Genomic DNA, 115,343 nt, shown 5'->3' with positions numbered 1-115,343 from the left:
TTAATAGGGATGCGTTTAGATTTAAAAACGGGGAAACCCATCCTTGCCAATAAAACAGGCGGATTATCAGGACCAGCTGTCAAACCTGTCGCTGTACGTATGGTGCATGAGGTGAGTCAAGCGGTTTCTATTCCGATTATCGGGATGGGCGGAGTGCAAAGTGCTGAAGATGTACTTGAATTTTTACTAGCAGGTGCAAGTGCAGTCGCTGTCGGTACAGCGAATTTTGTGAATCCATTTATTTGCCCGGAAATCATTGAAGAGCTGCCAAATGTGTTAGCAGCATATGGTTATTCATCTGTAGAGGAATGTATCGGAAGGAGCTGGAAACATGAAGCACTTGCCCATCATCGCGCTTGATTTTCCATCAGGGCAGGACGCGCTTGCCTTTTTAGATCCCTTTGAAGGGACACCATTATTTGTGAAGGTCGGCATGGAGCTGTTTTACCAAGAAGGACCTGCCATCCTTGATGCGCTGAAAGAAAAAAATTGCCGCATTTTTCTCGATCTAAAATTACATGACATTCCAACAACGGTGCAAAAAGCGATGAACCGGCTTGCCGCACTTGGCGTTGATTTGGTCAATGTGCATGCTGCTGGCGGGAAACGAATGATGCAGGCTGCATTAGAGGGACTTGAAAGCGGGACTCCTGCTGGACAAAGCCGTCCGGGCATTATTGCAGTGACCCAGCTGACTAGTACGTCAGAAGACATGATGAGAAACGAATTACTCATTGACCGTCCGCTGCAAGAGACTGTGATCCGGTACGGACAATTAGCATATGAAAGTGGACTGGACGGTGTTGTTTGCTCTGTTCATGAATCTAAAGCACTTCATGAACATATCTCACCCTCTTTTCTCACTGTAACGCCAGGGATTCGCTTACCGAATGATCAAACCGATGACCAAAAGCGTGTGGCGACACCTGCCTATGCAAAAGAGCAAGGTGTTTCACAAATCGTTGTCGGGAGATCAATCACAAAAGCTGATAAACCAATAGAAGCCTATCATCAAATTTTGAAAGAGTGGGAGTGACTGCCAGATGAAATCAAAAATCGCGAAACATCTATTACAAATCAAAGCGGTCTCATTAAAACCAGACGAACCGTTTACATGGGCGAGCGGTATAAAATCACCGATCTATTGTGATAACCGCCTCACATTATCATATCCAGAAGTCAGACACGACATTGCGGAAGGTCTAAAAGATTTGATTCTCACTCATTTCAAGGGAGCAGAGGTTGTCGCGGGTACTGCAACAGCAGGCATTCCGCATGCGGCATTAGCAGCAGACCGCTTGAACATCCCGATGTGTTATGTCAGAAGTAAGCCGAAAGCACACGGCAAAGGAAATCAAATTGAAGGGGCCGTATCGAAAGGCCAAAAGGTTGTCGTCGTCGAAGACCTTATCTCCACAGGAGGCAGTGTGCTGGAAGTGGTTGCTGCTCTTCAAGCTGAGGGCTGCGAGGTACTAGGAGTTGCCGCAATCTTCACATACGGACTGCCAAAAGCAGCGGCCGCTTTTCAAGAAAAAAATATTCCATATGTCACCCTGACAGACTATGACACATTGACAGACGTGGCACTTGAACTGAAAGCGATTGAGCCGTCTGCGATGAACAAACTAAAACGCTGGAGACAAGACCCTTCCTCTGAATCTTGGATGGAAGAAACGGTCTGAAAAGTCAAAGTCCATCGTTAACAATTTTAAAGCTGTGCCTGCCCGCACGGCTTTTTTATTTGGGTAAAAATAGTAAAATAGACTCAAATTTTAATAAAAACTAATCCTATCAATAAAGTCGGGTTGACTTTTGTTTGAATTGTGTTAATATTTAAGACAAATTGAAACTCTTATCCAGAGAGGTGGAGGGACTGGCCCGATGAAACCCGGCAACCTGCGATTTGCAAGGTGCTACTTCCTGCAAAATGATTCTATTTTGAAAGATAAGGAAATTGTGAGCTTCCTCATCTTTCTTTCGGACTGAAAGAAAGTTTTTTTATTTTAACGGTGAGGAGGAAGAGGAGATGGAAGTGAAACAAAATCAGGATGAGGACTTAGTAAAGCATATGCAAGAACTGATTGGGGATATGAAATTCGGTTCAATTACGTTAATTGTTCAGGACGGTCAAGTGATTCAAGTGGAAAAAAACGAAAAAATTAGATTAAAGTAGTGCGGAAAATAGCAATATGAGCGGTACTCCGGAAGGGGAGAAATCATGTTAACTTATGAAAATTGGCAAGAGCCGTCCATTACATTTCAAGAGGATGATTTGTATAAAGGAGCCCTGTCTGTACTGAAATGGGCGTACGGTCATTATGGTGACCAGCTTGTATATGCGTGCAGCTTTGGGATTGAGGGCATCGTTCTGATTGATCTGATTGCAAAAGTAAAAAAAGATGCGAGAATTGTCTTTTTAGATACAGGTCTGCATTTTAAAGAAACTTACGACACAATTGATGCGGTAAAGGAAAGATATCCGGGTTTAGATATTGTACTGAAAACGCCTGAGCTGACGGTTGAACAGCAAAATGAGCAGCACGGTGATCAATTATGGAAAACAGATCCTCAAAGCTGCTGTCATATGCGTAAGGTCATTCCTTTGCAAGAAGCCCTATCTGGTTATCCAGCATGGCTTTCTGGTTTAAGAAGAGAGCAGTCACCAAAACGAGCAGGGACGAATTTCTTAAATAAGGATGAAAAATTCAAATCAGTGAAAGTATGTCCGCTCATCCATTGGACGTGGAAGGACATATGGAGATATGCATCTAGAGAGGAACTTACTTATAATCCGCTGCATGACCAAGGATATCCAAGTATCGGCTGTGCACCGTGTACACAGCCAGCATTTACTGCAGATGATCTTCGTTCTGGCAGATGGTCAGGCACAGCAAAGACAGAGTGCGGATTACATGAGTAAGGGAGTATAATGTATGGAAATCGCCGCAATTTTATTTAGTCTATTCTTTGCTTTAAACATAGGCGCAAGCGGAGCAGCTGCTTCTATGGGCATTGCGTATGGATCAGGTGCCATTCAAAAGCCCATTTATGCGCTCAGTTTTTGTGCAGTTGGGATTTTAGCAGGTTCAGTGATTGGCGGCGGTGAGGTCGTCAAAACGATCAGCTCTGGTATTATGCCAGAATCAGTCATTACACTTGAAATCGTTTGTATTATCATTGGTTCTGCTGCACTATCACTTTTCATAGCAAATCTGATGGCGATTCCTTTATCAACAAGTGAGGTCACAGTAGGGGCTGTAGTTGGTGTAGCAGTCGCATATAAAGTTTTGTTTGTGAAATCCATTTTAATGATTGTGGCATTTTGGGTCATCATCCCGCTTTTCGCCTTTCTTTTTACCTTTGCTGTCGTCAAAATCATCAGAATGTTCCCTAAACGGAAGCTGTCTAAAAAAGGCACAGCTATTTTATCTGTCGTATTAATTCTCAGCGGATTTTTAGAGGCATTTTCAGCCGGTATGAACAATGTGGCAAATGCCGTCGGCCCGCTCGTCGCTTCAGGCGTTTTGTCAGTTGGGCAGGGAACACTTTATGGCGGAATCTTCGTCGCAGCAGGGGCCCTCTTGCTAGGCAGAAGAGTGCTGGAAACAAACGGAAAGAAAATTACCCGCTATCAAACAGGCGAAGGGATTTTACTTTCGAGTACCGGTGCCGGGCTTGTCATCGTCAGCTCTATTTTTGGGCTGCCCGTTCCACTTACGCAAATCACCTCCTCGTCTATTATCGGGCTTGGAATGGCAAAAGGCGGGCCTAACATTTTTCACAAACATGTTGTGAAAAAAATGCTGAAAGTATGGGTGGTCTCACCTTTCTTATCACTCAGCCTATCGTATTTGCTTGTGAGCCTTTTCTTAAAAGGAGACTATTACTCTATCTTTATCATGATGAGTGTACTGCTTGCCTCACTTGGTGCGCTGAGTCTGATGAAAGCAGTCAAAAAAGAAAGCAGCTCTATTCATGAACAGGGCGGCGGGATTTAACCATAAATCCGACTATTAACATCTAATAAATATGAACATTGAGAGGAAGATGAACAAATGAGTTTAACACCACATGGTGGCGTATTAATTAATCGAGTAAATGAAGAATATGATCTCAGCACGGCTGCGAAGGAAATTGAACTAGATGCGATTTCCTTTGCAGACCTTGAACTCATTGCAATTGGCGGATATAGTCCTATTGAAGGGTTTTTAACAAAAGCTGATTATGAAGCAGTTGTAAGCAGTATGCGGCTAGCAAGTGGTGTCGTTTGGTCTCTTCCTATTACACTGCCAGTAACAAAAGAAAAGGCGGCGGAAATCCATCAAGGCGATATCGTGCGCTTATCTTATAATGGGACTGTATATGGGGTCATTGAAGTAGAGGATCAATACACACCAGATAAGGAAAAAGAAGCGGTGAATGTCTATAAAACAGATGACCGCAATCATCCAGGCGTGAAAAAATTATTTGAACGCGGCGATACTTACATTGGCGGAAAAATTACACTGACGAAACGCAGTGAAAAACCATTCCCTCAATTTACGTATGAGCCAGAAGAAACAAGACGTCATTTTAAAGAAAACGGCTGGAAAACCATTGTTGGTTTCCAAACGAGAAACCCGGTTCATCGTGCCCATGAATATATTCAAAAAACAGCACTGGAAACAGTCGATGGTTTATTTTTAAATCCTCTTGTCGGTGAAACAAAATCTGACGACATCCCAGCAGATGTAAGAATGAAAAGCTATCAAGTGTTATTGGACGGTTATTATCCAAAAGACCGCGTCTTTTTAGGTGTTTTTCCTGCTGCAATGCGTTATGCTGGACCAAAGGAAGCCATTTTTCATGCGCTCGTACGGAAAAATTATGGCTGCACCCATTTTATTGTCGGAAGAGATCATGCAGGTGTTGGTGACTATTACGGCACATACGAGGCGCAGGAACTATTTGATCAATTTACAAGCGAAGAAATCGGCATTACTCCATTAAAATTTGAACACAGCTTCTACTGTAATACATGTGAAGCGATGGCCACTCCAAAAACGTGTCCTCACGACAAAAGCGAGCATGTCATTCTTTCAGGTACAAAGGTTCGAACAATGCTGAGAAACGGTGAATTACCACCAAGCACGTTCAGCCGAAAAGAAGTCATTGAAACATTAATCGAAGGATTAAAAACGACGGTATCTTAACGGGAGGGTATGACATGAGCAACGAACATATCGTGTGGCATGATTCATCTATTACAAAAAAAGAATATCAACAAAAAAACAATCATACGAGCGGCATTATCTGGCTTACAGGTCTAAGCGGGTCAGGTAAATCAACGATCGCGAATGCAGCTGCAAGAGAGCTGTTTGAACAAGGCTACCAAGTCACAGTTCTTGACGGCGATAACGTGCGGCACGGACTCAATAAAGATCTAGGGTTTTCAGATGATGATAGAAAAGAAAACATCCGCCGAATCGGAGAAGTGGCGAAATTATTTGTGGAGCAAGGAACGATTGTCATCACTGCTTTTATTTCTCCATTTCAAGAAGACCGCCACATTGTTAGACAGTTAGTCGAAGATGGAGAATTTCACGAAGTGTTTGTCAAATGTGATTTGAACGTGTGTGAAGAGCGTGATCCAAAAGGGTTATATAAAAAGGCCAGAAACGGTGAAATTCCGTTTTTCACTGGAATCGATTCACCGTATGAAGAGCCTGCTGCGCCTGAGCTCGTATTAGATACAGGGGAATTATCCCGTGAGGAATCTAAACAGCGTCTTGTTGATTATGTAAAAGGAACAACGAAATAATCGCCTGATGGCAGGGGGAGAAAAGCAAGATGGGGAAAGTATACATTGTGGGTGCTGGACCCGGTGACCCAGATTTAATCACATTAAAGGCCCATAAGGCGATACAGCAGGCAGATGTCATCTTATATGATCGTCTTGTCAATCAAGAAATTCTCGCCCATGCCAAACCGGAGGCGGAATTGATTTATTGCGGCAAGCTGCCAAATCATCATACAATGAGGCAGGAAGCCATCAATGAAGCGCTTGTGGCTCATGCAAAGGAAGGGAACGTTGTCGTTCGGCTGAAAGGCGGCGACCCCTTTGTCTTTGGCCGCGGCGGTGAAGAAATCGAATGCTTAGCTGAGCACGGAATTCCGTATGAGGTCGTCCCAGGAATTACTTCTGGGATTGCAGCGGCTGCTTATGCGGGCATCCCTGTGACACATCGTGAATTCAGCTCAAATGTTGCTTTTGTCACGGGCCACTATCAAAAGGATGAACATTTTGAAGAAAAGTGGGAGGCGCTGGCTACAGGGATTGATACTCTTGTGATTTACATGGGTGTCAAAAACGTGGAAAGAGTGCAGCGCCTGCTTTTAAAAAATGGACGGGACCCAGAAACACCCGCTGCATTTATACACTGGGGAACCACATCGAGGCAAAAGACAACTTGCTGCACGGTTGCGACACTGTCTGAAACTGTTGAAAAAGAAGGGATCGAGCATCCAAGTTTAATTGTTGTTGGAGATGTCGTTCATTTTCATCAAAAGCTGAACTGGTTTGAACCCGCATTAATCGAGAAATGAGAATGGTAGAGAAAAGACACGTGCATACATCGTGTCTTTTCGTCTGATGAAAACAAGTGAGAGGGAGGAGCCGCATGAAACAAGCTGTCCTTTATGTTGGGCATGGAAGCAGGGTGAAAGAAGCACAAGATAAGGCCATTTCTTTTATGAAAAGCTGTATGCCGTTAGTGAAAGCAGATATACAAGAAATTTGTTTTTTAGAGCTGACGGATCCTTCTATAGAAGAAGGATTTGAGGCCTGTGTGAAAAAAGGAGCGACACACATTGCAATCGTCCCGCTCCTCCTTTTAACTGCCATGCATGCCAAATCGGATATCCCGGTCGAAATTGAGAAAGTGCGCGCGCGTTTCCCGCAAGTGAAGGTCACATATGGAAAGCCGATCGGGGTGAATCAAGAAGTAACAAAAGCGGTTGCCGCAAGAATTAAAGAAGCAGGATATCAAGGCGAGCGCGCTCGGATTCTTTTAATTGGCCGCGGGAGTTCTGATCCGGATGTGAAGCGAGATGTGTTTGGCATTGCAGACGATGTCCGAAGCCTGCTTCCGCATGCAGAGGTTCTTCCGTGTTTTATTACAGCATGTGAGCCAAATTATCGAGATGTTCTCGCGCAGTTATCAGAAGATGACGATGGGCCTGTTTATATCGTTCCTTACTTACTGTTTACGGGGATTTTAATGAAAGAAATTGAAAGTGAAGCCGCTCAGGCGAGAAAGCGGCTGAAAGATGTCCGGGTATGCCGGTATATTGGCTTTCATCCGCATGTCAAAGCGGCTTATATTGAACGCGTGCAAGAAACCATTTTAAACAAAGACGATGCGTTTCGTTTCCGAGGAGAAAGCCATGCTTCCAGTCCATCTTGATTTAACCAATAAACAAGTGGTCATCGCCGGCGGCGGATCTGTCGCATTAAGAAGAGCAAAGGCATTGTGTACGGAGTCTTGCCATATAACTGTTGTGAGTCCTGATCTTTCTGAAGAGATGGCGTGCCTCATTGATACATACGCATTGAATTGGAAGGAAAAGAAGGTGGGCGCTGAAGATTTGAAGGATGCGTTTTTCATTGTAGCTGCTACAAACGACCCTTCGGTAAATGAATGGATTGCACAAACAGCGCAGCCTCACCAGCTCGTGAATTGTGTGAGCCAATCTGAGCTCGGCAATGTGATGATGCCGAAGGTTGTCAAAGCAGGAAAAGTGACGATTTCAGTCTCTACAAGCGGTGCTAGCCCCGCCCGGACAAAACAGCTGGCTGCGGCAATAGAATCCTTGCTTGAAGAAGAGGATATTGACGCACTTGATGCCCTTTACATCGAAAGAAAAAAACGACAAAGAAAAAGCCGATAAAATCCTTACAGGAGATTTTATCGGCTTTTTTTTATTTATTTTCTCAGCTTGAGCACAAGATCTTCGTCAGGCGTGACAAATAAAGTTTGCTGCTGATCATACGTAACAAAGCCTGGCTTTGCTCCGTTTGGTTTTTTCACATGCCGGATTTTTGTATAGTCGACAGGTACGGAGCTGGACTCTTTTGCCTTTGAAAAATAGGCGGCAATTTGAGCCGCTTCAAGCAGCGTTTGTTCATCAGGTGCTTGGTGGCGGATGACGACATGTGACCCAGGAATATCCTTTGTATGCAGCCAAATATCATCACGAGCAGCTGCCTTTGTAGTCAAATACTCGTTTTGTTTGTTGTTTTTTCCGACTAAAATTGGTATGCCTTGGGATGATTCATACGTTTCGAGCTGAATGGCCGCCGGTTTTTTCTTTTTGGCGAGACGCTTTTGTTTGGCGCGTAAATATTTTCCTTCAACAAGCTCTTCTCTCATTTCCTCTAAATCCTTCGGTGAAGCAGAGGACAGCTGCTGAATCAGCTCTTCAAAATAAGCAATTTCTTCATGTGTCCGCTTAATTTGTTCATTTACAGCTTCTACAGCATTTTTTGCCTTTTGATATTTTGTAAAATATGCCTGGGCATTTTCAGAAGGGGTTTTGTTTGTTTTGAGCGGAATCGTGATTTCTCCGCCGTCTTCATCGTAATAATTGATGACAGTCGCTTCTTTATCCCCTTTTTTAATCGCATATAAATTGGCTGTTAACAGCTCACCATAGAGCTGATATTTGTGTGCACCTTGAGATTCTTCAAGGGTTCTTTTTAGCTTTTTCAGCTTGTTTTCATTTTTCTTTTTTTCATTTACGACAAACCGTTCAAGGTCCGCTGCCTGCTGTTTGACTCTATCTCTCTCAGCTTTTCCAAAATAAAAGCGGTCAAGCAGCTGGCTGAGTGAGTCGAATGTCTTCATCTCGCCATGGACATGCTGAAGCTCTAATAAATAGAAATACTCTTTTCCGTCTTTTCTTGTGAGCTGCGGTGTAAAAGAATGCATGCGAATGAGCTGGAACATGTCGAGCAGTGTATTTGGAATCGTTTCTTGATTGGCAAGACCGGCCCGGTGTACAACTTCCTTTGCAAACAGCGGGGAAACCCCAGAGAAGGTATCGACAATTTGATTTGCGATCTTTCCTTCTTGAAAGCGTAAATGCTTCAAAATATCATCCTTTGTCACGTCAAAAGGATTCAATTTTTGCTGCGCAGGCGGCAGAAGGTATTCATGACCAGGAAGCACCGTTCGATAGCTGTTCACAGATGGAGAAAGGTGTTTCAAACCATCAATGATCTGCTGCGTTCCATCCTCTACCAGAATGAAATTACTATGACGTCCCATGATTTCAATGTAAAGCTTACGCGTCTGCTCATCGCCAATTTCATTTCTGCTTCTTACATGAAGCACGATCACCCGGTCAAATCCAATCTGTTCAAAACGTTCAATGAAGCCGCCCTCAAGATGCTTTCTGAGGAGCATACAAAACATTGGCGGCTCGCTTGGATTGTCGTATTGATGCTCAGTGAGCTGCACTCTCGCATAGCTCGGATGAGCCGATAAAAGGAGCTTATGATTTTTCCCGTTTGCCCGAATATGAAAAATCAGCTCGTGCTTATATGGCTGATGGATTTTAGAAATCCTCCCGCCAGTTAATGTCTCTTGCAATTCATTTGTCATACCATATGTAAAAATGCCGTCAAATGACATGTTGGATACACCCTCTTCTTTCACACAAATCTACTGAAAGAACCTTCTGTTTTCTCGTTCTTTAGGCAGTCTTATTATTATAGCATGATTTAGGACGAGTCTGAATAAACTGGCTTATAGAACACTGCATATGAGAGAGAACAAAAGAGGAGTGGACGAGGTCAAATGAATTGGCATGAACTGAACCAAACCGATTTATTAAAAACAATGAATACATCGATAGGTGACGGACTGTCAGAAAAAGATGTACAAAAGCGGCTTGAAAAACACGGGCCAAATGAATTGCAGGAAGGAAAAAAGGCGTCGGCTCTGATCATTTTTTTAGCACAATTTAAAGATTTCATGGTGTTAATCTTGCTTGCTGCAACAATCATTTCTGCCTTTTTAGGAGAATACATTGATGCTGTTGCGATTGTAGCCATTGTTTTGATTAATGGTGTACTCGGCTTTTATCAAGAACGCCGGGCGGAAAAATCCCTTCAAGCGTTAAAGGAATTATCAACTCCGCATGTATATGCAAGGAGAAATAATGAATGGGTCAAGATCCCGTCTAAACATCTCGTGCCAGGGGATATTGTGAAATTTTCAAGCGGAGACCGGATTGGGGCGGATATTAGATTACTAGAAACAAAGAGTTTAGAAATCGAGGAGTCCGCTCTCACTGGTGAGTCTATCCCAGCTGTCAAACACGCAAGTCCTCTTTCAAGCAGCCATGTCTCGCTTGGAGATTTGACGAACATGGCCTTTATGGGGACGCTTGTTACTAGAGGAAGCGGCGTAGGGGTTGTCATTGGTACAGGAATGAATACGGCAATGGGACAAATTGCCGGTATGCTGGATGCAGCAGGTAATATGGAAACGCCGCTGCAAAGGCGTCTCGAGCAGCTTGGGAAAATTCTGATTGTGGCTGCTTTATTTTTAACGGTGCTCGTAGTGGTTCTCGGTGTTGTGCAAGGACATGAATTGTATCATATGTTCCTAGCGGGAGTATCTCTTGCTGTTGCGGCGATTCCAGAAGGACTGCCGGCGATCGTCACTGTTGCACTTTCCCTAGGGGTGCAGCGGATGATCAAACAAAAATCGATTGTCAGAAAGCTCCCGGCGGTGGAAACTCTCGGCTGCGCGTCAATCATTTGCTCAGATAAAACAGGAACCATGACGCAAAATAAAATGACCGTGACCCATGTATGGGCAGAGGGGAAAACGTGGAATATTTCTGGCACAGGCTACGAGCCATCCGGTGACTTTACCTTAAACGGAGAAATCGTCCATGCCGACAAGCACCCAAGCCTGCAAAAGGTGTTATTATACGGGGCGCTTTGTAATACATCGACCATCGTTGAAAAAGATGGAGAGATGAGGCTTGATGGCGATCCGACAGAGGGAGCGCTTCTTACCGCAGCACGTAAAGCGGGTTTTACAGAGCAATTCATTGAAGCTGGATTTCATGTCATTGAGGAGTTTCCTTTTGACTCAGAAAGAAAGATGATGTCAGTCGTCGTTGAAACGAATCAAAAAGAGCGGTATGTCATTGCAAAAGGTGCGCCGGATGTACTAATGAACCGTTCAAGTCATATCATGCACGGCGGACGCACAGCTTCTTTTTCAGCGACTCACAGGCAAGAAGCAGAAGCTGCGATTCAAGGGTTAGCAAGACAGGCGCTTAGAACCATTGCCATTGCGTATAAAAAAGTCGGTCTGACAGAAAAAATCACCTCTGTAAAGCAGGCTGAAACCGATTTAACATTTATCGGGTTAGAGGGCATGATCGATCCACCGCGTCCTGAAGTCAGACGAGCGATTAAAGAGTGCCGGGATGCCGGGATTAAAACGGTCATGATTACAGGCGACCACGTGGAAACGGCCAAAGCGATCGCAAAAGACTTAAGCCTTTTACCGAAGCAAGGACAGGTGCTAGACGGAAAAGCACTTGATCAGATGAGCGACAAAGAGCTTGAGCAAACGGCTGAAAATGTATACGTCTTTGCCCGGGTTTCCCCTGAGCATAAACTGAGAATTGTCAAAGCCTATCAAAAAAATGGGCATGTTGTGGCGATGACAGGTGATGGGGTCAATGATGCGCCTGCCATTAAACAAGCAGATATCGGCATCTCCATGGGCATCACTGGAACAGACGTAGCCAAAGAAGCGTCTTCTCTTATTTTACTTGACGACAACTTTGCGACCATTAAATCCGCCATTAAAGAAGGCCGGAATATTTATGAAAACATTCGTAAGTTTGTCCGCTATTTGCTGGCATCAAATGTCGGGGAAATTTTGGTCATGCTGTTTGCGATGCTCCTCGCGCTGCCGCTGCCGCTCGTTCCTATACAAATCTTATGGGTAAACCTTGTCACAGATGGTCTCCCGGCTATGGCACTTGGCATGGATAAGCCAGAAGGCGATGTCATGAAGAGAAAGCCGCGGAATATGAAAGAGGGCATTTTTGCAAGAGGGCTTGGCTGGAAGGTCATCTCAAGAGGATTCCTCATCGGGCTTGCGACCCTTTTGGCATTTATATTTGTGTATCACCGCGATCCAAACAACCTGCAATATGCACAGACTGTCGCATTTAGTACGCTTGTTTTGGCGCAGCTCATTCATGTATTTGACTGCCGCAGTGAACGGTCCATTTTTGAACGTAATCCATTTGGAAACCTTTATTTGATCGGTGCGGTTTTGTCATCACTTTTGCTCATGCTTGTGGTCATTTATTACCCGCCGCTTCAGCCGATTTTCAAAACGGTCGCGGTTGCACCGATTGATTGGCTGCTGATCATCGGGATGTCTGCACTGCCAACTTTTTTACTGGCAGGATCACTTTTGACAAGAAAAAAATAATTGATTATGGTATAATTTTGAGGTAATAGTGTCTGCTATTACCTTTTTCATTTTATTAATATGAAAGAATTGGGTGTTTTGACATGATACGCAGTATGACGGGATTCGGCCAAGCGAGTAAAACGGATGGAGAACTGACAGTGTCAGTTGAGCTAAAATCGGTCAATCACCGTTTTAAAGAGGTTCATGCCCGTTTGCCGAGGCCGCTTTTATATTTCGAAGATACATTAAAAAAGATCATTCTTCGTCACGTGCAGCGCGGTAGAATTGAGCTGTTTGTCACGATTGAAGGCGGTAAACTAGCAAGCCGGTCCTTACAGATCGACTGGCCGCTGCTTGATGAATACATGAAAGCCGCAAAAGACCTCGAGAAACGCTATCACATTTCAGGCATTCAGCATGCACATGACTTATTGGGGCTGGAGCTTGCCGTTCAGGTGGAAGAGTCAGCCAGCCGAAATGAACAGTTAGAGCAGTTGCTGATGGAAGCTTGCGAGGCTGCTGTCAAGGAGCTTTGCTTCATGAGAGAGCAAGAGGGAGCATCGCTTCAAAAAGACTGTGAACTGAGGCTTTCTGAACTAGAGGCCTATACAGAAGAAATCAAAGTCTTTGCACCAGAGGTTGTGAATCAGTACAAAGAACGATTGAACCAGCGATTGCAAGAATGGATCGGAGAAGCGCTTGACGAAAGCAGACTGACAACTGAGGCTGCTATCTTTGCTGACCGGTGTGACATTACAGAAGAGATTACGAGATTAAAAAGTCATTTTCAGCAGTTCCAGCAAATCTTGCTGCAAGGCGGTGCTGCCGGACGAAAACTTGACTTCCTTGTACAGGAGCTCAACCGTGAAGTGAACACCATTGGATCAAAAGCGAACCATCACCATTTAACAAAGCTGGTGGTTGAAATGAAAAGTGCTATTGAAAAAATAAAAGAACAAGTGCAAAATATAGAATAGTCATTGTGTATGCTGTTTACAGTGCGTCTCTTTCGGCGAGACTAGAGACGTTTATATTACAGGGGGACGAAAGAAGATGACCATAAAGTTGATCAATATCGGATTTGGAAACATCATTTCAGCGAATCGGATGATTTCGATCGTCAGTCCGGAATCAGCACCGATTAAACGAATGATACAAGACGCAAGAGATCGAGGCATGCTCATAGATGCTACATACGGAAGAAGAACCCGTGCTGTTGTCATTATGGACAGTGACCATGTCATCTTATCTGCCGTTCAGCCTGAGACTGTCGCGCAAAGACTTTCTGTAAAAGAAGAAATCATAGATGAAGGGCAGGGGTAATACGCCATTATGAAAGAAAGAGGACTTTTAATCGTTCTCTCTGGACCTTCGGGAGTTGGAAAAGGAACGGTCAGACAAGCCATTTTCTCCCAGGAAGATACGAAATTTGAATACTCTATTTCTGTGACAACGCGCAAACCGCGTGAAGGTGAAAGAAATGGTGTCGATTATTTCTTTAAAACCAGGGAAGAATTTGAACATATGATTGAAAACAAAAAACTGTTAGAATGGGCAGAGTACGTCGGGAATTACTACGGCACGCCTGTTGACTATGTAGAACAGACATTGAGCGAAGGAAAAGATGTTTTCCTTGAAATTGAAGTGCAAGGCGCACTTCAAGTAAGAGAAGCATTCCCAGAAGGTCTTTTTATTTTCCTTGCACCGCCTAGTCTTTCAGAACTTCAAAACCGCATCATTACTCGCGGTACAGAATCTGAGGAGCTCATTCGAAACCGAATGGCCGCTGCGAAAGAAGAAATTGAAATGATGGATGCTTACGACTATGTCGTTGAAAACGATGATGTCGAGCTTGCTTGTGAAAGAATCAAAGCGATCGTCCTTGCAGAACACCTGCGCAGAGACAGAGTCGCACCAAGATATAAAAAAATGCTGGGGGTAGAATAAACCATGTTAGATCCTTCAATTGACTCATTGATGAACAAACTTGATTCAAAATATACACTTGTAACAGTGTCTGCACGCCGTGCACGTGAAATGCAGATCCACCAAGATCAGCAGATTGAAAACACAAAGTCTTACAAATTCGTAGGCAAAGCACTAGAAGAAATCGACGCTGGTCTTTTGACATTTGAAAAAGAGGATCAAGAATAACACATCGCTTCTGCAATGCAGATACGATACGTTCAAAAAAGTCAAAACTATGATTGGTTTTGACTTTTTTGAATTGTAGACGAATTTGTGAAAAAGGCCGTTAAGGGGGACAAACAAATGTTACAGTCAAAAAATATTTTGCTCGGTGTCAGCGGAGGAATTGCCGTATATAAAGCAGCAGCACTTACTAGTAAACTCGTACAAGCAGGCGCAAATGTCAGAGTGATTATGACGGAATCTGCTCGTGAGTTTGTGTCTCCGCTTACCTTCCAAGCACTGTCTCGGCATGAGGTATATGTAGATACATTCAAAGAAAACAATCCAAAAGTCATTGCACATATTGACGTAGCTGACTGGGCCGATCTCATTCTTGTTGCCCCTGCAACAGCACATACGATTGGTAAAATGGCCGCTGGACTTGCAGATGATATGCTCACGACGACTTTGCTTGCTTCAACAGCGCCTGTATGGATCGCACCAGCGATGAATGTGCATATGTACGATCACCCGGCTGTGAAACGGAACATTCGCACATTATATGAAGACGGCTACCGGTTTATTGAGCCAAGTGAAGGTTATTTAGCCTGCGGTTACATTGGAAAAGGGCGATTAGAGGAGCCTGAAAAAATTGTGGAACACATCCGTGCTTTTTTTGAAGAGCCAAAAAGCTTACCGCTCTCAGGAAAAAAAGTCGTGGTGACAGCAGGTCCTACACGTGAAGTCATCGATCCTGTCCGATTCTTTACAAATCGTTCTAGTGGAAAAATGGGCTATGCGATCGCAGAGGCTGCTCAGCAAATGGGGGCAGATGTTACGCTGATATCTGGACCTGTTTCTTTAACTGAACCTGACCATGTACATGTAGTGCACGTTGAATCAGCTGAAGATATGTATCAAGCTGCGCTAGATGTATACGGAGAAGCTGATCTTGTCATAAAATCAGCAGCTGTCGCCGATTACACCCCTGTCACGACATATGCTCATAAAATGAAAAAACAGGACGGCGCTTTGGACATTGAATTTACCCGGACAAAAGATATTTTAAAAGAGCTGGGGAAAAGAAAAGAGCATCAAGTGCTGGTCGGATTTGCAGCTGAAACGCAGGATGTAGAATATTATGCGAAAAAGAAAATTGAATCCAAGCATCTAGATATGATTGTGGCCAATAACGTCACTAAAGAAGGTGCAGGCTTTGGCACAGATACCAATGTGGCAGCGATCATCAAAGCAGATGGAACGAAAAAAGAGCTGCCGATGATGAGCAAAAAAGACCTCGCTTTTGAAATTTTAAAGGAGGCAATACAGCTGCTTCCAGAAGAGCGTGATCGCGCATGATTGCTGAAGTCATCGTAGATGTCACAACGAAAGCCATTGACCGGCCATTTGATTACCGTGTACCAGATCGATTCAAAGATCTCGTCAAAGCGGGAATGAGGGTGGTCGTTCCCTTTGGCCCGCGGAAGATTCAAGGGTTTGTGACAAAAGTCAAAGAGGAAACAGACATCAAGACAGGAAGCATCAAAGAGATAGTCGATTTATTTGATTTATCACCTGTTCTGACAGATGAGCTGCTGGAGCTTTCCCACTGGCTGACGGAAAAAACATTGTCCTATCATATTACGGCACTTCAATCGATGCTGCCCGCAGCCATGAAGGCAAAGTATGAAAAAGAAATACAGGTGCTATCAGAGGAAGAACTTCCGCAGTCATTGAAAGAGCTTTTCGGTCAGCGAGAGAGCATTCTTTATGCTGACATCCCGGCTGAACAATTAAAACAGATTCAAAAGCATGTCCAAAAAGGTCATCTAGAGGTGAGATATCATGTCTCGCAAAAATCTGGAAAGAAAAAGGTCCGCATGCTCCAGTTGGCTGTATCGAAAGAAAAACTTGAAGAAAAGCAGCAGCAGCTAAAAAAAAATGCGGTAAAACAAAAGGCACTGATCTCTTACTTGCTTCAAGCGGGAGAGACAACCTTTTTAGCGAAAGACTTGCAGCAGCAAACAGGCGCGAGTTCTCAAACGCTTAAAACCTTTATTCAAGAAGGGCTGTTAACAGAAAGCTATGAAGAGGTCTACCGGGATCCTTACCGTGACCGGGAGTTTACACCATCTGCATCACTTGATCTCACGCCTGAGCAAAGAGAGGCGGCAAAACATATTCATCAAGCGGTCAGTGAGGATCAGCACGAAACCTTTTTGCTGCACGGAGTGACAGGAAGCGGTAAAACGGAGATTTACTTGCAGACAATTGATCATGTTCTTCAAAAAGGGAAAGAAGCGATCGTTTTAGTTCCTGAAATTTCATTAACCCCTCAAATGGTGCAGCGATTTAAAGAACGATTTGGCTCAAATGTGGCTGTTCTTCACAGCGGCTTATCGACAGGAGAAAAATATGATGAATGGCGGAAGATTCATCGCAAGGAAGTCAAGCTTGTCGTTGGCGCAAGATCTGCTGTTTTCGCTCCATTTGAAAATTTAGGCATGATTATTATAGATGAAGAGCACGAATCCTCTTATAAACAAGAAGAAATGCCTCGTTACCATGCCAAGGATGTCGCCATTGAACGAGCAGTGCGGCATCAATGTCCAGTCGTATTAGGCAGTGCAACACCTTCACTTGAAACCTATGCACGTGCGAAAAAAGGCGTTTATACATTGCTGCCGCTCAAGCACCGCGTCAACCAGCAGCAGCTGCCGCACGTTTCGTTAATTGATATGAGAGAGGAACTAAGAAATGGCAACCGCTCCATGTTCTCAGAAGAATTAATGATCAGGTTAAAGGAAGTGCTTGAAAGAAAAGAACAAGCCGTTTTATTTCTGAACAAAAGAGGCTATTCATCCTTTGTGATGTGCCGTGATTGCGGATATGTGGAGCAATGTCCTCATTGTGAAATTTCTCTTACCTATCACCGCTATCAAAAACGGCTGAAGTGCCATTATTGTGGTCACGAAGCTCCAGTACCTTCTGAATGTCCAGAATGTCACAGTGAGCATATTCGCTACTTTGGAACTGGCACGCAGCGAGTAGAAGAAGAACTGACAAAGGTGTTGCCTGAGGCGCGTGTGATCCGAATGGATGTGGATACAACGTCTCGTAAAGGTGCTCACGAAAAGCTTCTTACGTCTTTTGGCAATAAAGAAGCGGACATTTTGCTCGGGACGCAGATGATTGCAAAGGGGCTGGATTTCCCAGATGTCACACTTGTTGGTGTTCTCAGTGCGGATACATCCCTTCACATCCCTGATTTTCGTTCAAGTGAAAAAACATTTCAGCTTCTCACGCAGGTCAGCGGCAGGGCAGGGCGCCATGAAAAAGCGGGCTCGGTTATTATTCAATCGTATACACCTTCTCACTATAGTATTGAATTAACGAAGCAGCATGACTACGAAGCCTTTTATGAACAGGAGATGCTGCATCGCCGCCACCAGTCCTATCCGCCTTATTACTTTTTGGCGATGGTGACAGTGTCACACGAAGAAGTGACGAAGGCAGCACATGTCACTGATCAAATTGTCCAGTTCCTAAAAATGAACTGTGCACCGAATACTCGAATCCTTGGTCCGGCCGCATCACCAATCGCTAAGATCAAAGATAGATATCGGTATCAATGCGTGATAAAATACAAAAGGGAAAATGAACTGGCAAGTTTACTACGGAAAATACAAGACCATTATCAAAAGGAAATGGAACAAAAACAATTGATGATTTCAATAGATATGAATCCATATATGATGATGTAAAACGGAGGGCTGTAAGTGGCAGTAAAACCAATAGTTATACATCCGGCAGAAGTGCTTGAACAAAAGACAGAGCGCGTCGAGACGTTCGATAAAAAGCTTAAAAAACTGCTGGATGATATGTATGATACAATGCTTGAGCTGGATGGAGTTGGACTAGCAGCACCACAAATCGGTATTTCAAAAAGAATCGCTGTTGTAGATATCGGGGAAGAACCTGGCAGAATTGACTTAGTGAACCCCGAGGTGCTTGAAGTAGAAGGAAGCCAGACAGATATTGAAGGCTGCCTGAGCTTTCCATCTTTATACGGCACTGTAGAGAGACCGAACTATGTGAAGGTAAAAGCCTTTGATAAGAAAGGCAAACCATTTACAATAGAAGCAGACGGATTTTTAGCAAGAGCTTTATTGCACGAAATTGATCATTTAGACGGCATTTTATTTACGTCAAAAATCATTGAAACGTATACAGAAAAAGAACTTGCGGAAATGGAAGGGTGAAGAAAATGGCACGTATCGTATTTATGGGAACCCCTGATTTCTCAATACCTGTGCTGCAAACACTGATAACAGAAGGATACGAAGTGGTAGGGGTTGTCACGCAGCCAGACCGCCCAAAAGGAAGAAAACGAGTGCTCACACCGCCTCCTGTGAAAGTGGAAGCCTTAAAGCACGGCATTCCTGTGTTGCAGCCTGAAAAGGTGCGCCTTGATGAAGAAATTGATAAGGTGCTTGCATTACAGCCGGATTTAATTGTCACAGCGGCATTTGGACAAATCTTACCAAAGCGATTACTCGATGAACCTAAGTTTGGCTGTATCAATGTTCATGCCTCGCTCCTGCCAGAACTAAGAGGCGGCGCGCCGATCCATTATGCGATCCTTCAAGGCAAAAAGAAAACAGGCGTTACCATCATGTACATGGTGGAAAGGCTTGATGCAGGTGACATGATCAGTAAAGTAGAAGTAGAAATCGATGAATTAGACAATGTCGGAACATTGCATGATAAATTAAGTGCAGCTGGTGCCGCACTGCTAAAAGATACGGTGCCAAATGTTCTAAGCGGGTCTATTTCTCCAATTCCGCAAAATGAAGAAGCGGCCACATACGCACCAAATATTAAGCGGGAGCAAGAAAGATTAGACTGGACAAAAACCGGCGAAGAGCTTTACAACCAAGTTCGCGGGCTAAATCCTTGGCCAGTTGCCTATACTGAATGGAACGGCGCTCATCTAAAAGTATGGGAAGCGAAAAAGGTTCCGCTTCAAGTGCAAGAAGAACCAGGGAAAGTGATTGAGCTTCAAAAAGAAGGTCCGGTCATTGCAACTGGGAATGAGCAAGGCCTTTTATTAACAGGTGTGCAGCCAGCTGGTAAGAAAAAAATGAGCGGCGAAGACTTCTTAAGAGGCGCAAATATCGAAATTGGACAGAAATTAGGGTTAATGAATGAAGAAAAGTAATGTGAGAGAAGTAGCGCTGGACGCTTTAATCAAACTCGAACAAAATCAAGCTTACAGTAATTTGCTGTTGCAGTCAGTCATGAAAGATAAAGACTTAGCTGATCAGGACAAACCGCTGTTAACAGAGCTTGTATATGGTACACTGCAAAATAAACTGGCATTAGATTATATGCTGACGCCCTTTGTGAAAAAACCGCAAAAGGTCGCTCCATGGGTGATGCAGCTTTTGCGGATGTCTCTTTATCAAATGGTGTACCTTGAAAAAATACCAGATCGTGCAGCCATTCATGAAGCTGTCGAGCTAACGAAAAAGCGCGGGCACAAAGGCATTTCTTCACTTGTGAACGGTGTTCTTCGTTCCGTGCAAAGAGAAGGCATTCCGTCATTTGATGCGATCAAAGATCCCGTAAAGCGGCTGTCCATTGAGACAAGCCACCCATTATGGCTTGTGCAGGAATGGGTTCAGGCGTACGGATTTGAAGCAGCAGAAAGCATGTGCCGCATTCATTTAGTACCGCCAAAGCAAACCCTTCGCGTCAATCGAATGAAAACTGACCGCACGGCACTGCAGCAAAAACTAATGGATGCAGGCATTGAAACGGAGCTTGGCGACTTATCTGAAGATGCACTTAAGCTCATGAAAGGGTCCATCGTCTCAACCCCTTCTTTTCAAGAAGGCTATGTGACGATACAAGATGAAAGCTCGATGCTTGTTGCAAGAGCGCTCGACCCTCAGCCGGGAGAAACGGTGCTTGACGCCTGTGCGGCTCCTGGCGGAAAATCAACACATATTGCAGAACGTATGAACGATGAGGGCAAAATTGTTTCACTTGATTTACATGAACACAAAGTGAAACTCATTAAACAAGCAGCAAAACGTCTGAACCTTACTCACATTGAGGCAAAAGCACTTGATGCAAGGAAAGCGGCAGACTATTACAGCGAAGCTTCGTTTGACCGTATTCTCATTGATGCACCGTGTTCCGGTTTTGGCGTCATTAGACGAAAACCAGATATGAAATATACAAAGTCAAAAGAAGACTCAGCAAGGCTTGCGGCTATCCAGCAGGCCATTTTAAAGGAAGCGGCCCCGCTTTTAAAACCGGGCGGAACCCTTGTATACAGTACATGTACAATGGACCCAACAGAAAATCAACAAGTGATTCATGCGTTTTTACAAGAACACCAAGACTTCGAACCCGATCTATCTCTTAATGAACGGCTGCCTGAGCAGGTTGCTCCGTTTGTTCAAAACGGAAGTGTACAAATTCTTCCTCATTATTTCGGAACAGATGGTTTCTTTATTTGCAGCATGAGAAAGAAGGGATAAAAAATGACAGAACAAAAAGTAAGAAAAGAACTGAAGACAGAAATGCCGTCGATCTACTCATTTGAGCTTCACGAAATGAAAGAATGGTTAAAAGAACAAGGCGAAAAGCCTTTCCGCGCAGCCCAAATTTTCGAGTGGCTTTATGAGAAACGTGTGACATCCTTTGACGATATGTCTAACCTTTCAAAGGATTTAAGAGAAAAATTAAAAAATCAATTTGCGATCACCACATTAAAAACTGTGATCAAACAAACGTCTCAAGACGGAACGATCAAGTTTTTATTTGAATTACATGATGGCTATACGATTGAAACAGTACTGATGCGCCACGAATACGGCAACTCTGTCTGTGTCACAACTCAGGTTGGCTGCCGAATCGGCTGTACATTCTGTGCATCTACACTTGGCGGGTTAAAACGAAACCTTGAAGCAGGAGAAATCGTTGCTCAAGTATTGAAAGTGCAGCAGGCACTTGACGAAACAGATGAGAGAGTCAGCTCGGTTGTCATCATGGGAATTGGCGAACCGTTTGATAACTTTGACGAAATGCTTGCCTTCCTTAAAATCATCAACCATGACAACGGCTTAAATATTGGCGCGCGTCATATTACAGTGTCGACAAGCGGAATCATTCCAAAGATCTATCAATTCGCTGATGAGCAAATGCAAATCAATTTTGCTGTCTCTCTGCATGCACCGAACACAGAGATCAGAAGCCGTCTGATGCCGATCAATAAAGCATATAAACTGCCAAAATTAATGGAAGCCATTGAATACTACATTCAAAAAACAGGTAGACGTGTCAGCTTTGAATACGGCCTGTTTGGCGGAGTAAATGATCAAGTTCATCATGCAGAAGAGCTTGCAGACTTATTAAAAGGAATCAAGTGCCACGTGAACCTCATTCCGGTGAACTATGTACCGGAAAGGGATTATGTAAGAACACCGAGAGAACAAATCTTCCTATTTGAAAAAACGCTGAAGGAACGCGGCGTAAACGTAACAATTAGACGAGAGCAAGGCCATGATATTGATGCTGCTTGCGGTCAGCTAAGAGCGAAGGAGCGTCAGGAAGAGACGAGGTGACGAATGTTGATAAGGGCAGCCTTTCAAACCGATACAGGAAAAGTCCGTCAGCATAATGAAGATGATGCAGGTATTTTTGAAGCAAAAGAAGACACCCTTCTAGCTGTTGTAGCAGATGGAATGGGAGGTCATCTTGCTGGTGATGTCGCCAGCAGGATGGCCGTCTCTTCTTTAAAAGAATATTGGGAAGAAACATCTTCAATTCCAGCAAAACCAGCAGAGCAAGAAAGCTGGTTAATCTCAAAAATAAGTGACATTAATGATCAAGTATATGAACATGCGAAAAACAATGAGGAGTGCCAAGGAATGGGGACAACCATTGTTTGTGCGCTCGTTCATTTGCAAACGGTCACAATTGCCCATATTGGAGACAGCCGCTGCTACTTGCTAAGAGAAGGAGCACTGACCCAGCTAACAGATGACCATTCACTTGTAAATGAGCTTGTGAAAACAGGTGAAATTTCTAAAGAGGATGCAGAATATCATCCAAGAAAAAATGTGCTTACGAAAGCATTAGGAACAGATAAACACGTTCAAATCGATGCACATACCTTTGAAGTGGACCCAGGAGATCAAATCCTGCTTTGCTCAGATGGTTTATCAAATAAAGTAGAAGAAGAGAATTTGATTCATATTTTAAACCAAACGACCGCACCAGATGAAAAAGTAACAGCATTAATCCAAACAGCGAATGACAACGGCGGTGAAGATAACATTACAGCAGTATTGTTAGAAATCTCCTCCCAGCCAGAGGAGGGTGACAGCAAGTGTTGATCGGAAAACGGATCAGCGGCCGTTATCAGATTCTTCGCGTCATAGGCGGAGGCGGAATGGCAAACGTTTATTTGGCGGAGGATATGATTTTAGATCGCGAAGTCGCGATTAAAATTTTGCGCTTTGACTTTGCAAGCGATGATGATTTTATTAGACGTTTCCGGCGTGAGGCGCAGTCAGCCGCAAGTTTAGATCATTCAAATATTGTCAGCATCTACGATGTAGGGGAAGAAGATGACATTTATTATATTGTCATGGAATATGTCGAAGGGATGACGCTGAAAGAATACATACATGCCAATGGCCCGCTTCATCCGAAAGAAGCCGTTCGCATTATGGAGCAAGTCGTTTCGGCAATGGAAGAAGCCCATGCAAAGCAGCTCGTCCACCGGGACATTAAGCCTCACAATATATTAATAGACAACATGGGGAATATTAAAGTCACTGATTTTGGGATTGCCATTGCACTCAGCTCAGCGACCATCACCCACACAAATTCGGTTCTAGGATCCGTGCACTATTTGTCTCCAGAGCAAGCCCGCGGAGGTCTTGCGACGAAAAAGTCAGACATCTATTCACTTGGAATTGTTCTCTATGAACTCATTTCTGGACGCATGCCATTTGAAGGGGAATCAGCTGTCAGTGTTGCGCTGAAGCATTTGCAATCAGAGCCGCCATCTGTAAGAAGGTGGAATCCTTCTGTTCCACAAAGCGTGGAAAACATCATTTTAAAGGCAATGGCCAAAGATCCATTTTATCGATATGAAGATGCATCTGAAATGCAAAAAGATCTGCAAACTGCTTTCGACCCTTCAAGACTAAAAGAAAAACGCTTTGTCATTGAAGAGGATCATGAAGCAACGAAAGCGATCCCAATCATTCAAGATCATCAAGTCGATGAAGACAATGAAAAAACAGCTGTCCATCCGGTGCAAAAACCGAAGAAAAAAGAGAAACAAAAGCCGAAAAAGAAACGAAAAAAATGGCCTTGGGTTGTGGCATCCATCCTGTTTATTCTAACTGCTGCGACTATTTTAGCTATCACTGTGTTTCCCGGACTGCTCTTTCCAAAAGATGTTGAGGTCTCTGATGTATCTGGCATGACGATTGAAAAAGCAGAGGACACCTTGAAGAAAGCCGGCTTTACCGTTGCCTCTGAACCAATTGAGATCGCTGATGAAAAAATTGAAAAAGGGCTTGTCGTCAAAACAGACCCGAAAATCGGCACAAAGGTAAAAGAAGGAACCGAGATTCAGCTTTACCAAAGTACTGGCAAAGAAAAGACCGAATTACCTGATGTAACAGGTGAAAAGGTCGATAAAGCAAAAGAATTATTAGAGAAAAAAGGGTTTAAGCAAGTTGTTGTAGAGGAAGTAAATGATAATGACACCGAATCTGGAATTGTCATGGAACAGAAACCTTCAGCGAGTACTGAGCTTGTGGCAGCAGATGAAGAAGTGACGTTGACGGTCAGCATAGGTCCTGCCGATATTACTTTGCGGGATTTAACGACATATAGTAAACAGGCTGCATCGAATTATTTAGAGGATAACGGATTAAAGCTTGATGAAAAAGAAGCGTATTCTGATGATGTACCAAAAGGTGAGGTCATGAAGCAGGAGCCAGGAGCAGGTACTGCTGTGAAACCAGGGGATACGGTTAAGATCACCTTCTCACTCGGACCGAAGAAAAAACCGGCTAAAACGGTAACTGAGAAGATTGCCATCCCGTATGAGCCAGTCACTGAAGGGCAAGAGATGACCGTTCAGATTTCCATTGACGATGCTGAGCATAGCATTTCTGATTCATATGAAACCTTTAACATCACTGCACCAACTGAACGGACCATTAAATTTAAGATTGAACCAGGTCAAAAAGGATACTATCAAGTGACGGTTGATGATAAAGTCGTAAGCTCTAAAACAATCGAATACCCTGACGATGAATAAAGGAGGGACTTTATGCCTGAGGGCAAAATTATTAAAGCATTAAGCGGATTTTATTATGTGCTCGATGAGTCTCTAGAAAGTGGAAAAGTGATTCAGTGCAGAGCGAGAGGCATTTTTCGAAAAAACAAAATCACACCTCTAGTTGGAGATTATGTCGTATATCAAGCGGATAACGATAAAGAAGGCTATTTATTAGAAGTAAAAGAACGGACAAACGAACTTGTTCGTCCGCCTATTAGTAACGTCGATCAAGCGGTGCTCGTTTTCTCTGCGACAGAACCGACCTTTAGCACATCGCTTTTAGACAGATTTCTAGTGCTGGTGGAAGCAAATGATATTAAGCCGATTATCTGTATCACAAAAATGGACTTATTGAAAACAGATGAAGAGCGTGAAAGTATTCAAGGCTATGCAGAGGACTATCGGCAAATTGGATATGATGTTCATGTAACATCCACGATCGAGGGAGACGGAATTGAAAAGCTGACCCCGCATTTTCATAATAAAATCACTGTATTTGCCGGTCAGTCTGGTGTAGGTAAGTCCTCTCTTTTAAATGCGATGAGTCCTGATTTGGCGCTGAAAACCAATGATATTTCCTCTCATCTTGGAAGGGGAAAGCATACGACAAGACATGTCGAACTTATTCGTACAGCAGAAGGGCTCATTGCAGATACACCTGGCTTTAGCTCGCTCGAATTTACCGGCATTGAAGCGGAAGATTTAGGCCTTTACTTTTTAGAAATCAAAGAGCGGAGTGCAGATTGTAAGTTTAGAGGCTGTCTGCACGTGAAAGAGCCTGGCTGTGCGGTAAAAGGTGCGGTCGAACAAGAGCAAATCAGAGCGTATCGCTATCAGCATTATTTAGAGTTTTTAACTGAAATCAAAGACAGAAAGCCGAGGTACTAAATCATGGTTTATATTGCCCCTTCCATTTTATCAGCAGATTTCGCCAATTTGGAGAAAGATATCCGTGATGTGGAACAAGGCGGAGCGGATTACATTCATATCGACGTGATGGACGGCCATTTTGTACCGAATATTACATTTGGGCCGAATGTTGTGGAAGCAATCAGACCGCATACAAAGCTGCCGCTCGATGTTCACTTAATGATTGAGCAGCCAGACCGGTATATTCCTGCATTCGCAAAAGCAGGTGCTGACATTATATCTGTCCATGTAGAGGCTTGTCCGCACTTGCACCGCACGATACAGCACATAAAAGAACAAGGCGTAAAAGCAGGTGTCGTTTTGAACCCGCACACACCTGTTTCCCAGATTGAGCATGTATTAGAGGATGTAGACCTTGTCTTATTCATGACGGTGAATCCTGGTTTTGGCGGACAGGCGTTCATTCCATCTGTCCTCGAGAAGGTAAAAGAAGTGAAGACCCTTAGCGAACAAAAGGGCTTAGCAGACTTACTCATAGAAATAGACGGCGGTGTCAATGTAGAGACTGCAAAGAGCTGTAAAGAGGCGGGCGCTAACTTACTTGTGGCCGGCTCAGCGGTATACGGTAAAAACAACCGTGCAGCAGCCATTCAGGCCATTCGAGAAGCGTAAAAAAAGGAACCAAAGTCACTCTGATCTTTGGTTCTTTTTACATGGAGAGGAGCGTATATCATGCACATACATATCGTAGCCGGCGGTCCTTTTGAATACATCCCGCCCCTTGAACAGGAAGCATCACAGGACGATATTCTCTGGGTCGGTGTAGACCGGGGGACGCTTTTTTTACTAGAGCACGGCATCATGCCTGCCAAGGCTTTTGGTGATTTTGACAGTGTGACAGAAGAAGAGCTTTGTGAGCTGAAAAAGAAATTGCCTGCCTTGAATGTATTTCAGGCTGAAAAGGATGAAACCGATTTAGAGCTTGCGCTGAACTGGGCCATGCGCCAGCACCCAGCGCATATTCACATCTACGGCATTACAGGAGGAAGGGCTGATCACTTTCTAGGAAATATTCACCTTCTATATCAAGGCATTCAGCACAAGCAGAACATCACTCTTGTAGATAAGCAAAATATCATTCAAATGTTTGGACCTGGTACATACGAAATAAAAGAAGACCCGGATAAAAAATATGTGTCGTTCCTGCCCTTTGGTACATCGGTTGAAAAGCTGACATTAAAAGGTTTCAAATATCCTCTGAAAAATTGTCATATTGAGCCTGGTTCCACACTATGTATTAGTAACGAACTCATCCACTCAAATGGTACTTTTTCTTTTCATGAAGGCATATTAATAATGGTAAGAAGCAAAGATTGACCAACCTATCAATGTGGATGGCTGATTAAGCTCAATTGTGCTGCAAGCGGTACTTTTAGGAGGGGGACAAAATGAAATTTTATACAATCAAACTGCCTAGATTTCTTGGCGGCATTGTCCGTGCGATGCTTGGTTCATTTAAAAAAGATTAATGAGTAATCTCCTTTATTTCCACATAAAAACGCCTGCTACAGTTTATTGTAGCAGGCGTTTACTCTTGCTTATACACGCTCAACTTTACCAGATTTCAAAGCTCGAGCTGATACATATACTCTTTTAGGCTTACCGTCCACTAGAATACGAACTTTTTGAAGGTTCGCGCCCCATGTACGTTTTGTAGAGTTCATTGCGTGAGAACGGTTGTTCCCAGCTTTTGTTTTTCTGCCTGTAATAACGCATTTACGTGCCATTTGTTTCCCTCCTAACTGCGAAAACATCATCATATTCTTCATATACGTACTTAGAGATGCCTCAAGATACTTTAATAATTTACCACAGCTTCAAGGGGTTTGCAAGGATTGTTTACTCCTCTTTCAAGAAAAATACCTTGACATCTTGATAAAAAATCAAGGCTATAGTATAAGTAGGATTGGGTCGGATTGAATGATTTCTTTTAAAAAGAAGGGTCTTATAGTAAAATAGTGATAACTCAGGGCAATTTCTCAAAAAGGGGGAACCAATGTGTCCATTGAACTTAGAACGAAATACGGACAAATTGATATATCAAATGAAGTCATTGCAATGGTGGCAGGAGGCGCTGCGATCGATTGCTATGGTATTGTTGGCATGGCGTCCAAAAATCAAATCAAGGACGGCTTGACGGATATTCTCCGCAAAGAGAACTTCAGCCGGGGTGTTCTTGTGCGTCAAAAAGAAGACCGCATTCATATTGATATGTACATCATCGTCAGCTACGGTACAAAAATATCAGAAGTCGCACATAATGTTCAAACGAAAGTCAAATACACGATTCATCACACAATTGGACTTTCTGTTGACTCGGTCAACATTTATGTACAAGGAGTAAAAGTTACGAACCCGTAGTAAGGAGGAAATATATTGTCTATTAGAAATCTTGATGGCCGCTCATTTGCAAAAATGATTCTTGCAGGTGCTCACCATCTTTCTCAAAACGCACAAATTGTTGATGCGTTAAATGTTTTTCCAGTGCCAGATGGAGACACGGGGACAAATATGAATTTGTCGATGACTTCAGGGGCAAAAGCAGTTGAAGAAACAAATACCGATCATATTGGGAAGGTCGGCGTGGCCCTCTCGAAAGGGTTATTGATGGGCGCAAGAGGAAACTCTGGCGTGATCCTGTCACAGCTCTTTAGAGGTTTCAGTAAACATATTGAACAAAAAGAAACGATTGACGCAAAAGAATTTGCTCTTGCCTTACAGGCGGGTGTTGATACAGCATATAAAGCCGTGATGAAACCGATTGAAGGAACGATTTTAACAGTTGCAAAGGATGCAGCAAAGAAAGCGGTTGCTGTTTCGGCAGCAGAGGATCAAATTGACCGCGTTCTAGAGTTAACGATTGAGGAAGCAAGAGCATCACTTGATCGAACGCCAGATCTGCTTCCTGTCTTAAAAGAAGTGGGTGTTGTCGATAGTGGAGGTAAAGGACTTCTATGCGTATATGAAGGTTTCCTTGCTTCATTAAGAGGAGAAGAGCTTCCTCCTAAAGCGGCTTCTTTACCTACGTTAAAAGAGCTCGTTAGTGCAGAGCATCATAAAAGTGCGCAAAGCCATATGAACACAGAAGATATCGAATTTGGCTACTGTACTGAATTTATGGTGAAATTTGAAGAAGACAAACAGTCCTTTGATGAGAATGCCTTCAGACAAGACTTAAGTGAATTCGGAGATTCACTTCTTGTGGTGTCTGACGATACACTGGCGAAAGTTCATATTCATGCAGAGCAGCCAGGAGATGTCTTATCCTATGCACAGCGCTACGGCAGCTTAATTAATATGAAAATTGAAAACATGAGAGAGCAGCATAGCTCAATCGTGAACGAAGAAAGAGAACATGTGCCTGCTGCACCAAAAGCACCTGCTGCTGAAAAACAGCGCTTTGGCGTCGTCAGTGTCGCAATGGGAGAAGGAATTGCTGACTTGTTCAAAAGCATCGGAGCTTCCGTCGTCATTGAAGGCGGACAGACGATGAATCCGAGCACAGAAGACATTGTCACAGCAATAGAAAGCGTACATGCCGAAACCGTCTTTATCTTACCTAATAATTCTAATATTGTCATGGCAGCTAAACAGGCGGCAACTGTCTCAAACCGTGAGGTCGTTGTCATTCCGACGAAGACCGTTCCTCAAGGAATGTCGGCACTTCTTTCTCTCAATGAAGCAGCTTCAAATGAAGACAACGAAAGAGCGATGCTAGAAGCGATTGACCATGTGAAAAGCGGGCAAATTACCTTTGCAGTGAGAGATACTCAAATTGATGGCATCGACATTGCCAAAGGTGACTATATGGGTCTGTTCAACGGAAAAATCACGTTAACAGCGAAAAATCAATTAGATGCAGCAAAAGAACTTCTCACCAAAATGGTGTCAGAAGATGATGAGATCGTCACCATCATTAAAGGGGAAGATGCACCATCTGATGAGCTGGATGCACTGCAAGCCTTTATTGAAGAAACATTTGAAGATGTAGAAGTTGAAGTCCACGATGGAAAACAGCCGCTTTATTCATATATTTTGGCGGTTGAATAACGAAAGAAGGGCAAATAAAGCCCTTCTTCTTCTTTTGCAATTTTTTACTAGCCATTCCACGGTGAAATGAGTTGCGGGAAACGAATGAATCCATTAGTCTAAAGAAAGAACCAAACCATACGCGAGTGGTGATGAGAGGGGAAGACCTATGAAATTTAGAAGTGTGTTTGATATTATTGGACCTGTCATGATTGGGCCATCAAGTTCGCACACAGCGGGTGCGGCTCGTATAGGGAGAGTAGCTCGCAGCTTATTTGGAAGAGAACCGAAACGAATTGTCGTTTCATTTTATGGTTCTTTTAAAGATACGTATAAAGGACACGGTACAGATGTCGCCATTATTGGCGGTGTTCTTGACTTTGATACATTTGATGAACGAATCAAAACAGCGATCGATATTGCAAAAAGCAAAGAGATCGACATTGAATTTAAAGAAGAAGAGGCGGTGCCGGCGCATCCGAATACAGCAAAAGTAGAGATTTCAGATGCGAACGGAAGCCTTGAACTAATCGGGATTTCCATCGGCGGAGGTAAAATTGAAATCACAGAATTAAATGGCTTTGAGCTCAGGCTTTCAGGGAATCACCCTGCCATTCTTGTGGTTCATAACGATCGCTACGGGACGATTGCGGCAGTTGCTAATGTCCTAGCGAAATTCGCCATCAACATCGGTCATATGGAAGTGGCGCGTAAAGATGTCGGGCAAGAGGCACTGATGACCATTGAAGTGGATCAAAATATTGACCCAGCTGTCCTATCAGAGCTTGAAACGCTGCCAAACATTATTCAAGTCACACAAATTGCAGAGTAACAACAAGGAGGTTATGAATGATGTTTAAAAACGTCAAAGAACTCGTGCAGCTAACAGAAGAACGGAATACCTCCATTTCAGAAATTATGATTGTGCAAGAAATGGAAGTGACAGGGAAGTCACGTGAAGAAATTTTCTCCCAGATGTACCGCAACCTAGAAGTGATGGAGCAGGCCGTTGAAAACGGGCTGAAGGGTGTGAAATCATTATCAGGGTTAACAGGCGGAGATGCGGTCAAACTTCAAGCCTATATCGCATCAGGCAAAACGCTGTCTGGTCATACGATATTAGATGCTGTCAGTAAAGCAGTTGCAACAAATGAAGTCAATGCCGCAATGGGAACCATTTGTGCCACGCCTACAGCAGGCTCAGCAGGTGTTGTACCAGGTACGTTATTTGCAGTAAAAGAAACATTAAAGCCAACAAAGGAACAAATGGTCAGATTTCTATTTACTTCTGGCGCATTTGGTTTTGTTGTGGCGAATAACGCGAGCATTTCCGGTGCAGCAGGCGGCTGTCAGGCAGAGGTAGGTTCTGCATCAGGTATGGCGGCAGCAGCGATTGTCGAGATGGCAGGCGGTACACCGCAGCAATCTGCAGAAGCAATGGCGATTACACTGAAAAATATGCTTGGACTTGTTTGCGATCCAGTAGCGGGACTTGTCGAGGTACCTTGCGTGAAACGAAACGCAATGGGTGCATCTAACGCCATGATCGCAGCAGACATGGCTCTTGCTGGCATCACAAGCCGCATTCCTTGTGATGAAGTCATTGATGCGATGTACAAAATCGGTCAAACGATGCCAACAGCTCTTCGCGAAACTGCACAAGGCGGTCTCGCTGCGACACCGACAGCAAGAGAGCTTGAAAAGAAGATTTTCGGAGGTGTGACCTCATCTCGTGATACAGAAACTGCAAGATAATGTCTCTGTCCTGAAGGGGATTGGAGAGGAAACCGAAAAAACACTCAATGAACTTGGAATCTACACAGTAGCCGATTTACTCGGCTACTTTCCTTATCGATATGACGACTATGAGCTTCGTAACTTAGAAGAAGTCAAGCATGACGAACGTGTCACAGTTGAAGGAAAAGTACATAGTGAGCCCGTTCTCACCTATTATGGAAAAAAACGAAGCAGGCTGACATTCAGGCTGCTTGTCGGGCGTTTTCTCATTACAGCGATTTGTTTCAATCGCCCATATTTAAAACGAAGCCTTGTGTTAGGTGATACAGTTTCCGTTACAGGAAAATGGGATAAAAACCGTCAATCTATCATGGTGCAGGAATTTAAAAAAGGGACGCACGAGCAAGATGGCAGTATAGAGCCCGTTTATTCAGTAAAAGAAAATGTGACCGTGAAAATGATGAGGCGCTTTGTAAAGCAGGCCTTGTCACTTTATGCAGACAAAGCTGAAGATCCATTGCCAAAGCAGCTTGTCTCTGCCTATAAACTCATGTCCTATCAGGAAGCATTAAAAGCCATTCATCTTCCAGAAACAAGGGACTCGCTCAAGCAAGCAAGACGCCGTTTTGTGTACGAGGAATTTCTCATTTTTCAGCTGAAGATGCAGGCGATTAGAAAGAAAGAACGAGAGAGAACATCAGGCATCCAGCATCCGTTTTCCAAAGAGGCTGTTTTTGAGTTTGTTAACAGCCTGCCATTTCCGCTGACGAAGGCACAATCAAGAGTACTTGATGAAATCATGTCGGACATGGCGTCTCCATATCGAATGAACCGGCTGCTTCAAGGAGATGTAGGTTCAGGGAAAACAGCTGTTGCAGCCATTGCGCTTTATGCCGCTCATTTATCAGGTTTTCAAGGTGCATTAATGGTCCCAACAGAAATTTTGGCAGAGCAGCATGCCGATTCACTTTACCAGCTGTTTGAAAAATGGGGGCTGAATATCGCCCTTTTGACAAGCTCTGTGAAAGGAAAAAGACGCAGAGAATTGCTTGAACGTTTAAAAGAAGGCGAGATTGACATATTAGTCGGCACGCACGCCCTCATTCAAGACGAAGTCGAATTTCAGCAGCTCGGTCTTGTCATCACAGATGAACAGCACCGGTTTGGCGTAGAGCAGCGGAAAAAACTGCGAAGTAAAGGACAGGACCCAGATGTCTTGTTTATGACGGCCACACCTATTCCGCGAACACTTGCGATCACTGTCTTTGGAGAAATGGACGTATCCGTCATTGATGAATTGCCAGCTGGCAGAAAACAAATCGAAACGTATTGGGTGAAGCATGACATGCTTGAGAGAATTCTTGCTTTTGTGGATAAAGAGCTGAGAAAAGGCAGACAGGCATATATTATTTGTCCGCTCATTGAAGAATCAGACAAGCTGGATGTGCAAAATGCGCTTGATGTCCATAGCATGCTCACTGAGGCATACCGCGGCAAGTGGTCAATCGGCTTAATGCATGGGAAGCTGGCAAGTGATGAAAAAGATCAGGTCATGAGAGCCTTTACCGCAAATGAAGTACAAATTCTCGTTTCAACCACAGTCGTTGAAGTCGGGGTCAACGTACCGAATGCAACCATCATGGTCATTTATGATGCAGACCGCTTCGGACTGTCTCAGCTTCATCAGCTAAGAGGCCGGGTCGGACGAGGAGAACATCAATCATTTTGTATTTTAATGGCTGATCCGAAGTCCGAAACAGGGAAAGAGCGGATGCGGATCATGTCCGAAACAACCGATGGCTTTGAGCTGTCTGAAAAGGACTTAGAACTAAGAGGACCCGGAGATTTCTTCGGTAAAAAACAAAGCGGGATGCCAGAATTTAAGGTAGCAGATATGGTTCACGACTATAGAGCGCTGGAAACGGCTAGAAAAGATGCAGCAGACCTTGTCCAATCGGACGCCTTTTGGACTGATCCCGAATACAAAGAACTCCGGCAAACGCTGATAGACAGCGGTGTGCTGGGAGGAGATAAATTAAGCTGATCAAACGCTGGAGGAATTTTCTTGTCTTTTTGAAACAAGGATTGATTTATCATCTATGAGATTATATACTACTATTAGTACCTAGTCATAAATGTACGGATGGTGTCTGCATATGAAACTAAATAAAAAAGAACGTCAAAAGCTTCTCCAGCAAACGATCAGCTCGACTCCATTCATTACTGATGAAGAATTGGCAAGTAAATTCGGTGTCAGCATACAAACGGTTCGTCTTGATCGTTTAGAGCTGTCGATCCCTGAATTACGCGAAAGAATTAAGCATGTGGCCGAAAAGACATTAGAGGATGAAGTAAAGTCACTTCCACTGGATGAAGTGATTGGAGAAATGATTGATGTAGAACTTGATGACCAAGCCATTTCCATCTTAGAAGTGAGAAAAGAGCATGTATTCAGCCGAAACCAAATTGCCAGGGGACATCATCTCTTCGCCCAGGCAAATTCGCTGGCAGTTGCCGTCATTGACGATGAACTGGCTTTGACTGCAAAAGCGAATATCAGGTTTACAAGGCAGGTGAAACAAGGCGAAAGAGTCGTCTCTAAAGCCAAAGTAGCCTCACATGATAAAGAAAAAGGAAGAACCGTAGTTGAAGTAAACAGCTATGTTGGTGAGGAAGTTGTCTTCTCAGGTGACTTCGTCATGTATCGCTCAAAACAAAAGTAAAAGGTGGCACGTAATATGAGAATTGCAGTCGATGCAATGGGGGGAGATCATGCCCCTAAAGCCATTATTGACGGTGTGCAAAAAAGCTTAACAGCATTTTCAGATATCGAGATTACACTTGTCGGCGATGAAAACAAAATCAAACCATACATAACAAACAACGACCGCATCACAATTTTAGATGCAAAAGAAATCATTGAACCGACGGATGAACCAGTGCGTGCAGTCAGACGTAAAAAGGATTCATCTATGGTGAAAATGGCGCAGGAAGTATCCGAGGGACGAGCAGATGCCTGCATCTCAGCAGGAAATACTGGCGCCCTCATGACAGCGGGACTGTTTATCGTAGGCAGAATTGACGGTATTGACAGACCAGCCCTTGCCCCAACTTTGCCAACACTGGATGGCAGCGGCTTCTTATTACTAGATGTTGGTGCCAACGTTGATGCTAAACCAGAGCATCTCGTGCAATATGCCATGATGGGATCAATCTACGCAGAGCGTGTTTTCCCAAAGAGCAATCCGCGTGTTGGACTGTTAAATGTAGGGACAGAAGATAAAAAAGGCAACGATTTAACGAAAAAAACCTTTGAATTATTAAAAGCATCAGACTTGAATTTCGTAGGAAATGTAGAGTCCCGTGACTTATTAGAAGGTGTTGCTGACGTTGTTGTCACAGATGGTTTCACAGGAAATATTGCGCTTAAAACAATTGAAGGCACAGCCCTTTCTGTTTTTAAAATGCTGAAAGAAACCTTAACATCAAGCTTCACAGCAAAAATAGCAGCAGGCATGATGAAGCCGAAATTGATGCAGATGAAATCTAAAATGGATTACTCCGAATATGGCGGTGCCGCTTTATTTGGTTTAAAGGCACCTGTTATTAAAGCGCACGGCTCCTCTGATGAAAATGCCATTTTCCATGCAATTCGTCAGGCGCGTGATATCGTAGAAAAAGATGTTTCAGCTATCATTCATCAAGAAGTCCAAAAAGAAACGACGAAAGAGTCTTAATTGGAGGTAAAGCAGCATGACTAAAATTGCATTTTTATTCCCTGGCCAAGGCTCTCAAAAAATTGGCATGGGAAAAGATTTATTTGACCAAGAAGCAGTATCTAAAGCTGTTTTTGAAGAAGCAGACAATACCCTCGGGTTTGACTTATCTTCTATGATTTTTGAAGGGGATGCAGAAGAACTGACGCTCACCTTTAACGCGCAGCCAGCTCTTTTAACGACAAGTATCGCCATCTTAAAGAAATTTGAAGAGAGCGGAATCAAAGCAGATTATGCAGCAGGACACAGTCTTGGTGAATACACTGCCCTCGTTGCAGCAGGCGCACTTTCGTTTAAAGATGCTGTTTATGCAGTCAGAAAGCGCGGAGAATTAATGAATGAAGCTGTTCCAGCAGGAGAAGGCGCCATGGCAGCAATTCTTGGCTTAGACAAAGCGGCACTTGAAGAAGTGACAAAAGAAGTGACAGAGAGCGGTCACCTTGTAGAGCTCGCTAACTTAAACTGTCCTGGTCAAATCGTGATCTCTGGTACAGCAAAAGGAGTAGAACTTGCTTCAGAGAAAGCGAAAGAAAAAGGCGCAAAACGTGCAATTGCCCTTGAAGTAAGCGGACCTTTCCATTCTGCATTAATGAAACCAGCCGCTGAAAAATTTACAGATGTTTTGTCAAAGCTGGATATTGCGGATGCCAAAACTCCGGTCATCTCAAACGTAACAGCAGACATCGTGACTTCTCGTGATGAAATTGAGACAAAGCTCATTGAACAACTGTATTCTCCAGTTCGTTTTGAAGAAAGTGTGGAACGCCTTATTGATTTAGGCGTCACAACATTTATTGAAATTGGTCCTGGCAAAGTGCTTTCAGGTCTTGTGAAAAAAGTGAATCGCCGCCTGACGACGATTTCCGTTTCAGATCAAGAAACAATTGAAGCAGCCATTCAAACACTCAAGGGGGATTCTTGATGCTTACAAATAAAACAGCCGTTGTAACAGGAGCATCACGCGGGATTGGCCGTTCCATCGCGATCGATCTAGCGAAAAGTGGTGCAAATGTTGTCGTGAACTATTCTGGAAACGAAGCAAAAGCAAATGAAGTCGTAGATGAAATCAAAGCACTCGGCCAGCAGGCATTTGCTGTGAAAGCTGATGTCTCAAATGCTGAAGAAGTACAAGCCATGATGAAACAAGCAATTGATACCTTTGGTTCAATTGACATTCTTGTGAATAATGCAGGGATCACAAAGGACAATCTGCTCATGAGAATGAAAGAGAATGAATGGGATGATGTCATTAACATAAACTTAAAAGGTGTCTTTAACTGTACAAAAGCCGTGACACGTCAAATGATGAAGCAAAGAAGCGGAAGAATCATCAATTTGGCTTCAGTCGTTGGTGTGTGTGGAAACCCTGGACAAGCAAACTATGTTGCAGCAAAAGCTGGTGTCATCGGATTAACGAAAACAACAGCAAAAGAGCTGGCAACCCGTCATATTACTGTTAATGCAGTAGCACCAGGCTTTATTTCAACAGATATGACAGACAAGCTTGATGAAAATGTACAGACGGAAATGCTCAAGCAAATTCCGCTCGCACGCTTTGGTGCACCTGAAGATATTAGCAACGTCGTTGTCTTTTTAGCTTCAGAAGGAGCAGGTTATATTACAGGCCAAACCATCCAAGTAGATGGCGGAATGGTCATGTCCTAAGAAATATCAAAATTTCATTAGGTTTTCTCTAGTTTTTTAAAAACAATTCAACTATAATACTTTGAGGGGAGGTGAAAGGCAATGGCAGACGTATTAGAGCGTGTATCAAAAATTATTGTAGACCGCCTTGGCGTTGATGAGGCTGACGTGAAAATGGAAGCTTCATTTAAAGAAGATTTAGGCGCTGATTCCCTTGATGTAGTTGAGCTAGTTATGGAACTTGAAGATGAGTTCGATATGGAAATTTCTGACGAAGATGCTGAAAAAATTGCAACAGTCGGTGACGCTGTGAACTACATAAATAGCCAGCAATAAGCGTAACAAAGTCCCGTCTACTTTCGACGGGACTTTGAAAATTTATGTTAGTTTCAACACATTCAGCTGATCAATTGTCAGCCTTTTTCAGATGCTGGGAGCAATGTTTCCCTGCATGTAGAAAGAGAGACTCCATATAATCAGTATCCTTAAAGGCGATTACGCCTACCTGGAGGTTGCTATGCCAAAACAATATAAAGACAAACAGAAACAGAGCAAAAAACTAGAGCAATTTAGAGAATTCCAGCAGCGCATTTCTGTACACTTCAAAAATGAGAAGCTTCTATATCAAGCCTTTACCCATTCCTCTTATGTGAATGAACACCGGAAAAAGCCATACGAGGATAATGAAAGACTTGAATTTTTAGGAGATGCTGTTTTAGAATTGACCATCTCTCAATTCTTATTTGCAAAATATCCAGCGATGAGCGAGGGAGATTTAACGAAACTAAGAGCGGCGATCGTATGTGAACCGTCACTTGTATCACTGGCACACGAGCTGTCCTTCGGAGACCTTGTTCTTTTAGGAAAAGGCGAAGAAATGACAGGCGGCAGAAAACGCCCAGCACTCTTAGCGGACGTATTCGAGGCGTTTATCGGTGCACTTTATTTAGATCAAGGGCTTGAGCCGGTTGAACGGTTCCTAGAAGCGTACGTTTATCCGAAAATTAATGATGGAGCGTTCTCGCACGTCATGGACTTTAAAAGCCAGCTGCAAGAATTTGTTCAGCGCGATGGAAAAGGTGTGCTTGAATACCGTATCCTGCATGAAAAAGGCCCTGCACATAACCGGGAATTTGAAGCAAATGTATCCCTTCGAGGTGAAGTGCTCGGAATCGGAAATGGACGCTCTAAAAAAGAAGCAGAACAGCACGCTGCACAGGAAGCACTTGCTAAATTGCAGAAACATCATATGAACCAATAAAATCCCCCTCGTTATTCAGGGGGATTTCACTCTGTTTTCCATCATCTTTTTTCACTTCATATGGTAAGATGATAGTACTTTAAATACATAAGGAGGATCACTCTCATGTTCCTCAAACGTTTAGACGTGATAGGATTCAAATCATTTGCACAGCGAGTGACCGTGGACTTTGTTAAAGGGGTCACAGCTGTTGTTGGACCAAACGGAAGCGGCAAAAGTAATATTACCGATGCCATCCGCTGGGTACTTGGAGAACAATCAGCGAAAAGCCTCCGCGGAGGAAAAATGGAAGATATCATTTTTGCAGGAAGTGACTCAAGAAAAAGAGTCAATCTAGCAGAGGTGACTTTAACGTTAGATAACGAAGATCACTTTTTACCGATCGATTTTCATGAAGTCAGTGTGACAAGAAGGGTTTATCGTTCAGGCGAAAGTGAATTTCTCATAAACAATCAATCTGTCCGCTTAAAGGATATTATTGATCTTTTCATGGATTCAGGTCTTGGAAAGGAAGCTTTTTCAATCATCAGTCAAGGAAAGGTAGAGGAAATTCTATCAAGCAAGGCAGAAGAGAGAAGAAGTATCTTTGAAGAAGCGGCTGGCGTTTTAAAATATAAAACAAGAAAGAAAAAAGCCGAGAATAAACTGTTTGAAACGCAGGACAACTTAAACCGAGTAGAAGATATTCTGCATGAACTAGAAGATCAAGTAGAACCATTAAGAATGCAAGCATCCATTGCAAAGGACTATTTGCAAAAAAAAGAAGAGCTTGAAAATGTCGAAATTGCCCTAACTGTCCATGACATCGAAGCACTTCATGAAAAATGGACAACACTTGGTGAAGCAGTCGAGCGCTTCAAACAAGATGAAATGAAGCAGTCTACAGATATCCAAGCAAAAGAAGCCAAAATTGAAGAGTCGAGAGACCGCATTCAAGCGCTTGACGAATCAATTAATGACCTGCAAGAAGTTCTTCTTTTCACAAGTGAAGAATTAGAAAAGCTTGAAGGAAAAAAAGAAGTGCTAAAAGAACGGAAAAAAAATGCGGCCGCAAACCAAGGACAGCTTGAAGAAACGCTCGTTCGCTTAACTGAAAAGCAGTCGCTGTTAACCGAAAAGATTGAGCAGCAGAAAATCACGCGGGACAGCCTGCAAAAAGAAGTGCACCAGCTAAAAGATGAAGTGAAAACAAAGCAGCATCAACTGTCGCTTCATAGTGAAGATGTGGAAGGTCAAATTGAACAGCTGAAAAGCGATTATTTTGATCTGCTCAATGAACAGGCTTCCATCCGAAATGAACGTAAATTACTAGAAGAACAGCAGCGCCAGGCAGCGATGCAGCTAGAGCGGCTGACGCAAAATAACCAAAAACATATCGAAGAACGAGTGTCTGTCAAAGAAAAGAAAACAGAAGCTGAGCAGCAGCTTTCAGCACTGGAAGAAGACATTCTGGCTCAAGTCAAACGCTTTAGAGAAGCAGAACAAAAGCTTGAGCAAATGAGACGTCAATACGAGAAAAAAGAAACGGCTCTTTACCAAGCCTATCAATACGTACAGCAGGCAAAATCAAAAAAAGAAATGCTTGAATCCATGCAAGAAGACTTCTCAGGCTTTTTCCAAGGAGTGAAAGAGGTCTTAAAGGCAAAAGAACGGTTAGGCGGTATTCATGGTGCTATTGCAGAGCTGATTCAAACGGATCAGCAGTATGAGACAGCGATTGAAATTGCGCTGGGTGCAGCCACGCAGCACGTCGTTACAGAAAATGAAGCAGCTGCGAGACAAGCGATTGGATACTTAAAGCAGCACTCCTTTGGACGTGCAACCTTCCTGCCAATGAACGTGATCAAAGAAAGAACCATTCAGCTCAGAGATGTTCAAACAGCAGAGCAGCATGCTGCATTTATCGGCGTAGCGAGTCACCTCGTTTCCTTTGACGAAAAGTATCAAAAGGTGATTCAGAACTTGCTTGGAACTGTGCTGATCGTTAGAGACTTAAAAGGCGCCAATGAACTGGCGAAAATGCTTGGACATCGTTACCGCATCGTGACCCTTGATGGAGATGTCGTAAACCCCGGCGGTTCAATGACTGGTGGCGGCGTAAAGAAAAAGAACAACTCTCTTCTATCAAGAAACCGGGAGATCGAAACGTTAACAAAGCAGCTCGTTGAAATGGAAGAGAAAACAACGATCCTTGAAAAAGAAACAAAAGAAACGAAGCAACTAATCGGAGTAAACGAAAGCCAATTAAACGAACTGCGTCAGCGCGGCGAAACGCTTCGTGAAAAGCAGCAAGATCTCAAAGGGAAGCTATACGAACTGCAAGTTGCAGAAAAAAATATCAATGCTCATCTTGAGCTCTATGATCAAGAAAAAGAAGAGTTGCAGCAGCGTTCTACTGAACTCGCGGATAAGGACAAAAAGCAGGTCGCTCTTGAAACCTCTATAGGTGAAAAATTGACGGCTCTTGATCAAGAGATCAATACATTAACAAAGCGTAAGCAGACGCAAAGCTCAACGAAGGAAGCCATTTCAGCTGAATTAACAGAGCTGAAAATCTCGCTTGCCAAAAAAGAGCAGTCCTTAGCGAATGAACAAGAAAAGCTTTCGAGCTTAATGGCTGAATTAGAAGAAGCGGAACAGACGCTGATGGAAACAAAAGAAGATCTGTCACTCTTAACAAGTGAAATGTCATCTAGTTCAAGCGGAGCCGAACAGCTGGAAGAAGCGGCGAAAGAGAAGCTGGAAAACAAAAACAAAACAACCGCCCTCATTTCAGAGCGTCGTAAGCAGCGTCTCGCTCTTTCTGAAACATTAGAATTTGCTGAACGTGAGCTTAAAGAACAAAAACGTTTGTATAAGCAGCTCACCACAAGCTTAAAAGATGAAGAGATTAAGCTTGGCCGTATGGAAGTCGAGCTCGATAACCTGATCGCTTATTTGAACGATGAATATGCTCTTTCATTTGAAGGAGCAAAAGAGATGTATCAGTTGACGTTATCGCCAGATGAAGCAAGAAAACGAGTGAAGCTGATCAAACTAGCCATTGAAGAGCTTGGAACCGTAAACTTAGGCAGCATTGACGAGTATGAACGTGTGAATGAACGCTATCTCTTCTTAACAGAACAGCGAAATGATCTGACAGAAGCGAAAAATACATTATTCCAAGTCATCGAAGAAATGGATCAAGAGATGACAAAGCGTTTCTCTGAGACATTCTCTCAAATCCGCGGGCACTTTGAATCTGTTTTCCAAGCATTATTTGGCGGTGGAAGAGCAGATCTTAAGCTGACAGATCCAAATGATTTACTCAACTCTGGCGTTGATATTGTCGCGCAGCCGCCAGGGAAAAAACTGCAAAACTTAAGCCTTCTTTCAGGCGGAGAGAGAGCCTTAACAGCGATCGCTTTACTATTCTCTATTTTAAAAGTGAGACCTGTTCCATTCTGCGTGTTAGATGAGGTAGAAGCGGCACTTGATGAGGCAAATGTTTTCCGTTTTGCGCAATATTTAAAGAAATACAGCCAGGAAACACAGTTCATTGTCATTACGCACCGCAAGGGAACAATGGAAGAAGCCGATGTGCTCTACGGCGTGACCATGCAGGAATCAGGTGTTTCAAAGCTTGTATCTGTCAAACTAGAAGAAACGAAAGAGCTTGTCCAGTAATTAAAGGAGGTTTTTGAACCAATGAGCTTTTTTAAGAAATTAAAAGAAAAATTTACGCAGCAAACCGATTCAGTATCAGAAAAGTTTAAAGATGGACTCGAAAAAACGAGAAACTCCTTCCAAGGAAAAGTAAATGAACTGATTTCCCGCTACCGCAAAGTCGACGAAGACTTTTTTGAAGAGCTGGAAGAGGTTCTGATCGGCGCTGATGTCGGTTTCACAACTGTGATGGAACTGATTGATGAGCTGAAAAAAGAAGTGAAATTAAGAAACATTCAAGACCCAAGCGAAGTACAAGCGGTCATTTCTGAAAAACTGGTTGATATCTACAATAGCGGAGAGGAACAAATCTCTGCGCTGAACATTGAAGACGGGCGTTTGAATATCATTTTATTTGTAGGCGTCAACGGTGTTGGAAAAACAACGACGATCGGCAAGCTTGCAAACAAGCTGAAAAATGAAGGGAAATCCGTCATTTTAGCAGCAGGTGATACGTTCCGTGCCGGTGCCATCGAGCAGCTTGAAGTGTGGGGAGAACGTTCAGGTGTTCCTGTCGTCAAACAAACAGCAGGCTCTGATCCAGCAGCGGTGATCTATGATGCCGTTCAATCAGCAAAAGCGAAAAATGCGGATGTCCTCATCTGCGATACAGCAGGAAGACTTCAAAACAAAGTCAACTTGATGAAAGAGCTGGAGAAGGTCAAGAGAGTCATTGAGCGCGAGGTTCCAGATGCACCTCATGAAGTATTGCTCGCTCTTGATGCGACAACGGGTCAAAACGCCATGGCACAAGCCAAGGAATTTTCTAAAGCGACAAATGTGACAGGGATTGCTTTAACAAAGCTTGACGGTACTGCAAAAGGCGGAATTGTTCTTGCGATTCGAAATGAGCTGAACATTCCCGTGAAGCTTGTTGGTTTAGGTGAAAAGGTGGACGATCTGCAAGAGTTTGATGCAGAATCGTATGTGTATGGATTATTCTCAGACGTAATTGATCAACAAGACTAACAAAAAAATGCCGGCGAAACTGCTGGCATTTTTATTTATACGCCGCTTCATGAAGTGACAAGATAAAAACTTGACACACAGAAGAGAACCGTGTAAACTTAGTTGATGTAAAGGGAATGAACTTAACAAAGGGGAGAGAGCCCATGACGCTTGAAAAAACAACGAGAATGAACTACTTGTTTGACTTCTATCAATCGTTGTTGACCGCAAAGCAAAAGAGCTACATGTCGCTTTACTACCTAGACGATTTTTCCCTCGGTGAAATTGCGGATGAATATGAAGTATCAAGGCAGGCTGTTTATGATAATATTAAACGGACTGAAGCGATGCTTGAACAATATGAAGAAAAGCTGCTCTTGTTTAAGAAATTTAAAGAGCGTAAAGAACTTCTCAAAAAAATGAGAGAGCTTGTAGCTGATTCTGCGCAAACAGAAGAAGCAGAAGCTTTAATTGAATCGCTTGAGAAATTAGATTAGGAGGCGGCACAGTATGGCATTTGAAGGATTAGCCGACCGACTGCAGCAGACGATTTCAAAAATCCGCGGCAAAGGAAAAGTGTCAGAGCAAGATGTAAAAGAAATGATGCGCGAGGTACGCCTTGCCCTTCTTGAAGCTGACGTCAATTTTAAAGTAGTCAAAGACTTTGTGAAAAAAGTAAGTGAGCGGGCAGTTGGACAAGAGGTCATGAAAAGCCTTACCCCTGGACAGCAGGTCATTAAAGTTGTAAAAGAAGAACTCACTGAATTAATGGGTGGAGAAGAGAGTAAGATCGCTGTAGCGAAAAAATCTCCAACAGTCATTATGATGGTTGGTCTTCAAGGGGCAGGTAAAACAACCACAACTGGGAAGCTTGCCAATTTACTTCGCAAAAAACATAATCGCAAGCCGATGATGGTAGCTGCTGATATTTACAGACCAGCAGCGATCCAGCAGCTTCAAACGCTTGGGAAACAGCTTGATATGCCGGTGTTTTCATTAGGTGATCAAGTCAGCCCTGTCGAAATTGCCAAACAGGCAATTGAAAAAGCGAAAGAAGAACACCATGATTATGTCATTTTAGATACAGCAGGACGTCTTCATATCGATGAAGAATTAATGGATGAACTTCAGAAAGTAAAAGAAGTAGCGAATCCAGAAGAAATTTTCCTAGTTGTTGACTCTATGACAGGTCAAGATGCTGTCAATGTCGCGAAAAGCTTTAATGAACAGCTTGGTTTAACGGGTGTCGTTCTAACAAAACTAGACGGTGATACAAGAGGCGGTGCAGCACTTTCTATTCGAGCTGTCACCAACACGCCGATTAAATTCGCTGCGCTAGGAGAAAAGCTTGATGCGATTGAACCATTCCATCCGGAGCGGATGGCATCAAGAATTCTTGGCATGGGAGATGTGCTCACGCTGATTGAAAAAGCACAGGCAAACGTCGACCAAGATAAAGCGAAAGAGCTTGAGCAAAAAATGCGGACAATGAGCTTCACGCTCGATGATTTCCTCGAGCAGCTTGGCCAAGTTCGGAATATGGGTCCACTTGATGAACTGATCCAAATGATGCCGGGAGCCGGTAAAATGAAAGGGCTCAAAAACGTCCAAGTAGACGAAAAGCAGCTCAATCATATCGAAGCGATCATTAAATCAATGACGACCAAGGAAAAAGAACAGCCAGAGGTCATCAATGCAAGCCGCAGAAAACGGATTGCAAAAGGAAGCGGAACATCTGTACAGGAAGTCAATCGCCTTTTAAAGCAATTTGATGAAATGAAAAAGATGATGAAGCAAATGACCAACATGTCCAAAGGAAAGAAAAAGGGCTTTAAATTACCATTTATGTAATTGGTTATACATGATAAAACCGTTGTTAAGAAAAAACACTTTACAAACCCTTTTATCATTGTTAATATACTATCTTGTTGAAATATTTTCGGAGGTGCTAGTAAAATGGCAGTAAAAATTCGTTTAAAACGTATGGGAGCAAAAAAATCTCCTTTCTATCGTATTGTTGTAGCAGATTCTCGTTCACCACGTGACGGTCGTTTCATCGAAACAGTTGGAACTTACAACCCAGTGGTATCACCAGCTGAGGTGAAAATCAACGAAGAATTAGCGCTTAAATGGCTTCAAAATGGTGCGAAACCATCTGATACAGTTCGCAACCTTTTCTCAAGCCAAGGAATTCTTGAAAAATTTCATAATGCGAAAAACAGCAAATAATGAATGAGCTGTCCTTGGAAGAATTGATTGTGTCCATCGTCGAGCCACTTGTTGATTTCCCTGAAGATATTCACGTATCTTCATTAGAAAAAGATGAGCAGGTGATTTACACACTGTCTGTCAATGCTGAAGATACCGGAAAAGTGATCGGAAAGCAGGGACGTACAGCAAAAGCGATACGAACAGTCATTTTTGCAGCAAGTGCAGAGTCTTCTAAGAAAGTTCAACTTGAGATTGCTGACTAAAAAGGGAGAGGGCTTAGGACCTCCCCTTTTTTTACACGTTTAAATCTATTTTTCGTTATACTGTAGAGTACAAATGCCTTCGGATAGGGGGACAAAAAGGAAGATGCAGATCATTCAACATGTCACCGTGATGCAAGTATTAACTGAAAGCAGTAAGGACAAACTGTTAACGACTTTTTTGGAGAAAAAAGAAAGACTAGAACGTGAATGCAATCAACTATATTTTCAACTAAAAAAACATGAAAAAGAACCACATCAGCAAGAAGCCATCCCTCAATTTCAAAAAGCGATCGATAAAAGGCAAGAGAAGATCCGGCAAATTGATTTTCAAGTAGAGCAGCTGCATATTTTGCCGCTTGGAAGTGAAATGAAAGAAACAGAAGTGGATGCATTGGTTGAAGTAAAAATAGGTGATAAATGGGATGACAAGATGCAAGATAATGTCATCGTCGTGAAAGACGGCACCATTGTGGAAATACGTCAGGGGTGATTGAGAACATGGAGCTAGAATGGTTGAATGTTGGAAAGATCGTCAATACACACGGAGTGCGCGGAGAAGTACGCGTCGTGTCAAAGACGGATTTCCCAGAAGAGCGCTACAAAAAGGGAAGCGTCCTCTATATTTTTAAGCAAGGTCAAAGCGAGCCGCTGAAAGTGACTGTCGCATCACATCGCCAGCACAAACAGTTTGATTTGCTCACATTTGAAGAAATCAACTCATTAAATGAAGCAGAGCATTTGAAAGAATCAATCTTAAAGGTAGAAAAAGAACATCTTGGGTCATTAGACGAAGGAGAATTTTATTTCCACCAAATCATTGGCTGTGAAGTATATGATGAAGAGGACAAGCTGATCGGCCAAATCAAAGAAATCCTTACGCCAGGGGCAAATGATGTGTGGGTGGTTGGAAGAAAAGGCAAAAAAGATGCCCTCATTCCATATATACCATCTGTCGTCAAAAAGATCGATATCTCATCCAAAACCGTACACATTGAAGTGATGGAAGGACTTATTGACGAATGAAAATCGATTTCTTAACCCTTTTTCCTGAAATGTTCGAAGGTGTGCTTCACTCATCGATCTTAAAAAAAGCACAGGAGAAAGAAGCTGTCTCATTTCAAGTCGTCAATTTTAGAGAGTATTCGGATCATAAGCATAAAACAGTGGATGACTATCCGTATGGCGGCGGTGCTGGTATGGTACTGAAAGCGCAGCCCGTATTTGATGCGGTAGAAGATTTAACGAAAAAAGCAAGCACGAAACCCCGAATCATTCTTGTCTGTCCTCAAGGGGAAAGATATACACAAAAGAAAGCAGAAGAACTTGCAAAAGAAGAGCATCTTATGTTCATTTGCGGCCACTATGAAGGCTACGATGAGCGCATCAGGGAGCATCTTGTCACAGATGAGATCTCAATCGGAGATTTCGTCCTCACAGGCGGAGAGCTGCCAGCGATGATGATTGCAGACAGTGTGGTCAGGCTTTTGCCTCATGTGCTTGGAAAAGAAGCGTCTCACATCGAAGATTCATTCAGTACAGGTCTGCTTGAGCACCCGCACTATACAAGGCCAGCTGATTATAAAGGACTAAAAGTGCCGGACGTGCTTCTCTCTGGAAATCATGCCAAAATTGAAGAGTGGCGGCGCAAAGAATCCTTGAAGCGAACCTATACAAGAAGACCAGATTTGATCGATTCTTGCAAAACATTAACGGATGAAGAAAAAAGATGGCTTTGGCAGCTTCATAATGACTAGATTGTATTGCACACGGCATAGAGGTATGGTATGATACTACTTGTGACTTGGACGGCTTGCTGATCCAAGTTTGAAAACGATGTTCCGCTGCAATGAAGAAAGAGGACATGAGCATCTGTTGGAAGGAGTTGAAAACGATGCAACATTTGATTGAAGAAATCACAAAAGAACAATTACGCACTGATCTTCCTGCGTTCCGTCCTGGTGACACTTTACGTGTACACGTTAAAGTTGTCGAGGGTACTCGTGAGCGTATCCAGATCTTTGAAGGTGTTGTAATTAAGCGTCGTGGTGGTGGAATCAGCGAAACTTTCACAGTTCGTAAGATCTCTTACGGTGTAGGCGTTGAGCGTACATTCCCTGTACACACACCAAAAATCGCTAAGATCGAAGTTGTACGTCACGGTAAGGTACGTCGTGCGAAACTTTACTACCTACGTGAACTTCGCGGTAAAGCGGCTCGTATCAAAGAAATCAGACGATAATGATATCAAAGGAAAGAGCTTGTTACCTGTAACAGGCTCTTTTTTTGTACAATGTATAAAGATAATGGTAGAAGAAAGAAGGTGCACATATGACGATTCAATGGTTTCCAGGCCATATGGCAAAAGCAAGACGTGAAGTCACAGAAAAATTAAAGCTCATCGACATCGTATTTGAATTAACCGATGCAAGAATTCCGATGTCCTCTAGAAACCCAATGATCGAAGAAATCCTTCAAAACAAACCCAAAATCATGCTCTTAAACAAAGCAGATAAAGCAGATCCTCGTATGACAAAGGAGTGGCAGGCGCATTTTGAGCAGCAAGGCGTTCGGTCACTTGCCATTAACTCTGTCGATGGACAAGGGTTAAATCAGATCATCACGACTTCAAAAGAAATTTTAAAAGAAAAGTTCGACCGCATGAAAGCAAAAGGCGTCAAACCACGTGCCATTCGAGCACTGATTATCGGAATTCCCAACGTCGGCAAATCGACCTTAATCAATCGTTTAGCAAAAAAGAACATTGCCAAAACAGGAGACCGGCCTGGTATTACGACATCACAGCAATGGGTAAAGGTAGGGAAAGAACTAGAACTGCTCGATACCCCTGGAATCCTCTGGCCGAAGTTTGAAGATGAGCAAGTAGGACTCAGACTTGCGGTGACTGGAGCGATCAAAGATTCGATCATCAATTTACAGGATGTCGCTGTGTATGCACTTCGTTTTCTAGAAGAGAACTACCCAGAGCGATTAAAAAAACGCTATGACCTAGCGGAGATACCTGAAGATACGGTTGAGCTGTTTGATGCAATTGGCACTAAGCGCGGCTGTCTAATGAGCGGGGGATTCATAAACTATGACAAAACCACCGAAATCATTATTCGGGATATTCGAACAGAAAAATTTGGTCCCCTCACTTTTGAGAAGCCTGAAAGCTAAAAGACACGCAGCTCATGCGGGTCTTTATTTTTTGCGAAAAACTGCCGATATAAAGAAGGAGGCTGCGAAAAAGCCTATGTACACGGTGAAACAAATAAAAGAACTTATAGAAAAGCATGCAGGAGACGAGTCCTACATTCGCGAGCTTGTGAAAGATGATACGAGAAAAAGTGTCCACAAACTCGTAGAAAAGTGGCACAAAGAGAGAGAAAAGCAGCAAGCACTTCGCGCAGCATGGCATGACATGCTGCAATTTGAAAACAAAGCAAAGGCGCAGGGATACACATGTATTGCTGGAATAGATGAAGCAGGAAGAGGACCGCTTGCCGGCCCAGTTGTGGCAGCAGCCGTTATATTAAAGGAAGATACAGTCCTGCTCGGTTTAAACGACTCAAAGCAATTATCTGAGAAAAAAAGATTGGCTTATTATGATTTAATTCAAAAAGAAGCACTTGATATCGGAATCGGCATTGTTGATGCGGCTACGATTGATGAAATCAATATTTATGAAGCATCAAGACTGGCGATGGTAAGAGCTGTAGAGCAGTTAACTCATACACCTGATTATCTACTCATAGATGCCATGACACTCCCGCTTTCTACTCACCAAGAGAAGATCATCAAAGGAGATGCAAAAAGTGCATCCATTGCAGCAGGTGCATGTATTGCGAAGGTGACAAGGGATCAGATGATGGAAGAGTACGGGCGTAAGTATCCTGAGTATCAATTTGAAAAACATAAAGGGTACGGAACGAAAGAGCACCTGGCTGCGATTCAAACACATGGTGCTACCCCCATCCACCGGTTATCGTTTGCGCCAGTGAAATCTGTTATATCATAAATTTTAATCTAAGGAGGCTGCCTGTGATGACAAGAGTTGAGGACATACATACAGCACTGAATAGCCGGCTGAATACGGCCGAATCGGTTCCATTAAACACCGAAGGGAAGGATAATGTTCATCGGCTGATTCTCGGTAAAGTACTAAAAATGCTTGGAGATGATACAGCCCTTGTTCAAATAGGTTCAACGAAAATAAAAGCACAGCTGGCGGCTCAGCTTAAAGCAGACGCATTTTATTGGTTCCAATTTGAACAAGAGGGTGGAGGCAGCCTCAATAAACTAAGACCCGTTCAGCAATTTGATCAAGATCCTAAGACATTAAAGGATGCAGCAGCCAAACTATTAGAAGGTCTCTCACTGAAAAATGGGCTTGAAAACATGCTGACAGCTACAGCTTTTTTAAAGGAAAAGTCCGTCATCAACGAAGGAGAGTTAAAAACGGCAGTGAAGTGGATCGAACAGCTTCAAGGAGCTGATGTGAAGAAAGGGCTCCAGGCCCTCCTCTTTGCTTTAAAGAAAGATTTACCGATCCAGCAAGGGGTGCTTCAATCTATTTTAGCCGTAAAATCACCCTCTGCCCTTCATCAGGATATAACAGCGCTATTAAATCAATTAACACAGCTTCCGAAGCACACAGATGCCACACAGACACTTATACAAGCCGTTCGGTCAGTTGTAGATGCAGAGACAGCCGTCCATTCAGAAAAGCTCTTATCGGTCCTTCTAGCAGCGAGAGAAGGAGAGGCGAAGCAAGGTGGCAGTTTACCAGTAACGACTCAGCTCAATCCGTCTCAGCAAAAAGAAAATAGCCATGCCGCAATCGTTCAAGAGCGTCAGTCGTCCCAAGTTCTTCAGACAAACGTGCAGCAGTCAACAAGTCCAAAAGGGCTGCAAATCCCGCCTCAGCAAATTGAGCGGATACTGGCAAGTTTGATGAAACAAGGTGCAGACGGGCAGCAAGAACCTAACTTAAAACAGCTCACAGCATTGCTGCACGGGCTCCAGCAGGCAGGATCTCAGCCTGACGCAAAAGCAGCTGTGCTTCAAAAAGAGTTTCCTTTCCTGTCAAAAGCAGAGGCAAAAGCTTTGGCCCAGGTAGTGCAGCAGACAGAACCAACATTAAGTAATAAAACCGATGTGCTCGATTTACTTATGACGATGAAAAAGGCAATAGGTGTACGTGATGAAATTGGTATGCTGAAACTGCTTGAAAAAGGCAGCCAGGATGTCAAAAGTCAGGAGCTGCACCAATTAAAGCTCACCTTAAATGATGTGAGGCAGGCGGATTTACCAGAGCCCGTTAAAAAAGAAGTGGATCAATTGTTTCATAGATTGAATGGACAGTTATTTGTGCAGCAGGAGAACCAAACCGTCAGTCAAATGATGATTTCCTATCCGCTTTTCTCAAAACATAGTGTTCAAGATTTAACCTTTATTCTAAAAGGACATAAGAAAAAGGATGGCTCTATTGATATTTCTCAGTGCCGCCTTATGTTTTATTTAAACATGGAAAACCTTGAAGAAACCTTGATAGACTGTACGATTCAGCAAAAGGTCATGTCCATTACAGTCGAGACAGCCCATGAACTGCAAGGCACCATTAATCCAATGATTCCGGCTGTTCGAGAGAATTTAAATGCGCTAGGATACAGTTTAACGGGAATTACAGCAAAAAAGAGACAAGAGCCAGTAGAACCGTCTCAATTTCTAGATGAACACTTTCATAAAATCAGCGAGAAAGGGCTGGACTTACGAGTATGAAGGATTCAAAACCGCTTAGAAGAGCGGTCGCTCTGCATTACGATGAAGAAAAACAAAAGGCGCCAAAAGTCGTTGCAACAGGCAGCGGCTATGTGGCAGATCATATTATTGAAGAAGCCAAAAAGTCGGGAGTCCCAATCCAGGAAGACCGTAATCTAGTCGAACTCATGCGCCACTTAACATTAGATGAGGAGATCCCTGAAGCGTTATACGATACTGTAGCAGAAATTTTTTCGTTTATCTACAGGTTAGATCAAAAAATGAAAAAATAAGGTAAAATAAGTGATTTGGCTGAAAAATTTATATTTTTAATAAAATAAAAGTTTGAATGTTTAGAAGGATTTTACGATTTTACATAGAACCCTAGACATTCTCTTTTTTATTCTTTAAAATGAAAGCGCAGTCTATTTTATAATTTTTGTTTCTACATATGTTGGGAGGATGGGAAATGAATATCCATGAGTACCAAGGAAAAGAAATCCTAAGAAAATATGGGGTTTCAGTTCCAAATGGTAAAGTAGCATTTACACCTGATGAAGCAGTGAAAGCATCAGAAGAGCTAGGGAGCTCTGTATATGTCGTAAAAGCACAGATTCATGCAGGCGGCCGTGGTAAAGCAGGCGGGGTAAAAATTGCAAAAACGAAAGATGAAGTGAAAGGGTTTGCAGAGGAATTGCTCGGCAAGACACTTGTCACACATCAAACAGGGCCTGAAGGGCGCGAAATAAAACGCTTACTTATTGAAGAAGGCTGCGATATTCAAAAGGAATACTATGTTGGACTAGTTTTGGACAGAGCGACATCAAGAATTGTATTGATGGCATCTGAAGAAGGCGGTACTGAAATTGAAGAAGTAGCAGAAAAAACGCCAGAAAAAATCGTCAAAGTGGTCATCGATCCAGCGATTGGTCTGCAAGGCTATCAGGCGAGAGAAGTGGCATTTAAAATTAATATTCCAACAAAATTAGTTGGCCAAGCTGTTAAGTTTATGACAAGCCTTTACAATGCGTTTATTGAAAAAGATTGTTCAATTGCTGAGATTAATCCACTTGTTGTAACAGGCGATGGAAAAGTCATGGCACTTGATGCAAAATTAAACTTTGATAGCAATGCCTTATATAGACAAAAAGATATATTAGAATACCGTGACCTTGATGAAGAGGATCCAAAAGAAATTGAAGCATCTAAATATGACTTAAGCTACATTTCTTTAGATGGAAATATTGGCTGTATGGTCAATGGAGCAGGTCTTGCGATGTCTACAATGGATATCATCAAGCATTACGGCGGGGACCCTGCAAACTTCCTAGATGTTGGCGGCGGTGCAACAGCTGAAAAAGTAACGGAAGCATTTAAAATCATTTTATCTGATCAAAATGTCAAAGGGATTTTCGTGAACATTTTTGGCGGCATCATGAAATGTGATGTCATTGCAGAAGGTGTTGTTGAAGCGACGAAACAAGTCGGCTTAACATTACCACTTGTTGTACGTCTTGAAGGAACAAACGTTGAATTAGGGAAGAAAATCCTGAGTGATTCAGGCTTAAATATCACTTCTGCTGAGTCTATGGCTGACGGGGCAGAAAAGATTGTATCTTTAGTCAAGTAGAGCAGAAAGGCAGGGAACCTAAATGAGTGTATTTATTAATAAAAATACGAGAGTAATTGTTCAGGGGATTACCGGTTCAACCGCATTGTTCCATACAAAACAAATGATTGAGTACGGAACAAATATTGTTGGCGGTGTCACACCTGGAAAAGGTGGAACTGAAGTAGAAGGAGTTCCTGTATTTAATACTGTATCTGAAGCAGTTCAGACTACTGGAGCGAACGCTTCTGTTATCTATGTACCAGCACCATTTGCGGCAGATGCCATTTTAGAGGCTGTTGACGCAGAAGTCGATCTCGTCATTTGTATCACAGAACATATTCCAGTGCTTGACATGGTCAAAGTGAAACGGTATATGGAAGGGAAAAAGACAAGACTAGTTGGACCAAACTGCCCAGGTGTCATCACACCTGAAGAATGTAAAATTGGTATCATGCCTGGCTACATTCATAAAAAAGGTCATGTGGGTGTTGTTTCTCGTTCTGGAACGCTTACATATGAAGCGGTACATCAGCTTTCAGAAGCTGGCGTTGGTCAATCGACAGCTGTAGGAATCGGGGGGGACCCGGTAAATGGGACAAACTTTATTGATGTTTTAAAAGCATTCAATGAAGACCCTGAAACACATGCTGTAATAATGATCGGTGAAATCGGCGGTACGGCTGAAGAAGAAGCAGCTGAATGGGTAAAAGCAAATATGACTAAACCAGTCGTTGGCTTTATTGGCGGTAAAACGGCGCCTCCAGGAAAACGTATGGGACATGCTGGTGCTATTATTTCTGGTGGTAAAGGAACAGCTGATGAAAAAGTAAAAACAATGCGTGAATGTGGAATTGAAGTGGCAGAAACACCATCTGTCATGGGAGAAACGTTGATTAAAGTATTAAAAGAGAAGAATCTCTTCGAAGCTTGTAAAACGCATTAATGACACAAGAAGACTTGTTCTTTGACAAGTCTTCTTCTTTCTATCTTAAACTGGAGGAATGGTATGTACAACGTGTCCGAAAGAATGATTTTTCACCGCTTAAAAGGCCTCATCTCACCCTCATTATTAACAAAATGGTGGAAAGTCGATCCTGAACTATATATAAATGAAGAAACACATCATTTTAAACAGGATCGAGCATTACAAACGATCGACTTTACCCGCTTAAAACAAGCTGAAGAAAATGAATTCCCCATTTTTCAACACATCGTTCAAGCCTATTTAAAGCAAAACATTCACATGATTCCCATCACATCACCCTTATATCCCAGCACACTAAAAAATATTTATGATCCTCCCCCTGTGTTATTCCTAAAAGGAAACGTATTATATTTAAATGAAGAAAAAAGTTTAGGTGTAGTCGGCACGCGAGTTCCATCGTCTTATGGAGAAGCATGTGTGAAGAAAATTGTTGGTGAGCTTGTCAAGGAAGAGTGGATGATTGTCAGTGGTTTAGCTAAAGGAATCGATGGACTGGCACATAAAGAGTGCATCAGGAAAAAAGGGAAAACAATCGGCATTATAGCAGGCGGCTTTCAGCATGTATACCCAAAAGAACATGCACAAATGGCTCAATACATGGGCGAACATCATTTGCTTTTGTCAGAGCACCCGCCTTATGTCAAACCAGAAAAGTGGCATTTTCCAATGAGAAATCGTTTAATTAGTGCATTGACGAAAGGGACCATCGTGATTCAGTGCAAAGAAAAGAGCGGTTCTCTTATTACAGCCTATCAAGCGCTTGAGCAAGGCAAAGAAGTATTTGCGGTTGCTGGATCCATCTTTGATTCTAATTCCACAGGTCCGGCAAGACTCATTCAGCAGGGGGCAAAGCTTGTTCATTCCACAAAGGATATTTTAGAGGAATTCTCCTTCCACAGCGTTCAATATACTGAACTCTCATAAAAATATCGTTTGACAAAAGACATCGGAATATTTAATAATAGTGAGGATTTAAGTTTACACTTTGTTTTTCGTGTTTATAATGATGTTCATCATAAAGAATTTTTAATGATTGCCTGTTAGATAGGTGCAATTAACATAAATATGAATTGTGAAATGTATAAAGAGAGAACACCTCTTAAGGGGGATTTTGAGTATGGCTGATTATTTAGTCATCGTTGAGTCGCCAGCAAAGGCGAAAACGATTGAGCGTTATTTAGGAAAAAAGTATAAAGTAAAAGCTTCAATGGGGCACGTAAGGGATTTACCGAAAAGTCAGCTCGGTGTTGACACTGAGCATGACTTTGAACCGAGATATATTACGATTCGCGGGAAAGGCCCAGTTTTAAAAGAATTAAAAACAGCAGCGAAAAAAGCAAAGAAAGTCTATCTCGCAGCTGACCCCGATAGAGAGGGAGAAGCGATTGCTTGGCATTTAGCACACAGCCTTGACCTTGACCTCTCTTCTGACTGCCGCGTTGTTTTTAACGAGATTACAAAGGATGCGATTAAAGATTCCTTTAAGCATCCACGTATGATCAATATGGACTTAGTTGATGCGCAGCAGGCAAGACGGATATTAGATCGTCTCGTTGGGTATAAAATCAGTCCGATTTTATGGAAGAAAGTGAAAAAGGGCTTAAGTGCCGGACGTGTTCAATCAGTTGCACTCCGCCTGATTATTGATCGCGAGAATGAAATTAATGAATTTAAACCAGAAGAATACTGGACAATTGACGGTACATTCCTAAAAGGAAAAGAAAGCTTCGAAGCGAGTTTCTTTGGCCTCAATGGCAAAAAACATCCATTGAAAACAAAAGAAGATGTAAAAGAAATCCTTTCGAAATTAAAGGGAAGCAAATTCTCTGTAGAGAAAGTAACGAAAAAAGAGCGTAAACGTAATCCAGCTGTTCCGTTTACGACTTCTACTTTACAGCAGGAGGCTGCAAGAAAATTAAACTTCCGTGCGAAAAAGACAATGATGATTGCACAGCAATTATATGAAGGAATTGATCTTGGTAAAGAAGGTACAGTCGGTCTCATTACATATATGAGAACGGACTCAACACGTATTTCCAATACAGCGATTGAAGAAGTATCTGCCTTCATTGATCAGACGTACGGCAAGAATTTCTTAAACACAACAAAACGAACAGCTAAAAAGAATGAAAATGCACAAGATGCTCACGAAGCCATCCGCCCGACTTCGACGTTAAGAAAACCGGCAGATGTCAAGCACGTGCTAAGCCGCGATCAGCTTCGTCTGTACAAATTGATTTGGGAACGATTCGTGGCAAGCCAAATGGCGCCGGCTGTTCTTGATACAATGAGTGTGGACCTTGATCATAACGGTCTTACTTTCCGTGCGAATGGCAGTAAAGTAAAATTCCCTGGGTTTATGAAGGTTTATGTGGAAGGAAAGGACGACCAGCTAGAGGAAAAGGACAAAATGCTTCCTGATCTGAAAGAAGGGGACACAGTTCTTTCAAAAGATATCGAACCGGAACAGCACTTCACACAGCCGCCTCCGCGTTACACTGAGGCAAGATTGGTCAAAACACTTGAAGAGCTCGGTATAGGCCGTCCATCTACGTATGCACCAACATTAGATACAATTCAAAAGCGCGGCTATGTCGCACTTGATAATAAACGATTTACTCCGACAGAGCTTGGAGAGATTGTACTCAACTTAATCATTGAATTCTTCCCTGAAATCATTAACGTTGAATTTACAGCGAAAATGGAAAAGGAACTTGATAGTGTTGAAGAAGGTACGATCGAATGGGTTCGTATTATCGACAGCTTCTATCAAGACTTTGCAAAACGGGTAGAAAAAGCTGAAGCAGAGATGCAAGAAGTTGAGATTGAGCCGGAATACGCAGGTGTTGATTGTGAAGAGTGCGGACATCCGATGGTGTACAAAATGGGTAGATACGGCAAGTTCATGGCGTGCTCTAACTTTCCTGACTGCCGCAACACAAAACCAATTGTCAAAGATATCGGGGTCAAATGCCCGTCATGTCATGAAGGAAACATTGTTGAACGAAAATCGAAAAAACGCCGCATTTTTTACGGCTGTGATCGTTTTCCAGAGTGTGAATTCGTCTCTTGGGACAAACCAATTGAAAGAAAGTGTCCAAAATGCGAAAATATGCTTGTAGAGAAAAAGCTGAAAAAAGGCGTTCAAGTTCAATGTGTCAACTGTGATTATAAAGAGGAACAACAAAAATAGCGGTGAGCAGCCTTGTTCACCTGCTTTTTTATGTCATCAAACAGACCTTACGAAATAGGAGAGTTGTACAATGAGTCAATTTGTAAATGTGATCGGAGCCGGTTTAGCTGGAAGTGAAGCTGCATGGCAAATCGCTAAACGAGGGATTAAAGTCAATTTATATGAAATGAGACCTGTGAAACAAACGCCGGCTCACCACACAGATAAATTTGCGGAGCTTGTATGCAGCAACTCACTGCGTGCGAATGCTTTAACGAATGCAGTAGGTGTATTAAAGGAAGAAATGCGTCATTTAGATTCAGCTATTATCGCAGCAGCAGATGAAAGCTCAGTTCCTGCTGGCGGCGCGCTTGCAGTAGACCGTCATGAATTTGCAGCAAACGTGACAGACCGCGTGAAAAATCATCCGAATGTTACTGTCTTTCAAGAAGAAGTGCAAAGCATACCAGAAGGTCCGACAATTATCGCGACTGGCCCGCTGACATCAGAAGCACTTTCAAAAGAATTAAAATCGTTAACAGGAGAAGAATATCTCTATTTCTACGATGCAGCGGCACCTATTCTAGAGAAAGACAGCATTGATATGGATAAGGTGTACTTGAAATCACGCTATGACAAAGGAGAAGCCGCTTATTTAAACTGTCCAATGACAGAAGAAGAATTCGATCGTTTTTATGAGGCACTCATTTCTGCTGAAACTGTGCCATTAAAAGAATTTGAAAAAGAAATCTTCTTTGAAGGCTGTATGCCAATTGAAGTCATGGCGAAAAGAGGAAAGAAAACGATGCTGTTTGGTCCGATGAAGCCAGTAGGACTGGAAGATCCGAAAACAGGAAAAAGACCTTACGCTGTTGTTCAATTAAGACAGGATGATGCAGCAGGTACTTTATATAACATCGTTGGCTTCCAGACACATCTGAAGTGGGGCGATCAAAAGGAAGTATTCCGTTTGATTCCAGGCCTTGAAGAAGCAGAAATTGTTCGTTACGGCGTGATGCACCGTAATACATTTATTAACTCGCCAAGCCTTTTAAGACCGACTTATCAGTTTAAAAATAGAGATGACCTATTCTTTGCCGGACAAATGACAGGCGTTGAAGGGTATGTCGAGTCCGCAGCGTCCGGACTTGTGGCTGGCATTAACGCCGCTCGTTTTGTCAAAGGAGAAGAGCTTGTGACACTTCCTGAGGAGACGGCGATTGGCAGTATGGCTCACTACATCACATCGACAAACAAGAAAAGCTTCCAGCCGATGAATGCGAATTTTGGTTTGCTGAAAGATCTAGGTGTTCGAATTAAGAACAAACAAGAACGTTATGCAGAGTACGCTAAGCGCGCAATCGAAACTATTCAAACTATTTCGAAATCTCTGTAGTAAAACATTGCACGGAAAGCAAGATATGTGATACCATTTAAAAGCCTTAAAGAGGTGTAAAAATGACGAATAAACAGCGTCTTGTCCACTTATTCATTGAATATCTGCAAATTGAAAAAAACTATTCAGCTTTAACGATCTCAGGATATACAGAAGCCATTGAAGAGTTTGTCAGATTTATGAACATTCAAGGAATAGACGGTTTTGAAGAGGTATCCTATCAAGATACGAGAATTTATTTAACAGAAGCTTATGAAAAAGGCCTGACAAGAAGAACGATTAGTAAGAAAGTCTCTGCGCTTCGCAGCTTTTATAAATTTTTATTAAGAGAACAGCTTGTGAAAGAAAATCCTTTTTTACTCGTTAGCTTACCAAAGCAGGATAAGCGGATTCCTTCATTTTTGTATGAAGAGGAACTAAAAGAGCTTTTTACAGTTTCTGATGTCAGCACACCGCTTGGGCAAAGAAATCAAGCCATTTTAGAACTTCTTTATGCAACAGGTATGAGGGTCAGTGAGTTATGTTCATTAAAAGAATCTGATCTTGATTTATCGATGGATACAGTGCTTGTTCATGGGAAAGGCAGCAAGCAGCGGTATGTTCCTTTCGGGTCATATGCTCATGAAGCGCTCATTACTTATTTAGAGGATGGAAGGCAGAAGCTGAAATCTAAAGGGAAAGACCGCGCTGATACTCATGTGTTTTTGAATCAGCGCGGGACGCCTCTTACAGACCGAGGTGTACGATTCATTCTCACTGAATTAATGAAAAAGGCGTCAGGTACATTACATATCCATCCTCACATGTTAAGGCACACCTTTGCCACGCATCTCTTAAACGAGGGGGCGGATTTGAGAAGTGTTCAAGAACTTCTCGGTCATTCAAATTTATCATCTACACAGGTGTACACGCATGTATCAAAAGATTCTTTAAGAAACACGTACATGTCTCATCACCCAAGGGCTTTTAAACGATCCTAAAAGGAGGTTTTTTCATGTCATCATTTCATGCAACAACCATCTTTGCCGTTCAGCATAAAGGAAAAAGTGCAATGGCTGGCGACGGTCAAGTCACTTTCGGGCAGGCTGTCGTGATGAAACACACAGCAAAAAAAGTGCGCCGTCTTTTTGGAGGCAAGGTGCTTGCAGGTTTTGCAGGTTCAGTAGCCGATGCTTTTACACTCTTTGAAAAGTTTGAAACAAAGCTTGAAGAATATGGTGGTAATTTAAAGCGGGCAGCCGTAGAACTAGCGAAGGAATGGCGAAGTGACAAGATGCTAAGGCAGCTTGAGGCCATGCTCATCGTCATGAACAAAGAAAGCATCCTGCTTGTCTCTGGAACAGGAGAGGTCATCGAACCAGATGATGGGATTTTGGCCATTGGCTCAGGCGGCAACTATGCGCTTAGCGCCGGGAGAGCACTCAAAACCCATGCAGGTGATCATCTCTCAGCGAGAGAAATTGCAAAGGCCGCTCTTGAAACGGCCGGAGAAATCTGTGTCTACACGAACGATCAAATCACTTTAGAAGAGCTTGAATAGAAAGGACATGAGACGTATGGAGAAAAAGCCGTTCACCCCAAGAGAGATAGTTGAAAAGCTTGATCAATACATCATTGGTCAGCTTGATGCGAAAAAAGCAGTGGCGGTGGCTTTAAGAAACCGTTACAGAAGAAGTCTTTTGCATGATAAGCTAAAGGATGAAGTCGTTCCTAAAAACATTTTAATGATCGGTCCAACAGGTGTGGGGAAAACAGAAATTGCCCGCAGAATTGCTCGAATTTCTGGTGCGCCTTTTATTAAAGTGGAAGCGACGAAATTTACTGAAGTGGGTTATGTCGGCCGTGACGTAGAGTCCATGGTGAGAGATTTAGTTGAAACAGCGATTAGACTCGTCAAAGAAGAAAAGATGAAAGATGTTCAAGAGGAAGCAGAAAAACAAGCAAATAAACGTCTTGTTCATTTACTTGTTCCTGGCAAGAAAAAAAGCCAGTCTGTGAAAAATCCGTTTGAGATGCTGTTTGGCGGTTCTGATGAAGATGACCGTGATCGAGATCATTCAAATGAAGAAGTGGAACTCGAATCGACAAGAAAGCGAATCGCTCATCAGCTGGCGATGGGAGAACTTGAAGATCATTACGTTACGATTGAAGTAGAAGAACAGCAGCCTTCCATGTTTGATATGCTTCAAGGCTCGGGTATGGAGCAAATGGGTATGAACATGCAGGATGCGCTCGGCAATCTCATGCCTAAAAAGAAAAAACGCAGAAAGCTGACTGTCAGAGAAGCAAGAAAGGCGTTAACGGCTGAGGAAGCTTCAAAACTGATTGATATGGATGAAGTCAGTCAGGAAGCGGTCTACAAAGCAGAGCAGCAAGGAATTATTTTTATCGATGAAATCGACAAAATCGCCAAAAGCGGTGGTGCATCATCTGCAGATGTTTCTCGTGAAGGGGTTCAGCGTGATATTTTACCGATTGTAGAAGGTTCAACTGTGATGACAAAATATGGTGCCGTTAAAACTGATCATGTGCTGTTTGTTGCAGCAGGTGCATTTCATATGGCAAAACCATCAGATTTGATTCCAGAACTTCAGGGACGCTTCCCAATCCGTGTAGAATTAGATAAATTAAGTATAGAAGACTTTGTGAAAATCTTAACGGAACCAGATAATGCATTATTAAAGCAATATAAAGCTTTACTTGAAACAGAAGGTATATCTCTTGAATTTTCTGACGATGCTATTCATAAGATTGCCGAAGTGGCTTATCATGTCAATCAGGAGACAGATAACATCGGTGCAAGAAGGCTTCATACCATACTTGAGAAGCTGCTTGAAGAGCTTTCATTTGAGGCGCCTGATATTACGATGGAGACAGTGACCATTACACCTCAGTATGTCGAAGAGAAGCTAGGAAAGATTGCAAATAACAAAGATTTAAGTCAATTTATACTTTAACAAATGAATAAAGTAATCTAGGAGGATCATTATTATGGCGTTACTACAAAAAACAAGGATTATTAACTCAATGCTGCAAGATGCAGCGGGGAAACCAGTTAATTTCAAAGAAATGGCAGAAACACTGAGAGATGTCATTGATTCAAACATTTTCGTATTAAGCAGAAGGGGAAAGCTTCTTGGCTACTCCATTAATCAACAGATCGAAAATGCACGTATGAAAAAAATGCTTGAAGATCGTCAGTTCCCTGAAGAATATACAAAGAGTCTATTCAATGTCCCTGAAACGTCTTCAAACCTTGATATTAACAGTGAATATACAGCTTTCCCGATTGAAAACCGGGACTTATTCCAATCAGGTTTAACAACAATTGTTCCAATTATCGGCGGAGGAGATCGTTTAGGTACGTTAATCCTGTCCCGCTTACAAGATACATTCACAGATGATGATTTAATTCTTGCTGAATACGGGGCAACAGTTGTTGGAATGGAGATTCTTCGCGAGAAAGCAGAGGAAATCGAAGAAGAAGCAAGAAGTAAAGCGGTTGTTCAAATGGCGATTAGCTCTCTTTCCTACAGTGAGCTTGAAGCGATTGAGCACATTTTTGAAGAGCTGGATGGAAACGAAGGTCTTCTCGTTGCAAGTAAAATTGCAGACCGTGTAGGGATCACGCGCTCAGTGATCGTAAACGCCTTACGTAAGTTAGAAAGTGCAGGCGTGATTGAATCTCGTTCTCTTGGAATGAAGGGAACGTACATCAAAGTGTTAAACAACAAATTTTTAATTGAACTCGAAAATTTAAAATCTCATTAATCAAAAACCCTTTTTGGCCGAAATAAATGCTGAAAAGGGTTTTTTTATGTGAAAAAATGAGGATTTGTCCGAAAAATGTCACTCTTTTTTCCAAGAAACCCCTTACAAATCTGTAGTGCTTTGAATCTAGGTCTTTATACCTATTCGTAAAATAGATATATATTACGAGTTTTTTTTACATATACATCATAGACTTTAATCCTATTATTTCTTACAATGAACATATGGTTTTACAAATCTCGACATGATTAAATGGAATGAAATACATATGATTGGAGGTATATGGTTTTGGATATATTTTCTGGAACGATAAGCAACCTTGAGAATGCCTTGGGCAGAGCGAATGTTAAGCAAAAAGTCATAAGCAATAATATCGCAAATATAGACACACCGAACTACAAGTCGAAAAACGTCGCATTCCATGACATGCTAAATGATGCGTCAATCAAATTAGATGCCAAAAAAACATACCAAGGTCACATTGATTTTTCAAAAACAGGGTCCAATTATTCAGTTGTTTCGAGCAACCGTACTTCTTATCAAGAAAACGGAAATAATGTCGATATTGATCAAGAGATGAGTGAACTCGCTAAAAACCAAATTCAGTATAATGCGCTGGTGGAAAGAATGAGCGGGAAATTCAATTCTCTTAAAACAGTTTTGACAGGAGGTAAGTGATGTCGATTTTTTCAGGAGTGAACGCTTCGGCCTCAGCATTAACGGCACAGAGGCTCAGAATGGACGTTGTATCCTCAAACCTTGCAAATATGGATACAACAAGAGCTAAACAGGTTGATGGCAACTGGGAGCCTTATAGACGTAAGCTTGTCACATTACAGCCGTCAGGTGAATCGTTTTCATCTATATTGAACTCAAGTATGAATTCAAGCGGCAAATTAGGAAACGGCGTCAAAGTAACAAAGATTACTGAAGACGAAACTCCATTCAACCTTCAATATGATCCTACAAATCCCGATGCCAATGAAAATGGATATGTTCAAACACCAAATGTCGATCCATTAAAAGAAATGGTCGACCTCATCAGCAGCTCAAGATCATATGAAGCAAACGTGACTGCTCTAAATGCGAATAAAAGCATGCTGATGAAAGCTTTAGAAATAGGAAAGTAAGGTGAAAATAATTGGTTAATGCAATATCTCCTTTCCAGCTTCAAACTGCTCAGCAAGCAAGTGAATTGACGAATGCAACGCCCGTTCAGGCGGCTGCACCTAAAAGTCAAACGAATTTCTCTGATGTGCTGAAGAATTCCATTGAGGCATTAAATCAATCACAGCTGAAATCAGACCAGTATACAAATGCGCTTGCACAAGGAAAAGATGTCAATCTCGATGAAGTCATGATTGCCGCGCAAAAAGCGAGTGTTACACTCACAGCTGCAACAGAGTTTCGTAATAAAGCAGTCGAAGCGTACCAAGAGATTATGAGAATGCAGATGTAGGAGGTGCTGGTGGACAAAAAAAGACTGAATGGAATGACCGGGGGTTAAGATGAATCGTACTTTAATGCAATTAAGAACAAAAACAGTTGAGTTTTGGCGAAATCGATCAAAATTACAAAAAATACTCATGATTGGCGGCGTTGCTGCCCTAGCAATCATTATTACGGTTGTTAGCATCTTTGCTTCTTCTGAAAAAATGGTTCCGCTCTTTAGAGACTTGTCTGAGGCAGAAGCTGGACAAATCAAACAGGAACTAGATGGCAAAAACGTTAAATCGGAACTTGCAAACAATGGAACAACGATTCTCGTTCCAGAAAAGCAAGCAGATTCTTTAAAAGTAACACTTGCATCTGAAGGGCTCCCTAAGACAGGCAACATTGATTATTCCTTCTTTGCAAACAATTCAGGCTTCGGTTTAACAGATAATGAATTTGATGTTCTGAAAGTAGACGCAACTCAGACAGAACTATCCAATCTGATCAACACGATTGATGGGATTAAAGATTCAAAAGTGATGATTAACCTGCCAAAAGATTCCGTTTTTGTTGGAGAAGAGCAAAGTAATGCATCAGCATCCATTGTGCTGCAAGTTGAGCCAGGCTACACGCTCACACCGCAGCAAGTAAAAGGCCTTTATCATCTTATTTCAAAAAGTGTGCCGAATTTAAAAACAGAAAACATTGTCATTATGGACCAAGATTCCAACTACTACGACTTAAACACCAGCTCCGATTCCTATGCAAGTGGAATGGATGCACAGCAGCAGAAAAAAGAGGAAATCGAAAAGAATCTTCAAAGAAAAATTCAGCAGCTGCTCGGAACAATGATGGGTCAAGATAAAGTAGCTGTATCGGTCACAACAGACATTGATTTTACTGAAGAAAAAAGAAAAGAAGACCTTGTAGAACCTGTTGATAAAGAAAACATGCAGGGAATTGCTGTCAGCGCTGAAAAGATTGCTGAAACTTATTCAGGTAATGGCGCAGCAGCTGGAGGCACCGCTGGAACAGGTGATGATGATGTCACAAATTATCAAGGTGCCGATGGAGCGAATGGAAGCGGAGATTACGAAAAGAGCGAAGATCGTATCAATTATGAAGTCAACCGCATTCATAAAGATATCAAAGAAAGTCCTTATAAAATCAGAGATGTTGGCATTCAAGCATTGGTCGAACCACCAACTGCAAACGATGTAAACTCTTTAACTGCTGAAAGACAAGATGATATCAAAAAGATTCTTTCAACGATCATTAGCACATCGATTGATAAAGAATACACAAATGGTCAAGCGCTCACTCAAGCAGACTTAGATAACAAAATCGTTTTATCTGTATCAAAATTAGACGGTAAACAGCAAACTGCGGCAGATAACCCTTCAAACAATATTCCAATCTGGGTTTATATTGTAGGCGGTGTGCTCCTACTTGCAATTATCGCTCTTATCATTCTTCTTGTACGCAAGCGTAGAAGAGATGAAGAAGAAGAGTTTGAGTTTGATGAACGTACACCAATTGATGTTCCTGATATCGATACTGAACCAGAAACAGAAGAAATGGTGAGAAAAAATCAGCTTGAAAAAATGGCAAAAGAAAAACCAGAAGACTTTGCTAAATTGCTACGCAGCTGGCTGTCCGAGGATTAGGAGGAATAAACATGTCGAGAAAAGATCCAAATCGACTAACAGGCAGACAAAAAGCAGCAATCCTAATGATTTCCTTAGGGCTAGACGTGTCAGCATCTGTATACAAACATCTGTCTGAAGACGAAATAGAAAAATTAACATTAGAAATTTCCAATGTACGAAGTGTAGATACTGCTAAAAAAGATGAAGTCATCGAAGAGTTTCACAGCATTGCCATCGCGCAGGACTACATATCGCAGGGCGGTCTTATGTACGCAAGACAAGTGCTTGAAAAAGCGCTTGGTGAGGATAAAGCGGACAGCATCTTAAACAGGCTGACATCCTCTCTTCAAGTGAAACCATTTGATTTTGCTCGAAAGGCTGAGCCAGAACAAATTTTAAACTTTATCCAGCATGAGCATCCACAAACGATTGCACTTATCCTTTCCTACCTGGATCCAGTGCAGGCTGGGCAAATTTTATCTGAGTTAGGCGAGGAAGTACAAACCGAGGTTGCGAGACGTATTGCCTTAATGGACCGCACATCTCCAGAGATCATCAATGAGGTGGAACGTATTCTTGAACAAAAGCTTTCTTCAACCTTTACGCAGGACTATACGCAAACGGGCGGAGTCGAAGCGGTTGTAGAAGTGCTAAATGGTGTAGACCGTGCTACTGAGAAGACCATTTTAGACACACTTGAAATTCAAGATCCAGAGCTTGCGGATGAAATTAAGAAACGTATGTTTGTCTTTGAAGATATTGTCACTCTTGACAGCAGAGCGATTCAGCGCGTCATCAGAGATGTTGAAAATGATGACTTATTGCTCGCACTCAAAGTGGCAAGCGAAGAGGTCAAAGAAATTGTCTTCCGTAACATGTCACAGCGTATGGTCGAAACATTCAAAGAAGAAATGGAGTTTATGGGGCCTGTCCGGCTTAGAGATGTCGAGGAAGCACAAACCCGTATTGTCAGCATCGTAAGACGACTTGAGGAAGCTGGAGAAATCGTCATAGCTCGAGGCGGAGGAGACGATATCATTGTCTAGGATTATCAAACATGAAACATCTGTTATTCCTGAACAAGGACGGCAAACGATTCCTTTACAGCAAGTACACTTTAAAAGAGAACATCACGAAGAAGAGCTTGTCAATGAAACCGAAGCATCGCAGCTAGTACTCAGTGATGCAGAAGATCAAGCGAGCCGCATATTAGAACAAGCAAACAGTGAGCTGGAAAAAACAATGGCTGAAATCAATCAGCGCCGGACTGAGTTTGAAGAAGAAAGAATGCAGCTCATTGAAGAAGCGAAACAAGCAGGTTATCAAGAAGGCTTCCAAAAGGGCGAAGCAGATGCGAATTTGCAGTACCAAGCTATTCTTGATCAAGCAAATGACATCGTTCGTCTTGCAAGGCAGGACTACGAAGAAAAAATTGAAAGCTCTGCTGAGCAAATTGTGGAACTCGCTTTTGAACTCGCCAAACGCGTTTGGAATGCAGCTGAGGACACGAAAGATCAATTTTTGGCTCTTGTGAAGCAGGTCATTTCAGAAGTGAAAGAATATGATGATATTTCCATCTATGTTGACCCTGAACATTACGAGCATGTGATGGAATATAAAGACGAATTGATTAGAATCCTTCAAAAGGATACACACCTTGCCATTTACTCGGATGAAAAAGCGCCAAAAGGAACTTGTTACGTAGAAACAAGTTTTGGAAAAGTGGAAGCGAGTGTTGATACCCAAATGAATCAGTTGAAAGAAAAATTATTAGAAGTCATTGATTCAGGTGATCACAAATGAAAATGGATGTGCTAAAAGAAACGATTGAAACCGCTGATCCTTATAAACGATTTGGTAAAGTCAATCGAGTGGTTGGGCTGATGATTGAATCTAAGGGACCGGAGAGTTCGATCGGTGATGTATGTCTCATTCATAAAAAAGGGAGCAAGCACCATCCGATAAAAGCAGAGGTCGTAGGGTTTAGAGATGAAAACATTCTGCTCATGCCTTATGTAGAAGCATCCAATATTTCACCAGGAAGTCTTGTTGAAGCGACGGGTGAGTCGCTGAAGGTCAAAGTTGGGACTGGATTAATTGGTGAAGTCGTTGATGCCTTCGGTGATCCGCTTGATGGCAGTATGCTTCCAAAAGGACTTGCACCTGTTTCGACAGATCAGTCACCCCCAAATCCAATGGACAGACCGCCTATTCGAGAAAAGATGGGTGTCGGTGTTAGAGTCATTGACAGTCTGCTCACAGTTGGCACTGGTCAAAGGATCGGGATTTTTGCCGGAAGCGGTGTTGGAAAAAGTACCTTAATGGGGATGATTGCAAAGCAGACAGAAGCAGACCTGAATGTCATTGCTCTTGTTGGAGAGCGTGGCCGTGAAGTTCGTGAGTTTATTGAAAAGGATTTAGGTGCTGAAGGACTGAAGCGATCCATTGTTGTCGTTGCAACTTCTGACCAGCCTGCACTGACGAGACTGAAAGCTGCGTATACAGCAACAGCTATTGCGGAGTATTTCAGGGACAGAGGCAAAAATGTCATGTTCATGATGGATTCTGTTACAAGGGTCGCCATGGCGCAAAGGGAAATAGGACTCGCAACTGGCGAGCCGCCAACAACAAAAGGATATACACCTTCAGTGTTCGCTATACTGCCAAAATTGCTCGAACGAACTGGGACAAATCAGCTTGGTTCGATCACAGCGTTTTACACAGTGCTTGTTGATGGGGACGATATGAACGAGCCCATCGCTGATACAGTGAGGGGGATCCTGGATGGTCACATTGTACTTGATCGTGCTTTAGCCAACAAAGGACAATTTCCCGCTGTTAATATTTTGAAAAGTATCAGCCGTGTCATGAGCAATATCGCAAGTCATGATCACAAGGAAGCGGCTAACCGGTTCCGCCAGCTTTTATCCACTTATCAAAACGCTGAAGACCTCATTAATATTGGAGCATATAAAAAAGGCTCCTCCAAAGATATTGATGAGGCCATGCAGGCTTACCCTCACCTGATTTCTTTTTTGAAGCAGGATGTAGAAGAGGCTGTATCTATTGAAGACAGTGTGAGTTTATTGCTCAGTTTGATGAATAGAGAGGATTGACAAAAACAGTGAGATATCAATACAAATTTCAAAAGCTCTTAGAACTGAAAGAAAGTGAAAAAGACAAGTCACTCGCAGCATACCAACAATCCGTTTCGGCATTTGAGCAAGTTGCTGAAAAACTCTATGAAAATATGAGTAAAAAAGAGCTAATGGAAAAAAGCAAAGAAGAAAAGCTGAGAAGTGGAATGAGTGTTCAAGAAATGCGTCATTACCAGCAATTTGTGACCAACTTAGATAACACCATCCAGCATTATCAGCAGCTTGTGATCATGAAACGCCATCAAATGAATGAAAAACAATCTGATTTAACTGAAAAAAACATTGAGTTTAAAAAGTTTGAAAAAATGAAAGAAAAGCAATTTGAAAAGTTCTCCCTTGAACATAAGGCAATTGAAATGAAAGAAATGGATGATATCTCTATCAGCCAATTCATGTTTCAAGGACATTAGGAGTCGAGATGAATGCCTAAGAAGGAAAAAACGAAGGAATCAGGCGGCGGGAAATTTCAATGGATCTTGTTTATTGTCATCATCCCATTGATTGTGCTTGTGATTGTCACTGGCACGATCCTTTATATGGCAGGTTTTGATCTAAAAAAACCGCTCCAAAACATTCCGGTGATTAGCAGCTTAGTTGGTTCAGATGACACCTCAAAAACGTCATCTTCACCTAATGATCAAAGCGATGCAGAGTTGAAAGAACTGAAAAAGACCATTAAAGAGCAAAAAAATGAACTCGAAATTGCACAAAAAGATTTGAAAACAAGTGATGAAGAGATTAAAAGACTGAATCAAAAAATCAACTCACTTGAAAAAACATCTGAAAATGATGCAAAGAATACGTCAGCCAATGACAGTTCATCGAATAACAGCTCATCAAATAACACGTCAGATAATAACTCGGCAGGGACGTCCTCTGATGCAGCGGCATCCTCTAATCAGCAGACAAAAGGAAAGGTCGCCAGCATTTATGAAAGCATGGACTCAGGAAAATCCGCCAAAATTTTATCAGAATTAAGTGATAAAGAGGCGTTAAAAATTCTTGAAGAGCTGAGCAAAAATAAACTGACAGACATATTAGCAAAACTGACACCTCAGAAGGCAGCAACGTTTACAAAAGAGCTTGCCAAAAAAGAAGAAAGTGAAAATGGGGGTGGACAATAAGTGAAGCTATTGGATATTGGAGCCTTACAGCAATCTTCTCAAGGTCTTTCAGGGCTAAAAGGAGACGGCGCCGCATCTGCACGAGGTTTGTTTAAACAATTGCTTAGCGGAGCAGGCGCTCAAAGCGGTCCTGTTCATGCTGAGACAGCCGATGCAGCCTCTCTTTCTATCAATGATGCGATGCAAATTGTTGAAAAATGGATGCAATCACCTGAAGAAGGAATGAGCGCAGACCTACTAAGTGCGCTTCAAACACTACAAGGTCAAACGCTTGAATCATCCGATCTCAAATCACTTGAAGAATTATTTCAAAAAATGGAATCTTCCATTTACGGTGATCAAGCGGAAAAGCCAGGTTCTGAACATAGTGAACAGCTCATACAAGTCCACTTCTTCATCTATCAATTGCTCAATCAACAGCCGCTCAGCTTTGATGCGAAACTTGTGCAGGATATTGAAGGAAAAGGTCAAGACTTTATCCACTTTCTTTCGAAAAACGGGGTAGATGAAAAACTCATTCAGCAAGTAAAAGAGCAGTTCTTCTCGCAGGGATCAACGCCAAAGCTGAATTCGATGACTCAAAGTGAGCTAAAGCACTTTAATCAGTTAATCGACCATATGATGGCGAATGCGAAAGGGTCTGACAAAGAGTGGAAAATTTCACTTGGAGAGTTGAAAGAGCTAATCTCTCCAAAACAAGAATCTACACTCGCTTCTCCGGCAAAAGGGAATGCATCTCTTGAGTGGCTCATCAAAAAAGAAGTCGTGAAAGGACAAAGCGCTGCTGCACCAGCTTCTGAAAAAATAATGACCCATACACTTTTGCCAGGTCATAAGCAGTTTTTCCAACTGCAGTCAGCGGCTCCTGTTCAGCAGACACAAACGACTGATGAGAAGCCGGGAACAGTTGATCAGCAAATTCTAAACACGTGGAAGCAAATGAAATTCACGCCGTTTGGCAATTCAAGCGGACGCTTCACCGTTCGATTAAATCCAGAAAATCTTGGATTCATTACCATTCAGCTAACGAAGCAAAACGGTATGTATGCGAGTAAAATTACAGCCTCGACGCAAGCAGCGAAAGAGCTGTTAGAGCATCATCTGCCGCAGCTCAAGCAGGCACTTCCGAATATGTCGGTTCAAGTGGACCGTTTCCATATACCGCTTCAATCAAATGAGCAGCCGTTATTTGGACAACAATTTAACGAAGAAAACAAGCAGCAGCAGTCAAAAGGGCAGAATTCCCAGCAGACTGATGAACAGGAAGCAGAATTCCAAGATGTACTGGATGCTCTTGTTGGGTCAGATGAAGAAGAGGAGGAGATCTAATGGCAACAGTTGATGCTACGAATAGAACAGCCGCACAAGCAGACACTTCTTCAAAAACAGAAAAGAAAACAGATACGCTTGGCAAAGATCAATTCTTGAAAATTTTGCTCACGCAGCTTCAAAACCAAGATCCGACAAACCCACTTGATGACCGTGAGTTTGTCACTCAGCTTGCGACATTTTCATCTTTAGAACAGCAAACCAATATGAACGATTCGATCACCAAACTGAATCAGCTCATGTCTACATTTGTTGCACACCAAGATCCGTTTACGACGTATGTAGGCTGGATTGGTAAAGAAGTATCGGGCAAATTGGATGATAAAGAGATATCGGGCACTGTGAAATCTGTTAAAAACATAGACAATGAATACTTACTTGTTTTAGAAGATGGTACGAAAATCAGCCCTTGGGATGTTACAGCAGTTGGAGAAAAAACGAAGTAATTCGAGGAGGAAAATAAATGTTACGCTCACTTTACTCAGGAATTAGCGGAATGAAAAACTTCCAAACAAAATTAGATGTGGTAGCCAATAACGTAGCCAACGTCAATACACACGGATACAAAAAAAGCCGTATCACGTTTAAAGATATGGTCAGTCAAACCATTTCAAGCTCAGGTGGACCAACGAACAACTCTGGTTCAATTAACTCAAAACAAGTTGGTTTAGGATCATCTTTAGCTTCTATTGATAAAGTCATGTCACCGGGATCTTCTCAAAATACAGATGAACCTTACGACTTCTATATCAATGGAGATGGATTTTTCCGTATTGAAAGTCAAGGAGAAGTTCTTTATACAAGAACCGGGAACTTTAGACGTGATTCGGAGGGAAATTTAACGACTACTGACGGAAATTACCTTCTCGGAATGGATGGACAAAAAATAACGATCCCAGATGGCATTTCAAGTGTAAGTGTTGGTCCAGATGGAACAATTTCGGTTGTTGAAAACAACGTATCTAGAAATGTTGGACAGATTTCACTCGTATCTTTCAGTAACGCAGGAGGATTAGACAAAGTTGGTGACAACCTTTACCGCCAAACGTTAAGTTCAGGTGCACCAAGTAACCCTATCGTACCTGGTCAAGAAGGAACTGGCGTGATCCAAACAGGTAAACTAGAAATGTCAAACGTTGATTTAACAGATGAGTTTACCGAAATGATTATCGCGCAGCGTGGATTCCAATCGAATGCAAAGACGATCACAACATCTGATGAAATTCTGCAAGAGCTTGTGAATCTGAAACGATAGGAGGTAGGGGGAGCGGATGCTCGCTTCTCTGCTTAATATGATTGAAGTGACAAGATTAAATGGCAAAGGATTTATGCTGAACGCTCTCCATATCGAGCAAATCGAAAGCTTTCCAGACACGACCATTACTTTGGCCAATGGAAAGAAATTCGTTGTGAAAGAAGATGAAGAGCAGCTTCAAGAGAAAATCATTTCATTCTACAGAAAAATCCAAGTCATTTCATTGAATCAAGGAATAGAGGAGTTTGAATGAAGAAGAAATTAGTCGTAGTAATGCTAATCATGATTATTGCCATCGTCGGAATTGGAGCAGGCATCTTTTTTCTGCTGAATGGGTCAGACGAAGCAAAAGCCGAAAAAGAGCCAACAGCAGATGAAGTTGTAAAAGCTTCTGTTGAAATTCCTGAGATTATCACCAATTTAAAATCTGAAGGAAATGCTGTCAAACTTGTCCTGAATATTGAAACGGACTCTGAAAAAGCAAAATCAGAGCTTGAAAAAAGAAGTTTCCAAGTAAAAGATGCTGTAATCGACATTTTATCAGACACGAATGCAGATGAACTTGATGGCAAAAAAGGCAGAGAACATTTTAAAACACAAGTCAAAAACAAAGTGAATAACTATTTGCAAGATGGCAAGGTGAAAGAAGTATATATAACCTCCTTTAATCTGCAATAGAGGCGATTAATTAACGCGATGGAGGTGAAGAAATGTCAGGAGAAGTGCTTTCCCAGAATGAGATCGACGCATTATTATCCGCCATCTCAACAGGCGAAATGGATGCAGAAGAGCTGAAAAAAGAGGAAACGACGAAAAAAGTGAAGGTGTATGACTTTAAACGTGCACTGCGCTTTTCAAAAGACCAGATTCGAAGTTTAACAAGGATTCACGATAACTTCGCTAGACTGCTCACCACGCATTTTTCAGCGCAACTAAGATCATATATTCAAATTACTGTCAGCTCGGTTGACCAAGTACCATACGAAGAATTTATTCGTTCGATTCCTAATATGACATTATTAAACTTATTTTATGTCAGCCCGCTTGAAGGAAGAATCATGCTTGAAGTAAACCCAACAATCGGCTATGCGATGATGGACAGGCTGATGGGCGGGATTGGCATTAGTCATAATAAGACAGAATCACTTACAGAAATTGAAACAAAGATTATCTCAAACATGTTTGAGGGAGCTTTGGAAAATTACAGAGAAGCGTGGCAGTCCATAACCGACATCGAGCCTGAAATGGCAGATTTCGAGGTAAATCCCCAGTTTGTTCAAATGGTGTCACCAAACGAAACAGTTGTCGTCATTTCTCTTAATACACAAATTGGCGAGGTAAGCGGGGTTATTAACCTATGTATTCCTCACGTTGTATTAGAGCCTATTATTCCGAAGCTGTCTGTACACTACTGGATGCAGTCTGAACGAAATGAACCAAAACAGCAAGAAACAAAGGCCATTGAAAAACGGATTATGAAGGCAAAAATACCGGTAGTCGCAGAGCTGGGACAATCGGAAATGACGGTGGAAGAGTTTTTGAATTTGGAAATTGGTGATTGTATTGCCTTGGACAAACCAGTAAATGCGCCTCTTACTGTTATGGTCGGAAATAAACCGAAATTCTTGGGACAGGCCGGCCGCGTGAATCGGAAACAGGCGATTCAAATTCTAGATCACGACATAAGAGGTGAAGAAGATGGAGAATAACGGAAGTAAATTATCACAAGACGAAATCGATGCGCTCCTTAAAGGAGGCAGCAATGACGATATAGAGCCTGATACAATCCTTTCTGCAATGGAGCAAGATGCCATTGGAGAAATCGGAAATATTTCATTTGGCAGCTCTGCAACAGCACTTTCAACCCTATTAAATCAAAAAGTGGAGATTACAACTCCAACTGTTACAGTGATTCAAAAAAGTATGCTGAATGAGGAATTTCCTCATCCGTATGTCGCTATTGAAGTGAATTATACGGAAGGTTTCAGCGCAAGTAACCTGCTTGTCGTCCAGCAAACAGATGCAGCAGTTATTGCGGACTTAATGATGGGCGGAGACGGGACAAATGCTGACCCTTCTTTAAGTGAGATTCACTTAAGTGCAGTACAAGAAGCAATGAACCAAATGATGGGTTCTGCTGCGACATCCATGTCGACTGTCTTTAATAAAAAGATTGATATTTCTCCGCCGCGCGTCGAATTACTTGATGTGAAAGAAGGAGAAGGGACAGACCGCATTCCAGCTGAAGAGATGCTTGTCAAAGTATCCTTCAGATTAAAAATAGGTGAACTCATCGATTCAAATATTATGCAGCTTTATCCTATTACATTTGCGAAGGATTTAATTGCAGAATTAACAGATCCTGCGCAAGAAGAAGAGCCGGTTCAAGAAGAAGTGAGTGCACCTGAACCTCAGCCGGCAGCTCCGCAAACGCAGTCTGCCCCAGCGCAGCAAGCAGCACCGCCGAAAAGACAGGCGAAGCCAAAGCCGGCAGCACCTGTAAATGTGGCGCCGGTTGAATTTGAATCGTTCAGTGAGCCTCAGCATACAACAAGCCAGCTTGGAAACCTTGATATGCTGATGGACATTCCGCTTTCCATTACGGTGGAACTTGGAAGAACTCAGCGCAGTGTGAAAGAAGTTCTTGAGCTTTCAGCTGGAAGTATCATTGAACTGGACAAACTTGCTGGTGAGCCAGTAGACATTCTAGTGAACAAACGAATCGTCGCCAAAGGGGAAGTCGTTGTCATTGATGAGAACTTTGGTGTTCGTGTGACTGATATTTTAAGTCAGTCAGAAAGACTTTCTAATTTAAAATAAACAAACATATAGGGAGAGAATAAGTAAATGGCTACTAAGGTATTAATCGTAGATGATGCAGCATTCATGAGAATGATGATCAAGGATATTCTTGTAAAAAACGGATTTGATGTAGTAGGAGAAGCAGAAAACGGCGCACAAGCAGTTGAAAAATACAAAGAAACATCTCCTGATCTTGTCACAATGGATATCACCATGCCGGAAATGGACGGAATCACTGCACTAAAAGAAATTAAACAAATCGATGCTTCTGCAAAAATCATCATGTGTTCTGCTATGGGACAGCAGTCAATGGTTATTGACGCGATCCAAGCAGGTGCAAAAGACTTTATCGTGAAGCCATTCCAGGCAGACCGCGTACTTGAAGCAATTAATAAAACGTTAGGCTAAAAAAGGGTGTAAGATTTGTTGAAAAAACGTTTGATATGTATAGCAATGATCAGTTTTATGCTTTTCTTGACGATGCAGCCTGCCTCTCTGTTTGCCGAAACGAAAGATCCTGAGAATGGCACAGTGAATGACTGGCTCAAAGATGAGAAAGAAAGCAAAAAGGATACAGAGAAGAAAACCACTGACAATCAAACGAATCCGGCAGAAGAAGTTCCCTCTTCTTCTGTCTCCATTATGGATTTTGTCAAAATGATTGGTGCCTTACTTTTTGTCATCCTGCTTATTTATGGATTAGTGAGATTTGTTGGTAAGCAAAACCGTTTACTCAAACCATTTCGCTATGTTGAAAATATTGGCGGAACGACAGTCGGACAAAACCGTTCAGTCCAGCTGATCAAAGTGGGCAAACGAGTATTAGTTGTCGGCGTAGCAGACTCAATCCAGCTGCTAAAAGAAATTGATGATGAACAAGAATGTGAAGCGATCGTGAAACAATATGAAGAAGCGATGGAAAGCAAAACCGATTTACCAAAAATGGTTCAAAAATTTACATCGCAGATAAAGAAACATGATCAGACGACCACTTCTTCTTTTTCAGCCAATTTAAAGGCGCAGCTAGCCGAATTGAAAAAGACCCAATCAGAAGTCAGAAAGAAAGGCCCGAAACAAAATGAATGAGTTTATCGATTTATTTAATTCCAGCGGTGCAGGAAATATCAGCACATCTGTCCGTCTTCTTTTACTTTTAACTGTATTTTCGGTTGCACCGGGCATTCTCATTTTAATGACGTGTTTTACACGGATTGTGATTGTTCTTTCATTCGTCAGAACATCACTTGCAACCAACTCAATGCCGCCAAACCAAGTGCTTGTTGGACTTGCGTTGTTTCTCACATTTTTTATCATGGCACCCACGTTCTCACAGATTAATAAAGAGGCGCTGACGCCGCTTTTAAATGATGACATCACGTTAAATCAGGCGTATGAAAAAGCCGAAGTGCCTATTAAAGAGTTTATGAGTAAACATACGAGACAGAAAGATTTGGCTTTATTTCTTAATTACGCAAAAATGGATAAACCTGAATCGATTAAAGATATTCCGTTAACGACGATGGTTCCCGCTTTTGCCATTTCAGAATTAAAGACGGCATTTCAAATTGGTTTCATGATCTTTATTCCATTTTTAATTATTGACATGGTGGTCGCAAGTGTTCTGATGTCAATGGGGATGATGATGCTTCCACCGGTTATGATATCGCTCCCTTTCAAAATATTGTTATTTGTTTTAGTCGATGGATGGTATTTGATAGTTAAATCTTTGCTGCAAAGCTTTTAGAGTAGGTGCTTAAAACATGAGTTCAGAATTTGTCATTACGATGGCTGAAAGATCAGTGTATGTAGTATTGCTTGTGAGTGGGCCGCTTCTAGCGCTCGCACTCATTGTGGGACTGATTGTCAGTGTGTTTCAGGCGACAACCCAAATTCAAGAACAGACGCTTGCGTTTATTCCTAAGATTGTTGCTGTACTCATTGGGCTTGTTGTGTTTGGTCCATGGATGCTTTCAACAATCGTGTCCTTTACGACAGAGCTGTTCTCGAATTTAGATCGATTTGCAGGTTAACAAGCGATGTCAATCATAGAATTATTCCCTGCTTTTCTTTTAGTTTTTATTCGGATCACCGCTTTTTTTGTGACAGTACCGCTTTTAGCGCATAGAACGATCCCAGCTGTACACAGAGTTGGATTCTCCCTGTTTTTAGCTGTCATTAGTTTTAGCACCATAAAAGAACCGCCAGCACTCGACATAGACGGCCTTTATATGATGCTTGCGGTGAAAGAAGCAATGGTCGGGCTTCTGCTTGGGCTGATTGCATACATCATGGTGTCCGCTGTTCAGATTGCCGGCTCATTCATTGATTTTCAAATGGGTTTTGCGATTGCCAATATTATTGATCCGCAAACAGGGGCGCAGACGCCGCTGATGGGACAGTTTTTTTATACGGTCACATTGCTGTTGATGCTGGCAACAAACGCACATCACTTGCTGCTTGATGGAATCTATTACAGCTTTCAATACATTGCAGTTGATCAATACGCGCTGAATTTCGGCAGTGAATCCTTTGCTTACTTTATCGCAAAGAGCTTCAACCAAATGTTTATCATCGCCTTTCAAATCTCGGCACCTGTCGTGGCAAGTCTGTTTTTAGTCGATTTGGCGCTGGGGATTGTGGCACGTACAGTTCCGCAAATGAACGTATTTGTGGTTGGACTTCCTATTAAAATGGGTGTGAGTTTTATTATGATCATCATCTGTATGGGCGTCATCTTCGGTGTTGTCCAAAATACATTTGAAACGATTGTACTCACCATGAGGAATTTCTTAGCATTGGTCGGTGGTTCGTCATGATGACAAGGCTTAGACTAGACTTGCAATTTTTCGCAGGTGAAAAAACAGAAAAAGCAACGCCGAAAAAAAGGCGGGATTCACGTAAAAAAGGACAGGTTGCCAAAAGTACCGACGTCAATACAGCCATCTCATTTCTATTAATCTTTTTATCATTCTTTTTTATTGGGCCTTTTATGAAAGAGCGGATTATCGCGCTCATAGAACGTTTTTATTCAACAACCATGCTAATGAAAGTTAGCACATCTAATATTCATCAATTATTCTTGGAATTGCTTCAAGAAACAGGGCTCCTCCTCATGCCAATCCTTGGTGTTGGCATGCTGGCGGGGATTATCAGTAACTATTTACAAGTCGGCTTTCTCTTTTCAACAGAAGTGATCAAACCGAAATTAGAAAAGCTTGACCCAATCAAAGGGTTTAAACGGATATACAGTATTCGAGCCCTCGTAGAGCTATTAAAATCCATTTTGAAAATTGGCTTTGTTGGCTTTGCGACATTTATCGCTCTTTGGATGCACTTTGACGAAATTCTGCGGCTTCCTTTATTAACAGCAGAGGAAACCCTTCATTTCGTTGCAAATATGACCTTAATTATGGGGCTGTATGCTGCTGGTGCTCTTTTGATTTTGGCAGGGCTTGATTATATGTATCAGAAATTTGATTATGAAAAAAACTTGCGGATGTCCAAACAAGACATCAAAGATGAGTATAAAAAATCAGAGGGTGACCCGCTCATCAAATCAAAGATTAAACAGCGTCAGCGGGAAATGGCCATGAGACGGATGATGCAGGAAGTCCCAAAAGCGGACGTCATCATTACAAACCCAACCCACTATGCCATTGCTTTAAAGTATGATGAAGAAAAAATGGACGCGCCCTATGTTGTGGCGAAGGGAACGGATATTTTGGCTTTGAAAATTAGAACGATTGCGAAAGAACATGATGTCATGACTGTAGAGAACCGCCCGCTTGCCCGTGCGCTCTATGATCAGGTCGACATCGACCAAGCGGTGCCGGAAGAATACTTTAAGGCCATCGCAGAAATTTTAGCTTACGTCTATAAAACGAAACAAAAGATTTTATGAATTTTTGGTTTTAAAAGGAGAGAACAGGCATGTCAGCAAGAGATTTATCTGTTTTATTCAGTGTTATTTTAATTGTGGCGATGCTGGTCATACCGTTTCCGCCCATTTTGTTAAGTATTTTAATCATTATTAATATTTCTCTTGCGCTTATCGTGCTTCTCACCACAATGAACATGCAAGAACCACTGCAATTTTCAATTTTTCCATCGTTGCTTTTGCTCTTAACGCTGTTTCGTTTAGGGCTAAACATCTCTACAACACGTTCTATTCTTTCAACAGGAGATGCTGGAAAGGTTGTCGAAACGTTCGGTTCATTTGTTGTTGGAGGAAATGTCCTCGTTGGTCTTGTTGTTTTCCTTATCCTGATCATCATTCAGTTTATTGTTATCACAAAAGGGGCAGAGCGTGTATCAGAGGTTGCGGCAAGATTTACACTCGATGCGATGCCAGGTAAACAAATGAGTATTGACGCAGATTTAAATGCAGGAATGCTGACCGAAAGTGAAGCAAGAAACCGCCGTGAAAAAGTAGCGAGAGAAGCAGACTTTTATGGAGCGATGGATGGTGCCAGTAAGTTCGTTAAAGGGGACGCCATCGCAGGTATTATCATCGTCATCATCAATATTATATTTGGAATCATTATCGGGATGCTTCAGCAAGGAATGTCGATTCAAGAATCAGCTTCTCACTTTACCCTATTAACGGTAGGGGACGGAATCGTTTCGCAAATTCCGGCACTCCTCATCTCAACGGCAACAGGGATTGTCGTGACGAGAGCCGCTTCTAACGGAAACCTTGGATCAGACATTACAGGGCAGCTCTTTGCATTCCCAGCCATGCTTTATGTGACAGCAGGCACGATCTTCCTTCTTGGGCTGTTTACACCAATCGGCATCCTTTTGACAGGGCCGATCGCAGGTTTACTTGCCCTTGGCGCATACCTGATGTCGAAAAACAAACAAGACCAAGAAGAAATCGAAGAGGTACTGGAGGAACAAGCAGAGGTAGAAGAGATGAAAAGTCCAGAAAGTGTTATTCATCTTCTGCAAATGGATGCCATTGAATTTGAATTTGGCTACGGCCTCATCCCGCTCGCTGATGCAAATCAGGGCGGTGACCTGTTAGACCGAATTGTGATGATCCGAAGGCAGCTTGCCCTCGAACTTGGTCTTGTCATTCCAGTCGTCCGGATCAGGGACAATATTGCACTGAACCCAAATGAATACCGGTTAAAAATTAAAGGGAACGAAGTAGCAAAAGGTGAGCTGCTGCTTGATCACTACTTAGCGATGTCCCCAACGCCTGATGATGATCCGATTGAAGGAATTGAAACAATCGAACCATCCTTTGGCCTGCCGGCTAAATGGATATCAGAAGCAGAAAAAGATCAGGCTGAGATGCTAGGCTATACGGTTGTGGACCCAGCGTCTGTTGTGTCTACTCACATCACAGAGAAGATTAGACAAAACACACACGAACTGCTCGGACGCCAAGAAACGAAGCAATTAATCGATCATCTGAAAGAAAGTTATCCTGTCTTAGTGGATGAGGTAACACCAAATCCGCTGGCAGTCGGTGATATTCAAAAAGTACTGGCGAAGCTGCTGAAAGAAAAGGTCTCTATCCGAAACCTTGTCACCATTTTTGAGACGCTTGCAGACTACGGAAAATTAACGACTGATACAGATTTATTAACAGAGTATGTTAGACAGGCGCTCGCAAGACAGATTACCGCACAGTATGCAAGAGAAAATGAATCACTCAAAGTCGTGACATGCTCAGGCCGAGTAGAAAAGGTGATTGCAGACAGCGTTCAGCAGACAGAGCATGGAAACTACTTATCGTTAGATCCAGAATCCTCTGAAAGTGTGATTCAATCAGTGGCGAGAGAAATTGAACAGCTTTCGCTTCGTCAGGAAACGCCGGTTCTATTATGCTCACCTCCTATAAGAATGTACGTTAAGCAGTTGTTAGAAAGATATTTCCCAGATTTACCGGTACTATCTTATAACGAACTAGAAGCAAATGTGGAAGTACAGAGCATCGGAGTGGTGGATATCTAATGAAAATGAAAAAAATCACAGCAAATTCTATGCAGGAGGCAACGATTCAAATCAGGCAGCAGCTTGGGAAAGATGCCGTTATTTTAAATTCTAAAACCGTTGTCAAACGCAAACTGTTAGGTTTGAAGAAACAGCAAATGGTCGAAGTGATTGCAGTGCTGGATCAAGATTTCGAGGAAAGAGCTGGTAAAGGGTTAAACCCTGCGCCGCCTCTTCCAGTATTACCAAAAAAGGAACAAGTTCAAAAGCTGCCCGAAGAGCCTTCATTTGCTCCCAAGGCGGCGAAACCAGCGCCTTCTCATACCCAGCCTTTAGAATATGTGAGGAATGAACGGCATGCGGGTATTCTGCCTGATCCTCTCATAGCAATCGATCAAAAGCTAAAGGATCAAGGACTTGATGATGCCATTCGAGACGAATGCCTGAAGGGTCTTTTAACAAAGGGTGCGGTTAAAGAAAATCACATAAAAAAAGAACTTGAACAACTGCTGACAGATATGCTGCCAGCTAAAACCTCTGATGAGCCGATGATTTCTTCAAAATACATTGTTTTGTTCGGTTCAACTGGAGCTGGTAAAACGACAACGATTGCAAAGCTGGCTGCTAAAACGGCCATTCAGCAGCAAAAGAAAATTGCTTTTATTACAACCGATACGTACCGGATTGCAGCGATCGAACAGCTGAAAACATATGCTGAACTGCTGAATGCACCGCTTGAGGTTTGTTATTCAAGAGAGGATTTTGTAAAAGCCCAAGAGACCTTTAAAGAGTATGATCATATCTTCATCGATACAGCAGGCCGTAACTTTAAAGAAGAAGCGTATATTAAAGAGCTGACCGACATTATTCCATTTGATGAGAGCATTCAAAGTTTTCTCGTGATGAGTGCTACATCGAAGTATCAAGACATGAAAGCCATGGTCAAACGCTTTGAACACGTTCCAATCAATCAATTCATTTTTACAAAAGTAGATGAAACGGACACGATGGGAACCATTTTTCAAATCATTGCTGACTCTCAAATCAAACTTGGTTTTTTAACAAATGGTCAAAATGTGCCTGAGGATATTCTCGAAGGCTCGCCTCTTGAACTAACAAGGATGGTTTTACAATCATGAAGCCCGACCAAGCAGAAGGGTTAAGAAAACTAGTTCAGCAGAGTCAAATGATCACACCGGCTCCTCTTAACGCCAGCGGACAGGCAAAAACCATTGCCGTCATGAGCGGTAAAGGCGGGGTAGGTAAATCGAATTTGACCCTGAATATGGCACTGTCTATCGCAAGTACAGAGAGAAGAGTGTTAGTGATTGATCTTGATTTTGGGATGGGGAATATTGATATTTTACTAGGGAAAACATCGACTAGTTCTATATTAGATGTTCTCGTTAGAAAAAAATCCTTCCAAGCAGCCATGACAAAAGGAACGGATAACCTATATTACATTTCTGGCGGAAGCGGGCTTGAACAGCTGTTTTCTTTAGATAAAGATCAATGGTCGTTCTTTTTGGAAGAGATGGAAAGAATGATGCAGGACTTCGATTGTATTTTCTTTGATATGGGAGCCGGCTTGTCAAAAGATCAGCTGCCTTTTGTCTTATCGGCAGGAGAAGTGGTCGTTGTGACTACGCCAGAGCCAACATCCATCATGGATGCCTACAGCGCGATTAAACACTTAGCCATTCATCAGTTTGAACGGTCTGTGCAAATCATTGTTAACCGGTGCAAAACCCCCTCAGAAGGGTCTGAAACCTACCGGAAATTAGCAGGAGTGGTCACATCTTTTCTTCACAGAAAACTTGTATTTGCTGGCGCTGTGCCTGATGATCCTGCGGTTCCTAAAGCAGTATCAGAACAAATTCCATTTTATATGAAGCAGCCTCATTCAAGGCTGAGTAAAACCATTAAGATGCTGGCAGAAACACTATATCATCAGCAGATAAGAGAGGCACGGAGAGAACAGCATACGTTTATAGATAAGTTGTCCTCTTTTTTTAAAAGGAGGAAGGTGGACTCATGATTAGAGTGCTAGTAGTAGATGACTCGGCCTTTATGAGAAAGCTCATTAGTGATTTTCTAAGTGCCGAGCAAGAAATAGAAGTCGTCGGAACGGCGCGAAATGGGGAAGATGCCTTAAAACGGATCAAGGAACTGAATCCAGATGTTGTCACATTAGATGTGGAAATGCCTGTTTTAAATGGGACAGAAGCATTAAAGCAAATTCTGGCTGAACACGACCTTGCCGTGATTATGGTGTCAAGCCAGACAAAGCAAGGAAAAGATTTAACCATCCATTGCTTAGAACTCGGTGCTTTTGACTTTGTGACAAAGCCTTCGGGAAGTATTTCGCTCGATTTGCACAAAGTGAGGGGGCAAATTGTAGAGCGGGTACTTGCGGCAGGACTGTCAAGGAAACGCACTGAAGAGAAGATGTCTCCTAAGCCGGTGATAAAGCCGCCAAGTCCAGTGGCTGCACCCCGGCTGCCATCTGTAAAAGGCAGCTCACTCCGAAAGATTATTACTATCGGAACATCTACAGGAGGGCCAAGGGCACTTCAACGAGTCGTAACGAAGCTGCCTAAGGACATCGAGGCACCTATATTGATTGTGCAGCATATGCCAGCAGGATTCACGGCATCACTTGCTACTAGATTAGATCATTTATCACAAATTACGATTAAAGAAGCGCAAGATGGAGACATCGCGAAAAATGGAGTGGCTTACATAGCTCCTGGTGGAATGAATATGTCACTTCATGACCAAGGGGGGTCACTTGTTATCAGGCTGTCCCCTGAAGACACGGAAAGCCGGCACAAGCCATCTGTTAACTATTTATTTGAATCCATCAGCAGCATAAAGGGTTACGAGAAAATCGCTGTCATTATGACAGGTATGGGCAGTGACGGTACTGAAGGTGTCAAAAAAATGGTCGCAAGCGGTCATACGAAAGTCATTGCAGAAAAAGAAGAATCATGTGTTGTTTTCGGAATGCCTAAATCAGTCATTAAAGCAGGCCTTGCACATGAAACAAGGCATGTGGATGACATCGCACATGCAATTATAAGCTCCATGAAAAAAGAGAGGGCGTGAACACGTTGGATGTAAACCAATACTTAGATATCTTTTTAGATGAAAGCAGAGAACACTTACAAACTTGTAATGAAAAACTTCTTGATTTAGAAAAGAACCCAACCGACTTGCAGCTAGTGAATGATATATTCAGAGCGGCTCATACATTGAAAGGCATGAGTGCAACGATGGGCTTTGATGATATGGCTCACTTAACGCATCATTTAGAAAACATGTTTGATGCTATCCGTAATGAACAAATGATTGTCACTCCTGAGTCAATGGATACGATGTTCGAAGCACTCGATCATCTTGAAGCAATGGTTCAATCGATTGCAGAAGGAGGAGACGGGAAACGTGATGTCACAGAGATTAGTAAAAAGCTAGATGTGACAGGAAGCCATGCTGAGGCAGCTTCAAGCGTTGAAACAGCAGATGCATCAGCTGCTGCTAATGACTTAGATTATAACGAATTTGAACGAACAGTTCTTGATGAAGCGAGAGAGCAAGGCTTCAAATGCTATGAACTCAACGTGACATTAAGTGAAGCGTGCTTACTAAAAGCCGTTCGTGTCTATATGATTTTTGAAAGATTAAATGAAGCAGGCGAGGTTGTCAAAACCGTTCCAAATGCAGAACTGTTAGAATCAGAAGATTTTGAATCTGAATTCAGCATTTCTTATCTTTCTAAACAGCCGATGGACGAAGTGCAGAAAATCGTCACTGCGATTTCAGAGGTTGAGAAGGTTGAGATCTCTGAAGTCTCCGCATTTGAAGAAGCAGCTCCAGCTGAAAAGCAAGAGGCGCAGCCTGAACAGAAAAAAGAAGAAGTATCCGTTCCTGCTGCCAAAGCGCCAGCAAATGATGCGCCAAAAGCAAATGGCAATAACGGTGCAGCTGCCGGCGGAACGAAAACAATTCGTGTCAACATCGACCGTCTTGATTCTCTTATGAATCTATTTGAAGAACTTGTGATTGATAGAGGCCGATTAGAGCAGATTGCGAAAGAACTAGAAAATAACGAACTCACAGACACAGTCGAAAGAATGACTCGTATTTCTGGAGACCTGCAATCAATCATCCTGAACATGAGAATGGTACCTGTGGAAACTGTCTTTAACAGATTCCCGCGTATGATTCGTCAATTGACGAAAGAGCTTAATAAGAAAATTGAGCTTATTATTGAGGGTGCTGAGACGGAGCTTGATCGAACAGTGATCGACGAAATTGGTGATCCGCTCTTGCATTTACTCAGAAACAGTCTAGATCACGGGATTGAATCACCAGAAGAACGTGTGAAAAAAGGCAAGCCGGAAAAAGGTACGGTTCTATTAAAAGCGTACCATAGCGGAAACCATGTCTTCATTGAAGTAGAAGATGATGGCGGCGGGATTAACCGTAAAAAGGTGCTTGAAAAAGCATTAGAGCGCGGGGTTATTACAGAAAGAGAAGCAGAAACGCTTGAAGATCATCAAATTGATTCATTGATCTTTGCAGCAGGATTCTCTACAGCTGACACGATTTCTGACATCTCAGGCCGCGGTGTAGGTCTTGACGTTGTGAAAAACAAGCTGGAATCACTTGGCGGATCTGTAAGCATTAACTCAACAGAAGGACAGGGTTCACTATTTTCGATTCAGCTTCCTCTTACATTATCGATTATTTCCGTTCTTCTTGTAAAACTAGAAGAGGAAACATTTGCGATTCCGATTTCTTCTATTATTGAAACGGCTGTCATTAAGAAAAGTGACATCCTGCAAACGCATGATCGTGAAGTGATTGATTTCCGCGGATTTATCGTACCGGTCGTGTACTTGAAGAAACAATTCCACGTACCAAATGCGAATGAATTAGAGGAAGAACTGCACATCATTGTTGTTCGTAAAGGAGACAAGCTGACAGCATTTGTGGTCGATTCATTTATTGGTCAGCAAGAGGTTGTATTGAAATCACTAGGAGATTATCTGCCAAACGTATTTGCGATATCCGGCGCAACGATCCTAGGTGACGGTCAAGTTGCACTCATCGTTGACTGTAATGCACTGATCAAGTAAAAAACAATAGAGGAGCGGTCTGAAATGAGTACAGATATCAAAACTGGCGAAAAGATGATTGTGTTTATCGTAAACAAAAAAGAATACGCCATTTCAGTATCAGAAGTAAAGTCCATTGAAAAATGGCAGCAGCCGACAAGAGTTCCTGGCGTTGCCCCTTATATATGCGGTGTTATTAATTTACGCGGTGTCGTGACACCTGTCATTGACCTGAGAGTCAGACTTGGTTCTACTGACAACGAAATTACAGATGAAACAAGAATGATCATTGTACAAGTTGGTGACATTGAAGTCGGCTGGATTGTTGATGAAGCAAATGATGTCATAACCGTCCATCAGGAAGAAGTAGAATCTTCTCCTGAATCAGCTGAAAAAGAAGGACAGTCATGGGTGACAGGTATCATTAAGCATGATCAGCGTCTTTTCAATATCATTCATGCCGGTGCTGTCCTCGACAAGAGCGTTCAAGGTGCACCTGTTCATTAAGGGGGATGTGAAATGAGCATTTTCAACGAAATTAAAGATGAACAGCTAGATATTTTAGGAGAGGTTGGGAATATCGGGGCAGGCCACGCAGCGTCTGCTCTTGCCAACCTATTGGATCGCAAAATCGATATGGCTGTTCCTTTTGTCAAGGTTCTCTCGTTTGAAGATTTAATGGATTTCTTTGGCGGTGCAGACCTTCCTGTTGCAAGCATTTACCTGCGAATGGAAGGGGATTTAACCGGCTCAATCTTTTTCATTATGCCGTTTGAGCAAGCAGAGCAATTTGTAAGAGAGCTTGTCCAGGATCCGGCATTTGATATTGATACGATTCATGAACATGAGATGGGGACGTCAGCACTTCATGAACTTGGAAATATTTTAGCGGGCTCTTATTTATCAGCCCTTGCCGATTTAACCAAATTGCAGCTTTACCCAAGTGTTCCAGATGTCACGCTCGATATGTTCGGGGCTGTCATTAGTGAAGGGTTGATGCAATTCAGTCCTCTTGGGGATCAGGCGATTGTGATTGATACATCTATTTTTGATGATCAAAATAAGCAAGAGCTGAAAGGAAATATGTTTCTATTACCAGACTTTGAATCGTTCGAAAAACTATTCAAAGCATTAGGTAACCTATAATGAACGTGCAAATTCCGGCAGTTGTAAAGGTTGGTATTGCGGATGTTCAGCTTGTTAAATCACCGGACCGCATTCGGACATCCGGTCTTGGTTCCTGCGTAGGGCTTGTCTTGTTTGATCAAGACAAAAAGCTGGCAGGCCTTGTCCATGTTATGCTTCCAGATTCCTCTCTTTCAAAAGGGGCGGTGGAGAACTTGGCTAAATATGCAGATACAGGTGTCAAGCATACAATTGATCTGCTCTTAAAAGCAGGCGCACGCAAACATGCGCTAAAGGCAAAACTTGCTGGCGGAGCGGAAATGTTTAAGTTTAAGTCAACCAATGATCTAATGAGAATTGGACCTAGAAACGTTTCAGCTGTAAAAGAACATCTGTCTCTTCATCATATCCCGATTATTAGTGAGGATACAGGCGGAAACAGTGGCCGTACGATCGAATTCGATCCGCTTACGGCAGAGCTTGAGATCCGTACTGTGAAGCAAGGCATTATGAAGATATAACTAAGGAAGTATAGGGGGATAAAGATGCAATCCTTAAATTACGAAGATCAGGCGCTATGGGCTAGATGGAAAGAGTGGAAAGACCCAGCTGCTGGAGATGATCTTATGCGCCGCTATATGCCGCTCGTCACATATCATGTTGGAAGAATTTCCATCGGTCTCCCGAAGTCAGTGCATAAAGAAGACTTGATCAGTCTAGGGATGCTCGGTTTATATGATGCCCTTGAAAAATTTGATCCCGGAAGAGATCTGAAGTTTGATACATATGCATCCTTCAGAATCCGCGGGGCCATTATCGACGGTCTTCGTAAAGAGGACTGGCTGCCTCGTACATCAAGAGAAAAAACAAAAAAAGTAGAAGCGGCTATTGAAAAGCTTGAACAGCGTTATTTGCGTAATGTGACGCCGACAGAGGTGGCTGAGGAACTCGGCATGAGTGAACAGGATGTCGTCACAACGATGAATGAAGGATTCTTTGCAAATCTGCTCTCAATCGATGAGAAGCTGCATGATCAAGAAGACGGAGAGAACGTCCAAGTCATGATTCGCGACGAGAAGTCTGTGACTCCAGAAGAGAAAATGCTGAAAGATGAATTAATTGAACAGCTTTCTGAAAAAATCACAGAGCTTTCAGAAAAAGAAAAGCTTGTGATCAGTCTTTTCTATAAAGAAGAACTGACATTAACGGAAATCGGTCAAGTGCTCAATTTATCTACTTCGCGCATTTCGCAAATTCATTCAAAGGCCTTGTTCAAGCTTAAGCATCTGCTTGATAAAGCCATTCAATCTTAAAGAGTTAGTGAGTGAAAAAATATGTTATGGCTGATTAGCTTCATGCTTCATGCTGCACTTATTTATTTTGTGATTATTTTATATACGAGAATGAATTCGCTGAAGGCAACAGAACAAAAGCAGCGAGAACTTCTAGAAGAAACGGAAAATACCCTGGCTGCATTTTTGATGGAGGTCAAAGAAGAGAATGACAAACTATCAAAAGTGGCAGCCGCTTCCCCTGATTTTTCTGCTGAAGAGCTGAAATCGGATCTTCAGACACCAAAGCAGCCACAACCACCAATTGAATCCCAGCAATCGGTCGAAAGTGAAGATCCCGTACCAGAGCACCTGTCGGCTCTCCTTAGCGAAGTTGAGGTGCAGGAAGAGAAGGTAAACGAACCCGTTCCACAACTTGAAACAGAGGCTTCTCTGCCTTCTAAAAGTGAAATAGAAGAAACATTCGAGGACCAAGTGAAGACCCTATATGATGAAGGGCGGTCACTAGAAGAAATAGCGAAAGAAATGAAAACTGGCAAGACAGAAATCGAGCTTTTATTAAAATTTAGCGGAAAGCTGTAAAGGATTCTTGATTGTCAGTCCATCATGTGTTATATTATTTCTTGGTGTTAAATACACACGCTTAATGATTCGTATAAAGGTGCTGCCGTGGCGCAGTTTTATGTGAACATGACTTAAGCGGAGGAAAAAAAACCATTATATTAGGAGGCAACAAAATGTCAGTTATTTCTATGAAACAATTGCTAGAAGCTGGTGTTCACTTCGGTCACCAAACTCGCCGTTGGAACCCAAAAATGAAGCGTTACATCTTTACAGAGCGTAACGGTATCTACATCATCGACCTTCAAAAAACGGTGAAAAAAGTAGAGGAAGCTTACAACTTCACGAAAAACCTTGCTGCTGACGGAGGAAAAATCCTTTTCGTTGGTACGAAAAAGCAAGCACAAGATTCAGTGAAAGAAGAAGCAATCCGTTCTGGTATGTTCTATGTGAACCAACGCTGGCTTGGTGGAACTTTAACAAACTTTGAAACAATCCAAAAACGTATTAAACGTTTAAAAGATATTGAAAAAATGCAAGAAAACGGTACATTCGAAGTTCTTCCTAAGAAAGAAGTCGTTCAACTGAAAAAAGAATTAGAGCGTCTTGAAAAATTCCTAGGCGGAATCAAAGACATGAAGAGTCTTCCGGATGCACTTTTCATTATCGACCCTCGTAAAGAGCGTATTGCAGTTGCAGAAGCTCGTAAATTGAATATCCCAATCATCGGTATCGTTGACACAAACTGTGATCCAGACGAAATTGATGTTGTGATCCCTGCAAACGATGATGCAATCCGTGCTGTAAAACTTCTAACTGCTAAAATGGCAGATGCGATTCTTGAGTCTAAACAAGGCGAAGAAGAAGCTGTTGTAGAAGAAACGACAGAAACTGAAACAACAACTGCGTAACCTATTCAAAAGGTGATAAGAGGGAAATGCCTTTTATCACCTTTTTTTCACCTAGTAATCCGTGTTTTAACATAGAAGGAGGAAATGTAAAATGGCAATTACTGCTCAATTAGTTAAAGAACTGCGTCAAAAAACTGGTGCAGGTATGATGGACTGTAAAAAAGCGTTAACAGAAACTGATGGTGACATCGAGAAAGCAATCGACCTTCTAAGAGAAAAAGGAATCGCAAAAGCTGCGAAAAAAGCAGACCGTATTGCGGCAGAAGGATTAACTCTTATCAAAACTGACGGCAACACAGGCGTGATCCTAGAAGTGAACTCTGAGACTGATTTCGTTGCGAAAAACGAAGGATTCCAAGCACTTCTTAACGAACTTGCTGATCATTTGCTTGCTGCTAAACCTGCAACACTTGAAGAAGCTCATGCTTCTAAAATGGAAAACGGTTCAACAGTTGAAGAGCATATCACATCTGCAATTGCGAAAATCGGAGAGAAAATCACTCTACGCCGTTTCTCTGTCATCACAAAAGAAGATAATGCTGCATTCGGTTCTTACCTGCACATGGGCGGACGTATCGGTGTGTTAGCTGTTCTTAACGGAACAACTGACGAAGAGCTTGCAAGAGACATCGCAATGCACGTTGCAGCTGTAAACCCTAAATACATTTCTCGTGACCAAGTGTCAGAAGAAGAAGCAAACCGTGAGCGTGAAGTATTAACACAGCAAGCGCTTCAAGAAGGAAAGCCTGAAAACATCGTAGCTAAAATGGTTGAAGGCCGTCTAAACAAATTCTTCGAAGAAATTTGCTTACTTGACCAAGCGTTCGTTAAAAACCCAGATGAAAAAGTGAAACAAGTTGTAGCTGCGAAAAACGCAACTGTTCAAACTTATGTTCGCTATGAAGTGGGCGAAGGTATCGAAAAACGTCAAGACAACTTTGCTGAAGAAGTTATGAGCCAAGTGAAAAAATAATGTTTGAAAAGCTCTCTGGGGCTTTTTTAGGGAGCACAAGCACTGTGTTCCCTATTTTTTAGAGGATATTGATTTACAAAAGGCAGTTTCTTACGCATAATAAGAGACGGTATAGTATACACTTGGAGGTTATCATGAGCAAACCGAAATATAATCGCATTGTACTGAAGCTAAGTGGCGAAGCACTAGCGGGTGATGCTGGAAATGGAATTAACCCAACTGTCATTCAGTCAATTGCAAAGCAAGTAAAAGAAATTGCAGAGCTTGATGTTGAAGTTGCAGTCGTTGTAGGCGGAGGAAACCTTTGGCGCGGGAAGACAGGCAGTGATCTAGGAATGGACCGTGCAACAGCAGACTACATGGGGATGCTGGCAACAGTGATGAACTCACTGGCGTTACAGGACAGCCTAGAAACGCTTGGCATTCAGTCTAGAGTGCAAACCTCTATTGAAATGAGACAGGTTGCAGAACCATACATAAGAAGAAAAGCGATCCGTCATCTTGAGAAGAAACGTGTCGTCATTTTTGCTGCTGGAACAGGGAATCCTTATTTCTCTACAGATACTACAGCAGCACTTCGAGCAGCAGAAATTGAAGCAGATGTCATTTTAATGGCGAAAAATAATGTAGATGGTGTCTACAGTGCTGATCCTCGTACAGATGCGGATGCAGTAAAATATGATAAGCTTTCATATCTTGATGTACTTAAAGAAGGGCTTGCTGTAATGGATTCTACTGCGTCCTCATTATGTATGGACAATGACATTCCATTAATCGTCTTCTCCATTATGGAAGAAGGAAATATTAAACGTGCCGTAAACGGCGAATCAATCGGAACGATCGTGAGGGGGAAATAACGTGTCAAAAGAAGTGTTGAACCAAACGAAAGAAAAAATGGAAAAAGCCGTACAAGCGTACGGACGTGAGCTTGCAACTGTTCGTGCAGGCCGTGCGAATGCTTCACTGCTTGATAAAGTGACAGTGGATTATTACGGTGCACAAACACCGCTTAACCAAATTGCGTCGATCACAGTGCCAGAAGCACGTATGCTGATTATCACACCTTACGATAAAACAGCAATCGGTGATATCGAAAAAGCGATCCAAAAGTCTGATCTTGGCATCACGCCAACAAGTGACGGAAATGTGATCCGCATTGCGATTCCTGCGCTGACAGAAGAAAGACGTAAAGAGCTTGTGAAAGTCGTAAAAAAATACTCAGAAGAAGCAAAAGTAGCTGTTCGTAACGTGCGTCGTGATGCAAACGATGATTTGAAAAAGCTTGAGAAAAATGGGGAGATCACTGAAGATGAATTAAGATCATCGACAGAGGATGTTCAAAAATTGACAGATGAATATGTCGCTAAAATTGATGACGTGACGAAAGATAAAGAAAAAGAAATCATGGAAGTTTAAGAAAAAACTATGTACAATAGATAATAGTGAAAAGACCCTCTTCATGTTTACAGGGGGTTTTTTTGTTAATACTGTTGATGACTATATTATTTAGCGGGAACGCAACCTTTTTGGGTGATGGAGGAATCTCATGCTCAATATACTCAAAAATTGGAAGAATCAGCAAACAGCAGCTTCCAACTTAGAAAGCCTGACAAAAGAAGACATATTAAATGGAGAAATTCCTGAACATATCGCCATTATCATGGATGGGAACGGAAGATGGGCGAAAAAACGTGCTCTTCCACGGGTAGCAGGTCATCATGAAGGAATGAAAGTCGTCAAGCGCATGACAAAGCTTGCAAATGAGCTAAATGTCAAAGTGCTGACTTTGTATGCTTTCTCTACGGAAAATTGGAAACGTCCAAAACTAGAAGTAGACTTTTTAATGAAACTTCCTGAAGAATTTTTAAACATCTACCTGCCTGAACTCATCGAGGAGAATGTCCGTGTGCGTTTAACAGGTGATCCAGACGGCCTCCCGCAGCATACGAAAAAAGCGGTAGAGAACGCAGTAAAGAGTACGGCGAATAACGACGGGCTCGTTTTAAACTTTGCGCTCAACTACGGGGGGCGCACAGAAATCGTCTCCGCATGCAGACAAATTTCTGAAAAGGTCAAAGAAGGTAAGCTTCGAGCAGAAGACATCACAGAAGAGATGTTTTCAGCTTATTTAATGACAGAATCTCTTCAAGATCCGGATTTGCTCATTCGCACGAGTGGAGAAATTAGATTAAGCAACTTTATGCTTTGGCAAATTGCGTACAGCGAGTTTGTCTTTACGGATGTGCTTTGGCCTGACTTTTCTGATGAGCACCTTATAGGCGCTATCGGAGAGTACCAGCGCCGCGGCCGGAGGTTCGGTGGAATTTAGAGGGTGGTGCAGATGAAACAAAGAATTTTGACGGGTGTTTTGGCAGCTGCAGTCTTTTTGCTTGCAGTTATATATGGACAGATGCCATTTACCCTGCTGATTTATTTAATGGGAAGTGTCGCTCTCTTTGAGCTTTTAAGAATGAAAAAGATCTCGATTTTCAGCTTTCCTGGTATTGTCAGCTTAATATTGCTTTGGCTTTTAATGGGCGGAGACAACAGCTTCTTCCCAAACGTGGACGCATCAAAAATGCAGATTGCTTTATTTGCAGTCTTAATACTTTTAACTTATACAGTTTTGAGCAAAAACTCTTTCACTTTCGATGAGGTTGCTTTTGTTGTATTAGCCACATTATATATTGGCGTTAGTTTCTATTATTTTATCCAAATTAGAGGCTTATATGGCATGAGTGCGATCTTCTTCGCAGCAGTGATTATTTGGTCTACTGACTCAGGAGCCTATTTTATTGGAAAATCTATGGGGAAACGAAAGCTTTGGCCAGAAATCAGCCCAAACAAAACAGTAGAAGGATTTATCGGCGGAATTGTCACGGCGGTCGTGTTGTCACTTGTGTTTCAGGCGGTTACAGGATTTTTGCCATCATATCTGCTTGTGATGTTTATTACTCTTTTACTCAGTATCTTTGGACAGCTTGGCGACCTTGTGGAATCTGCTTTAAAGCGTCATTATCATGTGAAGGATTCAGGGACAATTCTCCCTGGCCATGGCGGGATTTTGGACAGGTTTGACAGCTTTTTATTCGTTCTGCCGTTTTTATACTTACTGCTCGCAACGTTTGCCAGCTAACCTCATAGAAACTTATTGAACGAGAGAAGGAGTGGCAATTTGAAATATATTTCGCTATTAGGCGCAACAGGATCAATTGGAGAACAAACGTTAGATGTGATCAGTCAGCACCCGGACAAGTTTAAGCTGAAAGCCATGACATTTGGCAGAAATATAGCAAAGGCGATTCCGATCATTGAGCGCTTTCAGCCTGAATTCGTCGGCTGTGTAGACGAAGAAACCTATCACATGCTAAAAAATCATTCATTTGCATACGATGTGAAGCTGGCTGCTGGTGATGAAGCCAACATCGAGGCAGCGACCTATGATGCAGTGGACGTAGTGGTCAATGCACTTGTAGGAAGTGTTGGACTTGTTCCAACATTAAAGGCCATTGAACAAAAAAAGACGATTGCACTCGCAAATAAGGAAACACTTGTGACAGCTGGTCATATAGTAAAAGAGTACGCTAAAACATATGATGTACCTTTACTTCCTGTCGATAGTGAGCATTCCGCTATTTTTCAATGCCTGCAAGGTGAACAAGCTAAAAATATTGAACGCTTAATCGTGACAGCTTCAGGTGGTAGTTTCCGAGATAAAAAACGAACTGAACTTGAAGGTGTTACGGTTGAAGAAGCGCTGAACCACCCGAACTGGTCGATGGGAGCGAAAATCACCATTGATTCAGCGACGATGATGAATAAAGGGCTCGAGGTGATCGAGGCACATTGGTTGTTTGATATCCCTTATGAACAAATTGATGTGCTGCTACATAAAGAGAGCATTATCCATTCGATGGTGGAATTTCACGACAAAAGCGTCATGGCTCAGTTAGGGACACCAGACATGAGAGTGCCTATTCAATATGCACTCACATACCCCGACAGGGCGCCGTTACAAGAAGCGAAATCATTGAACCTTTGGGAGATTGGACAATTGAATTTCCAAAAAGCGGATTTTGACAGGTATCGCTGCTTACATTTTGCTTATGAATCAGGTAAAATAGGAGGGACAATGCCTGCTGTACTTAATGCAGCAAATGAAATGGCAGTCGATGCATTTCTGAAAGGCAAAGTAACGTTCCTGCAAATTGAAGAATTGATTGAAAAGGCACTAATCAGACATCATGTGATTTCAACGCCTAGTTTGCAAGATATCCATGAAGTGGACAAAGATACACGAGACTTTGTTCAATCAATCCTCACATAAGGTGGTATGTTCGTGAATACAGTGATTGCGTTTATTATTATTTTTGGAACGCTCGTTTTTTTCCACGAGCTTGGCCATTTAATTATGGCGCAGCGCGCGGGGATTTTATGCCGCGAGTTCGCAATTGGTTTTGGGCCGAAGATTTTCTCCTTTAAACGAAAAGAAACCGTTTATACCATTAGACTTCTCCCTATTGGCGGATTTGTTAAAATGGCTGGAGAGGACCCTGAAGTTATCGAAATTAAACCAGGTCATACAGTGGGGCTCTTATTCAATGAGCAAAATGAAGTAGAAAAGATCATTTTAAATGATAAAGAAAAATATCCTGATGCACTTGTCATCGAAGTTGAGCAGATTGATTTAGATCATGCTATGAGAATCTCGGGATATGAAGCTGGAAATGAAGATATTCTGACTGGCTACAATGTCAGTCAAACAAGCTTCTATATTGCAGATGGTGAAGAAATTCAAATCGCACCATACAATCGTCAATTTGGTTCAAAAACAGTTTGGCAGCGAATTAAAGCTATCGCAGCTGGACCGATTATGAACTTTATCCTGGCGTATGTAATTTTGGTTGCTTTAGGTTTTATTCAAGGGGTAACCGTTGATGATCCTGTACTCGGTAAGCTGACGAAAGACGGCCGGGCGGCTGAGGCTGGACTCATGCAGGGAGATCACATCGTGTCCATTAACGGCGAGAAAATGAATTCTTGGACAGACGTCGTTCAAACAGTTCAAAAGAACCCTGAGAAAAAAATGAATGTCGTCATTGACCGAGACGGCAAAGAAAGCACTGTGCAGGTTGTACCAGAAGCTGTAAAAGCAGATGGGAAAAGCATTGGCCGTTTCGGATCATATCCGCCAACGGAAAATGGATTTTTGAAAGTTATTTCATCTTCTGGAACAACTGTCATTTCAACGGCAGGTCTGATCTTAACGAACTTGCAAAAAATTGTCACAGGACAATTTTCACTAGACATGTTAGCAGGTCCTGTTGGAATTTATGACATGACAGGAGAAGTAGCCAAACAAGGTGTGTTAACATTAATGCAGTTTGCGGCGTTCCTCAGTATCAACCTAGGCATCGTGAATTTGTTACCGATTCCTGCATTAGACGGAGGACGTTTACTATTCTTATTTGTTGAAGCCATTCGCGGTAAACCAATTAATCGTGAGAAGGAAGCACTTGTTGTCTTTATCGGTGTTGCTTTCCTCATGCTGTTAATGTTAGTGGTAACGTGGAATGACATTCAGCGGTTATTTTTATAAAAACCATTCTCTCTTGTTTCTCATTCCGGGAAACAAGAGTTTTTGTGAGAAGTCCTATTTCATAAATGAGGTGTAACGACATGAGACAATCCCTGACTTTCATTCCAACTCTTCGAGAGGTGCCGGCAGATGCTGAGGCAAAAAGCCATCAACTCTTAGTAAGAGCTGGGTTTATTAGACAAAATACAAGTGGAATCTATCATTATCTGCCGCTTGCGCATAAAGTCATTCAGCATATTCAATCGATCGTCCGCAAGGAAATGGAAAAGGCAGGCGCAGCTGAGCTGTTAATGCCAGTGCTGCAGCAGGCAGAAATGTGGCAAGAGTCAGGAAGATGGTATACATACGGTCCAGAACTGATGCGTATGAAGGATCGCCATGGCCGCGAATTTGCGCTTGGCCCAACCCACGAAGAAGTGATCACATCATTAGTACGCAGCGAAGTGAAATCGTATAAGAAGCTTCCTTTAACTCTATATCAAATTCAATCAAAATTCCGTGATGAACAGAGACCGCGCTTTGGACTGCTGCGCGGACGTGAATTTATTATGAAGGATGCATACTCATTCCATTCTTCACCAGAAAGCCTTGATGAGACATACAACAAAATGTTTACGGCTTACTCTAATGTGTTCTCAAAAGTGGGTCTCAATTTTAGACCAGTCATTGCGGATTCTGGGGCAATGGGAGGAAAAGATACGCATGAGTTCATGGCGCTTTCAGAAGTCGGAGAGGATACCATCGCTTATTCTGATACTTCCTCATATGCTGCAAACATTGAAATGGCTGAGGCTGTATATCACGGAGAAGAAGCAAATCCTGCGGACTTCAAAGAACTTGAAAAAGTCCACACACCGCAAGTGAAAACCATTCAAGATGTGGCTGAATTTTTAGAAGTTGACCCTGCTGCTTGCATTAAATCTGTTTTGTTTAAAGCAGATGATGCGTATGTTCTGATCCTTACTAGAGGCGATCATGAAGTAAATGATGTGAAAGTGAAAAACTTGGTAGGAGCACAGCTTGTCGAGCTTGCTTCACGTGAAGAAGTGCTGGAAGTCATTGGAACTGAGCCTGGATTTGTTGGACCTGTTAAACTGGAAGCAGAAGTCGATATTTATGCGGACCTTGCTGTGAAGGGAATGACAAATGCTGTCGCTGGTGCAAACGAAGCGGATTATCATTATGTCAATGTCAATCCTGCACGTGACGTGTCAGTAAAAGAATTCACAGATCTTCGTTTGATTCAAGAAGGAGATGTTTCTCCAGATGGGGAAGGCACAATCCAGTTTGCAAAAGGGATTGAAGTAGGACAAGTCTTTAAACTGGGCACTCGTTATTCTGAGTCGATGGATGCAACGTACCTCGATGAGAATGGTCGTGCGCAGCCAATGATTATGGGCTGCTATGGCATCGGCATCTCTAGAACGCTGTCAGCGATTGTTGAACAGCATCACGATGAGAAAGGAATCATTTGGCCGGAAACAGTGGCACCATATGACCTTCACCTCCTTGCATTAAATATGAAAAACGATGCGCAGAAAGAACTGGCTGAAACGTTGTACGAGCGATTAGAAGATGAAGGTTTCGACGTACTTTTCGATGACCGCCAGGAGCGTGCAGGAGTAAAATTTGCAGACAGTGATTTAATTGGACTGCCAATTCGTATTAGCTGCGGAAAACGTTCAGAAGAAGGTATAGTAGAAGTGAAGTTTAGAAAATCAGGTGAATCACATGAAGTATCTGTTGATGATCTGATTTCATTTATACGCCAAGCATAAAACGAACAAAAAAATGAAGGTACCTCCTGTAGAAAAGAGGTACCTTTCTGATTGACAAAAGGAGGGTCCTGTCTTGGATGAACAATTACCGATCACACGGCGGCAATTTCATATATTACTTAATCAGATTCAAATGACAGATGATGACCTCAGTCGTTACTTTGAAGAAGGAGAAATCGTCAAATTGACGGTGCATAAGGCGACGAAAACTTGGCATTTCCTTTTTAAATTTAAGGCACTTTTGCCTTACAAAGTATACGCCATGTTTCTTAGCAGGCTGACAAATGCATTTTCACATATTGCACAAATCACTTGTACGATTGAAGTGAGTGATCCGCACATATCTGAAGAACTCGTGCAATCGTACTGGTCACATTGTGTGGAAGAACTTCAAGGAATTTCTCCCCCAATCATCAGCTTGCTTCAGCAGCAAAAACCATCGCTGTCTGGACATAAAATCATCATTAAAACGAAAAGCGAAACAGAGGCACTCGCTATTAAGAAAAAGTACAGCCCGATGCTCCAGGCCGCATTTAAACAAGTGGGCTTTCCAGAGCTGCAATTCGATACAGAAATTTTTGTATCAGATCAAGAGATTCAGAAGTTCAGAGAACAAAAGCTTGCTGAAGATCAAGAAAGAGCCATGCAAGCCCTCACTGAGATGGAGAAGAAAGAAAGTGAGGAGCAGAATGAAGCTCCGTCAGGCCCTCTGATGATTGGCTATCAAATCAAAGACAATGAAGAAATTCGTACGCTTGACAGTATCATGGACGAGGAAAGAAGAATTACCGTTCAAGGCTACGTATTTGATGCAGAAACGCGTGAGCTGAAAAGCGGGAGAACGCTTTGTATCTTTAAGATCACAGATTATACAAACAGTATTTTGATCAAAATGTTTGCAAGAGAAAAAGAAGATGCTCAGCTGATGAAATCATTGAAAAAAGGCATGTGGGTGAAAGCAAGAGGAAGCATTCAAAATGATACGTTTGTCAGAGATCTTGTCATGATCGCTAATGATGTCAATGAAATGAAACCGCAGCTGAAAGAAGATACAGCACCTGAGGGTGAAAAGCGTGTGGAGCTTCATTTACATTCCCCTATGAGCCAAATGGATGCTGTCACTGGCATTGGCAGACTTGTTGAACAAGCAAAAAAATGGGGACATGAAGCAATTGCCCTGACAGATCATGCCGTTGTACAATCCTTCCCAGATGCGTATGCAGCAAGTAAAAAACATGGCATCAAAATGATGTACGGTGTGGAAATCAACTTAGTAGACGACGGGGTACCGATTGCATATAACCCAGAGCACCGCTTGTTAGAGGATGCGACGTATGTCGTATTCGACGTCGAGACAACTGGACTTTCAGCTGTTTATGACACGATCATTGAGCTTGCAGCAGTGAAAATAAAAGGCGGGGAAATCATTGACCGCTTTGAGGCATTTGCAAATCCCCATCACCCGTTATCAGCGACCACCATCGAATTAACAGGTATCACCGATGATATGGTGAGAGATGCACCAGATGTCGTCGACGTCGTACGGGATTTCAAAGAATGGATTGGACAAGATATCCTTGTTGCGCACAATGCGAGCTTTGATATGGGCTTTTTAAATGCAGCGTATAAACGCCTGTTAAAAACAGATAAAGCGTCAAACCCTGTCATTGATACACTTGAACTTGGCCGGTTCCTTTACCCTGAATTTAAAAATCACCGGCTGAACACCCTTTGTAAAAAGTTCGATATTGAACTGACGCAGCATCACCGGGCGATTTATGATGCAGAGGCGACAGGCTATCTCATGCTGAAGATGCTAAAAGATGCGGCTGAAAAAGAGATTGCCTATCACGATCAATTGAATGAAAACATGGGGCAGTCGAATGCTTACCAGCGCTCACGTCCTTACCATGCGACTTTGATTGCTCAAAATGAGACAGGTCTTAAGAATTTATTTAAGCTTGTTTCACTTTCTCATATTCATTATTTCTACCGGGTCCCGCGTATTCCGCGCTCTCAGCTTGAGAAATATCGAGAAGGTTTAATTGTTGGGTCTGCTTGTGATAAGGGTGAGGTATTTGAAGGAATGATGCAAAAGTCCCCTGATGAGGTAGAAGACATTGCAGCATTTTATGACTATTTAGAAGTACATCCGCCAGAAGTGTATCAGCACCTGCTGCAGCTTGAGCTTGTTCGAGATGAACGTGCGTTAAAAGAAATCATCACAAACATTGTCAAGCTTGGTGAAAAGCTGAATAAACCAGTTGTGGCGACTGGAAATGTACATTACCTGCATCCAGAGGACAAAATTTATCGTAAAATCTTAATTTCATCACAGGGTGGAGCGAATCCGCTGAACCGCCATGAACTGCCAAAAGTTCATTTTAGAACGACAGATGAAATGCTCGAAGCCTTCTCCTTCCTAGGAGACGAAAAAGCGAAAGAGATCGTCGTAACAAATACGCAAAAAGTATCTGAGATGGTCGAAAGCATTAAACCTATCAAAGATGATCTTTACACACCAAAAATTGAAGGTGCAGATGAAGAAATACGGGAAATGAGCTATCAAATGGCGCGCAGCATCTACGGAGATGAATTGCCGAAAATCGTAGAAGATCGCATTGAGAAAGAATTAAAAAGTATTATCGGTCATGGCTTTGCCGTTATTTACTTAATCTCTCATAAGCTCGTAAAAAAATCACTTGATGATGGATATCTCGTTGGTTCAAGGGGATCTGTCGGCTCATCTCTTGTTGCGACATTAACAGAGATTACTGAAGTGAATCCACTTGCACCTCATTATGTATGCCCAAGCTGTAAGCACTCTGAGTTCTTTAATGACGGATCTGTTGGTTCAGGCTTTGACCTTCCCGATAAGGACTGTCCAGAATGTGGAGCGCCGTATAAAAAAGATGGACATGATATTCCGTTTGAAACGTTCTTAGGTTTTAAAGGAGACAAAGTCCCTGATATTGATTTGAACTTCTCAGGTGAATATCAGCCGATCGCACATAACTATACGAAAGAGTTGTTCGGTGAAGATTATGTATACCGAGCAGGTACGATTGGTACCGTTGCAGAAAAAACAGCATATGGTTACGTAAAAGGCTATGCAGGAGATCATAACCTTCATATGAGAGGCGCTGAAATCGACCGGCTTGTACAAGGCTGTACAGGAGTAAAACGGACAACAGGCCAGCATCCAGGCGGGATTATCGTTGTGCCTGATTATATGGACATTTACGATTTCTCACCTATTCAATACCCAGCAGATGCGACAGGTTCCGATTGGAAGACGACACATTTTGATTTCCATTCGATCCACGATAACTTGTTGAAGCTGGATATTCTTGGGCACGATGATCCAACGGTCATTCGTATGCTTCAAGATTTAAGCGGAATCGATCCAAAAACGATTCCAACAGATGACCCTGAAGTCATGAAGATTTTCCAAGGGACAGAGCCACTAGGTGTCACAGAAGAGCAAATTGGCTGTAAAACAGGCACACTCGGTATCCCAGAATTTGGGACAAGGTTTGTTCGGCAAATGCTAGAGGATACAAAACCAACGACCTTCTCAGAGCTTGTTCAGATTTCTGGACTATCACACGGTACGGATGTTTGGCTTGGAAATGCGCAAGAGCTCATTCACAATAAAACGTGTGAACTAAGTGAAGTAATTGGGTGCCGTGATGATATTATGGTCTATCTCATCTATCAAGGCTTAGAGCCGTCACTTGCCTTTAAAATCATGGAATCTGTTCGTAAAGGAAAAGGACTTCCTCCTGAATGGGAAGAAGAAATGAAGAATAATAATGTACCAAACTGGTATATTGATTCTTGTAAAAAAATCAAATACATGTTCCCTAAAGCCCACGCGGCTGCTTATGTGTTAATGGCTGTTCGTATTGCTTATTTCAAGGTGCATCATGCACTCCTGTACTATGCGGCTTACTTTACCGTTCGTGCGGATGACTTTGATATTGAAACGATGACAAAAGGATCGAATGCGATTCGAGCTGTTATGGACGATATTAATTCAAAAGGTTTAGATGCATCACCGAAAGAAAAGAACCTATTAACTGTACTAGAGCTTGCCCTTGAAATGTGTGAAAGAGGCTACCACTTCAAAAAAGTGGACCTTTACCGCTCAAGTGCAACAGAGTTTATCATTGATGGAGACGGATTAATACCGCCATTCAACTCCATCCCCGGCCTCGGTACAAACGTTGCGTTAAATATTGTCCGCGCGCGGCAAGATGGGGAATTCCTCTCAAAAGAAGATTTACAAAAACGCGGAAAAGTGTCGAAGACCATCCTTGAATATTTAGATCGTCAAGGCTGTTTAGAAGCACTTCCTGATCAAAACCAGCTTTCTTTATTTTAATGTGATAAATAAGAGCGCCCTAAAAGGGCGTTCTTTTCTCTATATACAATAATTTTATTATGTTAACTAATAAAGATTTCTTATCAATTGGAATTATTTTCTTATCCGTTCATATATCTTGATTTAGCGTGATGTTTTAAGAGAAGAGATTGTATGTCATTCTTTCTACCCAAATAGAGCTCAAAAGAGAATTTCGCCGTCTGAAATGTTCTCAAGCGACATATGATCATTCTGGGTACAGTCAGAAGGAGAATCAAGAGAAAACCTTCGATGAGCGTAAAGCTGATTGCTGTTTACTATGCTTATTTTTGAAACCTATTTGATTCTTTTCAAAACTGTACAGATCACGAAACGAAGGATAAAAAGGAGGCGGTTGCGTCTATTGATCAATGTTTCACTAAAAAGAAGGGGTGAGCAATAGAGAAATGGCATCTTACAACTATGTAGAGGTTTTACAAAAATCCATGCTGTTTTATGAAGCGCAGCGGTCAGGCCGGCTTCCAGAAAGCAATCGTCTTAACTGGCGGGGAGATTCTGGACTAGAGGACGGGAAGGATGTTGGGCATGACTTAACTGGCGGCTGGTATGATGCAGGAGATCATGTGAAATTTGGACTTCCGATGGCTTACTCAGCAGCCGTGCTTGCATGGACAGTATATGAATACCGAGAAGCTTATGAAAAAGCAGAATTGCTTGATGAGATCTTAGATCAAATCAAGTGGGCAACAGATTATTTTTTGAAAGCACATACAGGACCGAATGAATTTTGGGCGCAAGTAGGTGATGGAAACGCCGATCATGCTTGGTGGGGGCCAGCAGAAGTGATGCCGATGGACCGGCCAGCTTTTAAAATTGATGAACATTGTCCTGGCACAGAAGTAGCTGCACAAACTGCGGCGGCTTTAGCAGCAGGTTCTATCATTTTTAAAGAAACAGATGCGTCCTATGCAGCAAAGCTTTTAACGCACGCCAAACAGCTATATGCATTTGCTGACAGGTATCGCGGCAAATATACAGATTGTGTCACCAATGCGCAGCCATTTTACAACTCCTGGAGCGGCTATGTTGACGAACTTATTTGGGGTGGAATCTGGCTGTACTTGGCGACAAATGAAGAAACCTATTTAAACAAAGCATTAAAAGCGGTAGAAGAATGGCCGAAGGATTGGGATTATACGTTTACCATGTCATGGGACAATACTTTTTTTGCTTCACAAATCTTACTAGCAAGAATCACGAAAGAAAACAGATTTATAGAATCGACAGAGCGCAATCTTGATTACTGGACCACAGGTCTTGTTCAAAATGGAAAAGTAGAAAGAATCACCTATACGCCTGGCGGCTTGGCATGGCTGGATCAATGGGGTTCACTTCGTTATGCCGCCAATGCAGCATTTTTAGCCTTTGTCTATGCTGATTGGGTATCTGATCAAGAAAAGAAAAATCGATACCAATCGTTTGCGATTAAGCAAACTCACTATATATTAGGTGATAATCCGCTGAATAGAAGCTACGTTGTTGGGTTTGGCCAGAATCCGCCGAAGCACCCGCACCACCGTACTGCACATGGCTCATGGTCGAACCAGCTGACAAATCCTCCATCTCACCGGCACACTCTTTATGGAGCGCTTGTAGGGGGTCCTAATGCACAGGATCAATATGATGATGACATCTCTGATTATATATCTAACGAGGTGGCGACCGATTATAATGCCGCCTTTACTGGAAATATCGCCAAAATGGTGCAGCTGTTTGGTGAAGGGCAATCAAAGCTGCCAAATTTCCCGCCTAAAGAACAAGTGGAGGATGAGTTTTTTGTAGAGGCAGCTGTAATGCATAACGATACAACATCTACTCAAGTGAAAGCAGTGCTGTACAACAGGTCCGGCTGGCCGGCAAGAAGCAGTCAAACACTATCTTTTAGATATTACGTCAATCTGAGCGAGGTTTTTGCAAAGGGATTCACTGAAAAGGATATTCAAGTGACAGCAGCCTACAATGAAGGCGCTTCCTTATCGCCTTTAAAAGTATATGACGCATCAAGCCGCGTCTATTTTGCAGAAATCGATTTTACGGGCGTAGCCATTTCTCCTAGAGGAGAATCTGAGCATAAGAAGGAAATACAATTTCGATTATCTGCTCCAAATGGATCGAATATATGGGATGCCTCAAATGATTATTCCTATCAAGGATTAACATCCAATATGCAAAAAACAACAAAGATTCCTGTCTTTGAAGATGGTGTTTTAGTATTTGGCACACTTCCAGACAAATAAAAATCAACGATTTTATTGAAAGGGTGAAGGACTTGTCAAACAAAGAACGGTTTTTAACGCTTTATCATCAAATCAAAAGCGATGCGAATGGATATTTTTCACCAGAAGGAATTCCGTATCATTCAATCGAGACACTCATTTGCGAAGCACCTGATTATGGGCATATGACAACTTCAGAAGCATATAGCTATTGGCTGTGGCTTGAGGTGCTGTACGGACATTACACAGGGGACTGGAGCAAATTAGAGGCAGCTTGGGACAATATGGAGAAGTACATCATCCCAGTCAATGAAGATGGAAATGATGAGCAGCCGCATATGAACGCTTACAATCCGTCCAGCCCAGCCACATACGCAGCAGAGAAACCATTTCCGGATCAATACCCAAGCCAGCTGACCGGTGCTCGTCCTGCTGGTCAGGATCCAATTGATAGTGAATTGAAATCAACCTATGGGACGAATGAAACGTATTTAATGCACTGGCTCCTTGACGTAGATAACTGGTATGGCTATGGCAACTTGCTCAACCCATCACATAAAGCCGCCTATGTGAACACATTCCAGCGTGGTCCGCAAGAATCTGTATGGGAGTCCATCCCTCATCCATCACAGGACGATAAATCTTTTGGTAAGCCGAATGAAGGCTTTATGAGTTTGTTCACAAAAGAAAATCAAGCTCCAGCTGCCCAGTGGCGCTATACGAATGCAACGGATGCTGATGCGCGCGCGATACAAGCGATGTATTGGGCAAAGGAGCTCGGCTATAATCGGTCAGCTTATCTTGATAAAGCGAAAAAAATGGGGGATTTCCTCCGTTACGGCATGTACGATAAATATTTTCAAACGATTGGAAGCGGGAAGCAGGGGAATCCGTATCCTGGAAACGGAAAGGGCGCCTGTCATTACTTAATGGCATGGTATACCTCTTGGGGCGGAGGACTTGGAGAGTATGCAAACTGGTCATGGCGTATCGGAGCGAGCCATTGTCATCAAGGATATCAAAATCCTGTCGCTGCTTATGCTTTATCCTCAGATAAAGGAGGCTTAAAGCCATCTTCTGCTACCGGGGCAAGCGATTGGGAAAAAACTTTAAAGAGACAGCTTGAATTTTACGTATGGCTTCAATCGAAAGAAGGAGCCATAGCAGGAGGCGCAACCAATAGCTGGAATGGAGACTATAGCGCTTATCCAGCAGGAAGAAGTACTTTTTATGATATGGCATATGAAGATGCACCTGTTTACCTTGACCCGCCTTCAAATAACTGGTTTGGAATGCAGGCGTGGCCAATGGAGCGCGTAGCAGAGCTTTATTATATTTTTGTAAAAGATGGCGATAAAACATCTGAAAATGTCCAAATGGCCAAATCTGTCATAACAAAATGGGTCAGCTATGCCTTAGATTACATTTTTATCGGCAGCCGTCCTGTGTCAGATGAAGAGGGTTATTTCTTAGATGAGCAAGGACAGAGAATTCTAGGAGGAACGAATGTTTCGGTTGCTACAACAAGTGCGCCTGGAGAGTTTTGGCTTCCTGGAAATATTGCTTGGAGCGGACAGCCTGATACTTGGAATGGGTTCCAGTCTGCAACAGGAAATCCAAATTTAACAGCTGTAACTAAAGATCCGACTCAGGATACAGGCGTATTAGGAAGTCTAGCCAAAGCTTTGATATTCTTTGCTGCAGCCACAAAGCAGGAAACAGGTGATTATACAGCGCTTGGTGCAAGAGCGAAAGATGCAGCCGCGCAGCTCCTAGAGGTTGCATGGAATTACAATGATGGCGTCGGCATAGTGACAGAGGAAGATAGAGAAGACTATGACCGTTTCTTTAGAAAAGAAGTGTATTTCCCAAATGGATGGAACGGGACATTTGGTCAAGGAAATCAAATTCCTGGAGCCAGCACCATTCCTTCTGACCCGCAGCGAGGAGGGAATGGGGTCTATACGAGTTTTGCTGATCTTCGTCCGAAGATTAAACAAGATCCAGCATGGTCTTCACTCGAAAGTAAATATCAGTCTTCATTTAATGAAGCTACAGGCAAATGGGAGAATGGCGCACCAGTTTTCACTTATCACCGCTTCTGGTCTCAAGTGGATATGGCCACTGCCTATGCTGAATACCATCGTCTGTTCAACTAAGAGGTTAAAAGCAAGCTGCCGGCTTCTGGCCGGCAGTTTGAATAGGTAATATTAATCCAATGAAGATAAGGGTGATTTCACATGGTCAAAGAAAGAAGCTTTCTTCATCATTCCTTCAATAGAGGCGAAAATGGGCAGGAAAATCTGATGTGGAAAAAAGAGGCGGATGATCGAATCTCAGAGCATAGACAAAGAGATCTTGTGATCAACGTGACAAACGGCGAAAAAAAGCCAATAGCAGGAATAGAGGTTGAAATAAAGCAAATCAGACATGAATTCGCCTTTGGTTCAGCGATGAATGATCAAGTGTTATTTAATCAACAATATGCTGATTTTTTCGTGAAGCATTTTAATTGGGCTGTTTTTGAAAATGAAGCAAAATGGTATGCGAATGAGCCAGAAAGAGGGAAAATCACCTACGAAAAAGCAGATGCGATGCTGAATTTTGCAGATCGACATCAGCTTCCAGTGAGGGGGCACGCTTTATTTTGGGAGGTAGAGGATGCGAATCCAAGCTGGCTGAGGTCACTGCCGAATCACGAAGTATATGAAGCCATGAAAAAACGGCTTGAGCATGCGGGCAATCACTTTAAGGGAAGGTTCCGGCATTGGGATGTAAACAATGAAATGATGCATGGTTCATTTTTTAAAGATCGCTTTGGGAAAAATATTTGGAAGTGGATGTATGAAGAAACGAAAAAAATTGACCCTCAAGCACTATTGTTTGTGAATGATTATAATGTGATCTCTTATGGTGAACACCATGCCTATAAAGCCCATATCAATGAACTGCGTCAGTTAGGCGCACCTATTGAGGCGATTGGGGTTCAAGGCCATTTTGAAGAACGGGTCGATCCAGTCATTGTCAAAGAGAGGCTCGATGTGCTGGCTGAGCTTGGTCTTCCAATATGGGTCACAGAGTACGATTCTGTTCACCCTGACCCTAATAGAAGAGCGGATAACCTGGAAGCTTTATATCGCGTCGCATTTAGTCATCCAGCCGTAAAAGGAGTGCTGATGTGGGGATTTTGGGCAGGTGCCCATTGGAGAGGTGAACATGCAGCCATCGTGAATTATGATTGGTCTTTAAATGAAGCAGGACGACGTTATGAAAAGCTTCTAAACGAGTGGACGACGCAAAGAGTTGAAAAAACAGATGCTAATGGCCATGTGAAATGTCCAGCATTTCACGGAACATATGAGATTCGAATCGGTAAAGAAAATAAAATGCTCAAACAGCAGACGATTGAACTTGATTCAAATGAACAAACACCGTATCAACTAAACGTGATCCTGCCTCAAGAAGGATAGAGATAGATTGTGAGGAGAATGTAAATGAAAAATTGGGCTCAAAGAGTGTCTTGCTTCATACTTATAGCCGCTATATGGTCTGGCTGGTTTTCGCTTACGATGAAGGCTGCCGCTTATGTGCAGACGTCTGGTACACAATTTACGCTGAACAATCAACCATTTTACTTCGCCGGCACAAATAATTACTATTTCCATTACAAATCTAAAAAAATGGTAGATGCTGTGTTCGATGATATGAAAGCAATGAATTTAAAGGTCATACGGATTTGGGGCTTTCACGACGGGGCTCCTCAAGAAAACTCAGTCTTACAATCTAGTCCAGGCGTCTATGAAGAATCTGGTTTTCAAAAACTAGATTATGCGATTTATAAAGCAGGACAGGAAGGAATAAAGCTTGTGATCCCACTAGTGAACAATTGGGATGACTTTGGCGGTATGAATCAATATGTGAAGTGGTTCGGGGCAGGATCGCATGATGCCTTCTATACAGATCCTCGTATTCAAAAAGCTTACAAAAATTATGTGCGCTATGTATTAGAAAGAACCAATACGTATACAGGTGTTCAATATAAAGACGATCCAGCTATTATGACTTGGGAATTAGCCAACGAGCCGCGGATGCAGTCAGATCCAACGGGAAATGTACTAGTCAAATGGGCAGATGAAATGAGTACATGGATCAAATCTCTGGATCGTCACCATCTTGTTGCAGTAGGAGATGAAGGATTCTTTCGCATACCAGGACATGAAGATTGGTTTTACGGTGGAGGAGAAGGCGTCGATTGGGACCGTTTAACATCTCTTCCTAATATCGATTATGGAACCTATCATCTGTACCCAGATCACTGGAGCAAGTCTGCTGCCTGGGGAGTGAAATGGATCGAAGACCATATCACCCGCGGGAAGTCAATCGGAAAGCCAGTTGTGCTAGAAGAGTTTGGCTATCAAAATCAATCAGCTCGTCCTGACGTATATCAGAGCTGGCTGTCAGCGGTAGAGCGGCTCGGAGGGGCTGGCAGTCAATTTTGGATTTTAACAAGCATTCAGGACGATGACTCGCTCTATCCGGATTATGACGGTTTCCGCATTATAAAAGGAAGCAGGGAGGCAGCACTTATTAGTGAACATGCGAAAAGAATGAATGAAAAGAATCGATGACGAATGCCTGCTGAATAAGGAACTTCATTTGCATAAAAAAATTGGATATGGTATAGTTTTTATGGAAATGCTAACGATTACCGAGACAAGAGTGGGGAAACCCGCTCTTTTGTATTGAACAGGCAATTTTTGTCTCGACATTATTCATCCGTTTTCTGCTCCCCCTGCTCACATAAAGCAGGGTTTTTATGCAGAATGATTGATAAGAGCGTTTATCGAAAGCACAAGGAGGAAGAGAATGAGCAAAAAAGTAGTGGATGTCGTAAGCGAAATGGTGCAGCCAATTTTAGATGGCTTACAGCTTGAACTCGTTGATGTTGAATTTGTCAAAGAGGGTCAAAACTGGTTCCTTCGCGTGTTTATTGACTCTGATAAAGGTGTCGATATCGAAGAGTGTGCCAAAGTGAGCGAAGCCTTGAGCGAAAAGCTTGATGAGGCAGATCCGATTAGCCAAAACTACTTTCTTGAAGTGTCCTCTCCTGGAGCGGAGCGCCCATTAAAGAAAAAAGCTGATTTTGAAAAAGCACTTGGAAAAAATGTTTTCATGAAAACATATGAACCAATTGATGGTGAAAAAGCATTTGAAGGTGAGCTTACAAGCTTTGATGGTGAGATTGCAACAGTGACAGTGAAGATCAAGACAAGAAAGAAAGAGATCAATATTCCATACGAAAAAATAGCTAACGCAAGATTAGCAGTTTCGTTCAATTAACCTTTTCATTGATATAAGGGGGAACCATAAAAATGAGTAGTGAGTTGTTAGATGCCCTGACTGTTCTTGAGAAAGAGAAGGGTATTAGTAAAGAAATTATAATTGAAGCGATAGAAGCTGCACTCATTTCTGCATATAAGCGTAATTTTAATCAAGCACAAAATGTTCGTGTTGATTTAAACCGCGAAACGGGAACGATTCGTGTGTTCGCAAGAAAAGATGTTGTAGATGAAGTGTATGATTCTCGCCTTGAAATCTCTGTAGATGATGCAGCCAATATTAACCCGAATTACATGGTTGGTGACGTCGTTGAGATTGAAGTCACACCAAAAGACTTCGGACGCATTGCAGCTCAGACAGCGAAACAAGTTGTGACGCAGCGAGTGAGAGAAGCAGAGCGTGGTGTGATCTACACTGAGTTCATCGACCGCGAGGAAGACATTATGACGGGAATCGTTCAGCGGATTGACAGTAAATTTATTTACGTGTCACTTGGCAAAATCGAAGCCCTTCTTCCTGTCAATGAACAAATGCCAAATGAAGAATACAAACCACATGACCGCATTAAAGTGTTCATTACAAAAGTAGAAAAAACAACAAAAGGACCACAAATTTATGTGTCTAGAACACATCCAGGTCTTTTAAAGCGTTTATTTGAAATTGAAGTACCAGAAATTTATGATGGTACTGTAGAACTTAAATCGGTTGCTAGAGAAGCTGGGGACCGTTCTAAAATATCTGTTCGTACAGATGATCCTGATGTTGATCCAGTTGGCTCCTGTGTTGGACCAAAAGGCCAGCGTGTACAAGCAATTGTCAATGAGCTAAAAGGCGAAAAAATTGACATTGTCCATTGGTCTAATGACCCGGTTGAATTTGTTGCCAATGCGCTCAGTCCATCAAAAGTACTTGATGTCATTGTGAATGAAGAAGACAAGGCGACAACAGTCATTGTCCCTGATTATCAGCTGTCATTAGCGATTGGTAAAAGAGGTCAAAATGCCCGCCTTGCAGCGAAGCTGACTAGCTGGAAAATCGACATTAAAAGCGAAACAGATGCAAGGGAACTCGGTATTTTCCCAAGAACTGAAGACTCTGAATCTCTTTTCTTAGAGGCTGAACCAGTAGCTGAGGAATCTGACGAATAAGAGGTGATATTAAAGGTGAAAAGCCGAAAAAAAATCCCGCTTAGAAAATGCGTCGTGACGGGAGAAATGAAACCAAAGAAAGAACTGATCCGTGTTGTTCGTTCTAAAGAAGGAGAAGTGTCTGTTGACGCTACCGGAAAAATGAACGGACGCGGAGCTTACCTTTCTCTCGATAAAGAAACCATTCTTGCGGCAAAGAACAAACGCAGTTTACAGCAGCAATTTCAGACACAGATTGACGAACACATATTTGAAGAATTACTAGAACTAGCTGAAAAGGTGAAAAAACCTAATGAATGAATCTGAATGGTATCCTTTGCTTGGTCTAGCAAATCGAGCTCGTAAAGTCGTGTCAGGAGAAGATCTGGTGATCAAAGAAATTAGACATGCGCGTGCTAAGCTGGTTCTTCTTGCAGCAGATGCCTCATCTAACACAGAGAAAAAGGTATCTGACAAATGCAAATTTTATAATGTTCCGGTTAGAAAAGTTGAAGACCGTTCCGTTCTCGGACGTTCTATTGGGAAAGAAGCTCGCGTAGTTGTCGCTGTCACTGACCAAGGCTTCGCTAAGAAGCTCATAAGCTTGCTCGATTAATTTATTTGGGGGTGAACGAATGGCTAAAGTGAGAGTATATGAATACGCAAAAGCCATAGATGTTTCAAGTAAAGATATTATAGCAGCGCTTAAGGATATGAACGTGGAAGTGAACAACCACATGGCGACGCTTGAAGACGACACTGTGAAAAAGCTAGACGCTATCTATAAAAAAGCCAAAGCAAAAGAGACAGCTAACGAGAAACCCGCAGAACAAAAAAAACAATCATCTAACAAAAACAATGATAGAAAGAAGAATGACGTGCAGAATAATCAATTTAATAAAAACAAAAAAAACAACAACCAAAATAAAAACAAAAATAAACGCGGTGGAAATAACAAACCGCAGCATCAGCAAGCTAGACCTGTGAAGCCTAAAAAAGAGCTTCCTGAAAAAATTGAATTTACAAATTCAATGACTGTCGGCCAGCTGGCTGATGAGCTTGGAAAAGAAACAGCTGAAATCATCAAAAAGCTGATGATGCTTGGTGTCATGGCAACGATCAACCAAGAACTTGATAAAGATACAGTTGAATTAATCGCTTCTGAATATGGTGTTCCAGTAGAGGAAGTCATTATTTTAGAAGAAACTGAACTTGAAAAGTATGAAGTTGAAGATAAAGAAGAAGATATGCAAGTACGCCCTCCAGTTGTAACGATCATGGGCCACGTTGACCACGGGAAAACAACTCTTCTTGACAGCATTCGTAAGACAAAAGTCGTCGAAGGCGAAGCAGGTGGAATCACGCAGCATATCGGTGCATACCAAATTGAAGAAAACGGCAAAAAAATTACGTTCCTTGATACACCTGGACACGCAGCATTTACAACGATGCGTGCACGTGGTGCCGAAGTAACGGATACGACAATTCTAGTCGTTGCAGCAGATGATGGTGTCATGCCTCAAACAATTGAAGCGATTAACCATGCGAAAGCGGCAGAAGTGCCAATCATTGTCGCTGTTAACAAAATTGACAAACCAACAGCGAACCCTGACCGCGTGATGCAGGAATTAACTGAGCATGGTCTTGTACCAGAAGCTTGGGGCGGCGAAACCATTTTCGTTCCACTATCTGCGAAAACAGGTGAAGGCATTGACGAATTGATCGAAATGATCCTTCTTGTCAGCGAAGTAGCAGAACTGAAAGCCAACCCTAATCGTGCGGCAAAAGGGACTGTCATCGAGGCTGAGCTTGATAAAGGAAGAGGTTCTGTTGCAACCCTCCTTGTTCAAACAGGTACACTTCATGTAGGTGACCCAATCGTTGTCGGAAATACATTTGGCCGTGTACGTGCAATGGTCAATGACATTGGCCGCCGCGTGAAAACAGCAGGACCATCTACACCTGTTGAAATCACTGGTTTAAACGATGTACCGAATGCAGGGGATCAGTTCCTCGTATTCAAAGATGAAAAAACAGCTCGTCAAGTCGGTGAGGCGCGTGCTTCTAAACAGCTGGATGAACAGCGTTCAGATAAAGCAAAATTATCTCTAGACGACCTATTTGAGCAAATCAAACAAGGTGACGTAAAAGATATCAACTTGATCGTCAAAGCAGACGTACAAGGCTCTGCTGAAGCATTAACAGCAGCTCTTCAAAAAATTGAAGTCGAAGGCGTAAAAGTGAAAATCATCCATACGGGTGTTGGAGCGATTACAGAATCAGACATCATTTTAGCAAGTGCTTCTAATGCCATCGTGATTGGCTTTAACGTACGTCCTGATGGAAATGCGAAGAGCACAGCTGAAACAGAGAACGTAGATATCCGCTTGCACCGCATTATCTATAAAGTCATCGATGAAATTGAAGCTGCGATGAAAGGGATGCTTGACCCTGAATATGAAGAAAAAGTCATCGGTCAAGTTGAAGTTCGTCAAACGTTCAAAGTATCTAAAATCGGTACAATTGCTGGCGGTTATGTAACTGAAGGAACGATTACAAGAGATAGCGGAATCCGCTTAATCCGTGACGGCGTCGTTATTTTTGAAGGCGAAGTTGACGTGTTAAAACGATTTAAAGATGATGTGAAAGAAGTTTCACAAGGCTATGAATGTGGTATTACCATTAAGAAATACAATGATATCCGTGAAGGTGATGTCATGGAATCATTCGTTATGCAAGAAATCGAAAGAAAATGATCGGTTATACCGAATGTGAGTGCATGATCTATGATGCATCCTCACTGAAGGAAAAACGTGCGGTTCTTCAGCGAATATTGACAAGAACGCGTCATAAATTCAATGTAACCATTGCTGAAATGGATTACCAGGATACATGGCAGCGTACATCAATCGGAATCGCCGTGATTTCCTCATCTCGGGTTCAAGTGGAAAAGGAGCTTCAGCGTGTATTAAGCTTTATCGATTCTTTTCCTGAAATTGAACGTACGATCACGAAAACTGAGTGGTTTTAATTAGAGGTGATAAGATCATGAGTATGAGAGCAACCCGTGTGGGTGAGCAAATGAAAAAAGAATTGGGCGACATCTTAGGCAGAAAGCTAAAAGATCCAAGAATCGGCTTTTTGACTGTAACTGATGTCGAAGTATCCGGTGATTTGCAAATTGCCAAAGTCTACATTTCAGTTCTTGGCGACGAGAAGAAAAGAGAGGAAACCTTAAAAGGTCTTGCAAAGGCAAAAGGGTACATCCGCTCTGAAATTGGCAATCGAATCAGACTTCGCAAAACACCAGAACTGCACTTTGAATTCGACGAATCTGTAGATTACGGAAATCGAATTGAAAGCCTGATTGCTGAATTAAACACAAAAGATCACGAATAAGATGTTGAAATAAGGATAGGCGATGATCGTCTGTCCTTTTTCATCGTTTATGAAAGGAGAGAACGCAGATGATAAATGGTGTTCTTTTATTACATAAAGAAAGAGGCATGACCTCACACGACTGTGTGTTTAAAGTAAGAAAAATTTTGCACACAAAAAAAGTCGGCCATACAGGCACCCTCGACCCAGAGGTTTCAGGTGTTCTCCCTATTTGTATCGGAAGAGCAACGAAGATTGTAGAATACTTAACAGATAAATCGAAAACGTATGATGCGGAGATCACGATTGGCTTTTCTACAACAACAGAAGACCAAACAGGTGAGATCGTAGAAGAAAAAAAGGTGGAAAAACCGATCTCAGAAAAAGAAATTGATGAGGCGCTGAAGCAGTTTGAAGGAACCATTGAACAAATTCCTCCCATGTTTTCTGCTGTGAAAATTGGCGGGAAAAAGCTCTATGAATATGCAAGAGAAGGCATTGAAATTGAGCGGCCGAGCCGAGAAATTACTATTCACCGTATCGAGCGGACTACACCTGTCACATATGAGGATGGTAGCGTGTCATTTAGGTTTAC

Annotated in this window: 118 protein-coding genes and 1 riboswitch (2 of these 119 running past the window's edge); of the genes, 116 read left to right on the top strand and 2 right to left on the bottom strand. The window is 42.4% G+C overall.

Annotated features, from left to right (window positions below; translation table 11 throughout):
* From M1D84_RS11300 to M1D84_RS11250, 11 genes are all read left to right on the top strand, one after another.
* Positions 1-360 carry the final stretch of a dihydroorotate dehydrogenase gene (locus tag M1D84_RS11300; RefSeq protein WP_024424227.1) on the top strand. 573 nt of this gene lie to the left of the window's left edge, so 360 of the gene's 933 nt are visible here — the last part of the coding sequence; its start codon lies beyond the left edge, outside the window; its stop codon occupies positions 358-360.
* Positions 332-1,036, top strand: coding sequence for an orotidine-5'-phosphate decarboxylase (gene pyrF / locus M1D84_RS11295; protein WP_024424226.1), 705 nt, complete (start codon positions 332-334; stop codon positions 1,034-1,036). Before M1D84_RS11300 ends, pyrF begins: the two co-directional genes overlap by 29 nt.
* A gap of 7 nt (positions 1,037-1,043) precedes the next feature.
* Complete coding sequence (gene pyrE / locus M1D84_RS11290; RefSeq protein WP_024424225.1) at positions 1,044-1,682, top strand: orotate phosphoribosyltransferase; 639 nt, start codon at positions 1,044-1,046, stop codon at positions 1,680-1,682.
* Positions 1,683-1,849: 167 nt separating this feature from the next.
* Positions 1,850-1,952, top strand: a riboswitch (SAM riboswitch).
* Positions 1,953-2,068: 116 nt separating this feature from the next.
* Positions 2,069-2,173, top strand: coding sequence for a DUF2292 domain-containing protein (locus tag M1D84_RS11285; protein WP_369810469.1), 105 nt, complete (start codon positions 2,069-2,071; stop codon positions 2,171-2,173).
* A gap of 45 nt (positions 2,174-2,218) precedes the next feature.
* Positions 2,219-2,920: a phosphoadenylyl-sulfate reductase gene (locus tag M1D84_RS11280; protein ID WP_024424224.1), complete on the top strand. Its 702-nt coding sequence runs from the start codon at positions 2,219-2,221 to the stop codon at positions 2,918-2,920.
* Positions 2,921-2,933: 13 nt separating this feature from the next.
* Positions 2,934-3,998 (top strand): inorganic phosphate transporter, encoded by a 1,065-nt coding sequence (locus M1D84_RS11275; protein WP_024424223.1) that lies wholly within the window; start codon positions 2,934-2,936, stop codon positions 3,996-3,998.
* Positions 3,999-4,055: 57 nt separating this feature from the next.
* Positions 4,056-5,192: a sulfate adenylyltransferase gene (gene sat, locus M1D84_RS11270; RefSeq protein WP_024424222.1), complete on the top strand. Its 1,137-nt coding sequence runs from the start codon at positions 4,056-4,058 to the stop codon at positions 5,190-5,192.
* A 14-nt stretch (positions 5,193-5,206) separates the two neighbouring features.
* Complete coding sequence (cysC, locus tag M1D84_RS11265; protein ID WP_044330722.1) at positions 5,207-5,800, top strand: adenylyl-sulfate kinase; 594 nt, start codon at positions 5,207-5,209, stop codon at positions 5,798-5,800.
* Between the two features lie 29 nt (positions 5,801-5,829).
* Entirely contained in the window at positions 5,830-6,585 is a 756-nt protein-coding gene (gene cobA, locus M1D84_RS11260; protein ID WP_025092552.1) for a uroporphyrinogen-III C-methyltransferase, read from the top strand.
* Positions 6,586-6,659: 74 nt separating this feature from the next.
* Positions 6,660-7,445, top strand: a complete 786-nt coding sequence (locus tag M1D84_RS11255) for a sirohydrochlorin chelatase (RefSeq protein ID WP_149126679.1) — start codon at positions 6,660-6,662, stop codon at positions 7,443-7,445.
* The gene (locus tag M1D84_RS11250; RefSeq protein WP_103132561.1) at positions 7,426-7,929 is read left to right on the top strand and encodes a precorrin-2 dehydrogenase/sirohydrochlorin ferrochelatase family protein; all 504 of its coding nucleotides are present in this window, start codon (positions 7,426-7,428) and stop codon (positions 7,927-7,929) included. The genes M1D84_RS11255 and M1D84_RS11250 overlap by 20 nt, the downstream gene beginning before the upstream one ends.
* 35 nt (positions 7,930-7,964) lie before the next feature.
* Here the strand turns inward: M1D84_RS11250 and M1D84_RS11245 are convergent, their stop codons facing one another.
* A complete protein-coding gene (locus M1D84_RS11245) occupies positions 7,965-9,674 on the bottom strand; it encodes an Rqc2 family fibronectin-binding protein (RefSeq protein WP_206533875.1) in 1,710 nt (569 codons plus the stop codon).
* Positions 9,675-9,839: 165 nt separating this feature from the next.
* Here M1D84_RS11245 and M1D84_RS11240 point away from each other — a divergent pair, with 165 nt between their 5' ends.
* From M1D84_RS11240 to spoVM, 17 genes are all read left to right on the top strand, one after another.
* Positions 9,840-12,515 carry a calcium-translocating P-type ATPase, SERCA-type gene (locus tag M1D84_RS11240; RefSeq protein ID WP_458106252.1) on the top strand — a complete coding sequence of 892 codons (2,676 nt, stop codon included), beginning with the start codon at positions 9,840-9,842 and terminating at the stop codon, positions 12,513-12,515.
* An 83-nt stretch (positions 12,516-12,598) separates the two neighbouring features.
* Entirely contained in the window at positions 12,599-13,474 is an 876-nt protein-coding gene (locus tag M1D84_RS11235) for a YicC/YloC family endoribonuclease (RefSeq protein WP_073205149.1), read from the top strand.
* A gap of 76 nt (positions 13,475-13,550) precedes the next feature.
* On the top strand, positions 13,551-13,820 hold the full coding sequence (remA, locus tag M1D84_RS11230; RefSeq protein WP_008344898.1) for an extracellular matrix/biofilm regulator RemA: 270 nt from the start codon (positions 13,551-13,553) through the stop codon (positions 13,818-13,820).
* A gap of 9 nt (positions 13,821-13,829) precedes the next feature.
* Entirely contained in the window at positions 13,830-14,444 is a 615-nt protein-coding gene (gmk, locus tag M1D84_RS11225; protein ID WP_024424214.1) for a guanylate kinase, read from the top strand.
* Positions 14,445-14,447: 3 nt separating this feature from the next.
* Positions 14,448-14,651: a DNA-directed RNA polymerase subunit omega gene (gene rpoZ / locus M1D84_RS11220; RefSeq protein ID WP_003211647.1), complete on the top strand. Its 204-nt coding sequence runs from the start codon at positions 14,448-14,450 to the stop codon at positions 14,649-14,651.
* 117 nt (positions 14,652-14,768) lie between these two features.
* Entirely contained in the window at positions 14,769-15,986 is a 1,218-nt protein-coding gene (gene coaBC, locus M1D84_RS11215; protein WP_458106251.1) for a bifunctional phosphopantothenoylcysteine decarboxylase/phosphopantothenate--cysteine ligase CoaBC, read from the top strand.
* Complete coding sequence (gene priA, locus M1D84_RS11210) at positions 15,983-18,391, top strand: primosomal protein N' (RefSeq protein WP_024424212.1); 2,409 nt, start codon at positions 15,983-15,985, stop codon at positions 18,389-18,391. The genes coaBC and priA overlap by 4 nt, the downstream gene beginning before the upstream one ends.
* Positions 18,392-18,406: 15 nt before the next feature.
* Positions 18,407-18,889 (top strand): peptide deformylase, encoded by a 483-nt coding sequence (gene def, locus M1D84_RS11205; RefSeq protein ID WP_024424211.1) that lies wholly within the window; start codon positions 18,407-18,409, stop codon positions 18,887-18,889.
* Positions 18,890-18,894: 5 nt separating this feature from the next.
* Entirely contained in the window at positions 18,895-19,848 is a 954-nt protein-coding gene (gene fmt, locus M1D84_RS11200) for a methionyl-tRNA formyltransferase (RefSeq protein ID WP_024424210.1), read from the top strand.
* Entirely contained in the window at positions 19,835-21,178 is a 1,344-nt protein-coding gene (gene rsmB, locus M1D84_RS11195) for a 16S rRNA (cytosine(967)-C(5))-methyltransferase RsmB (protein WP_024424209.1), read from the top strand. The genes fmt and rsmB overlap by 14 nt, the downstream gene beginning before the upstream one ends.
* Positions 21,179-21,181: 3 nt before the next feature.
* Positions 21,182-22,264: a 23S rRNA (adenine(2503)-C(2))-methyltransferase RlmN gene (gene rlmN, locus M1D84_RS11190; protein ID WP_024424208.1), complete on the top strand. Its 1,083-nt coding sequence runs from the start codon at positions 21,182-21,184 to the stop codon at positions 22,262-22,264.
* Between the two features lie 3 nt (positions 22,265-22,267).
* A complete protein-coding gene (locus tag M1D84_RS11185; RefSeq protein ID WP_029706534.1) occupies positions 22,268-23,038 on the top strand; it encodes a Stp1/IreP family PP2C-type Ser/Thr phosphatase in 771 nt (256 codons plus the stop codon).
* Positions 23,032-24,987: a Stk1 family PASTA domain-containing Ser/Thr kinase gene (gene pknB / locus M1D84_RS11180; RefSeq protein WP_332284416.1), complete on the top strand. Its 1,956-nt coding sequence runs from the start codon at positions 23,032-23,034 to the stop codon at positions 24,985-24,987. Before M1D84_RS11185 ends, pknB begins: the two co-directional genes overlap by 7 nt.
* A 12-nt stretch (positions 24,988-24,999) precedes the next feature.
* The gene (gene rsgA / locus M1D84_RS11175) at positions 25,000-25,896 is read left to right on the top strand and encodes a ribosome small subunit-dependent GTPase A (RefSeq protein WP_024424205.1); all 897 of its coding nucleotides are present in this window, start codon (positions 25,000-25,002) and stop codon (positions 25,894-25,896) included.
* Positions 25,897-25,899: 3 nt separating this feature from the next.
* Positions 25,900-26,550: a ribulose-phosphate 3-epimerase gene (gene rpe, locus M1D84_RS11170; RefSeq protein ID WP_024424204.1), complete on the top strand. Its 651-nt coding sequence runs from the start codon at positions 25,900-25,902 to the stop codon at positions 26,548-26,550.
* Positions 26,551-26,610: 60 nt separating this feature from the next.
* Positions 26,611-27,255, top strand: a complete 645-nt coding sequence (locus M1D84_RS11165; RefSeq protein WP_024424203.1) for a thiamine diphosphokinase — start codon at positions 26,611-26,613, stop codon at positions 27,253-27,255.
* A gap of 71 nt (positions 27,256-27,326) precedes the next feature.
* Entirely contained in the window at positions 27,327-27,407 is an 81-nt protein-coding gene (spoVM, locus tag M1D84_RS11160) for a stage V sporulation protein SpoVM (protein ID WP_008354550.1), read from the top strand.
* A gap of 69 nt (positions 27,408-27,476) precedes the next feature.
* Here the strand turns inward: spoVM and rpmB are convergent, their stop codons facing one another.
* The gene (gene rpmB, locus M1D84_RS11155) at positions 27,477-27,665 is read right to left on the bottom strand and encodes a 50S ribosomal protein L28 (protein ID WP_003212514.1); all 189 of its coding nucleotides are present in this window, start codon (positions 27,663-27,665) and stop codon (positions 27,477-27,479) included.
* Positions 27,666-27,936: 271 nt separating this feature from the next.
* Between rpmB and M1D84_RS11150 the strand changes: the two genes are divergently transcribed.
* The 88 genes from M1D84_RS11150 to truB form a co-directional block, all read left to right on the top strand.
* Positions 27,937-28,299: an Asp23/Gls24 family envelope stress response protein gene (locus M1D84_RS11150; protein WP_008344871.1), complete on the top strand. Its 363-nt coding sequence runs from the start codon at positions 27,937-27,939 to the stop codon at positions 28,297-28,299.
* Positions 28,300-28,314: 15 nt separating this feature from the next.
* Positions 28,315-29,988, top strand: a complete 1,674-nt coding sequence (locus tag M1D84_RS11145; RefSeq protein ID WP_024424202.1) for a DAK2 domain-containing protein — start codon at positions 28,315-28,317, stop codon at positions 29,986-29,988.
* 148 nt (positions 29,989-30,136) lie between these two features.
* A complete protein-coding gene (gene sdaAB, locus M1D84_RS11140; RefSeq protein WP_024424201.1) occupies positions 30,137-30,799 on the top strand; it encodes an L-serine ammonia-lyase, iron-sulfur-dependent subunit beta in 663 nt (220 codons plus the stop codon).
* Positions 30,800-30,819: 20 nt separating this feature from the next.
* Positions 30,820-31,722: an L-serine ammonia-lyase, iron-sulfur-dependent, subunit alpha gene (gene sdaAA, locus M1D84_RS11135; RefSeq protein WP_024424200.1), complete on the top strand. Its 903-nt coding sequence runs from the start codon at positions 30,820-30,822 to the stop codon at positions 31,720-31,722.
* The gene (gene recG, locus M1D84_RS11130; RefSeq protein ID WP_024426964.1) at positions 31,700-33,748 is read left to right on the top strand and encodes an ATP-dependent DNA helicase RecG; all 2,049 of its coding nucleotides are present in this window, start codon (positions 31,700-31,702) and stop codon (positions 33,746-33,748) included. Before sdaAA ends, recG begins: the two co-directional genes overlap by 23 nt.
* Positions 33,749-33,860: 112 nt before the next feature.
* A complete protein-coding gene (gene fapR, locus M1D84_RS11125; protein ID WP_024424199.1) occupies positions 33,861-34,427 on the top strand; it encodes a transcription factor FapR in 567 nt (188 codons plus the stop codon).
* A 15-nt stretch (positions 34,428-34,442) separates the two neighbouring features.
* The gene (plsX, locus tag M1D84_RS11120) at positions 34,443-35,441 is read left to right on the top strand and encodes a phosphate acyltransferase PlsX (protein ID WP_216100363.1); all 999 of its coding nucleotides are present in this window, start codon (positions 34,443-34,445) and stop codon (positions 35,439-35,441) included.
* Between the two features lie 16 nt (positions 35,442-35,457).
* Positions 35,458-36,402, top strand: a complete 945-nt coding sequence (fabD, locus tag M1D84_RS11115; RefSeq protein ID WP_024424197.1) for an ACP S-malonyltransferase — start codon at positions 35,458-35,460, stop codon at positions 36,400-36,402.
* The gene (fabG, locus tag M1D84_RS11110; RefSeq protein ID WP_024424196.1) at positions 36,402-37,145 is read left to right on the top strand and encodes a 3-oxoacyl-[acyl-carrier-protein] reductase; all 744 of its coding nucleotides are present in this window, start codon (positions 36,402-36,404) and stop codon (positions 37,143-37,145) included. The genes fabD and fabG overlap by 1 nt, the downstream gene beginning before the upstream one ends.
* Positions 37,146-37,226: 81 nt before the next feature.
* Entirely contained in the window at positions 37,227-37,460 is a 234-nt protein-coding gene (acpP, locus tag M1D84_RS11105; RefSeq protein ID WP_003212028.1) for an acyl carrier protein, read from the top strand.
* Between the two features lie 181 nt (positions 37,461-37,641).
* Entirely contained in the window at positions 37,642-38,385 is a 744-nt protein-coding gene (gene rnc, locus M1D84_RS11100; RefSeq protein ID WP_008344850.1) for a ribonuclease III, read from the top strand.
* A gap of 105 nt (positions 38,386-38,490) precedes the next feature.
* Positions 38,491-42,051, top strand: a complete 3,561-nt coding sequence (gene smc, locus M1D84_RS11095) for a chromosome segregation protein SMC (protein WP_024424195.1) — start codon at positions 38,491-38,493, stop codon at positions 42,049-42,051.
* A gap of 21 nt (positions 42,052-42,072) precedes the next feature.
* Positions 42,073-43,059 carry a signal recognition particle-docking protein FtsY gene (gene ftsY, locus M1D84_RS11090; RefSeq protein ID WP_024424194.1) on the top strand — a complete coding sequence of 329 codons (987 nt, stop codon included), beginning with the start codon at positions 42,073-42,075 and terminating at the stop codon, positions 43,057-43,059.
* A gap of 143 nt (positions 43,060-43,202) precedes the next feature.
* Entirely contained in the window at positions 43,203-43,535 is a 333-nt protein-coding gene (locus tag M1D84_RS11085) for a putative DNA-binding protein (RefSeq protein ID WP_012009935.1), read from the top strand.
* A gap of 13 nt (positions 43,536-43,548) precedes the next feature.
* Entirely contained in the window at positions 43,549-44,889 is a 1,341-nt protein-coding gene (gene ffh, locus M1D84_RS11080) for a signal recognition particle protein (protein ID WP_024424193.1), read from the top strand.
* A gap of 105 nt (positions 44,890-44,994) precedes the next feature.
* Complete coding sequence (rpsP, locus tag M1D84_RS11075; protein WP_008344841.1) at positions 44,995-45,267, top strand: 30S ribosomal protein S16; 273 nt, start codon at positions 44,995-44,997, stop codon at positions 45,265-45,267.
* Positions 45,267-45,512 (top strand): KH domain-containing protein, encoded by a 246-nt coding sequence (locus M1D84_RS11070; RefSeq protein ID WP_024424192.1) that lies wholly within the window; start codon positions 45,267-45,269, stop codon positions 45,510-45,512. The genes rpsP and M1D84_RS11070 overlap by 1 nt, the downstream gene beginning before the upstream one ends.
* A 103-nt stretch (positions 45,513-45,615) precedes the next feature.
* Positions 45,616-46,002, top strand: a complete 387-nt coding sequence (locus tag M1D84_RS11065; protein WP_024424191.1) for a YlqD family protein — start codon at positions 45,616-45,618, stop codon at positions 46,000-46,002.
* A gap of 8 nt (positions 46,003-46,010) precedes the next feature.
* The gene (rimM, locus tag M1D84_RS11060) at positions 46,011-46,535 is read left to right on the top strand and encodes a ribosome maturation factor RimM (RefSeq protein ID WP_024424190.1); all 525 of its coding nucleotides are present in this window, start codon (positions 46,011-46,013) and stop codon (positions 46,533-46,535) included.
* Positions 46,532-47,266, top strand: coding sequence for a tRNA (guanosine(37)-N1)-methyltransferase TrmD (trmD, locus tag M1D84_RS11055; protein ID WP_024424189.1), 735 nt, complete (start codon positions 46,532-46,534; stop codon positions 47,264-47,266). Before rimM ends, trmD begins: the two co-directional genes overlap by 4 nt.
* 137 nt (positions 47,267-47,403) lie before the next feature.
* On the top strand, positions 47,404-47,751 hold the full coding sequence (gene rplS, locus M1D84_RS11050; protein ID WP_008354510.1) for a 50S ribosomal protein L19: 348 nt from the start codon (positions 47,404-47,406) through the stop codon (positions 47,749-47,751).
* 89 nt (positions 47,752-47,840) lie between these two features.
* A complete protein-coding gene (gene ylqF, locus M1D84_RS11045; protein WP_024424188.1) occupies positions 47,841-48,689 on the top strand; it encodes a ribosome biogenesis GTPase YlqF in 849 nt (282 codons plus the stop codon).
* Positions 48,690-48,765: 76 nt separating this feature from the next.
* Positions 48,766-49,530: a ribonuclease HII gene (locus M1D84_RS11040; RefSeq protein ID WP_024424187.1), complete on the top strand. Its 765-nt coding sequence runs from the start codon at positions 48,766-48,768 to the stop codon at positions 49,528-49,530.
* A gap of 26 nt (positions 49,531-49,556) precedes the next feature.
* Positions 49,557-51,293: a hypothetical protein gene (locus M1D84_RS11035; protein ID WP_024424186.1), complete on the top strand. Its 1,737-nt coding sequence runs from the start codon at positions 49,557-49,559 to the stop codon at positions 51,291-51,293.
* A complete protein-coding gene (locus M1D84_RS11030) occupies positions 51,290-51,565 on the top strand; it encodes a FlhB-like flagellar biosynthesis protein (protein ID WP_003211418.1) in 276 nt (91 codons plus the stop codon). The genes M1D84_RS11035 and M1D84_RS11030 overlap by 4 nt, the downstream gene beginning before the upstream one ends.
* A gap of 176 nt (positions 51,566-51,741) precedes the next feature.
* Complete coding sequence (gene sucC, locus M1D84_RS11025) at positions 51,742-52,902, top strand: ADP-forming succinate--CoA ligase subunit beta (RefSeq protein ID WP_024426972.1); 1,161 nt, start codon at positions 51,742-51,744, stop codon at positions 52,900-52,902.
* Positions 52,903-52,924: 22 nt separating this feature from the next.
* Complete coding sequence (sucD, locus tag M1D84_RS11020) at positions 52,925-53,827, top strand: succinate--CoA ligase subunit alpha (RefSeq protein ID WP_007499624.1); 903 nt, start codon at positions 52,925-52,927, stop codon at positions 53,825-53,827.
* A 63-nt stretch (positions 53,828-53,890) separates the two neighbouring features.
* Positions 53,891-54,793 carry a DNA-processing protein DprA gene (gene dprA / locus M1D84_RS11015; RefSeq protein WP_024424185.1) on the top strand — a complete coding sequence of 301 codons (903 nt, stop codon included), beginning with the start codon at positions 53,891-53,893 and terminating at the stop codon, positions 54,791-54,793.
* A gap of 193 nt (positions 54,794-54,986) precedes the next feature.
* Entirely contained in the window at positions 54,987-57,062 is a 2,076-nt protein-coding gene (topA, locus tag M1D84_RS11010) for a type I DNA topoisomerase (protein ID WP_024424184.1), read from the top strand.
* A gap of 70 nt (positions 57,063-57,132) precedes the next feature.
* On the top strand, positions 57,133-58,437 hold the full coding sequence (gene trmFO, locus M1D84_RS11005; RefSeq protein WP_024424183.1) for an FADH(2)-oxidizing methylenetetrahydrofolate--tRNA-(uracil(54)-C(5))-methyltransferase TrmFO: 1,305 nt from the start codon (positions 57,133-57,135) through the stop codon (positions 58,435-58,437).
* A gap of 62 nt (positions 58,438-58,499) precedes the next feature.
* Positions 58,500-59,417: a tyrosine recombinase XerC gene (gene xerC, locus M1D84_RS11000; RefSeq protein WP_024424182.1), complete on the top strand. Its 918-nt coding sequence runs from the start codon at positions 58,500-58,502 to the stop codon at positions 59,415-59,417.
* Positions 59,418-59,431: 14 nt separating this feature from the next.
* Positions 59,432-59,977, top strand: a complete 546-nt coding sequence (gene hslV, locus M1D84_RS10995) for an ATP-dependent protease subunit HslV (protein ID WP_024424181.1) — start codon at positions 59,432-59,434, stop codon at positions 59,975-59,977.
* Positions 59,978-59,993: 16 nt separating this feature from the next.
* Positions 59,994-61,394 carry an HslU--HslV peptidase ATPase subunit gene (hslU, locus tag M1D84_RS10990; RefSeq protein WP_024424180.1) on the top strand — a complete coding sequence of 467 codons (1,401 nt, stop codon included), beginning with the start codon at positions 59,994-59,996 and terminating at the stop codon, positions 61,392-61,394.
* Positions 61,395-61,428: 34 nt separating this feature from the next.
* Positions 61,429-62,208, top strand: coding sequence for a GTP-sensing pleiotropic transcriptional regulator CodY (gene codY, locus M1D84_RS10985; protein WP_007499612.1), 780 nt, complete (start codon positions 61,429-61,431; stop codon positions 62,206-62,208).
* Positions 62,209-62,496: 288 nt separating this feature from the next.
* Positions 62,497-62,886, top strand: a complete 390-nt coding sequence (flgB, locus tag M1D84_RS10980) for a flagellar basal body rod protein FlgB (protein ID WP_012009952.1) — start codon at positions 62,497-62,499, stop codon at positions 62,884-62,886.
* Positions 62,886-63,338 (top strand): flagellar basal body rod protein FlgC, encoded by a 453-nt coding sequence (gene flgC / locus M1D84_RS10975; protein ID WP_024424179.1) that lies wholly within the window; start codon positions 62,886-62,888, stop codon positions 63,336-63,338. Before flgB ends, flgC begins: the two co-directional genes overlap by 1 nt.
* Positions 63,339-63,349: 11 nt before the next feature.
* A complete protein-coding gene (gene fliE / locus M1D84_RS10970; RefSeq protein ID WP_025092577.1) occupies positions 63,350-63,667 on the top strand; it encodes a flagellar hook-basal body complex protein FliE in 318 nt (105 codons plus the stop codon).
* A gap of 49 nt (positions 63,668-63,716) precedes the next feature.
* Positions 63,717-65,309, top strand: coding sequence for a flagellar basal-body MS-ring/collar protein FliF (gene fliF / locus M1D84_RS10965; protein ID WP_024424177.1), 1,593 nt, complete (start codon positions 63,717-63,719; stop codon positions 65,307-65,309).
* An 11-nt stretch (positions 65,310-65,320) separates the two neighbouring features.
* Positions 65,321-66,337, top strand: coding sequence for a flagellar motor switch protein FliG (gene fliG, locus M1D84_RS10960; RefSeq protein WP_024424176.1), 1,017 nt, complete (start codon positions 65,321-65,323; stop codon positions 66,335-66,337).
* The gene (gene fliH, locus M1D84_RS10955; RefSeq protein WP_024424175.1) at positions 66,330-67,094 is read left to right on the top strand and encodes a flagellar assembly protein FliH; all 765 of its coding nucleotides are present in this window, start codon (positions 66,330-66,332) and stop codon (positions 67,092-67,094) included. The genes fliG and fliH overlap by 8 nt, the downstream gene beginning before the upstream one ends.
* Positions 67,091-68,407, top strand: coding sequence for a flagellar protein export ATPase FliI (fliI, locus tag M1D84_RS10950; RefSeq protein WP_024424174.1), 1,317 nt, complete (start codon positions 67,091-67,093; stop codon positions 68,405-68,407). The genes fliH and fliI overlap by 4 nt, the downstream gene beginning before the upstream one ends.
* An 8-nt stretch (positions 68,408-68,415) precedes the next feature.
* The gene (gene fliJ / locus M1D84_RS10945) at positions 68,416-68,859 is read left to right on the top strand and encodes a flagellar export protein FliJ (protein WP_024424173.1); all 444 of its coding nucleotides are present in this window, start codon (positions 68,416-68,418) and stop codon (positions 68,857-68,859) included.
* A 12-nt stretch (positions 68,860-68,871) separates the two neighbouring features.
* Complete coding sequence (locus tag M1D84_RS10940; RefSeq protein ID WP_024424172.1) at positions 68,872-69,573, top strand: MotE family protein; 702 nt, start codon at positions 68,872-68,874, stop codon at positions 69,571-69,573.
* On the top strand, positions 69,574-70,902 hold the full coding sequence (locus tag M1D84_RS10935) for a flagellar hook-length control protein FliK (protein ID WP_024424171.1): 1,329 nt from the start codon (positions 69,574-69,576) through the stop codon (positions 70,900-70,902). It abuts the gene before it with no gap.
* Positions 70,902-71,348 (top strand): flagellar hook assembly protein FlgD, encoded by a 447-nt coding sequence (gene flgD / locus M1D84_RS10930; protein WP_024424170.1) that lies wholly within the window; start codon positions 70,902-70,904, stop codon positions 71,346-71,348. The genes M1D84_RS10935 and flgD overlap by 1 nt, the downstream gene beginning before the upstream one ends.
* Positions 71,349-71,365: 17 nt before the next feature.
* Positions 71,366-72,157 (top strand): flagellar basal body rod protein FlgG, encoded by a 792-nt coding sequence (gene flgG / locus M1D84_RS10925; protein ID WP_024424169.1) that lies wholly within the window; start codon positions 71,366-71,368, stop codon positions 72,155-72,157.
* A gap of 37 nt (positions 72,158-72,194) precedes the next feature.
* A complete protein-coding gene (locus tag M1D84_RS10920; RefSeq protein ID WP_008344794.1) occupies positions 72,195-72,410 on the top strand; it encodes a flagellar FlbD family protein in 216 nt (71 codons plus the stop codon).
* Entirely contained in the window at positions 72,407-72,835 is a 429-nt protein-coding gene (gene fliL, locus M1D84_RS10915) for a flagellar basal body-associated protein FliL (protein ID WP_024424168.1), read from the top strand. The genes M1D84_RS10920 and fliL overlap by 4 nt, the downstream gene beginning before the upstream one ends.
* Before the next feature lie 32 nt (positions 72,836-72,867).
* The gene (gene fliM / locus M1D84_RS10910; protein WP_024424167.1) at positions 72,868-73,866 is read left to right on the top strand and encodes a flagellar motor switch protein FliM; all 999 of its coding nucleotides are present in this window, start codon (positions 72,868-72,870) and stop codon (positions 73,864-73,866) included.
* The gene (gene fliY, locus M1D84_RS10905; RefSeq protein WP_024424166.1) at positions 73,856-74,977 is read left to right on the top strand and encodes a flagellar motor switch phosphatase FliY; all 1,122 of its coding nucleotides are present in this window, start codon (positions 73,856-73,858) and stop codon (positions 74,975-74,977) included. The genes fliM and fliY overlap by 11 nt, the downstream gene beginning before the upstream one ends.
* A gap of 27 nt (positions 74,978-75,004) precedes the next feature.
* Positions 75,005-75,367 (top strand): response regulator, encoded by a 363-nt coding sequence (locus tag M1D84_RS10900; protein ID WP_007499584.1) that lies wholly within the window; start codon positions 75,005-75,007, stop codon positions 75,365-75,367.
* A gap of 18 nt (positions 75,368-75,385) precedes the next feature.
* Positions 75,386-76,045, top strand: coding sequence for a flagella biosynthesis regulatory protein FliZ (gene fliZ, locus M1D84_RS10895; RefSeq protein WP_024424165.1), 660 nt, complete (start codon positions 75,386-75,388; stop codon positions 76,043-76,045).
* Complete coding sequence (gene fliP, locus M1D84_RS10890; protein WP_024424164.1) at positions 76,038-76,703, top strand: flagellar type III secretion system pore protein FliP; 666 nt, start codon at positions 76,038-76,040, stop codon at positions 76,701-76,703. Before fliZ ends, fliP begins: the two co-directional genes overlap by 8 nt.
* A gap of 16 nt (positions 76,704-76,719) precedes the next feature.
* Positions 76,720-76,989 (top strand): flagellar biosynthesis protein FliQ, encoded by a 270-nt coding sequence (fliQ, locus tag M1D84_RS10885; RefSeq protein WP_003211206.1) that lies wholly within the window; start codon positions 76,720-76,722, stop codon positions 76,987-76,989.
* A gap of 6 nt (positions 76,990-76,995) precedes the next feature.
* On the top strand, positions 76,996-77,775 hold the full coding sequence (fliR, locus tag M1D84_RS10880; RefSeq protein WP_024426982.1) for a flagellar biosynthetic protein FliR: 780 nt from the start codon (positions 76,996-76,998) through the stop codon (positions 77,773-77,775).
* Positions 77,772-78,860, top strand: coding sequence for a flagellar biosynthesis protein FlhB (flhB, locus tag M1D84_RS10875; protein WP_029706524.1), 1,089 nt, complete (start codon positions 77,772-77,774; stop codon positions 78,858-78,860). The genes fliR and flhB overlap by 4 nt, the downstream gene beginning before the upstream one ends.
* Positions 78,861-78,889: 29 nt before the next feature.
* Positions 78,890-80,923, top strand: a complete 2,034-nt coding sequence (gene flhA, locus M1D84_RS10870) for a flagellar biosynthesis protein FlhA (RefSeq protein ID WP_044330616.1) — start codon at positions 78,890-78,892, stop codon at positions 80,921-80,923.
* Positions 80,923-82,041 carry a flagellar biosynthesis protein FlhF gene (gene flhF, locus M1D84_RS10865; RefSeq protein ID WP_024424161.1) on the top strand — a complete coding sequence of 373 codons (1,119 nt, stop codon included), beginning with the start codon at positions 80,923-80,925 and terminating at the stop codon, positions 82,039-82,041. Before flhA ends, flhF begins: the two co-directional genes overlap by 1 nt.
* A complete protein-coding gene (locus tag M1D84_RS10860) occupies positions 82,035-82,940 on the top strand; it encodes a MinD/ParA family protein (RefSeq protein ID WP_024424160.1) in 906 nt (301 codons plus the stop codon). Before flhF ends, M1D84_RS10860 begins: the two co-directional genes overlap by 7 nt.
* The gene (locus M1D84_RS10855) at positions 82,937-84,010 is read left to right on the top strand and encodes a protein-glutamate methylesterase/protein-glutamine glutaminase (protein WP_024424159.1); all 1,074 of its coding nucleotides are present in this window, start codon (positions 82,937-82,939) and stop codon (positions 84,008-84,010) included. Before M1D84_RS10860 ends, M1D84_RS10855 begins: the two co-directional genes overlap by 4 nt.
* Before the next feature lie 5 nt (positions 84,011-84,015).
* Positions 84,016-86,043 carry a chemotaxis protein CheA gene (locus M1D84_RS10850; RefSeq protein WP_024424158.1) on the top strand — a complete coding sequence of 676 codons (2,028 nt, stop codon included), beginning with the start codon at positions 84,016-84,018 and terminating at the stop codon, positions 86,041-86,043.
* 24 nt (positions 86,044-86,067) lie between these two features.
* The gene (locus M1D84_RS10845) at positions 86,068-86,529 is read left to right on the top strand and encodes a chemotaxis protein CheW (protein ID WP_024424157.1); all 462 of its coding nucleotides are present in this window, start codon (positions 86,068-86,070) and stop codon (positions 86,527-86,529) included.
* Positions 86,530-86,541: 12 nt separating this feature from the next.
* Positions 86,542-87,168, top strand: a complete 627-nt coding sequence (locus M1D84_RS10840) for a chemotaxis protein CheC (RefSeq protein ID WP_458106496.1) — start codon at positions 86,542-86,544, stop codon at positions 87,166-87,168.
* Entirely contained in the window at positions 87,168-87,668 is a 501-nt protein-coding gene (locus tag M1D84_RS10835; RefSeq protein WP_024424155.1) for a chemotaxis protein CheD, read from the top strand. The genes M1D84_RS10840 and M1D84_RS10835 overlap by 1 nt, the downstream gene beginning before the upstream one ends.
* 24 nt (positions 87,669-87,692) lie before the next feature.
* Entirely contained in the window at positions 87,693-88,460 is a 768-nt protein-coding gene (locus tag M1D84_RS10830; RefSeq protein ID WP_024424154.1) for a FliA/WhiG family RNA polymerase sigma factor, read from the top strand.
* A gap of 21 nt (positions 88,461-88,481) precedes the next feature.
* Positions 88,482-89,021 carry a hypothetical protein gene (locus M1D84_RS10825; protein WP_024424153.1) on the top strand — a complete coding sequence of 180 codons (540 nt, stop codon included), beginning with the start codon at positions 88,482-88,484 and terminating at the stop codon, positions 89,019-89,021.
* 155 nt (positions 89,022-89,176) lie between these two features.
* On the top strand, positions 89,177-89,911 hold the full coding sequence (gene rpsB, locus M1D84_RS10820) for a 30S ribosomal protein S2 (protein WP_024426991.1): 735 nt from the start codon (positions 89,177-89,179) through the stop codon (positions 89,909-89,911).
* A gap of 91 nt (positions 89,912-90,002) precedes the next feature.
* A complete protein-coding gene (gene tsf, locus M1D84_RS10815) occupies positions 90,003-90,884 on the top strand; it encodes a translation elongation factor Ts (protein WP_024424151.1) in 882 nt (293 codons plus the stop codon).
* A gap of 134 nt (positions 90,885-91,018) precedes the next feature.
* Positions 91,019-91,741, top strand: coding sequence for a UMP kinase (gene pyrH, locus M1D84_RS10810; RefSeq protein ID WP_008344767.1), 723 nt, complete (start codon positions 91,019-91,021; stop codon positions 91,739-91,741).
* Position 91,742: 1 nt separating this feature from the next.
* A complete protein-coding gene (gene frr, locus M1D84_RS10805) occupies positions 91,743-92,300 on the top strand; it encodes a ribosome recycling factor (protein WP_024424150.1) in 558 nt (185 codons plus the stop codon).
* A gap of 130 nt (positions 92,301-92,430) precedes the next feature.
* Entirely contained in the window at positions 92,431-93,213 is a 783-nt protein-coding gene (locus tag M1D84_RS10800; RefSeq protein ID WP_024424149.1) for an isoprenyl transferase, read from the top strand.
* Between the two features lie 12 nt (positions 93,214-93,225).
* Positions 93,226-94,020 carry a phosphatidate cytidylyltransferase gene (locus tag M1D84_RS10795; RefSeq protein WP_024424148.1) on the top strand — a complete coding sequence of 265 codons (795 nt, stop codon included), beginning with the start codon at positions 93,226-93,228 and terminating at the stop codon, positions 94,018-94,020.
* Between the two features lie 39 nt (positions 94,021-94,059).
* Positions 94,060-95,211, top strand: coding sequence for a 1-deoxy-D-xylulose-5-phosphate reductoisomerase (dxr, locus tag M1D84_RS10790; protein ID WP_024424147.1), 1,152 nt, complete (start codon positions 94,060-94,062; stop codon positions 95,209-95,211).
* 6 nt (positions 95,212-95,217) lie between these two features.
* Positions 95,218-96,483, top strand: a complete 1,266-nt coding sequence (gene rseP / locus M1D84_RS10785) for an RIP metalloprotease RseP (RefSeq protein WP_087975441.1) — start codon at positions 95,218-95,220, stop codon at positions 96,481-96,483.
* A gap of 80 nt (positions 96,484-96,563) precedes the next feature.
* The gene (locus M1D84_RS10780; protein ID WP_149126658.1) at positions 96,564-98,261 is read left to right on the top strand and encodes a proline--tRNA ligase; all 1,698 of its coding nucleotides are present in this window, start codon (positions 96,564-96,566) and stop codon (positions 98,259-98,261) included.
* 133 nt (positions 98,262-98,394) lie between these two features.
* Positions 98,395-102,648: a PolC-type DNA polymerase III gene (locus M1D84_RS10775; RefSeq protein ID WP_235356849.1), complete on the top strand. Its 4,254-nt coding sequence runs from the start codon at positions 98,395-98,397 to the stop codon at positions 102,646-102,648.
* Between the two features lie 425 nt (positions 102,649-103,073).
* Positions 103,074-104,924 carry a glycoside hydrolase family 9 protein gene (locus tag M1D84_RS10770; protein ID WP_332284389.1) on the top strand — a complete coding sequence of 617 codons (1,851 nt, stop codon included), beginning with the start codon at positions 103,074-103,076 and terminating at the stop codon, positions 104,922-104,924.
* A 32-nt stretch (positions 104,925-104,956) separates the two neighbouring features.
* Positions 104,957-107,062: a glycoside hydrolase family 48 protein gene (locus tag M1D84_RS10765; protein WP_024424143.1), complete on the top strand. Its 2,106-nt coding sequence runs from the start codon at positions 104,957-104,959 to the stop codon at positions 107,060-107,062.
* Positions 107,063-107,143: 81 nt separating this feature from the next.
* Positions 107,144-108,373, top strand: a complete 1,230-nt coding sequence (locus M1D84_RS10760; protein ID WP_024424142.1) for an endo-1,4-beta-xylanase — start codon at positions 107,144-107,146, stop codon at positions 108,371-108,373.
* Between the two features lie 24 nt (positions 108,374-108,397).
* Positions 108,398-109,531 (top strand): glycoside hydrolase 5 family protein, encoded by a 1,134-nt coding sequence (locus M1D84_RS10755; RefSeq protein ID WP_024424141.1) that lies wholly within the window; start codon positions 108,398-108,400, stop codon positions 109,529-109,531.
* 238 nt (positions 109,532-109,769) lie between these two features.
* Positions 109,770-110,243, top strand: coding sequence for a ribosome maturation factor RimP (gene rimP, locus M1D84_RS10750; protein WP_003211398.1), 474 nt, complete (start codon positions 109,770-109,772; stop codon positions 110,241-110,243).
* 32 nt (positions 110,244-110,275) lie between these two features.
* Positions 110,276-111,391 (top strand): transcription termination factor NusA, encoded by a 1,116-nt coding sequence (gene nusA, locus M1D84_RS10745; RefSeq protein WP_024424140.1) that lies wholly within the window; start codon positions 110,276-110,278, stop codon positions 111,389-111,391.
* A 15-nt stretch (positions 111,392-111,406) separates the two neighbouring features.
* The gene (gene rnpM / locus M1D84_RS10740; protein WP_024424139.1) at positions 111,407-111,691 is read left to right on the top strand and encodes an RNase P modulator RnpM; all 285 of its coding nucleotides are present in this window, start codon (positions 111,407-111,409) and stop codon (positions 111,689-111,691) included.
* On the top strand, positions 111,684-111,986 hold the full coding sequence (locus M1D84_RS10735; protein WP_024424138.1) for a YlxQ family RNA-binding protein: 303 nt from the start codon (positions 111,684-111,686) through the stop codon (positions 111,984-111,986). Before rnpM ends, M1D84_RS10735 begins: the two co-directional genes overlap by 8 nt.
* Before the next feature lie 19 nt (positions 111,987-112,005).
* Complete coding sequence (gene infB, locus M1D84_RS10730) at positions 112,006-114,126, top strand: translation initiation factor IF-2 (protein WP_025092597.1); 2,121 nt, start codon at positions 112,006-112,008, stop codon at positions 114,124-114,126.
* Positions 114,123-114,401: a DUF503 domain-containing protein gene (locus tag M1D84_RS10725; RefSeq protein ID WP_024424137.1), complete on the top strand. Its 279-nt coding sequence runs from the start codon at positions 114,123-114,125 to the stop codon at positions 114,399-114,401. The genes infB and M1D84_RS10725 overlap by 4 nt, the downstream gene beginning before the upstream one ends.
* Before the next feature lie 17 nt (positions 114,402-114,418).
* Positions 114,419-114,769, top strand: a complete 351-nt coding sequence (rbfA, locus tag M1D84_RS10720) for a 30S ribosome-binding factor RbfA (RefSeq protein ID WP_007499525.1) — start codon at positions 114,419-114,421, stop codon at positions 114,767-114,769.
* Between the two features lie 68 nt (positions 114,770-114,837).
* Positions 114,838-115,343, top strand: partial view of a tRNA pseudouridine(55) synthase TruB gene (gene truB, locus M1D84_RS10715; protein WP_024424136.1) — the 5' portion only. 424 nt of this gene lie beyond the right edge of the window; 506 of the gene's 930 nt are visible here — the first part of the coding sequence; it begins with the start codon at positions 114,838-114,840; its stop codon lies off the right edge, out of view.

The organism is Bacillus sp. PK5-006, assembly GCF_054161415.1.
This window is presented reverse-complemented; position numbering and strand designations above follow the sequence as displayed.

Bases quoted from the DNA above. Each gene is read 5' to 3' on its own strand.
- pyrF (WP_024424226.1), top strand. From the start codon at position 332: ATGAAGCACTTGCCCATCATCGCGCTTGATTTTCCATCAGGGCAGGAC.
- pyrE (WP_024424225.1), top strand. From the start codon at position 1,044: ATGAAATCAAAAATCGCGAAACATCTATTACAAATCAAAGCGGTCTCA.
- M1D84_RS11285 (WP_369810469.1), top strand. From the start codon at position 2,069: ATGCAAGAACTGATTGGGGATATGAAATTCGGTTCAATTACGTTAATT.
- M1D84_RS11280 (WP_024424224.1), top strand. From the start codon at position 2,219: ATGTTAACTTATGAAAATTGGCAAGAGCCGTCCATTACATTTCAAGAG.
- M1D84_RS11275 (WP_024424223.1), top strand. From the start codon at position 2,934: ATGGAAATCGCCGCAATTTTATTTAGTCTATTCTTTGCTTTAAACATA.
- sat (WP_024424222.1), top strand. From the start codon at position 4,056: ATGAGTTTAACACCACATGGTGGCGTATTAATTAATCGAGTAAATGAA.
- cysC (WP_044330722.1), top strand. From the start codon at position 5,207: ATGAGCAACGAACATATCGTGTGGCATGATTCATCTATTACAAAAAAA.
- cobA (WP_025092552.1), top strand. From the start codon at position 5,830: ATGGGGAAAGTATACATTGTGGGTGCTGGACCCGGTGACCCAGATTTA.
- M1D84_RS11255 (WP_149126679.1), top strand. From the start codon at position 6,660: ATGAAACAAGCTGTCCTTTATGTTGGGCATGGAAGCAGGGTGAAAGAA.
- M1D84_RS11250 (WP_103132561.1), top strand. From the start codon at position 7,426: ATGCTTCCAGTCCATCTTGATTTAACCAATAAACAAGTGGTCATCGCC.
- M1D84_RS11245 (WP_206533875.1), bottom strand. From the start codon at position 9,674: ATGTCATTTGACGGCATTTTTACATATGGTATGACAAATGAATTGCAA.
- M1D84_RS11240 (WP_458106252.1), top strand. From the start codon at position 9,840: ATGAATTGGCATGAACTGAACCAAACCGATTTATTAAAAACAATGAAT.
- M1D84_RS11235 (WP_073205149.1), top strand. From the start codon at position 12,599: ATGATACGCAGTATGACGGGATTCGGCCAAGCGAGTAAAACGGATGGA.
- remA (WP_008344898.1), top strand. From the start codon at position 13,551: ATGACCATAAAGTTGATCAATATCGGATTTGGAAACATCATTTCAGCG.
- gmk (WP_024424214.1), top strand. From the start codon at position 13,830: ATGAAAGAAAGAGGACTTTTAATCGTTCTCTCTGGACCTTCGGGAGTT.
- rpoZ (WP_003211647.1), top strand. From the start codon at position 14,448: ATGTTAGATCCTTCAATTGACTCATTGATGAACAAACTTGATTCAAAA.
- coaBC (WP_458106251.1), top strand. From the start codon at position 14,769: ATGTTACAGTCAAAAAATATTTTGCTCGGTGTCAGCGGAGGAATTGCC.
- priA (WP_024424212.1), top strand. From the start codon at position 15,983: ATGATTGCTGAAGTCATCGTAGATGTCACAACGAAAGCCATTGACCGG.
- fmt (WP_024424210.1), top strand. From the start codon at position 18,895: ATGGCACGTATCGTATTTATGGGAACCCCTGATTTCTCAATACCTGTG.
- rsmB (WP_024424209.1), top strand. From the start codon at position 19,835: ATGAAGAAAAGTAATGTGAGAGAAGTAGCGCTGGACGCTTTAATCAAA.
- rlmN (WP_024424208.1), top strand. From the start codon at position 21,182: ATGACAGAACAAAAAGTAAGAAAAGAACTGAAGACAGAAATGCCGTCG.
- M1D84_RS11185 (WP_029706534.1), top strand. From the start codon at position 22,268: ATGTTGATAAGGGCAGCCTTTCAAACCGATACAGGAAAAGTCCGTCAG.
- rsgA (WP_024424205.1), top strand. From the start codon at position 25,000: ATGCCTGAGGGCAAAATTATTAAAGCATTAAGCGGATTTTATTATGTG.
- rpe (WP_024424204.1), top strand. From the start codon at position 25,900: ATGGTTTATATTGCCCCTTCCATTTTATCAGCAGATTTCGCCAATTTG.
- M1D84_RS11165 (WP_024424203.1), top strand. From the start codon at position 26,611: ATGCACATACATATCGTAGCCGGCGGTCCTTTTGAATACATCCCGCCC.
- spoVM (WP_008354550.1), top strand. From the start codon at position 27,327: ATGAAATTTTATACAATCAAACTGCCTAGATTTCTTGGCGGCATTGTC.
- rpmB (WP_003212514.1), bottom strand. From the start codon at position 27,665: ATGGCACGTAAATGCGTTATTACAGGCAGAAAAACAAAAGCTGGGAAC.
- sdaAB (WP_024424201.1), top strand. From the start codon at position 30,137: ATGAAATTTAGAAGTGTGTTTGATATTATTGGACCTGTCATGATTGGG.
- sdaAA (WP_024424200.1), top strand. From the start codon at position 30,820: ATGTTTAAAAACGTCAAAGAACTCGTGCAGCTAACAGAAGAACGGAAT.
- fapR (WP_024424199.1), top strand. From the start codon at position 33,861: ATGAAACTAAATAAAAAAGAACGTCAAAAGCTTCTCCAGCAAACGATC.
- plsX (WP_216100363.1), top strand. From the start codon at position 34,443: ATGAGAATTGCAGTCGATGCAATGGGGGGAGATCATGCCCCTAAAGCC.
- fabD (WP_024424197.1), top strand. From the start codon at position 35,458: ATGACTAAAATTGCATTTTTATTCCCTGGCCAAGGCTCTCAAAAAATT.
- fabG (WP_024424196.1), top strand. From the start codon at position 36,402: ATGCTTACAAATAAAACAGCCGTTGTAACAGGAGCATCACGCGGGATT.
- acpP (WP_003212028.1), top strand. From the start codon at position 37,227: ATGGCAGACGTATTAGAGCGTGTATCAAAAATTATTGTAGACCGCCTT.
- rnc (WP_008344850.1), top strand. From the start codon at position 37,642: ATGCCAAAACAATATAAAGACAAACAGAAACAGAGCAAAAAACTAGAG.
- smc (WP_024424195.1), top strand. From the start codon at position 38,491: ATGTTCCTCAAACGTTTAGACGTGATAGGATTCAAATCATTTGCACAG.
- ftsY (WP_024424194.1), top strand. From the start codon at position 42,073: ATGAGCTTTTTTAAGAAATTAAAAGAAAAATTTACGCAGCAAACCGAT.
- M1D84_RS11085 (WP_012009935.1), top strand. From the start codon at position 43,203: ATGACGCTTGAAAAAACAACGAGAATGAACTACTTGTTTGACTTCTAT.
- ffh (WP_024424193.1), top strand. From the start codon at position 43,549: ATGGCATTTGAAGGATTAGCCGACCGACTGCAGCAGACGATTTCAAAA.
- rpsP (WP_008344841.1), top strand. From the start codon at position 44,995: ATGGCAGTAAAAATTCGTTTAAAACGTATGGGAGCAAAAAAATCTCCT.
- M1D84_RS11070 (WP_024424192.1), top strand. From the start codon at position 45,267: ATGAATGAGCTGTCCTTGGAAGAATTGATTGTGTCCATCGTCGAGCCA.
- M1D84_RS11065 (WP_024424191.1), top strand. From the start codon at position 45,616: ATGCAGATCATTCAACATGTCACCGTGATGCAAGTATTAACTGAAAGC.
- rimM (WP_024424190.1), top strand. From the start codon at position 46,011: ATGGAGCTAGAATGGTTGAATGTTGGAAAGATCGTCAATACACACGGA.
- trmD (WP_024424189.1), top strand. From the start codon at position 46,532: ATGAAAATCGATTTCTTAACCCTTTTTCCTGAAATGTTCGAAGGTGTG.
- rplS (WP_008354510.1), top strand. From the start codon at position 47,404: ATGCAACATTTGATTGAAGAAATCACAAAAGAACAATTACGCACTGAT.
- ylqF (WP_024424188.1), top strand. From the start codon at position 47,841: ATGACGATTCAATGGTTTCCAGGCCATATGGCAAAAGCAAGACGTGAA.
- M1D84_RS11040 (WP_024424187.1), top strand. From the start codon at position 48,766: ATGTACACGGTGAAACAAATAAAAGAACTTATAGAAAAGCATGCAGGA.
- M1D84_RS11035 (WP_024424186.1), top strand. From the start codon at position 49,557: ATGACAAGAGTTGAGGACATACATACAGCACTGAATAGCCGGCTGAAT.
- M1D84_RS11030 (WP_003211418.1), top strand. From the start codon at position 51,290: ATGAAGGATTCAAAACCGCTTAGAAGAGCGGTCGCTCTGCATTACGAT.
- sucC (WP_024426972.1), top strand. From the start codon at position 51,742: ATGAATATCCATGAGTACCAAGGAAAAGAAATCCTAAGAAAATATGGG.
- sucD (WP_007499624.1), top strand. From the start codon at position 52,925: ATGAGTGTATTTATTAATAAAAATACGAGAGTAATTGTTCAGGGGATT.
- dprA (WP_024424185.1), top strand. From the start codon at position 53,891: ATGTACAACGTGTCCGAAAGAATGATTTTTCACCGCTTAAAAGGCCTC.
- topA (WP_024424184.1), top strand. From the start codon at position 54,987: ATGGCTGATTATTTAGTCATCGTTGAGTCGCCAGCAAAGGCGAAAACG.
- trmFO (WP_024424183.1), top strand. From the start codon at position 57,133: ATGAGTCAATTTGTAAATGTGATCGGAGCCGGTTTAGCTGGAAGTGAA.
- xerC (WP_024424182.1), top strand. From the start codon at position 58,500: ATGACGAATAAACAGCGTCTTGTCCACTTATTCATTGAATATCTGCAA.
- hslV (WP_024424181.1), top strand. From the start codon at position 59,432: ATGTCATCATTTCATGCAACAACCATCTTTGCCGTTCAGCATAAAGGA.
- hslU (WP_024424180.1), top strand. From the start codon at position 59,994: ATGGAGAAAAAGCCGTTCACCCCAAGAGAGATAGTTGAAAAGCTTGAT.
- codY (WP_007499612.1), top strand. From the start codon at position 61,429: ATGGCGTTACTACAAAAAACAAGGATTATTAACTCAATGCTGCAAGAT.
- flgC (WP_024424179.1), top strand. From the start codon at position 62,886: ATGTCGATTTTTTCAGGAGTGAACGCTTCGGCCTCAGCATTAACGGCA.
- fliF (WP_024424177.1), top strand. From the start codon at position 63,717: ATGAATCGTACTTTAATGCAATTAAGAACAAAAACAGTTGAGTTTTGG.
- fliG (WP_024424176.1), top strand. From the start codon at position 65,321: ATGTCGAGAAAAGATCCAAATCGACTAACAGGCAGACAAAAAGCAGCA.
- fliI (WP_024424174.1), top strand. From the start codon at position 67,091: ATGAAAATGGATGTGCTAAAAGAAACGATTGAAACCGCTGATCCTTAT.
- M1D84_RS10940 (WP_024424172.1), top strand. From the start codon at position 68,872: ATGCCTAAGAAGGAAAAAACGAAGGAATCAGGCGGCGGGAAATTTCAA.
- flgD (WP_024424170.1), top strand. From the start codon at position 70,902: ATGGCAACAGTTGATGCTACGAATAGAACAGCCGCACAAGCAGACACT.
- flgG (WP_024424169.1), top strand. From the start codon at position 71,366: ATGTTACGCTCACTTTACTCAGGAATTAGCGGAATGAAAAACTTCCAA.
- M1D84_RS10920 (WP_008344794.1), top strand. From the start codon at position 72,195: ATGATTGAAGTGACAAGATTAAATGGCAAAGGATTTATGCTGAACGCT.
- fliL (WP_024424168.1), top strand. From the start codon at position 72,407: ATGAAGAAGAAATTAGTCGTAGTAATGCTAATCATGATTATTGCCATC.
- fliM (WP_024424167.1), top strand. From the start codon at position 72,868: ATGTCAGGAGAAGTGCTTTCCCAGAATGAGATCGACGCATTATTATCC.
- fliY (WP_024424166.1), top strand. From the start codon at position 73,856: ATGGAGAATAACGGAAGTAAATTATCACAAGACGAAATCGATGCGCTC.
- M1D84_RS10900 (WP_007499584.1), top strand. From the start codon at position 75,005: ATGGCTACTAAGGTATTAATCGTAGATGATGCAGCATTCATGAGAATG.
- fliP (WP_024424164.1), top strand. From the start codon at position 76,038: ATGAATGAGTTTATCGATTTATTTAATTCCAGCGGTGCAGGAAATATC.
- fliQ (WP_003211206.1), top strand. From the start codon at position 76,720: ATGAGTTCAGAATTTGTCATTACGATGGCTGAAAGATCAGTGTATGTA.
- fliR (WP_024426982.1), top strand. From the start codon at position 76,996: ATGTCAATCATAGAATTATTCCCTGCTTTTCTTTTAGTTTTTATTCGG.
- flhB (WP_029706524.1), top strand. From the start codon at position 77,772: ATGATGACAAGGCTTAGACTAGACTTGCAATTTTTCGCAGGTGAAAAA.
- flhA (WP_044330616.1), top strand. From the start codon at position 78,890: ATGTCAGCAAGAGATTTATCTGTTTTATTCAGTGTTATTTTAATTGTG.
- flhF (WP_024424161.1), top strand. From the start codon at position 80,923: ATGAAAATGAAAAAAATCACAGCAAATTCTATGCAGGAGGCAACGATT.
- M1D84_RS10855 (WP_024424159.1), top strand. From the start codon at position 82,937: ATGATTAGAGTGCTAGTAGTAGATGACTCGGCCTTTATGAGAAAGCTC.
- M1D84_RS10845 (WP_024424157.1), top strand. From the start codon at position 86,068: ATGAGTACAGATATCAAAACTGGCGAAAAGATGATTGTGTTTATCGTA.
- M1D84_RS10840 (WP_458106496.1), top strand. From the start codon at position 86,542: ATGAGCATTTTCAACGAAATTAAAGATGAACAGCTAGATATTTTAGGA.
- M1D84_RS10835 (WP_024424155.1), top strand. From the start codon at position 87,168: ATGAACGTGCAAATTCCGGCAGTTGTAAAGGTTGGTATTGCGGATGTT.
- M1D84_RS10830 (WP_024424154.1), top strand. From the start codon at position 87,693: ATGCAATCCTTAAATTACGAAGATCAGGCGCTATGGGCTAGATGGAAA.
- M1D84_RS10825 (WP_024424153.1), top strand. From the start codon at position 88,482: ATGTTATGGCTGATTAGCTTCATGCTTCATGCTGCACTTATTTATTTT.
- rpsB (WP_024426991.1), top strand. From the start codon at position 89,177: ATGTCAGTTATTTCTATGAAACAATTGCTAGAAGCTGGTGTTCACTTC.
- tsf (WP_024424151.1), top strand. From the start codon at position 90,003: ATGGCAATTACTGCTCAATTAGTTAAAGAACTGCGTCAAAAAACTGGT.
- pyrH (WP_008344767.1), top strand. From the start codon at position 91,019: ATGAGCAAACCGAAATATAATCGCATTGTACTGAAGCTAAGTGGCGAA.
- M1D84_RS10800 (WP_024424149.1), top strand. From the start codon at position 92,431: ATGCTCAATATACTCAAAAATTGGAAGAATCAGCAAACAGCAGCTTCC.
- M1D84_RS10795 (WP_024424148.1), top strand. From the start codon at position 93,226: ATGAAACAAAGAATTTTGACGGGTGTTTTGGCAGCTGCAGTCTTTTTG.
- rseP (WP_087975441.1), top strand. From the start codon at position 95,218: ATGTTCGTGAATACAGTGATTGCGTTTATTATTATTTTTGGAACGCTC.
- M1D84_RS10780 (WP_149126658.1), top strand. From the start codon at position 96,564: ATGAGACAATCCCTGACTTTCATTCCAACTCTTCGAGAGGTGCCGGCA.
- M1D84_RS10775 (WP_235356849.1), top strand. From the start codon at position 98,395: ATGACAGATGATGACCTCAGTCGTTACTTTGAAGAAGGAGAAATCGTC.
- M1D84_RS10770 (WP_332284389.1), top strand. From the start codon at position 103,074: ATGGCATCTTACAACTATGTAGAGGTTTTACAAAAATCCATGCTGTTT.
- M1D84_RS10760 (WP_024424142.1), top strand. From the start codon at position 107,144: ATGGTCAAAGAAAGAAGCTTTCTTCATCATTCCTTCAATAGAGGCGAA.
- M1D84_RS10755 (WP_024424141.1), top strand. From the start codon at position 108,398: ATGAAAAATTGGGCTCAAAGAGTGTCTTGCTTCATACTTATAGCCGCT.
- rimP (WP_003211398.1), top strand. From the start codon at position 109,770: ATGAGCAAAAAAGTAGTGGATGTCGTAAGCGAAATGGTGCAGCCAATT.
- nusA (WP_024424140.1), top strand. From the start codon at position 110,276: ATGAGTAGTGAGTTGTTAGATGCCCTGACTGTTCTTGAGAAAGAGAAG.
- M1D84_RS10735 (WP_024424138.1), top strand. From the start codon at position 111,684: ATGAATGAATCTGAATGGTATCCTTTGCTTGGTCTAGCAAATCGAGCT.
- infB (WP_025092597.1), top strand. From the start codon at position 112,006: ATGGCTAAAGTGAGAGTATATGAATACGCAAAAGCCATAGATGTTTCA.
- M1D84_RS10725 (WP_024424137.1), top strand. From the start codon at position 114,123: ATGATCGGTTATACCGAATGTGAGTGCATGATCTATGATGCATCCTCA.
- rbfA (WP_007499525.1), top strand. From the start codon at position 114,419: ATGAGTATGAGAGCAACCCGTGTGGGTGAGCAAATGAAAAAAGAATTG.